General features: G+C 53.2%; 121 protein-coding genes and 7 tRNA genes (1 of these 128 only partly in view). 96 read left to right on the plus strand and 32 right to left on the minus strand.

Going from position 1 to position 113,292, the window contains the following annotated elements:
* Positions 1-194 precede the first annotated feature (194 nt).
* The 3 genes from AB1724_04000 (at position 195) to AB1724_04010 (ending at position 4,094) form a co-directional block, all read left to right on the plus strand.
* Complete coding sequence (locus AB1724_04000) at positions 195-2,033, plus strand: ATP-binding protein (protein MEW6076955.1); 1,839 nt, start codon at positions 195-197, stop codon at positions 2,031-2,033.
* Between the two features lie 112 nt (positions 2,034-2,145).
* Positions 2,146-2,607: a NapC/NirT family cytochrome c gene (locus tag AB1724_04005; protein MEW6076956.1), complete on the plus strand. Its 462-nt coding sequence runs from the start codon at positions 2,146-2,148 to the stop codon at positions 2,605-2,607.
* Positions 2,608-2,627: 20 nt separating this feature from the next.
* Complete coding sequence (locus AB1724_04010) at positions 2,628-4,094, plus strand: ammonia-forming cytochrome c nitrite reductase subunit c552 (GenBank protein MEW6076957.1); 1,467 nt, start codon at positions 2,628-2,630, stop codon at positions 4,092-4,094.
* Between the two features lie 4 nt (positions 4,095-4,098).
* On the opposite strand, the gene bamA is transcribed toward AB1724_04010, so the two are convergent.
* The 3 genes from bamA to AB1724_04025 form a co-directional block, all read right to left on the minus strand.
* Positions 4,099-6,921 (minus strand): outer membrane protein assembly factor BamA, encoded by a 2,823-nt coding sequence (gene bamA, locus AB1724_04015; GenBank protein ID MEW6076958.1) that lies wholly within the window; start codon positions 6,919-6,921, stop codon positions 4,099-4,101.
* 27 nt (positions 6,922-6,948) lie between these two features.
* Positions 6,949-10,812, minus strand: a complete 3,864-nt coding sequence (locus tag AB1724_04020) for a translocation/assembly module TamB domain-containing protein (GenBank protein ID MEW6076959.1) — start codon at positions 10,810-10,812, stop codon at positions 6,949-6,951.
* A gap of 65 nt (positions 10,813-10,877) precedes the next feature.
* Positions 10,878-11,048: a hypothetical protein gene (locus tag AB1724_04025; protein MEW6076960.1), complete on the minus strand. Its 171-nt coding sequence runs from the start codon at positions 11,046-11,048 to the stop codon at positions 10,878-10,880.
* A gap of 33 nt (positions 11,049-11,081) precedes the next feature.
* On the opposite strand from AB1724_04025, the gene AB1724_04030 reads away from it, so the two are divergent.
* The 4 genes from AB1724_04030 to AB1724_04045 all read left to right on the plus strand — a co-directional run bounded on the left by AB1724_04030 (position 11,082) and on the right by AB1724_04045 (position 16,853).
* Positions 11,082-12,542, plus strand: coding sequence for a sigma-54 dependent transcriptional regulator (locus AB1724_04030; GenBank protein ID MEW6076961.1), 1,461 nt, complete (start codon positions 11,082-11,084; stop codon positions 12,540-12,542).
* Positions 12,543-12,871: 329 nt separating this feature from the next.
* Complete coding sequence (locus tag AB1724_04035) at positions 12,872-13,447, plus strand: hypothetical protein (GenBank protein ID MEW6076962.1); 576 nt, start codon at positions 12,872-12,874, stop codon at positions 13,445-13,447.
* A gap of 54 nt (positions 13,448-13,501) precedes the next feature.
* Complete coding sequence (gene gdhA, locus AB1724_04040; protein ID MEW6076963.1) at positions 13,502-14,857, plus strand: NADP-specific glutamate dehydrogenase; 1,356 nt, start codon at positions 13,502-13,504, stop codon at positions 14,855-14,857.
* A gap of 184 nt (positions 14,858-15,041) precedes the next feature.
* Complete coding sequence (locus tag AB1724_04045; GenBank protein MEW6076964.1) at positions 15,042-16,853, plus strand: tetratricopeptide repeat protein; 1,812 nt, start codon at positions 15,042-15,044, stop codon at positions 16,851-16,853.
* 10 nt (positions 16,854-16,863) lie between these two features.
* Here the strand turns inward: AB1724_04045 and AB1724_04050 are convergent, their stop codons facing one another.
* The 3 genes from AB1724_04050 to AB1724_04060 are packed head-to-tail and all read right to left on the minus strand — an operon-like array spanning position 16,864 to position 21,184.
* Entirely contained in the window at positions 16,864-17,862 is a 999-nt protein-coding gene (locus tag AB1724_04050; GenBank protein ID MEW6076965.1) for an SDR family oxidoreductase, read from the minus strand.
* Positions 17,863-17,873: 11 nt separating this feature from the next.
* Positions 17,874-19,709, minus strand: a complete 1,836-nt coding sequence (locus AB1724_04055; protein MEW6076966.1) for a DUF748 domain-containing protein — start codon at positions 19,707-19,709, stop codon at positions 17,874-17,876.
* A complete protein-coding gene (locus tag AB1724_04060) occupies positions 19,706-21,184 on the minus strand; it encodes a CoA-binding protein (GenBank protein ID MEW6076967.1) in 1,479 nt (492 codons plus the stop codon). Before AB1724_04060 ends, AB1724_04055 begins: the two co-directional genes overlap by 4 nt.
* Before the next feature lie 195 nt (positions 21,185-21,379).
* On the opposite strand from AB1724_04060, the gene AB1724_04065 reads away from it, so the two are divergent.
* The 4 genes from AB1724_04065 to AB1724_04080 all read left to right on the plus strand — a co-directional run bounded on the left by AB1724_04065 (position 21,380) and on the right by AB1724_04080 (position 23,978).
* Positions 21,380-22,090 (plus strand): PilZ domain-containing protein, encoded by a 711-nt coding sequence (locus AB1724_04065; GenBank protein MEW6076968.1) that lies wholly within the window; start codon positions 21,380-21,382, stop codon positions 22,088-22,090.
* Positions 22,091-22,472: 382 nt separating this feature from the next.
* Positions 22,473-22,751: a type II toxin-antitoxin system prevent-host-death family antitoxin gene (locus tag AB1724_04070; protein ID MEW6076969.1), complete on the plus strand. Its 279-nt coding sequence runs from the start codon at positions 22,473-22,475 to the stop codon at positions 22,749-22,751.
* Complete coding sequence (locus tag AB1724_04075) at positions 22,744-23,040, plus strand: Txe/YoeB family addiction module toxin (GenBank protein MEW6076970.1); 297 nt, start codon at positions 22,744-22,746, stop codon at positions 23,038-23,040. Before AB1724_04070 ends, AB1724_04075 begins: the two co-directional genes overlap by 8 nt.
* Before the next feature lie 80 nt (positions 23,041-23,120).
* Positions 23,121-23,978: an alpha/beta hydrolase gene (locus AB1724_04080; protein ID MEW6076971.1), complete on the plus strand. Its 858-nt coding sequence runs from the start codon at positions 23,121-23,123 to the stop codon at positions 23,976-23,978.
* A gap of 109 nt (positions 23,979-24,087) precedes the next feature.
* Here the strand turns inward: AB1724_04080 and AB1724_04085 are convergent, their stop codons facing one another.
* From AB1724_04085 to AB1724_04100, 4 genes are all read right to left on the minus strand, one after another.
* Positions 24,088-24,798, minus strand: coding sequence for a vitamin B12 dependent-methionine synthase activation domain-containing protein (locus AB1724_04085; GenBank protein MEW6076972.1), 711 nt, complete (start codon positions 24,796-24,798; stop codon positions 24,088-24,090).
* A 73-nt stretch (positions 24,799-24,871) separates the two neighbouring features.
* Positions 24,872-25,981 (minus strand): uroporphyrinogen decarboxylase family protein, encoded by a 1,110-nt coding sequence (locus AB1724_04090; GenBank protein MEW6076973.1) that lies wholly within the window; start codon positions 25,979-25,981, stop codon positions 24,872-24,874.
* Complete coding sequence (locus AB1724_04095) at positions 25,978-26,649, minus strand: cobalamin-dependent protein (protein ID MEW6076974.1); 672 nt, start codon at positions 26,647-26,649, stop codon at positions 25,978-25,980. Before AB1724_04095 ends, AB1724_04090 begins: the two co-directional genes overlap by 4 nt.
* 55 nt (positions 26,650-26,704) lie before the next feature.
* Entirely contained in the window at positions 26,705-27,412 is a 708-nt protein-coding gene (locus tag AB1724_04100) for a TetR/AcrR family transcriptional regulator (protein MEW6076975.1), read from the minus strand.
* Between the two features lie 218 nt (positions 27,413-27,630).
* Between AB1724_04100 and AB1724_04105 the strand changes: the two genes are divergently transcribed.
* Together AB1724_04105 and AB1724_04110 are read left to right on the plus strand one after the other, a co-directional pair.
* Entirely contained in the window at positions 27,631-28,476 is an 846-nt protein-coding gene (locus tag AB1724_04105; protein MEW6076976.1) for an SDR family oxidoreductase, read from the plus strand.
* A complete protein-coding gene (locus AB1724_04110) occupies positions 28,473-29,342 on the plus strand; it encodes a nitroreductase family protein (protein ID MEW6076977.1) in 870 nt (289 codons plus the stop codon). The genes AB1724_04105 and AB1724_04110 overlap by 4 nt, the downstream gene beginning before the upstream one ends.
* A 12-nt stretch (positions 29,343-29,354) precedes the next feature.
* Here AB1724_04110 and AB1724_04115 read toward each other — a convergent pair whose 3' ends face one another.
* Entirely contained in the window at positions 29,355-33,080 is a 3,726-nt protein-coding gene (locus tag AB1724_04115; protein MEW6076978.1) for a PAS domain S-box protein, read from the minus strand.
* Between the two features lie 154 nt (positions 33,081-33,234).
* Between AB1724_04115 and selD the strand changes: the two genes are divergently transcribed.
* Together selD and AB1724_04125 are read left to right on the plus strand one after the other, a co-directional pair.
* On the plus strand, positions 33,235-34,284 hold the full coding sequence (gene selD / locus AB1724_04120) for a selenide, water dikinase SelD (GenBank protein MEW6076979.1): 1,050 nt from the start codon (positions 33,235-33,237) through the stop codon (positions 34,282-34,284).
* A gap of 4 nt (positions 34,285-34,288) precedes the next feature.
* The gene (locus AB1724_04125) at positions 34,289-35,305 is read left to right on the plus strand and encodes an enoyl-CoA hydratase/isomerase family protein (protein ID MEW6076980.1); all 1,017 of its coding nucleotides are present in this window, start codon (positions 34,289-34,291) and stop codon (positions 35,303-35,305) included.
* A 6-nt stretch (positions 35,306-35,311) separates the two neighbouring features.
* On the opposite strand, the gene AB1724_04130 is transcribed toward AB1724_04125, so the two are convergent.
* The gene (locus AB1724_04130; protein MEW6076981.1) at positions 35,312-35,653 is read right to left on the minus strand and encodes a hypothetical protein; all 342 of its coding nucleotides are present in this window, start codon (positions 35,651-35,653) and stop codon (positions 35,312-35,314) included.
* A 70-nt stretch (positions 35,654-35,723) separates the two neighbouring features.
* Here AB1724_04130 and AB1724_04135 point away from each other — a divergent pair, with 70 nt between their 5' ends.
* The 3 genes from AB1724_04135 to AB1724_04145 are packed head-to-tail and all read left to right on the plus strand — an operon-like array spanning position 35,724 to position 38,491.
* Complete coding sequence (locus AB1724_04135) at positions 35,724-37,685, plus strand: penicillin-binding protein 1A (protein ID MEW6076982.1); 1,962 nt, start codon at positions 35,724-35,726, stop codon at positions 37,683-37,685.
* 38 nt (positions 37,686-37,723) lie between these two features.
* Complete coding sequence (locus tag AB1724_04140; protein ID MEW6076983.1) at positions 37,724-38,182, plus strand: N-acetyltransferase; 459 nt, start codon at positions 37,724-37,726, stop codon at positions 38,180-38,182.
* A 24-nt stretch (positions 38,183-38,206) separates the two neighbouring features.
* Positions 38,207-38,491 carry a hypothetical protein gene (locus AB1724_04145; protein ID MEW6076984.1) on the plus strand — a complete coding sequence of 95 codons (285 nt, stop codon included), beginning with the start codon at positions 38,207-38,209 and terminating at the stop codon, positions 38,489-38,491.
* A gap of 6 nt (positions 38,492-38,497) precedes the next feature.
* On the opposite strand, the gene AB1724_04150 is transcribed toward AB1724_04145, so the two are convergent.
* The 4 genes from AB1724_04150 to proC are packed head-to-tail and all read right to left on the minus strand — an operon-like array spanning position 38,498 to position 41,189.
* A complete protein-coding gene (locus tag AB1724_04150; GenBank protein ID MEW6076985.1) occupies positions 38,498-39,088 on the minus strand; it encodes a CoA pyrophosphatase in 591 nt (196 codons plus the stop codon).
* Between the two features lie 11 nt (positions 39,089-39,099).
* Positions 39,100-39,561, minus strand: a complete 462-nt coding sequence (locus AB1724_04155; GenBank protein ID MEW6076986.1) for a DUF255 domain-containing protein — start codon at positions 39,559-39,561, stop codon at positions 39,100-39,102.
* Between the two features lie 25 nt (positions 39,562-39,586).
* On the minus strand, positions 39,587-40,300 hold the full coding sequence (locus tag AB1724_04160) for a cytochrome c biogenesis protein CcdA (GenBank protein MEW6076987.1): 714 nt from the start codon (positions 40,298-40,300) through the stop codon (positions 39,587-39,589).
* 31 nt (positions 40,301-40,331) lie between these two features.
* On the minus strand, positions 40,332-41,189 hold the full coding sequence (proC, locus tag AB1724_04165) for a pyrroline-5-carboxylate reductase (protein ID MEW6076988.1): 858 nt from the start codon (positions 41,187-41,189) through the stop codon (positions 40,332-40,334).
* A 154-nt stretch (positions 41,190-41,343) separates the two neighbouring features.
* On the opposite strand from proC, the gene AB1724_04170 reads away from it, so the two are divergent.
* The 11 genes from AB1724_04170 to AB1724_04220 all read left to right on the plus strand — a co-directional run bounded on the left by AB1724_04170 (position 41,344) and on the right by AB1724_04220 (position 49,886).
* Complete coding sequence (locus tag AB1724_04170) at positions 41,344-42,024, plus strand: transcriptional repressor (GenBank protein ID MEW6076989.1); 681 nt, start codon at positions 41,344-41,346, stop codon at positions 42,022-42,024.
* A 170-nt stretch (positions 42,025-42,194) separates the two neighbouring features.
* Positions 42,195-42,431, plus strand: coding sequence for a FeoA family protein (locus AB1724_04175; GenBank protein MEW6076990.1), 237 nt, complete (start codon positions 42,195-42,197; stop codon positions 42,429-42,431).
* Positions 42,432-42,442: 11 nt separating this feature from the next.
* Entirely contained in the window at positions 42,443-44,620 is a 2,178-nt protein-coding gene (gene feoB / locus AB1724_04180) for a ferrous iron transport protein B (GenBank protein ID MEW6076991.1), read from the plus strand.
* A 108-nt stretch (positions 44,621-44,728) separates the two neighbouring features.
* Positions 44,729-45,355 carry a metallophosphoesterase family protein gene (locus tag AB1724_04185; GenBank protein ID MEW6076992.1) on the plus strand — a complete coding sequence of 209 codons (627 nt, stop codon included), beginning with the start codon at positions 44,729-44,731 and terminating at the stop codon, positions 45,353-45,355.
* Positions 45,356-45,375: 20 nt separating this feature from the next.
* Complete coding sequence (locus tag AB1724_04190; GenBank protein ID MEW6076993.1) at positions 45,376-45,822, plus strand: SH3 domain-containing protein; 447 nt, start codon at positions 45,376-45,378, stop codon at positions 45,820-45,822.
* An 81-nt stretch (positions 45,823-45,903) separates the two neighbouring features.
* On the plus strand, positions 45,904-46,188 hold the full coding sequence (locus AB1724_04195; GenBank protein MEW6076994.1) for a hypothetical protein: 285 nt from the start codon (positions 45,904-45,906) through the stop codon (positions 46,186-46,188).
* Positions 46,189-46,295: 107 nt separating this feature from the next.
* Complete coding sequence (locus tag AB1724_04200) at positions 46,296-46,598, plus strand: YggT family protein (GenBank protein MEW6076995.1); 303 nt, start codon at positions 46,296-46,298, stop codon at positions 46,596-46,598.
* Between the two features lie 72 nt (positions 46,599-46,670).
* On the plus strand, positions 46,671-47,753 hold the full coding sequence (locus AB1724_04205; protein MEW6076996.1) for a type IV pilus twitching motility protein PilT: 1,083 nt from the start codon (positions 46,671-46,673) through the stop codon (positions 47,751-47,753).
* A gap of 32 nt (positions 47,754-47,785) precedes the next feature.
* A complete protein-coding gene (locus tag AB1724_04210; protein MEW6076997.1) occupies positions 47,786-48,952 on the plus strand; it encodes a PilT/PilU family type 4a pilus ATPase in 1,167 nt (388 codons plus the stop codon).
* A 54-nt stretch (positions 48,953-49,006) separates the two neighbouring features.
* Complete coding sequence (locus AB1724_04215; GenBank protein ID MEW6076998.1) at positions 49,007-49,693, plus strand: zinc-ribbon domain-containing protein; 687 nt, start codon at positions 49,007-49,009, stop codon at positions 49,691-49,693.
* 28 nt (positions 49,694-49,721) lie between these two features.
* Positions 49,722-49,886, plus strand: coding sequence for a hypothetical protein (locus AB1724_04220; protein ID MEW6076999.1), 165 nt, complete (start codon positions 49,722-49,724; stop codon positions 49,884-49,886).
* 10 nt (positions 49,887-49,896) lie between these two features.
* Here AB1724_04220 and AB1724_04225 read toward each other — a convergent pair whose 3' ends face one another.
* The 3 genes from AB1724_04225 to ftsH are packed head-to-tail and all read right to left on the minus strand — an operon-like array spanning position 49,897 to position 53,451.
* Positions 49,897-50,661, minus strand: coding sequence for a type III pantothenate kinase (locus AB1724_04225; protein ID MEW6077000.1), 765 nt, complete (start codon positions 50,659-50,661; stop codon positions 49,897-49,899).
* Between the two features lie 29 nt (positions 50,662-50,690).
* Positions 50,691-51,563 carry a dihydropteroate synthase gene (gene folP / locus AB1724_04230; GenBank protein MEW6077001.1) on the minus strand — a complete coding sequence of 291 codons (873 nt, stop codon included), beginning with the start codon at positions 51,561-51,563 and terminating at the stop codon, positions 50,691-50,693.
* Positions 51,564-51,570: 7 nt separating this feature from the next.
* The gene (ftsH, locus tag AB1724_04235; GenBank protein ID MEW6077002.1) at positions 51,571-53,451 is read right to left on the minus strand and encodes an ATP-dependent zinc metalloprotease FtsH; all 1,881 of its coding nucleotides are present in this window, start codon (positions 53,449-53,451) and stop codon (positions 51,571-51,573) included.
* A 344-nt stretch (positions 53,452-53,795) separates the two neighbouring features.
* Between ftsH and infC the strand changes: the two genes are divergently transcribed.
* The 7 genes from infC (at position 53,796) to AB1724_04270 (ending at position 59,835) form a co-directional block, all read left to right on the plus strand.
* On the plus strand, positions 53,796-54,293 hold the full coding sequence (gene infC / locus AB1724_04240; GenBank protein MEW6077003.1) for a translation initiation factor IF-3: 498 nt from the start codon (positions 53,796-53,798) through the stop codon (positions 54,291-54,293).
* Positions 54,294-54,407: 114 nt separating this feature from the next.
* On the plus strand, positions 54,408-54,605 hold the full coding sequence (gene rpmI, locus AB1724_04245) for a 50S ribosomal protein L35 (GenBank protein MEW6077004.1): 198 nt from the start codon (positions 54,408-54,410) through the stop codon (positions 54,603-54,605).
* 37 nt (positions 54,606-54,642) lie between these two features.
* Entirely contained in the window at positions 54,643-54,993 is a 351-nt protein-coding gene (gene rplT, locus AB1724_04250) for a 50S ribosomal protein L20 (protein ID MEW6077005.1), read from the plus strand.
* Positions 54,994-55,123: 130 nt separating this feature from the next.
* On the plus strand, positions 55,124-56,128 hold the full coding sequence (pheS, locus tag AB1724_04255; protein MEW6077006.1) for a phenylalanine--tRNA ligase subunit alpha: 1,005 nt from the start codon (positions 55,124-55,126) through the stop codon (positions 56,126-56,128).
* Between the two features lies 1 nt (position 56,129).
* The gene (gene pheT, locus AB1724_04260) at positions 56,130-58,547 is read left to right on the plus strand and encodes a phenylalanine--tRNA ligase subunit beta (protein MEW6077007.1); all 2,418 of its coding nucleotides are present in this window, start codon (positions 56,130-56,132) and stop codon (positions 58,545-58,547) included.
* Between the two features lie 48 nt (positions 58,548-58,595).
* Positions 58,596-58,970 carry a MerR family transcriptional regulator gene (locus tag AB1724_04265; GenBank protein ID MEW6077008.1) on the plus strand — a complete coding sequence of 125 codons (375 nt, stop codon included), beginning with the start codon at positions 58,596-58,598 and terminating at the stop codon, positions 58,968-58,970.
* A gap of 19 nt (positions 58,971-58,989) precedes the next feature.
* A complete protein-coding gene (locus tag AB1724_04270) occupies positions 58,990-59,835 on the plus strand; it encodes a rhodanese-like domain-containing protein (GenBank protein MEW6077009.1) in 846 nt (281 codons plus the stop codon).
* Here AB1724_04270 and murI read toward each other — a convergent pair.
* From murI to AB1724_04315, 9 genes are all read right to left on the minus strand, one after another.
* Entirely contained in the window at positions 59,825-60,610 is a 786-nt protein-coding gene (gene murI / locus AB1724_04275) for a glutamate racemase (GenBank protein ID MEW6077010.1), read from the minus strand. The two genes, AB1724_04270 and murI, sit on opposite strands and share 11 nt — an antisense overlap.
* A complete protein-coding gene (locus AB1724_04280) occupies positions 60,594-61,010 on the minus strand; it encodes a YkgJ family cysteine cluster protein (protein ID MEW6077011.1) in 417 nt (138 codons plus the stop codon). The genes murI and AB1724_04280 overlap by 17 nt, the downstream gene beginning before the upstream one ends.
* Positions 61,000-61,602 (minus strand): recombination mediator RecR, encoded by a 603-nt coding sequence (recR, locus tag AB1724_04285; GenBank protein MEW6077012.1) that lies wholly within the window; start codon positions 61,600-61,602, stop codon positions 61,000-61,002. Before recR ends, AB1724_04280 begins: the two co-directional genes overlap by 11 nt.
* Before the next feature lie 67 nt (positions 61,603-61,669).
* Positions 61,670-61,981, minus strand: coding sequence for a YbaB/EbfC family nucleoid-associated protein (locus AB1724_04290; protein MEW6077013.1), 312 nt, complete (start codon positions 61,979-61,981; stop codon positions 61,670-61,672).
* A 34-nt stretch (positions 61,982-62,015) separates the two neighbouring features.
* The gene (gene dnaX, locus AB1724_04295; protein MEW6077014.1) at positions 62,016-63,746 is read right to left on the minus strand and encodes a DNA polymerase III subunit gamma/tau; all 1,731 of its coding nucleotides are present in this window, start codon (positions 63,744-63,746) and stop codon (positions 62,016-62,018) included.
* 55 nt (positions 63,747-63,801) lie between these two features.
* Positions 63,802-63,892 (minus strand) — tRNA-Ser (locus tag AB1724_04300).
* 74 nt (positions 63,893-63,966) lie between these two features.
* Positions 63,967-64,058: transfer RNA gene (locus AB1724_04305), tRNA-Ser, on the minus strand.
* Between the two features lie 110 nt (positions 64,059-64,168).
* Entirely contained in the window at positions 64,169-64,897 is a 729-nt protein-coding gene (locus AB1724_04310) for a methyltransferase (protein ID MEW6077015.1), read from the minus strand.
* Between the two features lie 5 nt (positions 64,898-64,902).
* Positions 64,903-65,214: a DUF721 domain-containing protein gene (locus AB1724_04315; GenBank protein MEW6077016.1), complete on the minus strand. Its 312-nt coding sequence runs from the start codon at positions 65,212-65,214 to the stop codon at positions 64,903-64,905.
* Positions 65,215-65,453: 239 nt separating this feature from the next.
* Between AB1724_04315 and hflK the strand changes: the two genes are divergently transcribed.
* Both hflK and hflC read left to right on the plus strand, forming a co-directional pair.
* Positions 65,454-66,536 carry an FtsH protease activity modulator HflK gene (hflK, locus tag AB1724_04320; protein ID MEW6077017.1) on the plus strand — a complete coding sequence of 361 codons (1,083 nt, stop codon included), beginning with the start codon at positions 65,454-65,456 and terminating at the stop codon, positions 66,534-66,536.
* Between the two features lie 13 nt (positions 66,537-66,549).
* Complete coding sequence (gene hflC / locus AB1724_04325) at positions 66,550-67,473, plus strand: protease modulator HflC (protein ID MEW6077018.1); 924 nt, start codon at positions 66,550-66,552, stop codon at positions 67,471-67,473.
* A gap of 130 nt (positions 67,474-67,603) precedes the next feature.
* On the opposite strand, the gene AB1724_04330 is transcribed toward hflC, so the two are convergent.
* Positions 67,604-67,702, minus strand: a complete 99-nt coding sequence (locus AB1724_04330) for an AURKAIP1/COX24 domain-containing protein (GenBank protein ID MEW6077019.1) — start codon at positions 67,700-67,702, stop codon at positions 67,604-67,606.
* 169 nt (positions 67,703-67,871) lie between these two features.
* On the opposite strand from AB1724_04330, the gene AB1724_04335 reads away from it, so the two are divergent.
* The 4 genes from AB1724_04335 to groL all read left to right on the plus strand — a co-directional run bounded on the left by AB1724_04335 (position 67,872) and on the right by groL (position 71,048).
* Positions 67,872-68,438, plus strand: coding sequence for a hypothetical protein (locus AB1724_04335; GenBank protein ID MEW6077020.1), 567 nt, complete (start codon positions 67,872-67,874; stop codon positions 68,436-68,438).
* Between the two features lie 109 nt (positions 68,439-68,547).
* Positions 68,548-68,850, plus strand: coding sequence for an FmdB family zinc ribbon protein (locus AB1724_04340; protein MEW6077021.1), 303 nt, complete (start codon positions 68,548-68,550; stop codon positions 68,848-68,850).
* A gap of 187 nt (positions 68,851-69,037) precedes the next feature.
* Complete coding sequence (gene groES, locus AB1724_04345) at positions 69,038-69,325, plus strand: co-chaperone GroES (protein ID MEW6077022.1); 288 nt, start codon at positions 69,038-69,040, stop codon at positions 69,323-69,325.
* 67 nt (positions 69,326-69,392) lie between these two features.
* Positions 69,393-71,048 (plus strand): chaperonin GroEL, encoded by a 1,656-nt coding sequence (groL, locus tag AB1724_04350; protein MEW6077023.1) that lies wholly within the window; start codon positions 69,393-69,395, stop codon positions 71,046-71,048.
* A 102-nt stretch (positions 71,049-71,150) separates the two neighbouring features.
* On the opposite strand, the gene AB1724_04355 is transcribed toward groL, so the two are convergent.
* Together AB1724_04355 and AB1724_04360 are read right to left on the minus strand one after the other, a co-directional pair.
* Complete coding sequence (locus AB1724_04355) at positions 71,151-72,749, minus strand: FumA C-terminus/TtdB family hydratase beta subunit (protein MEW6077024.1); 1,599 nt, start codon at positions 72,747-72,749, stop codon at positions 71,151-71,153.
* A gap of 78 nt (positions 72,750-72,827) precedes the next feature.
* Positions 72,828-74,558, minus strand: coding sequence for a LysM peptidoglycan-binding domain-containing protein (locus tag AB1724_04360; protein ID MEW6077025.1), 1,731 nt, complete (start codon positions 74,556-74,558; stop codon positions 72,828-72,830).
* Between the two features lie 398 nt (positions 74,559-74,956).
* On the opposite strand from AB1724_04360, the gene AB1724_04365 reads away from it, so the two are divergent.
* From AB1724_04365 to rplQ, 47 genes are all read left to right on the plus strand, one after another.
* Positions 74,957-75,032: transfer RNA gene (locus tag AB1724_04365), tRNA-Thr, on the plus strand.
* Between the two features lie 16 nt (positions 75,033-75,048).
* Positions 75,049-75,134: transfer RNA gene (locus AB1724_04370), tRNA-Tyr, on the plus strand.
* Positions 75,135-75,145: 11 nt separating this feature from the next.
* Positions 75,146-75,221 (plus strand) — tRNA-Gly (locus tag AB1724_04375).
* Positions 75,222-75,238: 17 nt separating this feature from the next.
* A tRNA-Thr gene (locus tag AB1724_04380) sits at positions 75,239-75,315 on the plus strand.
* A gap of 66 nt (positions 75,316-75,381) precedes the next feature.
* Positions 75,382-76,575 carry an elongation factor Tu gene (gene tuf, locus AB1724_04385; protein MEW6077026.1) on the plus strand — a complete coding sequence of 398 codons (1,194 nt, stop codon included), beginning with the start codon at positions 75,382-75,384 and terminating at the stop codon, positions 76,573-76,575.
* A gap of 20 nt (positions 76,576-76,595) precedes the next feature.
* On the plus strand, positions 76,596-76,745 hold the full coding sequence (gene rpmG, locus AB1724_04390) for a 50S ribosomal protein L33 (GenBank protein MEW6077027.1): 150 nt from the start codon (positions 76,596-76,598) through the stop codon (positions 76,743-76,745).
* Between the two features lie 22 nt (positions 76,746-76,767).
* A tRNA-Trp gene (locus AB1724_04395) sits at positions 76,768-76,843 on the plus strand.
* Positions 76,844-76,921: 78 nt separating this feature from the next.
* Positions 76,922-77,317, plus strand: coding sequence for a preprotein translocase subunit SecE (secE, locus tag AB1724_04400; GenBank protein MEW6077028.1), 396 nt, complete (start codon positions 76,922-76,924; stop codon positions 77,315-77,317).
* Between the two features lie 19 nt (positions 77,318-77,336).
* Positions 77,337-77,867, plus strand: coding sequence for a transcription termination/antitermination protein NusG (nusG, locus tag AB1724_04405; GenBank protein MEW6077029.1), 531 nt, complete (start codon positions 77,337-77,339; stop codon positions 77,865-77,867).
* A 23-nt stretch (positions 77,868-77,890) separates the two neighbouring features.
* Positions 77,891-78,313 carry a 50S ribosomal protein L11 gene (gene rplK / locus AB1724_04410; GenBank protein MEW6077030.1) on the plus strand — a complete coding sequence of 141 codons (423 nt, stop codon included), beginning with the start codon at positions 77,891-77,893 and terminating at the stop codon, positions 78,311-78,313.
* A gap of 22 nt (positions 78,314-78,335) precedes the next feature.
* Entirely contained in the window at positions 78,336-79,037 is a 702-nt protein-coding gene (gene rplA / locus AB1724_04415) for a 50S ribosomal protein L1 (protein MEW6077031.1), read from the plus strand.
* Positions 79,038-79,196: 159 nt separating this feature from the next.
* Positions 79,197-79,721, plus strand: coding sequence for a 50S ribosomal protein L10 (rplJ, locus tag AB1724_04420; GenBank protein ID MEW6077032.1), 525 nt, complete (start codon positions 79,197-79,199; stop codon positions 79,719-79,721).
* Positions 79,722-79,758: 37 nt separating this feature from the next.
* The gene (rplL, locus tag AB1724_04425; protein ID MEW6077033.1) at positions 79,759-80,148 is read left to right on the plus strand and encodes a 50S ribosomal protein L7/L12; all 390 of its coding nucleotides are present in this window, start codon (positions 79,759-79,761) and stop codon (positions 80,146-80,148) included.
* Between the two features lie 147 nt (positions 80,149-80,295).
* Positions 80,296-84,405, plus strand: a complete 4,110-nt coding sequence (gene rpoB / locus AB1724_04430) for a DNA-directed RNA polymerase subunit beta (protein MEW6077034.1) — start codon at positions 80,296-80,298, stop codon at positions 84,403-84,405.
* Between the two features lie 3 nt (positions 84,406-84,408).
* Positions 84,409-88,800: a DNA-directed RNA polymerase subunit beta' gene (gene rpoC / locus AB1724_04435; protein MEW6077035.1), complete on the plus strand. Its 4,392-nt coding sequence runs from the start codon at positions 84,409-84,411 to the stop codon at positions 88,798-88,800.
* Between the two features lie 153 nt (positions 88,801-88,953).
* On the plus strand, positions 88,954-89,325 hold the full coding sequence (rpsL, locus tag AB1724_04440; protein ID MEW6077036.1) for a 30S ribosomal protein S12: 372 nt from the start codon (positions 88,954-88,956) through the stop codon (positions 89,323-89,325).
* Positions 89,326-89,393: 68 nt separating this feature from the next.
* Positions 89,394-89,864 carry a 30S ribosomal protein S7 gene (gene rpsG / locus AB1724_04445; GenBank protein MEW6077037.1) on the plus strand — a complete coding sequence of 157 codons (471 nt, stop codon included), beginning with the start codon at positions 89,394-89,396 and terminating at the stop codon, positions 89,862-89,864.
* Positions 89,865-89,925: 61 nt separating this feature from the next.
* Positions 89,926-91,119: an elongation factor Tu gene (tuf, locus tag AB1724_04450; protein MEW6077038.1), complete on the plus strand. Its 1,194-nt coding sequence runs from the start codon at positions 89,926-89,928 to the stop codon at positions 91,117-91,119.
* A gap of 38 nt (positions 91,120-91,157) precedes the next feature.
* Positions 91,158-91,466 carry a 30S ribosomal protein S10 gene (gene rpsJ, locus AB1724_04455; protein MEW6077039.1) on the plus strand — a complete coding sequence of 103 codons (309 nt, stop codon included), beginning with the start codon at positions 91,158-91,160 and terminating at the stop codon, positions 91,464-91,466.
* A gap of 30 nt (positions 91,467-91,496) precedes the next feature.
* Positions 91,497-92,120: a 50S ribosomal protein L3 gene (gene rplC / locus AB1724_04460; GenBank protein MEW6077040.1), complete on the plus strand. Its 624-nt coding sequence runs from the start codon at positions 91,497-91,499 to the stop codon at positions 92,118-92,120.
* Positions 92,121-92,182: 62 nt separating this feature from the next.
* Positions 92,183-92,803, plus strand: coding sequence for a 50S ribosomal protein L4 (gene rplD / locus AB1724_04465; protein MEW6077041.1), 621 nt, complete (start codon positions 92,183-92,185; stop codon positions 92,801-92,803).
* Positions 92,804-93,091: a 50S ribosomal protein L23 gene (gene rplW, locus AB1724_04470; protein MEW6077042.1), complete on the plus strand. Its 288-nt coding sequence runs from the start codon at positions 92,804-92,806 to the stop codon at positions 93,089-93,091.
* A gap of 15 nt (positions 93,092-93,106) precedes the next feature.
* Complete coding sequence (rplB, locus tag AB1724_04475) at positions 93,107-93,934, plus strand: 50S ribosomal protein L2 (protein ID MEW6077043.1); 828 nt, start codon at positions 93,107-93,109, stop codon at positions 93,932-93,934.
* A 55-nt stretch (positions 93,935-93,989) separates the two neighbouring features.
* Positions 93,990-94,268 carry a 30S ribosomal protein S19 gene (rpsS, locus tag AB1724_04480; protein MEW6077044.1) on the plus strand — a complete coding sequence of 93 codons (279 nt, stop codon included), beginning with the start codon at positions 93,990-93,992 and terminating at the stop codon, positions 94,266-94,268.
* A 41-nt stretch (positions 94,269-94,309) separates the two neighbouring features.
* A complete protein-coding gene (rplV, locus tag AB1724_04485; protein ID MEW6077045.1) occupies positions 94,310-94,651 on the plus strand; it encodes a 50S ribosomal protein L22 in 342 nt (113 codons plus the stop codon).
* A 16-nt stretch (positions 94,652-94,667) separates the two neighbouring features.
* The gene (gene rpsC / locus AB1724_04490; protein ID MEW6077046.1) at positions 94,668-95,330 is read left to right on the plus strand and encodes a 30S ribosomal protein S3; all 663 of its coding nucleotides are present in this window, start codon (positions 94,668-94,670) and stop codon (positions 95,328-95,330) included.
* A 15-nt stretch (positions 95,331-95,345) separates the two neighbouring features.
* On the plus strand, positions 95,346-95,762 hold the full coding sequence (gene rplP / locus AB1724_04495) for a 50S ribosomal protein L16 (protein ID MEW6077047.1): 417 nt from the start codon (positions 95,346-95,348) through the stop codon (positions 95,760-95,762).
* Positions 95,759-95,950: a 50S ribosomal protein L29 gene (gene rpmC / locus AB1724_04500; GenBank protein ID MEW6077048.1), complete on the plus strand. Its 192-nt coding sequence runs from the start codon at positions 95,759-95,761 to the stop codon at positions 95,948-95,950. The genes rplP and rpmC overlap by 4 nt, the downstream gene beginning before the upstream one ends.
* 18 nt (positions 95,951-95,968) lie before the next feature.
* Positions 95,969-96,226, plus strand: coding sequence for a 30S ribosomal protein S17 (rpsQ, locus tag AB1724_04505; protein ID MEW6077049.1), 258 nt, complete (start codon positions 95,969-95,971; stop codon positions 96,224-96,226).
* 20 nt (positions 96,227-96,246) lie between these two features.
* Positions 96,247-96,615, plus strand: a complete 369-nt coding sequence (gene rplN, locus AB1724_04510; GenBank protein ID MEW6077050.1) for a 50S ribosomal protein L14 — start codon at positions 96,247-96,249, stop codon at positions 96,613-96,615.
* Positions 96,616-96,643: 28 nt separating this feature from the next.
* The gene (gene rplX / locus AB1724_04515) at positions 96,644-96,970 is read left to right on the plus strand and encodes a 50S ribosomal protein L24 (GenBank protein MEW6077051.1); all 327 of its coding nucleotides are present in this window, start codon (positions 96,644-96,646) and stop codon (positions 96,968-96,970) included.
* A gap of 24 nt (positions 96,971-96,994) precedes the next feature.
* Positions 96,995-97,534: a 50S ribosomal protein L5 gene (gene rplE, locus AB1724_04520; GenBank protein MEW6077052.1), complete on the plus strand. Its 540-nt coding sequence runs from the start codon at positions 96,995-96,997 to the stop codon at positions 97,532-97,534.
* A 24-nt stretch (positions 97,535-97,558) separates the two neighbouring features.
* Positions 97,559-97,744: a type Z 30S ribosomal protein S14 gene (locus tag AB1724_04525; protein MEW6077053.1), complete on the plus strand. Its 186-nt coding sequence runs from the start codon at positions 97,559-97,561 to the stop codon at positions 97,742-97,744.
* Between the two features lie 69 nt (positions 97,745-97,813).
* Positions 97,814-98,212 carry a 30S ribosomal protein S8 gene (rpsH, locus tag AB1724_04530; protein ID MEW6077054.1) on the plus strand — a complete coding sequence of 133 codons (399 nt, stop codon included), beginning with the start codon at positions 97,814-97,816 and terminating at the stop codon, positions 98,210-98,212.
* A 15-nt stretch (positions 98,213-98,227) separates the two neighbouring features.
* Positions 98,228-98,758 (plus strand): 50S ribosomal protein L6, encoded by a 531-nt coding sequence (rplF, locus tag AB1724_04535; GenBank protein ID MEW6077055.1) that lies wholly within the window; start codon positions 98,228-98,230, stop codon positions 98,756-98,758.
* 16 nt (positions 98,759-98,774) lie between these two features.
* Positions 98,775-99,149 carry a 50S ribosomal protein L18 gene (gene rplR, locus AB1724_04540; GenBank protein MEW6077056.1) on the plus strand — a complete coding sequence of 125 codons (375 nt, stop codon included), beginning with the start codon at positions 98,775-98,777 and terminating at the stop codon, positions 99,147-99,149.
* Positions 99,150-99,220: 71 nt separating this feature from the next.
* Positions 99,221-99,724, plus strand: coding sequence for a 30S ribosomal protein S5 (gene rpsE, locus AB1724_04545; GenBank protein ID MEW6077057.1), 504 nt, complete (start codon positions 99,221-99,223; stop codon positions 99,722-99,724).
* Between the two features lie 18 nt (positions 99,725-99,742).
* Positions 99,743-99,940: a 50S ribosomal protein L30 gene (rpmD, locus tag AB1724_04550; GenBank protein ID MEW6077058.1), complete on the plus strand. Its 198-nt coding sequence runs from the start codon at positions 99,743-99,745 to the stop codon at positions 99,938-99,940.
* The gene (gene rplO, locus AB1724_04555) at positions 99,927-100,370 is read left to right on the plus strand and encodes a 50S ribosomal protein L15 (protein ID MEW6077059.1); all 444 of its coding nucleotides are present in this window, start codon (positions 99,927-99,929) and stop codon (positions 100,368-100,370) included. The genes rpmD and rplO overlap by 14 nt, the downstream gene beginning before the upstream one ends.
* A complete protein-coding gene (gene secY, locus AB1724_04560) occupies positions 100,370-101,659 on the plus strand; it encodes a preprotein translocase subunit SecY (GenBank protein ID MEW6077060.1) in 1,290 nt (429 codons plus the stop codon). Before rplO ends, secY begins: the two co-directional genes overlap by 1 nt.
* A gap of 29 nt (positions 101,660-101,688) precedes the next feature.
* The gene (infA, locus tag AB1724_04565; GenBank protein ID MEW6077061.1) at positions 101,689-101,907 is read left to right on the plus strand and encodes a translation initiation factor IF-1; all 219 of its coding nucleotides are present in this window, start codon (positions 101,689-101,691) and stop codon (positions 101,905-101,907) included.
* Between the two features lie 83 nt (positions 101,908-101,990).
* The gene (gene rpmJ / locus AB1724_04570) at positions 101,991-102,104 is read left to right on the plus strand and encodes a 50S ribosomal protein L36 (GenBank protein MEW6077062.1); all 114 of its coding nucleotides are present in this window, start codon (positions 101,991-101,993) and stop codon (positions 102,102-102,104) included.
* A gap of 25 nt (positions 102,105-102,129) precedes the next feature.
* Positions 102,130-102,513 (plus strand): 30S ribosomal protein S13, encoded by a 384-nt coding sequence (gene rpsM / locus AB1724_04575; GenBank protein MEW6077063.1) that lies wholly within the window; start codon positions 102,130-102,132, stop codon positions 102,511-102,513.
* Positions 102,514-102,545: 32 nt separating this feature from the next.
* Complete coding sequence (gene rpsK / locus AB1724_04580) at positions 102,546-102,932, plus strand: 30S ribosomal protein S11 (protein ID MEW6077064.1); 387 nt, start codon at positions 102,546-102,548, stop codon at positions 102,930-102,932.
* A 68-nt stretch (positions 102,933-103,000) separates the two neighbouring features.
* A complete protein-coding gene (rpsD, locus tag AB1724_04585; GenBank protein MEW6077065.1) occupies positions 103,001-103,627 on the plus strand; it encodes a 30S ribosomal protein S4 in 627 nt (208 codons plus the stop codon).
* Positions 103,628-103,761: 134 nt separating this feature from the next.
* Positions 103,762-104,769 (plus strand): DNA-directed RNA polymerase subunit alpha, encoded by a 1,008-nt coding sequence (locus AB1724_04590; protein ID MEW6077066.1) that lies wholly within the window; start codon positions 103,762-103,764, stop codon positions 104,767-104,769.
* 6 nt (positions 104,770-104,775) lie between these two features.
* The gene (gene rplQ, locus AB1724_04595) at positions 104,776-105,324 is read left to right on the plus strand and encodes a 50S ribosomal protein L17 (protein ID MEW6077067.1); all 549 of its coding nucleotides are present in this window, start codon (positions 104,776-104,778) and stop codon (positions 105,322-105,324) included.
* 47 nt (positions 105,325-105,371) lie between these two features.
* Here the strand turns inward: rplQ and AB1724_04600 are convergent, their stop codons facing one another.
* A complete protein-coding gene (locus AB1724_04600) occupies positions 105,372-106,421 on the minus strand; it encodes a sensor domain-containing diguanylate cyclase (protein MEW6077068.1) in 1,050 nt (349 codons plus the stop codon).
* Positions 106,422-106,623: 202 nt separating this feature from the next.
* Between AB1724_04600 and AB1724_04605 the strand changes: the two genes are divergently transcribed.
* From AB1724_04605 to phoU, 7 genes are all read left to right on the plus strand, one after another.
* Entirely contained in the window at positions 106,624-107,646 is a 1,023-nt protein-coding gene (locus AB1724_04605; GenBank protein MEW6077069.1) for an NAD-dependent epimerase, read from the plus strand.
* Positions 107,647-107,682: 36 nt separating this feature from the next.
* Positions 107,683-108,774: a DegT/DnrJ/EryC1/StrS family aminotransferase gene (locus tag AB1724_04610; GenBank protein MEW6077070.1), complete on the plus strand. Its 1,092-nt coding sequence runs from the start codon at positions 107,683-107,685 to the stop codon at positions 108,772-108,774.
* Positions 108,775-109,196: 422 nt separating this feature from the next.
* A complete protein-coding gene (locus AB1724_04615) occupies positions 109,197-110,024 on the plus strand; it encodes a phosphate ABC transporter substrate-binding protein (GenBank protein MEW6077071.1) in 828 nt (275 codons plus the stop codon).
* A 163-nt stretch (positions 110,025-110,187) separates the two neighbouring features.
* Complete coding sequence (gene pstC, locus AB1724_04620; protein MEW6077072.1) at positions 110,188-111,078, plus strand: phosphate ABC transporter permease subunit PstC; 891 nt, start codon at positions 110,188-110,190, stop codon at positions 111,076-111,078.
* A complete protein-coding gene (gene pstA / locus AB1724_04625; protein ID MEW6077073.1) occupies positions 111,079-111,960 on the plus strand; it encodes a phosphate ABC transporter permease PstA in 882 nt (293 codons plus the stop codon).
* A gap of 4 nt (positions 111,961-111,964) precedes the next feature.
* A complete protein-coding gene (pstB, locus tag AB1724_04630; GenBank protein MEW6077074.1) occupies positions 111,965-112,720 on the plus strand; it encodes a phosphate ABC transporter ATP-binding protein PstB in 756 nt (251 codons plus the stop codon).
* Between the two features lie 27 nt (positions 112,721-112,747).
* On the plus strand, positions 112,748-113,292 hold the 5' portion of the coding sequence (gene phoU / locus AB1724_04635) for a phosphate signaling complex protein PhoU (GenBank protein ID MEW6077075.1). 139 nt of this gene lie beyond the right edge of the window; only the first 545 of its 684 coding nucleotides appear in the window; its start codon is at positions 112,748-112,750; its stop codon lies beyond the right edge, outside the window.

Consider the following 113,292-nt stretch of genomic DNA (forward strand, 5'->3'; position numbering starts at 1 on the left):
AGTCATTCCGGGGCTTATGTATGTTATTTACAACCAGGAACACAATTTAATGGAGAAACCATACAGGTAGCCGGGAGCCAAGTCAAGAAGAAAAGGGGGTTTTCTGAAAAACCTTGCAAAAAGGCGTATAATATTCTGGTATAAGCGGAAAAGATCATTAAACGACCGGATCGACGAACCCCGAAAGCCGTGACATGCGATTGACGCGAAAACAACGGACCATTACGCTGCGCGCCCGGTTGATGGCTATCTTTCTGGCGCTTGCCCTAATTCCTCTGGTGGTTATCGGCTGGTTTTCCCTGCGGACAACGGAAGAACTGATCGCCAGCATGGTGATCCGTCAGCTGGAAAACGCGGCGGCGGACAAGGCCGCCATTCTGGAGCGCTGGCTGGAAGAGCGCCAGGCCGATTTGAAGGTAATGGCCGGATCGTCCATCCTGAAGTCCATGGATCCCGGCCGGATCGCGCCTTATCTGGAGCTGGTCCGGAAGGAGTACGGTGTTTACAGAGACCTGACCGTTTTGTCCGCCGCCGGCCACACCGTCTTTACCAGCCGTGCCGGCACCCGCCCGGATTCGGTGACGGACGTGGTCCGGGACGCGCTCTACCTGTCCGACATTGCCTGCCAGCCGGAGGAAAAGGAGTCTTATTTTTACATTGCCGCGCCCGTCAGGGATGACGCCGGGCAGTTGGCGGGTACGCTTTACGGCAGCGTGGGAACCGGGAAAATCATTTCCGTTATTCTTCGCATCTCCCTGGGGAGGACCGGTGAATGCTATCTGGTGAACGAACAGGGGTTGTTTCTGGCTCACCAGGATCCGGCCCGGATTTTAACGGAGAATATCTCCCAGTCGGACAGTTTTAAAAACATATTTCAAAAAGACCGCTTTCGGAAAACCTACCTGGACTACCGCGGCATCGAGGTCCTGGGCACGTCGCGAAACGTGACCGGCACCAACTGGCATCTGGTCGTCGAGCAGGACCGCGAGGAAGCCTTTCACAGTCTGCAAACCCTGAAATTCATCATCGGCCTGACCGTGCTGCTGTGCATCGGCAGCGCGCTGATGCTGACCTGGATCGTTTCCCGCCACATTGTTAATCCTATTCGCGTTTTGAGCCGGTATGCCGGATTCATTGCTGACGCCAAACCCGACCAGACGGTATTGCGGACGTCCCGGGGAGACGAGATCGGCATGCTTTACCGCGCTTTTGATAACATGCTGTCCCGGCTGCGGGAGCGGCAAAATACCCTTGAACTGGAAGTGGAGTCAAAGGAGGCCCGGATCAAGGAGACGGACTCCAAGTTGCTGGAAACCCGGCGGATGGCGGAGCGGTCCGAAAAATTCGCCGCCATGGGCCGCATGGGCGCGGCCGTGGCCCATGAAATCCGGACGCCGCTGACTTCGCTGAAGCTGTTTTTGGAGTCGGTGTCGGATCAGGTCGAGCATTCCGCCGAGGAGCAGGAGGATTTCCGGGTTGCCATGGATCAGATCCGGCGGATGGAGGGCACCATCAACCGTTTTCTGGAGTTTGCCCGGCCCCGGGACCCGGTTTTGGGGGAAGTCGACGTGGCCGCCCTGATGGCCGATGTGTTGTTGATGGTCAAGCCGCTGGCCAACCGCCAGGAGTGTCTCATCCAGGTGCACGCCGCCGACCGCCTGCCGGCCGTCACCGGCGACCGGCAACTGTTGAGCGAGGCGCTGATCAACCTGCTGGTCAACGCCCTGGAGGCGACGCCGGTCCATGGGACGGTCGCCGTCACCGCCGAACCGGACCGGTTTGAAATGGACGGCGGGAAAACGGCCTGCGTCAGAATTGACATCCAGGACAGCGGCCAGGGCATCCCCGAAGACCGCCTGAATGTCATTTTTGAGCCGTTCTTTACCACCAAGGCTTCGGGCACCGGCCTGGGCCTGCCGCTGGTGCTGCACACCATCCAGAGCCACGGCGGCACCATCCGGGTGAAAAGCGAAACGCGGAAGGGGACCGTGTTTTCCCTCTTTCTCCCGGCCAGGGACGCTTCGCCGGCATAAAATTTTTATTGACGACCATAATAAATTTCTTGTTTGCGCCGGCCGTTCGCCGTTATATTAAAAAGATCAAGCAATTTGCGGCCAACGACAGCTCTGATCCAAAGGGGGATTGATGCTGGCCAAATTTTTTCGAAAAAAAATCATTATTCCCGCAATGGTGGGCGGCGCCTGCCTGTTTCTGTTTGTTTTTTTCGGGCCGCCGGACGTCTATACCCGGACATCCTCGCCGGAGTTCTGCGCCTCCTGCCACGTTATGGAATACCAGCACGACGCCTGGTTTAAAACCGGTGTCCACCGCCAGATCAAGTGCGTCGACTGCCATCTGCCCAATGACAACTTTGCCCGTCACATGGTCTGGAAGGGGATAGACGGAACAAAGGACGTGGTCCTTTTTTACGGCCGGATGTTTTCCGGCGATCAGGCGATTTCCGGCCACGGCAAAGCCGTTGCCCAGGAGAACTGTGTCCGCTGTCATGAGGGAACGGTATCCCGCATCACCATGGGCGAACGGACCTGCTGGTCCTGTCATCGCCGGATAACCCATAAGGCGCCCCTTGCCGGGGGTCTGTTTTAAACAACATAAGGAGAGAAATCATGGCCAGAAAAAACATCTTCGCGATTGTCGTTATGATGGCGGTCGCTGCCGCGCTCCTGTGGGCCTGTGCGCCGGAAAAGCCGGAACCGGTGAAGATCGGCCAGATTCCCGAAGGGGAATTCGACCCCGAGGTCTGGGGCAAGGTTTATCCCCTGCACTTTGAGTCCTGGCTCAAGACCAAAGACCCCAAGCCCGCGGGATTGAGCAAATACCGGCGGGGATGGGACACGGACGGGGTCGTGTATGACCGGCTCAGCGAGCTTCCTTTTTCGGCCCTGCTTTACAATGGCTGGGGCTTCGGGATCGAATACAACGAGCCCCGGGGCCACTACTACGCGCTCATTGACCAGATCGAAGTCGATCCCTCCCGGACCAAAGCCGGCGGCGTCTGCCTGGCCTGCAAGAACCCCTACCATAAAACCTACACCGAAACGCACGGCATGAAATACCTGACCGCGCCCTTCCTGGAGGCGGTGGCCATGTTTCCGGAAAAGATGCAAAGGTCCGGCCCCGCCTGCATCGATTGTCACACGCCCGACAGCATGGGCCTGCGTCCCAACAAGACCCATCTGGAAAAGGGCCTGGCCCGGATCGGCAAGGATAACCCCGGTCATCAGGAGATGCGTATCATTGCCTGCGGTCAGTGCCATTGCACCTATTTCGTTCCCCGGGACAAAGAAAAGAAGGTGGCCGGAGACATCAATCTGCCCTGGACCGGAAGCGCCTGGGGGAATATCCCCATTGAAAATATCATTACGGACCTGCTCACCGATTACCAGCGCGTGGAATGGACTCAGGCTGTGACCGGTCTTGACCTGCCCTATATTCGCCATCCGGAATTTGAATTCTTTACCCGGCAGAGCACCCACTTCAACGCTGGCGTGGCCTGCGCCGACTGCCATATGCCCTATACCCGGGCGGGCTCCTACAAAATATCCGATCATAACGTCACCAGCCCCCTGAAACGGGAAATGGCGGCCTGCGCCCAGTGCCACACTGAGTCCGCCACCTGGCTGAAAAATCAGGTTCTGACGATCCAGGACCGGACCGCTTCCCTGCTGAACCGGGCCGGATACGCCACCGCCGCCGCGGCCAAGCTTATCGAGCGGGTCCATGCCGAGCAGAAAAACGGATTTGTCCCCGATCCGGCGCTCTATGAAAAAGCCGTTGAACTTTACAAAAACGCCTTCCTGCGAGTGGTGTTTATCGGCGCGGAAAACTCCATGGGCTTTCACAATCCGTCGGAGGCCGGCCGGGTCATGGGGGATGCCATCCGGTTCGCGTCCAAATCAGAGGGCCTGCTGCGCCAGATCCTGGCATCCGGCGGCATTTCCGTCCCCGAAAAGATCGATCTGGAACTGGCCAAATATCTGGACAACCGGGGGGCCAAGAAGCTGATGTTTAAAAAGGATCAGGAAATGCCCGATCCCTTTGGCCTGGAAGCGGCATTTACGAACCTGCCGTAGCCGATCAGAAGGTGTACCCGATGGAGAAATGAAACCGGCCGGGGCTTTCCCCTTCCTTGCGGTCAAGCTTTGAGCCGTAGTAGATGCTCAACGGACCCACCGGCGTCCGGTAGCCCAGGCCGACGCCAACGGAAGACCGGGTATCCGTATAGGCCGGTTCGGCCAACCGGCTCAGTTTGCCGATATCGTAAAACAGGACCAGGCTGAGTTTTTTTCCCGCGGCCATTCTGGCTTCAACGGTTCCGGACAGAGACAGGCGCCCGCCGACAGGATCATTCCGGTCGTCTACCACCAGCTCGTTTTCATTGAATCCGCGAACCGAGGAGATGCCGCCGAGGAAAAAAAGCTGGTCATCGGAAACGTCCGCTGAGCCGCTCTGGGGGTCGATGTAGCCGGCCCTGCCGGTCAGGGCCAGGGTGACCGTCTGGAAAAGGGGCCGGTAGCAGCGAAGGTCGCCCCGGTACTTGATAAAATCATCCGGGCTGGTGCTGATCCCCCGGGAAAAGGTTACATTGCCGGAAACCATTGCCCCCCTGGTCGGCATCATCTTGTTGTCCCGGCTGTCGTAAAGAACGCCGGGGGTTACGGCCAGAGCGCTGCGCTTCTCGTAAGTTTCGTTTTCATCTTCTTCGATCAAAGACAGCGGGTACGAATCCCTTTGCTCCGCGTTCATATTGATGCCGGTGGACAGGTCCTCGGACCATTCCCGGTCGACGCCAAAAGAGACCCCTTGTGTCCGGACGCCGAAATTCTGGTTGAAGTCCTCTCTTTTTTCCGTGGACAGGTTCAGGACCGACGACAGGCGGGTGGAAAAAAACCGCGGTGAGCGGATGCCCGCATCGCCGCGGTAGCCGGTTTCCCGGAGCTCCCAGGCGGCGTAACCGTCACGGTTCGTTCCCAGCAGGTTATGGTCACCCGCCGACACTTTTCCAAAGGCGCCCTGATCCGAGGTGTAGCCGCCGGCCAGTTCGATGAAAAACGGATTTTTTTCAACCGTTTCAATAAACAGGTCAACCCGGTCGTCCTTTTCCGCCAGGCCGACGGGGGTGAAGTTGACCGCCCGGAATATGTCCAGATCCCGGAGATTCCGCTGGCTTTCGGCCATCCGGGTCAGGGAAAAGGGCTCCCTTTCCGTCATTTTCATCTCCTGCTTCACCACGCTTTCCCGGGTGCGGAGATTGCCGGACACATATATCGCCCCCATGGACACCGCCGGGCCTTCGTCCACCTGATAGACGATCGCCGCGGTCCGGCGGTTTTCGTCCATGACGATTGACGAATCCACGCGTACGTGGGGACGGCCTTGTTCCGAAATCAGGGTCGCCAGATCCGCCTTGTCTTTTTGCGCCGATTTTTCGTCAAACAGTTCGTCAGGCTTCAATCGCAGGGCTTTCAGCGCCCGGTCTTCCGTTACGGCGGCCAGCCCCTCAAAACGGACGGACGACACCCGGACGGTATCCCCCTCGTCGATGCTGATGGTGATGTCCGCCTCAGTGCCGGCTTCGTTGAAGGTCACGGCCTGCTCTACCCGGGCGTGGGCGTATCCCCTTTTCCGGTACAATTGCTCAATGGCCCGGATATCCTCCTCCAGTTTCTGCGGCACATAGACCCATGTCTTTTTCCACCATGGCGGACGGGAGCGGATCCGGCGTTCTATGGCCCGGGTCGGGATGCGGGCGTTTCCCCGGATGGTCAGCGAGCGGACAACCGTTCCCGGGCCTTCCTCGATCACGAACCGGACCTGTTTCGGTGCTCCGGACTCCTCCGCCCGGGCGCCTTCCTCCACGCGCACATCCGCGTTCAGATAGCCGGCGTTCCAGTAGCGGGCTTTCATGTCCTTCACGCTTTTGCGGATTCCCATGCCGCCCCGGTTTCCCCGGGAATAGACGGCCGCTTCCTTTTTGAGTGCCCGGCCTGAAAAGCGGTTATTCCCGGAAAAAGCGATCTCATACCGGGGGCCTTCGTCAACGAGAACCACGATGGCCACGCGACTCTGTCGGTCGTCCGTATTCAGGGCATAGGTGATGGCGACTTCGGCGAACCCTTTTTTCCGATAGAACTCGGTCAGCGTTTCCATGTCCCTGTCCAGATCGTGTTGATTGAACCGGGCCCGGCCCAGGTGTAAAAGAGAGGCGCGCCAGGTTTTCATGCGGCTTTTCAGTCGCGTATCCGAAAAGGCGCGGTTGCCGGATATGTGAATCGACCGGACGCGCCGCCATGGGCCCGGCGTTATATCTATCTTCAACACCACCGTGTTATCATCGCGATCCTCGCGGGCGAAGATGTCGATGGCCGGGGAAGAAAATCCCCTGGTTTTAAACAGCTCCGCGATAATGTCTTTCTGCGCCTCCATTTCAACGGGACTGAAGTTTTTCCCGGGATAAACGGACAGGCTGCGGAGCACATCCTGCGTAAAGAGACCGCTCCACCCTTTGATATGGATGTCGATATCCCGAATGACGCGGCTGACCGACAGATGGAAACGCAGGGCCACGGCTTCCCCTTCCGGCGTTGCCTCGGCCCGGGCCCCGGCAAAACGGCCGCAGGCCTTCAGATGTTCCAGGGAACGATCGAGAAGCGCCGGGGAAAAAGAGGCGCCGGGGGGCAGGTTGATCAGCGTTGACGCCATCTCGATCCAGCCGGTGGTGTCCCCTGGCGGACCGGCGACTTCGATATCCAGGCGGGAAACCGGCCGGCCGGACAGCCGGTTCCAGTCGACGCCGGCGGCGGAAGCTTCCGGGCCGGTGTCCGCGGCTGCCCGTCCGCCCGGCAAAACAACGGCCGCGATCATCATATAAAGCAGCAGCGTTCTTACTGTTACCATCATTTTATTTAAAATCCCGACGAAGGGTTGCTACCGGAACTCATACCGAAAAATCAGTTCGCCGCCGAAAACGCCCTGGGTGTTCTGAAATCCCGAAACGGTCATGGTTTCCGTCAAACGATAATCGGTGGCGCTTTCCTGAACCAGACCGTACTGGCCGGACTCAACGGAATACTTGAGGGTCAATCGGTCGGAAACCTTCGACCCCACGGTGATGCGGCTCCGGCCGTTTGTCTGCTCCTCGGTTGTTTCTTCCGTCGCCCGGCTTTCTTCGGCGGTGGACACCTCGACGATATCCAGGCCCGTTGCCTTTCTGATGTCGCCGGACATGGTTCCGGCCAGGAATGCCGCCAGCGTCTCCGCCTGGTTTTCCGAGCTGCCGGCGCCGGCGGTCATCTCACGGGTCGGCATGCCGAACACCAGCAGGGAAAGAATGTCTCCCGGTTCCTCGTCAGGATCAGAGGTCAGCGTGATTTCCAGCTGATCCGGTGTTCCGGTGGCTTTCAGGTTGATTTTCCAATGTTTGATGGCGGTATCGGCCGTAAGGTCGATGCGGGGTTCAGTTTTATAAGGGTTGGCAAAGATGACGGCGCCTTTATCCACCTTGAAGGGGGTCCGTTGAAAGAGGATCTCCCCTGATTCAATTCTGGCTTCCCCCATAATAACGGGATGGTCCAGGTTCCCTTTGACGGCCAGGTCGGGCAAAATCTCCAGCAGACCGATGTTGTTGTCGACCTTGAGCGGAAGCCGGTGCCTGAGGGCCAGGTCCAGGGACAGCCCCCGCAGAAAGGACGGCAACCGGAAGACAATATCCGGCCCGGGCGCCTTTTTCTTTACAAACGGAGACTGGAATATGTCCGTTTGAGTGACCAGTTCCGTATCCTGGAAATACACGCCGTCCACCAGCACCACCTCTCCGCGGACAACCGCCTGCCCGGCATCTCTGACCAGGGCCAGATTCGCGTCCAGTTTCAGGTCCAGTTTATCCGGGACAACCACCGGTAGTGATTCGGCCGTCAGCCGGATATCCATGGCGGCCGGCCGCCAACCTTCCAGGGAAGCCATGCCGGTAACCCGGAAGCGGCCGGTTCCCAGCAGACCGGTGATTTCATTGATCGTAATGTTTTCCTGCTGAAAGCGGACGGTGCCGCTGATGTCATGAACCCTGCCGGACAGGTCCGGCAGGGTCAGGCCGATGTTGGACAGTTTCATCTCGCCGGTCACGGCCGGCCGGTCCAGGGTTCCGGTGACCCGGGCGGCCAGGTTTATCCGGCCGGTCATGTCCTGGATGTCCGTTGCCATTATTTCGGCCATGGAGAAGGGGGCCCGGCAGTTAATGTCCAGGGCAACCGACTGGTCAAAGCCCATCCGGCCGCTGATATTCACTGTTCCCTCGTCGGCTACGGTGAGGTTGATCCCCGGAACATGAATGATGCCGCCTTCGCAATACAGGCGGAAAGGTCCGGCCCGGCACCAGTCGCGCCGGCCATCGGACAGGACGACCTGATCGATTTCAGCCGAAGCCTTCATGGCCGGAATGTCGCTCAGCCTGCCTGCGGCCTCCAGCCGGCCGGTGACCGTTCCGCTCAAGTCCGGCCGGTCGATCATCGCCAGCCAGGGAGAAAGCGGTGCCGCTCCGGCATCGCACCGGGCGGTAAAAGCCAGGTCCGTCAGGTCCAGGGTACCGGTCAGGACGATCCCGTCACCGTGAATGTCGGCCCGGATCAGGCGGCCGTCAAACCGGAAATCAGGCGCCATGTTATTTAAAGCGTTGCCGGCGATGGCCAGTTGACGGATTTGCATGTCTCCCCAAAGGGCCGGAATTTCCCCCCAGTCGCCGTTTCCGGATAGGGAAAAGCGCGCTGTTCCGTCAACCGGCCCATAATCCTGGATCGCCCGGATCCGGCCGAGAGCAAGCGCCTCTGACGCGGCTTCGAACCGATAGGTCCGCTCCTTCAGGGACAGGACGCCGGAACCCCGCAGGATCTGGTCACCGGGAAAGAAGGCCTCAACGGAACGGATATCGACGGTATCGCCCTTCAGGGCCGCGGAAAGATTGATCCGGTCGGCCCGGGCCAGGCCGATATCCGGTTCAACAGCCTCCAGAGACATCTCTCCGGTCGGTTTTTTAAACGTGCCCCCGATGTTGCCGGACAAGGTCACTTCGCCTTTCAGCCTGTCCGGCAGAATGTCTTCCAGGCGGATTCTGCCTGGGGCTACCGTCAGGTCCATGGCCGGGTCGGAAGCCGCTGTGCCGGTCCGCTCATCAACAAGATGGATGACGCCCCGGACCTGGCTATAGGACGCTCCCCGGCGGATATCCATTTGTTCAACGGTCAGGAGCCCCCGGGACAGAACCAGCCGGCCGTCCACATCACCGACGGTAAAAGGGGCGATGGACAGGCCGGCTCCGTGGACTAGTCCCGTGGCCGTCATTTCAGGGAAAGCACCCGACACATCGGCCGTCATTTCCAGGCCGCCGCTGACCCGGTCGTATCCGGCCAGGGCGGCCAGGCCGCTGATGTCGTCGGCGGTCAGTCTGAACCGGCCGGCGACATCACTTGTTGCCAGGACATAGTGGCCGGAGCCGGTCAGGCGCAGCCCGGCTGTTTCAGCTGAAATCTGATCCAGACGGAGAATCCCGTCCCGGCATTGTCCGGCCAACTCAATAGCCAGGGGCTCAGTCGGCTTATGGTTTTCCGGTCGGAAATCAGTTACGTCAATTTTTCCGGCCAGATCGGCGCTGAGCCGGTGCGGCGATATCCCCCGGCCGGTAATGGTGATGTCCGATCCGATCCGGCCCTTCATCCGGGGGGTGATGTTCAGGAGGCGGTTCAGGTCCGCTCCGGCCGCGCGGATTTGAAGCGTATAGGCCACCCGGTCAACGTCATATTTCCAGGCCGTTAGGCCACCCGGGAAAACGCCGATTAAATCCAGGTTTCCGGCAGCGGTTATCTGTCCCGGCCCCGGGACAGTGGCGCGGGCATCCACGGCGAGCGCCTGAATGTTTCCGTCCAGGCGGCAGACCAGTTCATCCAGGACGACCGGCCCGACCACGGGCTGCCGGCAGGTCAGTTCGGCGTGAATCTCCGGATTTCCCGGATCGCCCCTGATATCGGCCTGAAGGATTGTCTGTCCGGAAAGATCACGGGTGGTGTTGAGCAGGGGCTTGAGCGCCTCCAGACCGGCCGCGCCTTTCACGGACAGGTCCAGTTCCGGGCGACCGAATACCTGCCGGATGTCTCCGCTGACGTCAAGCCCGTCAGGCGGCTGGCCGATTTCAATCCGCAGTCCCTTTATGTCTTTTTCATTCAGCGTTCCCGCCAGGCGTATGAAGGCAAGAGACAGTGCCCGCGGGTCGGTTGACGAATCAGGGCGGGGAGAATAAGGTGCGATTTCCAGGTTGGTGATTTCCGCGGATTCAACGATCAGTGTCCGGGGCATGAACAGACGGAGCAGGCTGTTACCGGGCAGGGACTGGATTGTGTCCAAAAGCTTCCGCATGGCCGGAGGCAGGCTGTTTTTCACGTCGGTCGGTAATCGAACCGAGACATGATTCAGGCGCAGGGATTTTATTTTCAGTGTTTGTTTCAAAAGAGACGCCGGACGCCAATCGAGACGGACGTGATCGATAGCCAGAATCGGTTGGCTCCGGCTGGAAAAAAGGGCCAGTTTTTCGATTTCCAGGGCCTGCCCCGTTATCGACAGACGGTGATCGCCAATGACCACGCGACCGGCCATGTGGCGGCTGAGTCCCTGCTCCAGCCAATGCCGGGCTACGCCGGTATTGACCATGGCCGAGACAATAAAAAGACACCCCGGCAGTATGATCAGCAGGGCCGCAACGACACCGGCCGCCCGGTTGCGGGCGTTTATTTTGTTTATTGTTTTCAATAAATTATATTAAATTTCAAAAACATGGCCAAACGGTGCTTTGAAGTTGTTTTTCCTTTGAAACATTATATTATACAGGCAGTCGTTGCCTGCTGGACATAATAATGGCGCTGACCGGCGACGACCGGTAACGCTGAACCGACTATATCGTATTCTCCGGAGAAAATCGACCAGGCGGCGCAAAAGACACCGGCGTGGCTGACGGTTTTCTTCTGGCCAGTCAGATGTCTTGACACGATGTTTCCGGTACTTTGTTCATAAGAGGGGACATGGAAAAAATACTGATCATAGATGACGATGAGGGGCTGGTTCATTTTTTAAGCCGGTTTTTTCAGCGCAAGGGATTTGACGTGACCGTCTGCCTGACCGGGCAGGAGGCCTTGAACACCATCTCTCAGAACGGTTTTGACCTGATTCTCCTGGATTATAAAATGCCTGATTTTAACGGGCTGGATGTCCTGTCGGAAATCCGGCGAATCGAGGTAAAAACGCCCGTCATCCTGATGACCGCCTACGGAACCACCGAACTGGCCATAGAAACCATGAAGCACGGCGCCTACGACTACCTGACCAAACCGTTTGACCGCCAGGATCTGTCCCGCATCGTCACCGACGCCTTGTGCGTCAACCGTCAGGTGAAGGAGCGGGTTCTGATTTCAGCCGGATGCGCGGACACGATCGACCCGGCCGACGGGAAAACGATCCGGATGGTGGGCCACGGCAAAAAGATGCAGGAGGTATTCAAGCTGATCGGACAGGTGGCGCCCAATGATGTGTCGGTTCTGATCACCGGCGAAAGCGGCACCGGCAAGGAACTGGTGGCCAGGGCTATTTACCACCACAGCCGCCGCAGCGACAAGCCGTTTATTACGGTCAACTGCGGCGCCATTCCGGAAGCCCTGTTTGAAAGCGAACTGTTCGGGCACGAAAGAGGTGCGTTCACCGGAGCGGACCGGACCTATATCGGCAAGCTGGAGCGATGCGATCAGGGCACCCTTTTCCTGGATGAAATCGGCGAGATGGCACCGTCGGCACAGGTCAAGCTGCTGCGGGCCCTGCAGGAGGGCGAAATCGAACGGGTCGGCGGCTCTCATCCCGTCCGGGTGAATGTGCGTGTTATCGCCGCCACCAACAAAAACCTGGAAAAGGAAATCGAGGCCGGCCGGTTTCGCAAGGACCTGTACTGGCGGCTCAAGGTCATTACCATGGAACTGCCCCCGCTCCGACAGCGGCAGGAGGATATTCCCCATCTGGCCGACTATTTTCTGCTGCGGTTCTGCGCCGAATACAAGCGGCCTTCCTGCTATCTGTCCGAATCCGCTTTGAACAAGTTGATGGCTTACACCTGGCCGGGCAATGTGCGCGAGCTTGAAAACTGCATCCGCCGGGCCGTGCTGCTGGCCGCCGGGGATGTAATTCCCGAAAGCAATCTGATGATTCCCGACGCCGAGGCGGAGCCGATGCCGGAGGAAACAACCTCCGGACAACTCATGGCCCGGCTGAAGGATCAGATTGAAGAAATTTTCCCGCTGCTGCTTCGCCTGCCCGGACAGAATATTTACGCCGATATCATTGATCTGGTCGAAACTACCCTGATGGCCAGGGCCATGGATGCCTGTGAGGGCAATCAGGTCCAGGCCGCCGCCATGCTGGGCATCAGCCGCAATACCCTGCGCAGCCGGCTGAAAAAGCAGCAGGATGAACCAGAAAGAAGCGGCGGCGCCGATTGACGGCCGGCCTGTTCAACACGTGACCAGGCTGTTCATGTTCTGAACAGCCTCTCTGAATCCCATTGAATCAAGGGTTTATCTCCCTGATTCGGCCCCGGCCTTTCCGGCCGGATGTCTGTTTTTAACCTTTTTCCCCGTTTCATTTTTGCCTTCCGCAATGAATCCCGTTGTTTTAATTAGAAGTAAATTAAATATGTTGGTCAGCATTTACTCGATAATTTCACTTCCGCTATCAGCCGGCACGAGACTTGCTCCTGCAAGTGAACCAGAGCCCGCCCCGTAAAGAGGGCCGGGTAAAGATAAACAGTATTTATAAGGAGGCTGTCCCCATGAAGAACAATCCCATCCACGATATGGACGTGACGTTTTCGGTAACCCGAGCGCTGGCGCAGAAAAGCGCGGGCATAAACCAGGAAGGCCTGCTGGCTTCCGAACGGATTGACGAAATCATGATGATGTGCGACCGGCAGCAGCCTGTATATGAGCAGATCAGCAGCTTCAGCGTCGCGCTTTACACCCTTGGGTTTTTTGACTGTCCGGACCTGATGTCGTTTGAGGATGTGGATGCCCATGAGGCAGCCGCGATTCTCAGGGAGCATTTCACCGAAATCCGGTCGGCGGCCCTGCCGGCCGATTACCGGATCACCGAATCCGGTGAAAGATACCTGCTGGTCGTGGGGGATCCGCTTCTTCCCGTTCATTTCGCGGCCCTGGTGGACGCGCGGAGCGACAGGCCATTTTTTTCAAAGCTGCCTTTTTTCGGCAGCGGGTTTGACAGCCTGAAAGAACTGACCGAGGCGTTTTCTCCGACGGACGGGGTATCACCCGATGACTTTCATTATTTTAAAAGAGTCTGGCACGGCAGGATACCGCCGGAAGCTGTCGGCAAAATATTTATTGTGTAAAAGAAGCGGCGGGTATTTTTTAAAACCTCTTAATTTAGAAGGAGAGTACAAGGCATGTCAGTTATCACCAGCGTCATTGAGAAGGTCAAGCGTCTGGATCCCGATCAGAAGGAGTTTCACCAGGCCGTAACCGAGGTTATGGAAACCCTGGAACCAACTACTGAGCGCCATCCTGAATTTGTCAAAAATAAAATTTATGAACGCATTATCGAGCCGGAGCGGGCGGTCACATTCCGGGTTCCCTGGGTGGACGACAGGGGAGAAGTCCAGGTCAACCGGGGTTTCCGGGTGCAGTTCAATAACGCCATCGGACCTTTCAAGGGAGGCCTTCGTTTTCATCCTTCCGTCAATCTGGGCATCATCAAGTTTCTGGGTTTTGAACAGATTTTCAAAAACTCCCTGACCACCCTGGCCATGGGCGGCGGCAAGGGCGGATCGGATTTTGATCCCAAGGGAAAAAGCGACGGGGAAATCATGCGGTTCTGCCAGGCCTTTATGCGGGAGTTGTTCCGGCATATCGGTCCGGAGACGGATGTGCCGGCCGGTGATATCGGCGTGGGCGGTCGTGAAATCGGTTATCTGTATGGCTATTATAAAAAGATCCGCAACGAGCATACCGGCGTGCTGACCGGCAAGGGGCTGGAATACGGCGGCAGCCTGATCCGGCCCGAGGCCACCGGGTACGGAACCGTTTACTTTGCAGCGGAAATGATGGCTACCCGGGGGATGGATTTCAAGGGCAAGGTCGTCGCGGTCAGCGGCGCCGGCAATGTGGCCCAGTTCGCCATCGAAAAGGTCAACCAGATGGGCGGACGGGTCATTTCGGCCTGTGATTCAAACGCCACCGTTATCGACGAAAAGGGCATCGACGACGACAAGTGCTGCTATCTTATGGAATTAAAGAATGTGCGGCGTGGCCGGGTCAGCGAATATGCCGGTAAATACAAAACCGTTTGTTTTGAAGGGAAAAACGTCTGGGATGTGATCCGGGAACAGGGCATCAAGGTGGATATCGCCCTGCCTTGCGCCACCCAGAATGAGATCGACGGCGCCAATGCCGAGGCCCTGGTCAAGAACGGCTGCTTCTGCGTGGCCGAGGGCGCCAACATGCCCTCTTCTCCGGAAGCGGTCCGGGTATTTCAGAACCATAATATCCTTTACGGGCCGGGCAAGGCGGCCAATGCCGGCGGCGTGGCGACTTCGGGCCTGGAGATGAGCCAGAACAGCTCCAAACTTTCCTGGACCCGGGAAGAGGTGGATCACCGGCTGCTGCTGATCATGAAAGGTATTCACAAGTCCTGCCTGGATGCGGCCGAAGCATACGGCAGAAAGGGTGACTATGTCACCGGCGCCAATATCGCGGGATTTGTCAAGGTGGCCAGAGCCATGATGGCCTTTGGTATCGTGTAACCGTTACGTTCCTGACTGCTGATACAATAAAGAGGGGGCCGGCTCCGGAAGGAGGCCGGCCCCCTCTTTATTGTTTTCGGTCCGGATGTTTCAATCGTGGCGCCCTGGCCGCAAAGCGTCCCGGGGTTGATCCGCCAAGGCCGATTTGTTATGGTATAAAAAAAATGGGGGGGGCGGCGAACGCTTGGAAACAGGGAAGACCAGACGTTATCTTATTGCCTGCATTGTCGTTACTCTTTTCACCCTGCTGCCCGTGGTTCGCAACGGTTTTGTCAACTGGGACGACAACCTGTATGTGTATGAGAATCCGGCCATCCGGACGTTGTCGCCGGCGCAGGTTAAATCGTTTTTCACCTCATTCTACGCCGCCAATTATCATCCCCTGGTACTGGTTTCCTACGCGGTGGAATACCGCTTTTTCGGGCTTGACCCGAGGCCCTACCACATCACAAACCTCACCCTTCATTTAACTAACTGCGCACTGGTCTTCTGGCTGATTTACCTGATCTCCCGGGGAAATCCGTTCGTTTCCGCCGGCACGGCCCTGCTTTTCGGCATTCATCCCCTGCATGTCGAGCCGGTCGCCTGGATATCCGGGCGCAAGGATGTCCTCTATGCCTTTTTCTTTCTGGCCGCCGCCATCGCTTATATCCGATCCCGCGGCCGTCAAAACGGATCCGTCCGGATGTATGGGCTGTCGCTCGTTTTCTTTCTATGTTCGCTGCTGTCGAAACCCATGGCGGTAACACTCCCCGCCCTGCTGCTGTTGCTTATTGACTGGTATTGGAGCAGGGAGAAACTGTCGGGCGCCGCTTTCCGGCTGATTCCATTTTTTGCCTTTTCGGCAACTGCCATTGCGTTGACGGCCAGGGCCCAGAGCGCTTTTAACGCCCTCCGGTATGACCGGATTCTTAACCTGGCGGATAACGTCATGAACGCGGCCCGGGGACTGGTTTTTTATCTGGCCAAGACGCTTGTCCCGGTCGGACTCTCCTGCCGCTACCCGCCGCTGGATGAAATCGGCGGTATGCTTTCCCCGGTGCTGGCGGCGGCCGTCCCGATACTGGCGCTGCTGACGGTGATCGTGTGGGTTGGCGGCCGATATAACCGCAATATCGTGTTCGGCGCCATTTTTTTTCTGGTGACGATTCTGCCGGTGCTGCAGCTGGTGCCGGTGGGCCGGGCTCTGCCGGCGGACCGCTATACTTATCTGCCTCTTATCGGGCTCTTTTATATCGCCGCGGAGGGGGTTGGCCGTCTGCTGGCAACCGTCAGCAGAGGCCGCGTGGCCCTGAAGCTCGGGCTCCTTGCGGGACTGATAACGCTTTCCGTCATGTCCTGGAACCAGACGAGGGTCTGGAAGGACAGCATCACGCTCTGGAGCCATGTCCTCCAACATTATGACAATTTGTCCACCGCCTATTATAACCGGGGACTGGCGCACCGGAACCGGGGGGATTATGACAGCGCCCTGGCGGACTATAACCGCGCCATCACCCTGTGCGAGGACTGTGCCGATGTTTACAACAACCGGGCCAATATCTATCTGATAAGAAAACAATACGAAGCGGCCTTAAAAGACTATTCGCTGGCCATTCAACTGATGAGCGAAGAACCGGCCAATGAGATACGCAACCGGGACCTGGCCAGGGTCTATACCAATCGGGGGATACTCTTCCTGCAGCAGAAGTCGTATGACCTGGCAGTGTCGGATGTCACCGCGGCCGTCAGGCTCGTCCCGGATTTCCCGGAGGCCTACGGCCATCGGGCCAAAGCCCACGCGGCCATGGGGCGGTTTGATCTGGCGGCCGCCGACTGCACCCGGCTGATCGGTATGAACGCGCAGGACGCTAAAGCGTTCTACAACCGCGCTTACTGTCATCAAATGATGGGTGATCAACGCCGGGCCCGGGCGGATTTGGACAGGGCCCGGTCGCTGGGGTTGGTGCCGGATCCGCGTGTGGTCGAGACGATTTGCGAGGAGACCCGTCAGTGAAGCCCGCGGCCTATGGCCCCTTTTCTTCTTTCAGAAAACCGTTGTCCCGGTACCAGGCATAGGCGTCGTCCAGCATTTGGGCCAGGGGCGGGATCACGTAATCCAGTTCCCTGATCGCCTTGGAGGAATCAAAAAAGGCTTTGACCGACATGTACCGGGCCATGCCGGGATCCATGTCCGGGGCTGTACCGGTTACGGTGGAAAGCGCCTGCATGAGATGCCCGTAAGCGACCAGTACCCAGCGGGGCAGGGTCAGCCGCGGGGCCGATTTTCCGAAATACCCGGCAATGGCCTGGAACAGTTCCCGGTAGGTTATATTGACGCCGGCGCATACGTACCCTTCACCGGAACGGCCTTTTTTTGCCGCCGCGATATGGGCCCGGGCCACTTCCGTCACATGCCCGAAACTGACACCGCCAGCCGGGCAGCCCGGCACTTTGCCGTCCCGCAAGTCAAAAAACAGCCGGCCATACTGCAGCGTGAAGTCAAAAGGCCCGAGCATGCTCCCGGGATAGATGACGACCGCGTCAAGTCCCCGGCCCATGTAATCCCTCAGGCGTAGCTCGCCTTCGCGTTTGGTGTCGGCGTAATTATACCCGGTGCCGGCGTAATTGTAGGGCTGCCATGTCTCATCGGCAATGCCGTCGGGGTTGTATCCGATGGCGTCGATGGTGCAGGTGTGAACCATTCGCCGGATGCCGTGCCTGAGACAGGCGGCGGCCACGTTCACCGTGCCGTCCACATTGATGGTCCGCTGTCTGGCAAAGTGCTTTTTCCACCAGGAGGTGTCGCCGGCCACGTGAAAAACCACTTCGCATCCGGACACGGCCCGGTCGATGTCATCCGGGACGGTGATGTCGCCGAAGACGACCTCCACCGGAAGGCCCTTGATATAATCGGTCGGGGAGCCGGGCAGGCCGAAGGCCCTGACCCGCCAGCCGTCTTTGACCAGTTCATGCACCAGGTTGGTGCCCAGAAAACCGGTAGCCCCGGTTACCAGACATTTCATGGCAGACCTCGCTATTGAGCGCTGACAAATGTTTCCGGCGTTTCCCCTTGGGCCAGCTGGATTCCCGCGGGAAAAATTTCCAGGTCAAACTTGTCGATGGTGCCGGTATGGAGAAATCCGAGGACAATGGAACCGTTGGACAGATAAAGGGCGCTGCCGGGGGCTATGTCGAGGATGCGCCGGCTCAGCTCCTCGGAAATGATGATCTCTCCCTTTATGTTCAGCGAGTTGTCGCTGAAATTGACCATGCCGTTCAGGACGGCATCAATGCCCGGTCGCTTTTCCGGGGCCAGATTGACGATACGGATGTCGCTGATCCGGGCCTGGTCGTCCTTATACGAGAGTTCGCCGGTGATTTTTTCAAAGGCATGAGGCAGATGACGGTAGCATTCCAGCAGTTTTTCTTTTTCTTTCTGGTTGGCGGCGTTGGCCAGCAGCCGGTTCAAAATATCCTCGATAAAATTGTAGTGGCCCAGCTCAAATCGGCCCATTTCAAATTTGCCACCTGCTTCCAGGATCTGGCTGGTGTTGACCCTGGCCTTAAAATCCATGGTCAGGGGCTCTTGCGGCGGCTTGAAGAAGTAGTCGGCAAAACGGAAGGTCAGGTCTGTCAGATCCATCCGTCCCTCGATGGTGGCGTCCGTCTGGTTTCCCGCCAGCCGCACGTCCATGTCAAGATCCCCGCCGAAGCTGACCTGTTCCGGAAAGGCCCTGAGCAGAAAGGGATAACTGGCGTTCATGGTTTCAATCTTCAAGTCTTCGGTGAAAACCCGGGTATCGACCCGGGGTAGTCCGTTGAGGTTGGTCATTTTTCCGGAAAGAGAAAACCGGTTGCCGTTGATGCAAAGATCAAGACCCTTCATTTCCAGCAGATCGTTTTTCAGGGACAAGGTGATCGGCTCGCGCAGGGTCATATCCATATTGATGGGCTCACCGCTCATGGCGCCGTCGGCGGATTGAAGCACCACCTCGCTCAGCTGCAGGCCCCCGGTCAGGGCCATGCCTGACCAGGCGTCGCCGTTCAGATGATAGCCGATATTGATCAGTCCCGATACCGGCTTGGCCGGAGAGTTCTTAGGGAAGGAGTATCCAAGATAAGGAATGATGGGCAGATCCTTCACGGTCAGATCGCCGTTGATGGGAATCTCTTCGTTTTTCTGATTCAATTCCATGGGCCCGGCTTTTCCAGCCAGAGACATGTTCTGGGCGGAGGCGCCGGGTGACCTGGCCTTAATGTCCAGATTGAACACCTCGCCGATGGTAAAATCGGTGACCAGCACATCCACGTCGTCGACGGTATATTCCACCGGACCGTCCAGGGCGCTGTCGTCATGGACCCGATACTCGCCGTCGGTAACGGTAAGTTTTTTGACGCGCAACCATTTGAGCAGTTTGCTGTCCTGGGCCTCGCTGAGATCATCAAAATTGAAATTGCCTTCCTTGTCGCGGATGATCTGATAGCGGGGGGAGTTGACCGTCATTTCGTCGACAAAGACCTGGCCGACCAGAAGCATAAGAGGACTGATCCGTACCAGAATGCTTTCCGCGGTCATGAACACCGGGTTGATGCCGGGGTGTGCTTTGAGAAATTTCGCGTTTTCCGTCATCAGGAACCGGTCAATGCGGGCTCCCTGCAGGCCGAACAGAAAGGTGTCCATGGCGCCCACGCGGATGCGTCGAGGCAGATTTTTGGTGATTATCTTTTTTAATATTTCAAGCCGCTTGCGGTTAAGGTAGCTCAGCTTGGCGGGGTCTTCCTTATCGGTCTCCGCCTGAGTCATGTCCGGCAAGGAGCTCAAGGCGATAAAGAGGAAAGAGAACAGCAGGACGACAATGATTTTTTTCATTTTTCGGTCATTTCCATTATCCCGGCGGCATTGCGGATGCCCCGCAGGGCTCTCTCCGCGGAAGGGTAAACGGCTATCCCCTGGCGTTGATACTGACCGGCAACCCGCCTTCGTATCAGCTCCACGTTGACATCTTCCAGCCGGTAGGTCTTGTTTTCCAGGACAACGGCAATGTCTTTGTCCGTGGTGGCTCTGATTTCGGTTAAAATATTCAACAGGCCGGTCAGGTAAGGCTCGGCCGGCGATTCGTCCACCGTCAGCCCGGCGGTTTTCATGAACGCGGCCGGGACCACCTCCAGGGGATGCAGCAGCATGATCAGTAACAGGACATCCACCGGTTCCCGGGTTGTGATTTCCCGGATCATGCCGCCCAGGCCTTCCAGCGGGAACGCCGGCGTACCGGTGTCCAGGGGGTTGACCACGCTGTTTCCCGGGGTGGGAAAATAGGCGGCCAGCCGGCGCCGGGTTTCGTCGCCAAAGGCCGGGATGTCCATCCCCCACCGGTGCGCCAGGTCGGAACTGAACACGCCGATGGCGCCGCCGCCGCCGGCCAGGGCGATGCGTCTGCCCCGCCTTTTAAGGTAGTTTAGGGCGACCAGGGTATCCACCATTTCGTCCAGACCCGTTACCTGAATCGCCCCTGCCTGCGCCAGCGCGCCTTGCCATACTTGCTCCTCGCCCCCCAGGGATCCGGTATGGCTGAGCGTGGCCCGGGCGCCGAGAGGGGTGAGTCCGCCCTTCCAGATGATTACCGGCTTGCGGGCGGATACGGCCCGGACGGTTTCAATGAAGCGGCGCCCGTCCCGAACCCCTTCAAGATAGGCCGCGATAAATCGGGTGTCCCCGTCTTCGGCCAGATATTCCAGAAGCTCCGTGGCTTCAAGATCGCAGCCGTTGCCGTAGGATATGACTTTGCTGATTTTGAGCCCGGCGGCGATGGCTTCGTGGCCAAAGTCATTGGCTATCCCGCCGCTCTGGGAAATCAGGGCGATGGATCCCGGTTCCCGGGAAAAATCGAACCCGGGCAGCAGGGTTATTCCCCCGGCCGGGCAATGGAGGCCAAAGCAGTTGGGGCCGATGACCGGCAGTCCCTGCCCGGCGATAACTTTCATCTTCCGCTGCAGCTCGACCCCGCCAGGTTCACCGGTTTCCGCGAATCCGGAAGTGTGGACCTCGGCGCCGGCGACCCCGTGCTTCAGGCAATCTTCCAGAACACCCGGCACCGCCTCCGCCGGCACTGATATCGAGGCCAGGTCGACGGGTCCGTCCACCTCATCCAGGCTGTGACGTACCCGAAGGCCCAGCACCGACCCTCCCGCCGGCGATACGGGATAGAGCGCCCCTGGATAGCCGTAGGCGACCAGGCTGGTCAGGATCATGTTGGCAAAGGCGCCCGGTTTGGTCACGCCCCCGAACACCGCCAGCCCCCGGGGTGAGAACATGCGGTCCAGCCGGTTCTTCTTTTCTGCGTCCATAGGTTTTCCTGAAAAATTAATGGAGTTTAAGTTATGCGTCGTGGTATTGCAAGGGTCATGTGGGAACGGCAAACAACAAAATCAAAGAGAATGCTGACAATAGCGAACGGATAATATATAATATTAAGGATTAATAATACCGGGAGCCGGACGCTTTGCCGGACGAGGCAATGTAAACCGCGGGAACAGATTGTCATGAATACCAGCGAAATTGTCAGCGGGCAGGAAAAGATAGACATCTTCAGCCAAATGGAGAAAGAGGGGATCATTATTAATGTTCACCTGCGGGGGTCCTGCTTAAAACACCTGGCGGTCATCAAACGGCTGACAACCAAAAAAAAGGAGTGGTATTTTCTGATCGAGTGTCCCCAATCATTCAAGTCCGCCAAGCCTGAAGTTAGTGAGTGGGAGCTGGCTTTCGCTTTTATCGGTGATCAGGGTGTCCCCTATCGGTTCATCACCAGCGGGGGCGGCATGGTCGGCGACCGGGATGTGCTGATTCCGGTTCCGGAATCCATTGAGCGAATTCACCGGAGAAAACATTTTCGCATCAGATGCCACCCGGCGGCACTGCTGAAAGCCAAAACCGACGGGGGTGAGGTGGCGATGAAGATGGTCGATATCAGCCAGGGCGGCTCACTGGTCATGTTCCCGGACAACAAGGGCCGGATGCTGGCCAAGGGACAGATCCTGATGAACATCCGGATCATGCTCCTGCCCGGTGAAAAGGAAGAGGAGTCGCTGCGGGTCGGCCGGGCCGAAGTCCGGAGCGTGTCCCTTGAGCCCAAAAGCGGCCTCTATCATTTCGGGCTGATGTTCGCCGATCTGAACCAGCGGGAAGAAAAAGCCATCAAAGACCGGATTTATGTGGATCAGCGGCAGACGCTGAGAAAAAAATCCATGTAATTTTATATGTGTCCTTTTCTTTGGCGCAAAGAAAAGGACCAAAAAAAACATTGCCCGACAGCGCGGCTTCCCTCGCGCGGCCGCTTTTTTCGGCGCGGGCAGAAACTCGCTTGGGGATTTTTTTCATAACCGGGTTTCCGGTTTTATTACTTCCTCACTTTATTGTGCTTCATCAGAGCTCGGCGCTCAAACAGTCTGCCCCCTTTCTCCGAAAAAACCAACCGCGCTCGGCAGCGCTGTAACGGGCGGGGGAGCACCATCCCGTCTCCCACTTTCGGAACCCCCGCTGGGCGGTGATTCCTCCGCGCATCAACGCTGACGTTATTGACAAACTTGTTCAGAACATGTACTGTTATCGTGTACATAAAATCAGGAGATAATCATGGCAATTCAAACAACATATACTCAAGCCCGGGCAGGCCTGGCTTCTTTATTGGATGCCGTCACCGAAAACCGGGAAGTCGTAATTATCCAGCGACGTGGTCGTGAAGATGTGGCCATGATAACCGCTGACGAGTTGGCTGGTGTGCTCGAAACAGCGCACCTTCTCCGGTCACCCCGAAACGCAAAAAGACTGCTTACAGCGCTTGAAAGAGTCCGTAAAGGATCAGGTTCCCCTCAAAAGATTGATGACCTTCGAAAAGAGGTCGGCTTTGAGTAAGAAGGAGAGAACCCCATCTGGTACTAAACAACTGAAAGAATCTGTATTCCAACCAGAATTCAGAGAGGATCTGCGGTACTGGGTGGAGACTGATCGCAAGACAGCTCTTCGAGTTTTTCAACTGATCGAGGCGATTATGCGAGACCCCTTTCAGGGTATTGGTAAGCCTGAACCGCTTAAGTTTTTAGGCGCTGGTGTCTGGTCTCGTCGGATAACGCAGGAACATCGGCTGGTTTATGTCGTTGAACATGATAAAGTCGATTTTGTGCAAGCACGTTATCATTATTGAAAATCAACAAGCCGTCAACCTATCGTCTTCTGAGAACAAAAGGATATAATAAAAAAACCAATCAAGGCGGGAAGAACACCATGCCGTTTTTAAACAGAGACAACGCATCCATATATTATGAGGATACCGGGGCTGGTGAGCCGGTGGTGGCCGTTCACGGCCTGATCGAAAACACCGCCTACTGGAACCTTTCCGGGATAACCGGCCGGCTGACAATGGCCGGGTATCGGGTGGCGGCCATGGACATGCGCGGCCATGGCCGCACCGTGACGGCGGGCGAACCGGCCGGTGATGACGCCGAAACCGTGGCCGCGGATTTTGAAGCACTGGCCGATCATCTCGGCCTGGGCCGCTTTTACCTGCTGACCCATTCTACCGGCGGTTTCGCGGCCTCCCGCTGGGCCATGAACAACAGCGCCCGTCTGGCCGGGCTGATCCTGACCAACACCAGTTCGGCCACCAGCCCGTTCCCGGGCACAAAGGAGCAACGGGATCAGTTCTATGAAAAGTTTGCCGCCAGTTTTGAAAAACAGACCTGGGAACAGATCATAGAATACGTCAAGCGCAAGCCCTTTCCCTTTTTCCGGGGGATCGCCGAGACGACGGACAACGCCGTCATGTGGGACAAGGCTTTTGAGATGATCCGTATCGGCGACCGGAACCGTATCGCCGCTTTTGTCCGGTCTTTTTACCGGGACCCGGACATGATGGTGGCGGGATTGAAAAAGATTGCCTGCCCGGTGCTGATCATTGTCGGGGAAAAGGACGATCTGTTTATCGAACCGTCCCGGATCATGGCGCAACATATCCCCGACTGCCGCTATGTGATGTTTGAAGACATCGGCCATATGACCGCCATCGAGGCCCCGGACCGCCTGGCGGACGAACTGCTCCGCTTTCTGACCGCCCACCCGGTGAACCGGGCAGACACTGCCTGACTCAACCCGCCGTCGATTCCGGGACGATGCCGCGTTTTACATTCCCTTGAGCCAGCGAATCCTTGAGCCCTCAGCCTTCGCACTGAAGTCAATGAAAGCCCAAAGATTTTTATCGGTTGCCGCCGGCTTCATAAGGTGAGCGCCGGTGGGCGCACTCCCTGACGCAGAGATAGCAGGGGCTGACGGTGGGCATGGTTTTGGCCGCGATGATCGCCCCGCTCACTGATTTGCGGGGAATCATCAACCCTGTAGACGATACGTGAATGCCAATGGTTCCCGGCCTAAGGAAAGGGATAAGGGCCTCCTGCCCTTCTTTCAGGGGCCAATCGCAGTAGCCCGGGCTGAACCGGGCGCTGGATTGCCATCCCTTGTCCCTGTAATAACGCCCCACCTCCTGCTGGATTCGGTCGGCATACATCTCGGCCAGCACGGAAGCCGCGGCGTCGAGCATCAGCGCCTTGAGCATGGCGGCTTTGCCCAGTTCTCTGATCCGGTCGTCGATGGCGCCGCCCAGGGTGACCGCGAAACAGCAGAGCTCGCGGATGTCTATCATGCGGGCAGCCAGCCGCGTCCAGTTGACGGTTTCCAGTCTCAGGCCGTTTCCGTTTATGGCGGTTTTTTCCAGGCCGGAAAAATCCGTTGCCCGACACATCGATTCCACCCGGGCAAGCCGGAGGCATTCTTCGATGCCCTCTTTTATCTGAGCAGAGATATGATCGCTGACCGCCTCCGGGCCGGGGTATCCCAGGTGACGGATGGCACCGGTCAGGATATCCCTGGCCAGGGGAGGCGTCAGTTTGAGCGAAATGTTATTTGCCATTGTAGTAGCCGTATTTGACAACCGCCTGAACCATCGCCCGGATGGTTTCCGCTTTCGCGTTGGGCGGGATCTCTCAGCCGCCGGCCAGGATGAAGCCGCCTCCCCGGCCGACCTCCTCGATCAGGCGGTGGCAGTACTCCTCCACCTCGGCGACCGTGCCGGTGACCAGCTTGGCAGCCGGTACGTCGCCGAAGATACACATGTGGTCGCCGATCTCCTGCTTGGCCGCGAAAATATCGGTCAGCCCGTCCAGCTGGATAATGATTTTTTTAGCGGGCAGGCGGCGCAGGGTTTTGAGATTTTTCAGCCAGTCGCCGTCGCAGTGCAGAATGGGCGTCAGGCCGGCGTCGATGACGCGGTTGACGATGATTTCCAGGCTGGGAAAAGCCAGTTCGGTGAACTGCTTGGGAGAGATAAAGCTGTTGGAGGTGCGGTGGCAGTAACACTGAACCGTGGGCACCCCGGTAAGCTTACAGAACAAAATAGCGGAATCAGCAAAGTTGCGGGCCAGATGGGTGGCGGCCCGGCCGATTTTTTCCGGCCGCTTGAACAGGTCGGCAGAAAAGTTGATGACGTTGCGGGCCTGGGAAAAAGTGTCAAAGGGCATTTCCGCCTGGTAGCCGATCTGGACGACGGCCCCCTGGCTGCGCCACCATTTGAAATCACTGCGCCAGAACAGCATCTGGCCGATGAGTCCTCTGGCCATCATGGCGAGTATGGCCGGCATTCCTTTGCCCTGGGCTTCCTGGCTGAACCGGGGCAGCATGCGCAGCCGGAAGAGCATGTCCGCCAGCAGCGGCGAGGACTGGATCGCCCGGTCATAATCTTCGGGCTCCATGTACTGAATCTCGTCGATCTTGGACATGGCGTTTTCTTCCAGTTCGATGCCGGGCCAGAGTTCCCGCATCATCATTACATAATTATACAGCAGTCGGGAGTAAGGGTTGATGTTGTAATAGATGTCCCAGGGACCGATCTCCTCCCAGACCTGTTTCATCACTCTTTTATATGTCGTCTGATCGCTCATGTACTGACTCATTTTGACCCCGGCGTGAATCGGGGCGTAATAGTAGAGCATCAGGGACAGGGGCACCCTGTCCGGTTTTTCCAGGCGGACCACGGCGTCAAACCGCTGCTGGGCCGTCATGGTGTCCCGGGGGTAGAGCTTTCTGGCTGTGTTCATGCAACGCCTCCTTTTATCTCCCCGTCGGTCAGGTTTTTGAGAATGGTGATGCCTTCGTAGGCGTCCCGGGTTTGAAAATCAACGCCCAGTTTCTGAATCAGGCTTTGTTCGGTGGCGCCGCCGCCGAGGATAATGCGGGTGTTTTTTCTCAGTCCTTTTTTCTCCATAAGGGAAACGATCTGTTCAATGGTGCCGAAGGTAGTCGTCAGCAGAGAAGAGAGGCCCAGAATGGGGGCGCCGGTCTTCTCCAGGCTGGCGATGAAGGCTTCCGGCGGGACGTCCACGCCCAGGTTGTGGACGGCGTACCCGCTGGCTTCGGCCAGAACCGCGAAGATGTCCTTGCCCAGGTCGTGAATATCGCCCTTGGGGGTGCCCAGCACGATCTCGGCAATGGCCGGGCCGCTGTCGCCGGCGTGCATGGCGCTTTTGACCTTGCGGCTGGCGGTCTTGAACATCTCTCCGGCCATGACCAGGTGGGGCAGGTAATATTCTCCCTTTTCGAACTTTTCACCGATCTCGGCCATGGCCGGGGTGCAGGTGTCCAGAAACATCCGGACGGTGACGCCGGCAGCCAGCATGCTGTCCGCCTCCCGGTCAATGGCGTCGATGTCAAAGCCGAGAAATTTTTCCCGGAATGACGTTACGGCCTTTAATTGCTGATCGTTCATGGTACCCTCCAGTTAGTAACCGACGTTGATGAGTGTTTGTACTGATGGTTCAATATTAAAAGGTCTCCTTATGTTTTTGTTTTCCGGCCGATGCCGGTTTCTTCTTTCCCGGCGGCGCTGCCTCAGGTGTTGCCTGCGCGGGTTGCTCCTGTTTCAGCACCAGGTAAAACATGCTGGTGAAAATCCGTTCCAGGGAAATGCGATCTTCCAGGATTGACATGTAAATATGGCCTTCGGTCAGGGAAAGCAGAAGCAGAGATATGGCCGCGCAGTCCGTGGTTTCCGGCAGAAAACCACCCCGGACGGCCTGACCGATAAGTTTTTCCAGAAGGACGAGGACATGCCGGTAATGATCATTGACCCGCCGGGAAAAATTCTCATGGGCGTCGCCGCTGTTGTGCAGGGAGCAGAAGTGGACCAGCTTGTTGAGCCTGTCATTTTTTCTGAATATGTCCAGATAGTTCCATAGCGTTCCGTAGAATTTGTCGATAAACGGTTCGTCCCGTTCCGCCGCTTGGGTCAGCAGCTCGATGTACTGGTTCATGCAGGTGTCGATCAGCTCCGAAAGGAGGGCGGCCTTGTTTTCCCAGTACCAGTAGATGAGCGACTTGCTGACCCCGGCCTCTTCAGCCAGGTCGTCCATGGTGGACTGCTGATATCCTTTGGAGGAAAACAGGTTGATGGCGGCTTCCTTGATCTGGGCGCGCCGCTGCTGCTCCTTTAAATTCCTTCTCAATCCCAGGGTGTGCTTGGTTACGGCCATTTGGTTGCTTTCCACTGATTCTTTATATTGACTGTATGTTCAATATAAGAAAAAATCTGGCTGACTGTCAAGAAAAAAATATTGTTTCGTGAAAAGAGATAACGCAAATAGTGTATTGACAGGCCGGTCCGCCTGTGAGAAAAAAACTAAACAGTCGTAGAAATTTTGTGCAGGGTAAAGCCGGAACTCTTTTGGCGGCGAAAGGCAGGAGGAAGAAGATGAAGCGGTTTCCGGAAAAACGGGTGGTGATCACCGGCGCGGGCAGCGGGTTCGGCCGTGCTCTGGCCCTGGTGTTCGCCGGAAAGCGGTGGCGGGTCGGCGTTTCGGACATCAACGAGCAGCGGGCCGATGAAACGGTCGAACTGGTCAAAAAAGCCGGGGGCTCGGGTAACAAGCGGATCTGTGACGTCACCGACCCGGAGCAGATTGATGCCATGGCGGCCCACTACGTGAAAGAGTGGGGCGGCGTGGATATCGTCGTCAACAACGCCGGCGTGGCCGGCGCCGGGTACATGGAGGAAATCTCCCTTAATCAGTGGAAGTGGATGCTCGACGTGGACCTGATGAGTGTCATTTACGGCTGCCGCACCTTCATTCCCATTCTGGCCGGGCAGGGGAAGGGCCATATCGTCAACATGGCCTCGTCGGCCGGCATCGCCTCCTTTGCCGAGATGAGCTGCTACAACGTGCCCAAGGCCGCCGTCATATCCCTGTCTGAAACCCTGCGCATGGAACTGGCCACGAAAAACATCGGGGTCACGGTGGTGGCGCCGACCTTTTTCAAGACCAACCTCATGGACCAGTTCAAGTCGCCCCGGGAACGGCAGGCCAATATGGCCGGCGCGTTTTTTGAAAAATCAAAAGTGACCGCGGAGGACGTGGCCCGGCACGCCTTCCGCTGCGTGGAGAAGAAAAAATTCTACGCCATCTGTCAGCTGGACGGCAAAGCCATCTGGCTGATGAAGCGGCTTTTTCCGGAAACCTACCTGCGGGTGTCCGGGCTTATTTACAAGACGAAGATTTTTGACCGGTATCTGAACGCCGGCGGGAACGGAATAAAATGATTACTATCCGGAAAACAGCCGACCGGTGCACCGGGTGCATGCTGTGCGTACAGGAGTGCGTGGCCGGCGTCTGGCGGGAAGTGAATGGCGAACCGCAACCGGTCTTTCCCCAGATGTGCAACGCCTGCGGCCATTGCCTGGCGGTCTGCCCGGCCGGGGCTGTTCGCCATTCGCTTCTGGACGAAGCCCGGGTCCGGCGGGTAAACCGCAAGCGGCTCGATCCGGAGGTCTATGCCGAAATCGTGACCTCCCGCCGCAGTATCCGGCGGTTCAAGGACCAGCCGGTGGATCGGGAAACCATCGAAAAGGTCATCGATCTGGCCCGTTTTTCGCCCACGGCCAGCAACACCCAGAACGTGGCCTATACGATCGTGACCGACCGGAAGGTGATGGCGAAGGTCGCGGCTTATGTTTTCGGATTCGGCCTGCGCCTGTGGAAACTGTCTGATTCCGCCGTCGGCAAACTTCTGCTGACGGTTTTTAAGGATACCGGAGTCGCCCGCACCGTCAATCGGTACCTGCGCGCCATGGAATATTATCAGGTCCAGTCCCGGGCCGGCCGGGACTATATCCTGCACAACGCGCCGGTCCTGATCCTGATCAGTACGCCCAAGGGGGCGGCCTTCGGACCGGACAACTGCAATATCGCCGGGACCAACATGATGAATTACGCCCATTCCCTGGGGCTGGGAACCTGTTACATCGGGTTTCTGGTGCTGATGCTCAAGCGCAGCCGCAGGCTTCGTCGGCTGCTGAAGATCCCGGCCGACCGGCGGATTCATGTTTGCCTGGTAATGGGGTATCCCGCCTATACTCACGCCTTTACCGCTTTTCGGAAAAATCCCGCCGTCGAATGGCTGGCGTAAAAAAGGCGTGGGTTAGAGTGTATTTCGCTGGATAACCGCCTTCAGGGTGTCCAGTTTCAGCGGCTTGGCGACATAGTCATCCAGTCCCTGGCCTAAAATCCGCTCCCGGTCTCCGACCATGGCGTTGGCGGTCAGAGCGATCACCGGGACCCGACGGCCACTCTCCCGCTGCATGGCGTGAATCCGTCTGGTGGCCGTAATGCCGTCCATGACCGGCATCTGGATGTCCATGAGCACCAGATCGAATTCCTGTCCGTTAAACGCCTCCACGGCTTCGGCGCCGTTTAAAGCGATGGAAAAGGAGTGCCCCAGCTTTTCTACCATCTGGGCGATGACCTTCAGGCTGATGGGGTTGTCCTCGACGATCAGGATGTTCAGCGGGCTCCGCCGGTCGGGAATGTTCCCCGGTACAGAAACGTTTTCGCGTACCGGCGGTTGCCGGATCTGCTTTTCAAACGGCATGACAAACCAGAAGGTGCTCCCTTTTCCCAACTCGCTGGAAAGGCCGATTTCACCGCCCAAAAGGGCGACCAGCCGTTTGGTGATGGCGAGTCCCAGACCGGTACCGCCATAACGCCGGGTGGTAGAGGCATCCACCTGGGTAAAGGAGTCAAAAATTTTCTGGTGCTGTTCCGCCGGGATGCCGATACCGGTATCCGCTACCGCCAGCATCAGCGTAACGGTCGAGGCGGACATGGTCACGGATGAAATCCTGACCGTGACGGATCCGGCTTTGGTGAATTTGACGGCGTTGTCGCAGAGGTTGATAAGGATCTGGCGCAGTCGGACCGGGTCTCCCCGCAACAGCGTCGGAACATCTTCTTCGATTACGGTATCGAAAACAATCTGCTTGTATTTTGCCCTGGGAAGAATCGCATCCCGCAATTCCCGGCATAATTTTTCCAGGTCAAAGTCAATGATTTCAAGCGTCAGCATGCCGGCTTCGATCTTAGAGAAGTCCAGCACGTCATTGATGATGGCCAGCAGCGCATCAGCGCTGATCTTCAGGCTCTCGACATATTCAAACTGCTCGGCTGACAGCGGTGTTTCCAGCAGCAGTTCGGTCATGCCGATAACGCCGTTCATGGGCGTGCGGATCTCATGGCTCATGTTGGCCAGAAATTCACTCTTGGCCCGGTTGGCCGCTTCGGCCGCTTCCTTGGCCTGGGTCAGGGCCTCTTCGGTTGCTTTCCGCTGGGTGATATCCCTGGTTACGCCAAGAAGATACAGGGGATTGTCGTCCTTATCGAAAAAAATACGACCGACGGTTTCCAGCCATAAAGTTGATCCGTCCTTGCGGCAGCCCTCCAGTTCAAGGGTGATGTATTTAAGAGTGCCGTTTTCGGGTTCTTTGCCTCTGGCCAACTCCGATTCCACTGCCTTTAAAATGATTTCCAGTGATGGCGGGGTAACCAGTTTTTCAAGGGGGGCTTTGACAAATTCTTCCTGGGTATATCCATACATGGGGAAAATGGAGGGTGTGACAAAAAGAAAACGAAACGCCATCGGGTCAAACAGGAAGATGACTTCGCTGATGTTTTCGGCCAGCAGACGATAGCGCTCTTCGCTTTCCCGCAGGGCCTTTTCCGTGTTTTTCCGTTCTGAAATATCTTTGGCCAGGCCCAGAATGGAAACGGGTTTTCCTTCATCGTTCCTGATAAATCGGGAGGAGTTTTCCATCCACAGGGTCGAGCCGTCTTTCCGGTAAACTTCCAGTTCCAGGCTGACGAAACGGTTCGGATCAACGCCGGGGAGGCCGTCTCTTTCCAGTTCATCACGGATGAGCGCCGCGACTTTTTCTAAAGTTCCCCTCGTCATCACTTTGTCCAGGGGAAGCTGCAGAAACTCGTCGTGCGTGTACCCGTGTATCTGTTGCACCGAAGGGGTGGCGTAGGTGTAGTGGAGTGTCTCAATGTCAAGGAGGTAGATCACCTCGCTGATGTTTTCGGCCAGCATGCGATAGCGCTGTTCGCTTTCGCGGAGGGCGGCTTCGGCCTTTTTTCTTTCGGTGATATCCCGGGTAACCCCCACCGTGGCCACTGGTTTGCCCGATTCATCACGGATAGCCCTGGCGCTGGTTTCCACCCAGACGGTTGATCCGTTTTTGCAATAAACTTGCAATTCAAGGGAGATAGGTTTGTCGGCGTCAACGTCCGTTGCAACGTCCCAGGCGATTTTCTCCAGCATGTTTTTCGCGGTTCGTTCAATAGAATCCGGTGTCAGCAGTTTTTCAATGGGCAAAGCCAGCATCTCTTCCGGCGTGTATCCGAACATGTTTTTAACCGAGGGGCTGGCGTAGGTATGACGGAACGTGGCCAGGTCAATAACGAAAATCACTTCGTTGATGTTCTCCGCCAGCATGCGGTATTTTTTTTCGCTTTCGCGCAGGGCGGCTTCGGCCTTTTTGCGTTCCGTGATGTCCCGGGCCACTCCGACAGCGGTGACAATATTTCCGCCCTCATCCCGCATGGGCTTGACGGTGGTTTCCACCCAGATGGTGGATCCGTCCTTGCGATACTGCTCCGTTTCCAGTGATATATACCGGTTTGGATCCACGCCGGGCTGCCCGTCTTTTTCCAGTTCCTGCGCCAGGACCTTGAGGGTCAGTTCAAGAGATGCCGGGGTTATATGCCGGTCCAGGGTCAGACAGATCGCTTCCTCCGGCGAGTAGCCATACATGCGGGTGATGGAAGGACTGACGTACTGGTATCGGAGTTGTTGAATGTCGAGAATAAAAAGCACTTCGCCGATATTATCCGCCAGGAGGCGATATCGTTTTTCGTTTTCCTGTAAAGCGAGTTCCGCTTTTCTTTTTTCCGTAATGTCCCGGGCCACGCCGACGATGGAGACCGGCCGTCCGGTTTCATCCCTCAGAAATTTAACCGAGGTTTCCACCTGAATGACGGAGCCGTCCTTGCGGTACTGCTCCATTTCCAGGGTGAGATGGCGGTTGTGGTCCACTTCGGACTGCTGCGCTTCTCGCTCCAGTTCCTGTTCCAGTATTTTCAGAGACTTATCAAGCGTCGGAGGGGTTAGAATTCTGTCTATGGTAAGTTCGAGTATTTCTTCCGGCGTGAACCCGTGGGTGCGGATGACCGAAGGGCTGATATACGTGTATCGCAGGGAAGCGATATCGACAATATAGAGGACCTCATTGATGTTTTCGGCCAGTATCCGGTAGGGCTCCTCGCTTTCATTCAGTGCCGCTTCCGCTTTCTTGCGATCCGTGATATCCCGGCTTACCCCGATAACCATGGTGGGGCGACCGGTGTTATCGCGCAGTGGCCTGACGGTGGTTTCCACCCAGAACGTCGAGCCGTCTTTGCGAAACTGCTCGGTTTCCAGGGTGATGGAGCGGTTGGGGTCAACGTCGGGCAAGCCGTCTCTCTCCAGCTCACGGGAGATTGTATTAACGACGATATGATAGGATGAAGGCGGCATCAGCCGGTCAAGAGACATCTCGGTCGCTTCCCCGGGAGTGTAGCCATAAGCGCGAGCCACGGACGGGCTGACAAAATTAAACCGCAGGGTTTCAAGGTCGAGAATGAAGATGACCTCATTGATGTTTTCAGCCAGCAGGCGATATTTGTCCGCCTCCTCCCGCAGTCGCGACGTTTCCGCCTGATTGGTGTTGTTCGTTTTTTTCAGGAATTGCTTACCCAGAACAAAAGCGATGGCAGAAGCCAGAAGGAAAGAGAGGGCGATGGCCGCCAAGAAGGCTGTCGGAGAAATGCTCATAACGTTGTGCTTTTGGACCGTTTTATATTATTTTAATTATTATCGTTAAATAAAAAATTTACAACAAAAAATACACATTGTCAGCGTTCTTCTTGACCTTCTTCCGGCATCCAAGATACAACCCCAAAAAGGGGCTTTGACAAGGACCAATGCCATGGGTGAAGCAAAATATATTCGTCTGACCGCGACGGTGACGGGAGCCGGCTGAGCGTCCAAACTGGGTCCGGGGGACCTGGACCGGGCACTCTGCGGATTGATCTTTCCGAGCGACGAAAACGTCCTGGTGGGGCTGGAACGCGCCGATGATGCCGGGGTGTACCGGATTTCCGATGACCTGGCCCTGATCCAGACCGTGGATTTTTTCACGCCCGTGGTGGACGATCCCTACTGGTTCGGTCAGATCGCCGCCGCCAACGCCCTGAGCGATGTCTACGCCATGGGAGGGATTCCCAAGACAGCCATGAATCTGGTGGCTTTTCCGGCCATGGATATGGACATGGCGGTTCTGCGGCAGATCATCCAGGGTGGGATCGACAAACTCAAGGAAGCCGGAGCGGTGCTGATCGGCGGACACAGCATCGAAGACAAAGAGTTAAAGTACGGTCTGTCGGTCACGGGCTTTATCCATCCGTCGCGGGTGCTGACCAAGAAAAACCTGCGGGCGGGCGATCAATTGATCCTGACCAAGGCACTGGGTACCGGTATCATCAATACCGCCATCAAGGGGGGGCTGGCGCCGGCCGAACTGGTCGAACGCGTCTGCCGCCAGATGGCCGAACTCAACCGGGCGGCGGCGCTAACCATGTCCCGGTTTGACGTGGCCGCCTGCACCGATATCAGCGGCTTTGGCCTGCTCGGTCATGCGGCCGAGATGGTCTGCGGCTCCGGCAAAAGCTTCCGGATCAAGGCCGCCGGCGTGCCCGTCATCTCCGAGGCCCTGGAATTCGCCGCCATGGGGCTGATACCGGCGGGCGCGCACCGGAACCGGGAATTCCGCGCGCCCATGATGAATTTCTGTAAAACCGTGCCGCTTTCCCTCCAGGACGTGCTGGTGGATCCCCAGACCTCCGGCGGCCTGCTGATCAGTGTCAGCGGAAAACAGGCGGAGGAGCTGGTATCGGCCCTGAAGCAGGCCGGCGTCGGCGCCGCGGCCCGGATCGGCGAGGTGATCGACAATCCGGAAGAGAAGATATGGGTGGACTAAAAAAATGCAATTCAAATATCTTAAAACGCGTCAGGAAAATGAGACCCTCTGGGCGGAGATCGTCAACCCGCCCTTGAATTTTCTTACGGCCGACATCCTTGCGGAACTGTTCGACTTGGTCCGCAACGTTGAAAAGGACGATACCATCCGCGTCTTTGTGCTCACCGGTGGCATTGATGACACTTATATCATGCACTTTTCTATTCCGGAACTGCGGCAGATCATTCCCGATAACCGGCGGATGCTGCTGAATGTGGCGGTGCGCTTCCGGTTGACCCGCCTGTTGGTGAAGCTTTATCTGGACGGTAACGCCTGGCTGATGGACCGGTCCCGGTGGTATGAGCGCTGGCAGCTGCGGCAGGCCAGACTGCTCCGCGGATACGCTTCGGTCATGTTCCTGTGGATGCAGATGATGCGGACCTATCACGCCATCGAGCGGCTGAACAAGGTGACCATCGCGGCCGTCAACGGCCCCTGCAACGGGGGCGGTACTGAACTGTCCATGTGTTTTGACTTCCGTTTCATGATCGCCGGCCGGGGCTTTACCATCGGCCAGCCCGAAAGCCTGATCGGCATTATTCCCGGCGGCGGGGGAACTCAGCGTTTGCCCCGGCTGGTCGGCCGGGCCAAGGCCCTGGAAATGATGCTGACGGGAAAACAACTCACCCCGGAAGAGGCAAAAACCATAGGCCTGATAACCGATTGCTTCGGGAAGGAAGATTTCCCGGACAAGGTGCAGGCTTTCGCGGATGCCATGAGCAGACGCCCGCCCGTGGCCGTGGCCGCCATCAAACAAGCGGTCCTGTGCGGTCTGGACACGACGCCTGGCCGCGGGATGAACATCGAGATGATCCAGAGCGTCCGCTGCTTCGATACCCGGGACGCGGAAATGGCCATGGCGGCTTATTCGGCCTATCTGGACAGGCAAGTCAATCTGCCGCCGGACAAACGACCGGCACCCGAAGAAATCGTCGATACCCTGCAAAACGCCCGGATTTTCGAGAAGTTTCAGGGCCGGTGAACGGCATTATCCTGCTTTGGCCTTAGTCAGGCCTTCTTTCAGCTTTTCCGTGAGCCGGTCGCTCAACCTCGCAATTTCATCCAGCAGGACGGCAACGCCGTCCTTTCCGTTGGCCGTTGCTTTCTCCCGCCAGTCGGCATAGGTCTGGGCGTGGCTTTCGTTGTGTTTAACCCAGTGTTCAAACATCCGGATCAGCTTTTCCTCAAAAGAAAGCGCCGGGCTGCCGTGCTCATGATCATGATGCCCATGATGATCGTGATCAGGATGATCATGATGATGGTGGGCGTGGGCGGGGTTATGGTCATGGTCGTGATGGCCATGGTGATCGTGATCGTGGTGGCTGCTCATCGGAAATTCTCCTGTTGTTTTTGCGTTATCGTTACCCTATATTCAATAAATTATTTGAGTCAAGGACATTATGGGAAAAGCGCGTCAGCAGGCAAGAAAGAAACGGGTTTCCGTTCTGTGGTTTTTGATTCCGGCGGCGTTTATGGGAACCGCCGCCGGAATATACTTTTCTCTGGCTCACGACCTGCCCCAGATTCGCGCTCTGGAGGACTTTAACCCCTCCGGCGTGACAAGGGTTTACGCCGCCGACAACACCCTTCTGGCGGAACTGTATATTGAAAAAAGGGATCCGATACCTTATGAACAGATACCGCCGATGCTTATTGCCGCTCTGCTGGCCACTGAAGACCATCGTTTTTTTTCCCACAGCGGTATTGACCTTAAAGGGATTTTCCGGGCCGGTATAAGAGACCTTCGCGTCGGAGAATTTGTCGAAGGCGGCAGCACCATTACTCAGCAGCTGGCCAAAACGCTGTTCCTGACCCACAAGAAAGATATTCAGCGCAAGATCAAAGAGGTCATTCTGGCTTTTCAGCTGGAGCGCCGTTACACCAAAGAGCAAATACTGGAACTGTATCTGAACCAGGTGTACCTGGGCAGCGGCGCCTACGGCGTGAAAGCGGCGGCGGAGAAGTTCTTCAACAAACCCCCCGACCAGCTGACGGTCGCCGAGTGCGCCCTGATCGCGGGTATGCCTAAAATGCCGTCCCGGTATTCCCCCCTGGCCAACAAAGATCTGGCCATTGCCCGGCGAAACACGGTTTTGCGTCAAATGCTGCGTTATAACATCATCAGCCGTCAAGAGTACGAAAGCTACAGCCGTGAACCGCTGGTTACCCAGGCTTCCTCCCGGAGCACAACCGGGGCACCGTATTTTATTGAGCATATCAAATCTTTCCTGGAAGACATCGTGGGGGCAGGACCGTTATACCGGGGCCGGCTTTCCGTCTACACCACCCTGTCAGGTTCATTGCAGCAGGCCGCGGAAAACGCGGTCAGCCAGGGGCTGGCGACCCTGGGAGAACGGATGAGCAAAAAGCAGCTGCCCGGGACTCCCCAGGGGGCACTGGTCGCGCTGGATGTGAAAACCGGGGGGGTTCTCGCCATGGTGGGGGGAAAGAATTTCCAGGAGTCACCGTTTAACCGGGCCACCATGGCCAGACGTCAACCCGGATCATCATTCAAGCCGATTCTTTACGCCTATGCCGTCGGACACGGCTTTACGCCGCTGACCCCTATTCTGAACACCCCGGCGGTGTTTCCCGGCGCGACCAAGGACCTGTTCTGGAAACCCGAAAACTTTTCAAAAAAGTATTCCGGTGAAGTGACCCTGCGCGAGGCCCTGGTTCACTCGCAGAACATTCCCGCCGCCCGGGTCATGAACCGTCTGGGACCGGCTCCGGTTGTCGATTTTGCCGCCAAGATGGGCATCTCCTCCCCCCTGGCGCCTTATCTGTCCCTGGCGCTGGGCGCCTCGGAGATCACCCTGCTGGAAATGACCAGCGCTTATGCGGTCTTCCCCCGGATGGGCAGCCTGATCAAACCCTATGGCGTCAACCGCATTGTCGACAGTAAAGGAAGGCTTCTGTGGCAGGCCAAACCGGTTTCAGAAAGAGTAATGCCGGCGGAGGACGCGGCCATAATGACGGATATGCTGCAGGCCGTTATTCAGGAAGGCACCGGCCGGTCGGCCCGAGACATCCCCTGCCCGCTGGCGGGCAAGACCGGCACTACGGACAGTTGCAAGGACGCGCTTTTTATCGGCTATTCAAAAAATATCGCCACCGGAGTGTGGACAGGAACCGATAATTACCTTACATTGGGTCGAGATGAAACCGGGGCCATGGCGGCCCTGCCCATATGGAAATCCTTTATGACGGAAGCGGTGGCCCTGACCGGGTGCGAGGTTTTTGAAACGCCGGAAGGATTAACCCGGGTCTGGTTTGATCCTGATACCGGCGAAAGGCTTCCGGTCGGTGCGGGCGTGTCTGCTTTGATTAAAAAAGAGCCGCCTGCGGATAATATTGAATAGGGAACCATCATGGAAATACTGGAGAAAGCCAGGCGGTCATGATCAGAAAAGCGGCTGTCAACGATATCGAAATCATTTATCATTTGCTGAACAAATTTGCCGAAAAAGGATATCTGCTGTCCCGTCCGCTGTCGAAGCTGTACGATAATATCCGGAATTTTTCAGTTTACGTGAACGGGGGGACACAGGAGGTCGTGGGCTGCTGCGCCCTGGCGGTCTGCTGGAAAGACCTGGCGGAAATCCGCTCTCTGGCGATACGTCCCGACTGCTGGGGCAGGGGGTACGGGAAGCAACTGGTCGAAAACGCTCTGGCTGAAGCCCGTTCCTTTGATATTAAAAAAGTGTTTGTGCTGACTTACAAAGTCGATTTTTTCGCTTCTTTCGGGTTTTCGGTAATTGATAAATCCGAACTACCCATCAAAATCTGGTCGGACTGCATTACCTGCGTGAAGTTTCCCGACTGTGATGAAACCGCTATGGTAAAAAATTTGTCCTGATCGGGCCAAAACAGGGGTTAAGAGATGCCGGGGAAGAAACTGACAATAAGACCAAGCGGTCTGGTGCTGAAGAGGAAGCGGATCCTGGCGTGGCATGACACCAACATGGTCTATATCGGCCTGACCCTGTTTTCGGCAGGCACGGCGATTTTCTCCATATCCGGGATCCAGGTGGCGTTAAACGTCCCCGGATACGGTCCGTATATCTGGGTACCGAAACTGCTGCTGGGGATGAGCCTTGTCCTGATGGGACCCAGCGTTTTCCGCCTGCTCCAGAGAATAATAATTGAGCTTCGGGAAAGAGAGTAATCCGGATCAGGCTGTTCCCGACAACAATGACGATTCGTTTTCAGTACAGAGCCGCTCAATAAAATGGTGCAGAATTTTGGCGGTAACCCCCCAGATGACCAGGTCATCGACCGGGTAAAGCAGTTCCTCCATGCCCGGCAGCCGGCCATTCAACCGCTTTTCAAAATGGGTACGGATAACCGATTCAAGGGGGACTTGAATTACCCGGGCGATTTCCCGGGTGTCGAAATGAATGGTATCCCGCTGATTCCATATTCCCACAAAGACTTCAATCACCGTATCCTGCAGGGTCTGAAAGTGCCCCAGGGACCCTAAATAGTCGACATTGTCCGCCGCGATGTCCAGTTCTTCTCTCAACTCCCGCATGGCCGCGTGCAGGGAACTGGGGTCTTTTTCATCAATGCGCCCGCCGGGCAGGGCGACCTGGTTCCGCCACACATATCCATTGCGATCGGCCTTCAGAATCGCCAGAAAATGGGTCGGCGGTTTATCGAAAAACAACAGCGAAACGCTGGCCTGGCGATGAGCCCAGTCCGGTGGCCCGGGACCACCCGCGGCCAGGATGGCTTTTTCAATGGCGGCCCTGTCAATGTTCATGCTTCGGCCTGTTACTGCTTGTATTTTTCAGCAATGATAAATTGCAGCATTTCCATGAACTGGTCCGGCGGCAGATACCCGGCCCTGGAGCCGATTTTGTCGCCATTGCTTTCCAGAAACCATGACATGGGCACTCCCGGGGAGGGGTAAACGGATCCCAGTGATGGCCGGGCACCAAGATCCACTTTAATGGGGATGAAATTTTCGTTCAGCATGGCGATGACCTGGTTGTCGGTAAATGTTTCCGACTGCATGACCTTACAATAGTGGCAGCGGGTGGTATAGAAATGAAGGTAGAGTTTTTTCCCGCTGGACTTGGCCAGAGACAATCCTTCCTCATAATCATGCCAGGCGATTTCCGGTTTGCCCTGGGCATTGGCATCAGCCGCGAACAAAACCGATGAACTGAAGCAGCAGGACACGATTCCCATCAGTACGGCCCACAGAAAAAAGCGTGCGGTTGAATTTTTCATGTTTCTTCCCGATCGATATGGTTGGTTAAATGCCGATGAGCAGCAGTACCCCCACGGCAATCAGCAGCGCGCCAGCCGCCGGGTTGATATATCGGATTAAACGGCGTCCTTTTTTTATAACTTCCAGCAGAAAGTCGATAAAAACAGACAGGAGCAGAAAGGGCAGGGCCAGACCGGCGGAAAAAAAGGTCAGCAGCAAAACACCCTGACCGACGGTCTGCTGGTTGCCGGCGATAATCAGAATTGATCCCAGGATGGGACCGATGCAGGGCGTCCAGCCAGCGGAGAAAGCCATCCCCGCGACAAACGCCCCGATGATCGCTTCCACGAAATGCATCTTTTGCTGCTTCATCCGGAATCGCTTGTCCGTTTCCAGCCAGGGGATACGAATAATGCCGATCAGATGTACGCCGAGAACAATAATCAGGACACCACCCGTGATTTGAAGCGTCTGGCGATATTTGATGATATGGCCGCCGAGAAACGAAGCCAGCCCTCCCAGCACAACAAATATGGTAGAAAAACCCAGCACAAAGGCAACGGTGGAAATAAAGACCTTTAAACGGAGTTCGGCCCGGGTCTCGGTAGTCAGGTCCTCCAGGGACAGGCCGGTAATCAAGGTGAAATAAACCGGTATGAGGGGGAATACGCAGGGCGTCAGAAAAGACAGCAGTCCGGCGCCGAAAGCCGCTGAAATGGTAACCGTGTTCTCAAACAATAAGAAATATCCTTTCTCCATTGGGCCGGGACAAGCTTCCCAGGTGTTCCGGTTAACCGCTAAGTTCATTCGCCCGACGGCAGGCCGCCGTCAGCGCTTTGATAATGTTATCTTTTATGCTTGCCTGTTCCATGACGGTTATGGCCGCCTCGGTGGTGCCGCCGGGCGAAGTGACTTTGCGTCTCAAATCCCGGGGAGGTTCCTTCCTTTCGTCCAGAAGTTTCACGGCGCCTTTTACCGTCTGCAGGGTCAGCGCCGATGAGTCGGTTTCAGAAAGGCCCAGGGACACACCGGCTTCGATCATGGCTTCGATCAGATAGAACACATAGGCGGGGCCGGATCCGGATACGGCCGTAACCGCGTTCAGGGCCTGCTCCTCAAATTCCAGGACGCTTCCGGTTACCCCCAGAATCGCCATGGCCATGGCCTTGTCTTCCGGCATGATGTGACGATTGTAGCTGATGCCGCTCATTCCGGCCATCACCAGGGCCGGCGTGTTCGGCATTACCCTGGCAATGGGAAGGCGGGCCGCCGTGTCTGGGTCTATACGGGAGTACAACCGGCTTTCCATCTTTTGAATGGGGAAGCCGGCGGCCACGGATATAATCAGTTTTCTGAAACCAGGCGGATTCTTTTCAGCAATGACATCAGATAGTTGTGATAAGACGCTGTCCATGATCTGAGGCTTGACTGCCAGAATCACCACATCGACACACAGAAATACGTCGGTGTTATCCGGAACGGTATGGATGCCATATGTTCGCTGCAGATATTCACGGCGATCCGGGCTGACGTCGCTGGCCATTATCCGGGACGGCGGACAACAACCGGTGCGGATAAGTGCTCCCGCAATTGCTTCGGCCATATTGCCGCCGCCGATAAAACCGATCCGCCGATTCATTTCTGTCATGATAATACTTTCGCTTGACGGTCTGTCATTAAATAACTTATTTTTATTATCAGACAACAATCAATTGAACAAGCGGAATTGTAGCGGCATCGGGCAAAAACTTGACCAGGCGCCTTCGCGGGTTCTTTAATGAAACGGCGGGAATTATTGTCGAATGAAGAAACTGCACGAACGGGAGAAGAAACAGTTTAAAAAGCTATTTAGCCAGGACGAACTCAAGGATTTTGATGCCCGGCTGTCCATACTTGAGGCTTTCCTTCAGGCCAACCGACATGTTACCGTTACCGAATTAAATAAGATTGTTACGGAAAAGGGAAGCCCCTTTGACAGCGCCTTTATCCGGGACACCCTCAAAATGTTATGCCGCTACGGGTTTGCCCGCAGGCATCGGTTTGATGACGGAATCGTCCGTTATGAACCCTGGCATCTGGAGGATCATCATGACCACATGATCTGCATGAAATGCGGCAAGATCCTGGAGTTCCGGGATGATCAACTGGAAAAGATTCAGGAGGATGTGGCCGCGACCCAGGGGTTTCATATGCTCCAGCACCGGATGGAAATATACGGCATTTGCGCTGAGTGCTTGAATACACGGGATATGGTTGTCCCGCTGGTCCGGGCCAAACCGGGGGAAAAAGTCACGATCCAGGATTTTTCCGGCGGTTCCAGCGCCCGCATGCGCTTGATGTCCATGGGATTAAGAGCGGGTGACGTTCTGGATGTGATTACCAGTGATCCTACCGGTCAGCTGGTTGTGGCGACCGGGAACAAGCGATATGCCATCGGCAGAGGCCTGGCGAAAAAGATTCAGGTCAGGCCTACCGGTAAATAAACCCGACGGGCCCGTTACCCGGCATGCGCAGGCGCGCGCTTTTTATCCTGTTTTCCTTTCAACTGGTTACCCTGCTTTTAATTCAAGTTTATTCTCTTGTCATTGGTCGACAAGATTGATAATTGTATAAGGTTGTTCTTATATTTTACATGAATTTGAAAGAGGCGTTCATGCGCTTGAGTGAAATGAAAGAAGGGCAGTCGGCAGTCATTATCCGGGTGGGTGGCAAAGGCGCTTTCCGGAAAAGGTTGCTTGAAATGGGGCTGGTAAAGAACACGCCAATTTACGTGGAAAAATATGCCCCCCTGAAAGACCCCATGGAACTGCTGGTCAAAGGATATGCCATTTCTCTGCGGGTGGAAGAGGCCGCTCTGATAACGGTTGAGGCGCTGACCGATATCCACTGAAACGTTTTCTCATGGAAAAAAAACATATTACAATCGCGCTTACCGGAAATCCCAATGCCGGTAAAACAACCATCTTCAATGCCCTGACCGGTACGCGGCAGAAGGTCGGCAACTGGGCCGGGGTAACCGTCGAGAAAAAAGAGGGTGTCATCACCCATGGCACGTATGAGATCCATGTGGTGGACCTGCCCGGCACTTACAGCCTGACCCCTTTTTCGATGGAAGAAATCATCGCCAGAAATTTTATTATCGACGAATCGCCGGACGTGGTCGTCAATATTATCGACGCCTCTAACATAGAACGGAACCTGTATCTGGCCACCCAGATCCGGGAACTGGACTGCAAGGTATTGTTTGTTTTGAATATGGCGGATCTGGCTGCTTCCAAGGGGGTCCGCATCGATGCCGCCAAACTGTCGGAACTGCTGGATGTGGAGATTGTTTATACGGTCGGAAACAAGGGGGAAGGCGTTACCGCCCTTCTGGAAAAGGCCGTCCGACTGGCAGAAGAGGGGAAACCGGTTCAACCGGAAAGAAGAGTTCGTTACAACCGGGACATCGAAGCGGCCATTGCCGATCTCCAGTCCATGATCGACGCTCAAGGCGGTCTGTTTTATAACAGCCGCTGGATCGCCATCAAACTTCTCGAACGCGACGAGATCGTCAGCCGGCGGGTCAGCAGCGAAGCCGGAGCCGCCGGAAAAGAACTCCTGAAAAAAGCCGATGTCCATCGCGGCCGCCTGGCGGATCTGTTTGATGACGATCTGGAAATCATCATGACCGATGAGCGGTATGGGTTCATTGCCGGATTCGTCAAGGAAGTGGTGACGATTACCAAGAAGAATCGTGTCGATCTGTCCCGCAACATTGATCTTGTTCTGACCAACAAATTTTTCGGATTTCCGATTTTTATTTTTTTCATCTGGCTCATGTTCCAGCTGACCTTTTCCGTCGGGGCCTACCCCATGGAGGCGATTGAAAAAGGGTTTGCTCTGCTGTTTTTTGCCGCGGACCGCATGCTTTCCGACGGCCTGTTCAAGGATTTCATCAGGGATGGCGTTCTTGCCGGCGTCGGCAGCGTTGCCGTTTTCCTGCCGAATATTCTTATCCTGTTTTTCTGTATCGCCCTTCTCGAAGATACCGGCTATATGGCCAGGGCCGCTTTTCTGATGGACAGGATCATGCACCTTATCGGTCTGCATGGAAAATCATTCATCCCCATGCTGATGGGATTCGGCTGCAGCGTTCCGGCCGTTATGGCGACACGCACCCTGGGAAACCGAAAGGATCGAATCCTGACAATATTGATTACCCCATTCATGTCCTGTTCCGCGAGGCTTCCGGTTTATATTGTGCTGGCGGGCACTTTTTTCCCGAACGCTGCCGGAACGGTCATCTTTCTGATTTATCTTTCCGGTATCGTCATCGCTATGATCAGCGGACGAATTTTCAGGTCCCTCCTGTTGCGGGGTGAAGACGCGCCTTTTGTCATGGAACTGCCCCCCTACCGCGCGCCCATGATCAAGGGGTTGCTAATCCACATGTGGGACCGGGCCCGGCAGTTTTTAAAAAAAATGGGCGGCGTGATTCTGATCGGTTCCATTATCGTCTGGGGGTTATCTGTCTTTCCCCGCGATATTTCCTTTTCAAAGGATTATGCCAAGGAACTGGTTGATGTCCAGAATGCCTATCAGCTCAAAATGGACAAAATCGAGGACCAGGCGCTGATGCGACGCCTCGCCTCGGAACGCGATGAGGCCGTGAAGAATATCATCCGCGCCAGGGAAAAAGAGCGTACGGAGAAGGTGTATATGGGCAGAATCGGCAAGGCTATTGCGCCGTTCTTTGAACCTTTAGGGATTGACTGGCGGGGCAGCGTATCGCTGCTGACCGGATTTGTCGCCAAGGAAATTGTCGTCAGTTCCATGGGGGTGCTGTATGCCGTTGAGGGGCACGATCAGTCCGCTCTGGGAAAAGCCCTGCGGAGTTCGGGGATGACACCGCTGTCGGCCCTGTCAATGATGGTTTTTGTCCTGCTGTACATCCCCTGTCTGGCCACGGTGCTTGTCATCATGCGGGAAACGGGAGCGGCGAAGTGGGCGCTTTTTAATATTGTTTATTCAACTTCCGTCGCCTGGTCCGCCGCTTTTATTGTGTATCAGACGGGCCTGATTTTTACTGCCGGTTGATTTATTTGATTCAAAAAGATATGAATTAATATGATTGGCACCACAAAGATGTTGTCTGGCCACCGTAAATGAAACAGGATAAAGTTTTAATGAAAAGCTGATTCGACCATGGGAAAAATTTTCGCTGTCGGCGATATTCACGGGTGTTTCCAGAAGCTTCAGGAGCTGATGGATAAGCTGCCCATCCGATATAACACAGACACCCTTGTTTTCCTTGGCGATTATATCGATCGGGGAGAAAAGTCCTTCCAGGTTGTGGATTATCTTACGGACCTGAAGAAAAAACACAGCAATATTGTTTTTTTAAAAGGCAATCATGAAGAAATGTTTTTTAATTATCTGTCCGGAGAAGATGAGATTACCTTCCTTTTTAACGGTGGTGAACAGACCCTGAAAGGGTATACGGACAGCAACGGAAGTGTTTCGGTCCCTCAATCCCATCTTGATTTTTTCAATTCGCTTCAGCTTTATTATGAAACCGATGATTATATCTTTGTCCATGCCGGCCTGCGGGAAGGCGTGCCCTTCGAAAAGCAGAAACCGGAAGATCTGTTGTGGATCCGAAAGTCTTTTATCGACTCCAGCTATGACTTTGGAAAGCTGGTGATTTTCGGACATACACCATATTCGGAAGTGCTGATCAAGGACAACAAGATCGGTATAGATACCGGTGCGGTTTATGGTTACAAATTGACTTGCCTGGAACTGCCCAAGATGATTTTTCATCAGGTATAAACTGCAAAAGAGAGAAGGCGATGACGTCAAGAAAAATCAGAGTGACCCTGGCTTTTCTCCTGGCCCTGTCGTGTTTCCCGGCGCTTGTTTCCGGCGGGGAGCGACTGGCGGTTTCCGCTCCGACCGCCAATATACGGAACGGCCCGGGAACAAATTTTGACGTTATCTGGCAGGTGGAGCAGTATTACCCCGTGACCATATTGGAAAAAAAGGACAATTGGTATAAAGTCCAGGACTTTGAAGGCGATATCGGCTGGCTTCATCAATCCCTGCTGGATAAAACCGCAACGGTTATCGTCAAGAACGAAAACACCAATGTCCGGTCAGCCCCGGGAACGGATTCCCCTGTTATCTTCCGGGTCAACAAGGGCGTGCCCTTTAAATGTCTGCAGACACAAGGGGACTGGATCTATATTCGACATGTCGATGGGGATGAAGGCTGGATTCATCGTTCTCTTGTCTGGTAATTGTATTTCTGTAGAAAAAATTGAACGTCCGGCGGCGTGCGGGACCGATTACCCGTGCATCCAACCTGTTGGCGGGCAGCAATGATACGAATTCCGCTTGATCTTTCCCGGCATTGCATTCACACTGAAATCAGGCGACTCTACAATCGGATGTTGTCGTCCTGCCTGAAATCAGCCGACCAGGATGGAACGGCTGTAAGCAAGCTGGAGTTGTTGAAGGAGGCGCTGGAAACATGGAACTTCCCGTCCTTGCGCGCCGGGTACAGGACGCTTGCCGGAGGTCAGGACAGCACCGTGACGCTGGTCACGGATGAGAGCGGCCGGCCTGGACTGAAGATCGACGATCAATTCATACTCCCGAATTAACCCGGTTCAAATATTGACTGAAGCCTTGACTATTTTTTACAGTGGGGATAAATTAAAAAATATTTTCATCATAACCACGGGAATTTATTTAATATCGGATTAATTATATGTTTATACTGGCAAATTTTTTAGATGCGGTGGCCAATGTGCTGCAAATCGTGCTGACCCTGTACATGTATATCATTATCGCCCAGGCGATTCTCTCCTGGGTCAGTCCGGATCCTTATAATCCCATTGTCCGCTTTATCCGCAATATAACCGAGCCGGTTTTGTACCGGATACGGTCATGGTTGCCGGTAATGTTCGGGGGGATTGATTTTTCTCCGGTTGTGGTGATTCTCGGGATTGTTTTTCTGCAGTCGTTTGTCGTGAACAGCCTGTTCATGCTGGCGGATCGGCTGCGGGGGTAAATAGAGGACGGGTTGTTTTATTCATAGCGTAATGAGGACGGATGACGGTTGTAAAATGGCCGGAGGGTAAAGATGGCGAAGATTGACGCATTTTTTAAATTGATGCATGAACAGGGGGCTTCGGACCTGCATCTGGTCAGCGGGTTGAAGCCGGCGCTTAGAATCAGGGGGGATATTGAGCGGGTAAATTATGATGTCCTGGATGAGGACGGCTTGCGCAGCATGCTTTATGAGATTACCCCGGAAGAAAAAGCCAAGGTGTTTGAAGAGACCGGCGATGTGGACTTCGGCTACGAGATTAAAGGCCTGGCCAGGTACCGGGTCAATTTTTATATGCACCGCGGCGGTGTCGGCGCTGTTTTCCGGGAAATCCCCAGCACCATTTTGACGACCGACCAGCTGGGACTCCCCAAGGTTATCTCCAAACTGGCTTCCCTGCCGAGGGGCCTTTGCCTGGTCACCGGACCGACCGGCAGCGGGAAATCCACCACCCTGGCAGCCATCATCGATGAGGCCAATCGAACCCGCAAAGACAATATCATTACCGTTGAGGACCCCATCGAATTTGTGCATGAGCCCCGCATGTGCACGGTCAGCCATCGGGAGGTGGGGATTCACACCAAGTCGTTTTCCGCCGCGTTGCGGGGGGCCCTTCGCGAAGACCCGGACATCATTCTGGTCGGGGAAATGCGAGACCTGGAAACAACTTCGCTGGCTATTGAAGCCGCTTCCACCGGGCATCTGGTCTTCGCGACGGTTCATACGACCAGTGCGGCCAAGACAGTTGACCGTGTTATAGAAATGTTCCCGCATGAGCAGCAGGAACAGATCCGGTCGACGCTGGCCGATGGTATCCGGGCCGTGGTATCGCAGGTGCTGTTCAAACGGGTCGACAAGGTCGGGCGGTGTGTGGCGCCGGAGATCCTGGTCGCTACGCCGGCGGTGCGCAACCTGATCAGAGAGTCTAAAACCCATCAACTGCCCTCCATGATGCAGACAGGGAAAAAATACGGGATGCAGCTTCTGGATGATGCCATTATGAACTTGTATCAGAAAGGCTGGATTGGCGCCGAGGAGGCATACAATAAAGCCAATGACAAAGCGCAGTTCCGGGCGTTTCTGAAAAACCCGCCGACGGATTTTACGGAGGCGTAACCACCGGTCGAACCGGTAACGGATGGTTGGATATGCAAAGAACGGAAATCGATTATATTCTGACCAGGCTGCTGGATGCCTATGATAACGTGTCGGATATCAACCTCACGTCAGGCAAGCCGTTTCAAGTGGAAAGCTCCGGGGAACTGATCCACGTGGACATCGGTTACGGCGTCAAGCCCATGACCCCGTTTCAGACGGAGACTTTCGCGCTGGCCATGATTGACAATGATCGCCGGCTGACGGAGTCGCTGCTGGCTTCCGGTTCATGCGACCTGTCTTATTCGCTTCCCGGGAAGGCCCGCTTCAGGGTGAACGTTTTTCAGCAGTCAGGCCAGTATTCCATTGTTCTCCGTCGCCTGGAATCAACCATTCCTACCATCGATGCCATGAACCTGCCGAAAATTTTTTATGATATCGCCAAGGAAAAAAACGGCATCATTTTTTTTACCGGCGCTACCGGAACCGGTAAGACAACCTCTCTGGCCGCCATTCTTGATGATATCAACCTGAAAAAATCGGTGCATGTCATTACCCTGGAAGACCCGGTGGAATATCAGCATCCTCACAAGAAGGCCACCTTCAACCAGAGAGAGATGGGGACGGATTTTGATACCTTCAGCAACGGACTCCGGGCCGCCTTGCGGCAGGCGCCCAAAGTGATCCTGGTGGGTGAAATGCGTGATAAGGAATCCATCGAAATCGGCCTGAGGGCTGCCGAAACCGGCCACCTCGTGTTCACGACGCTGCATACCGTCGACGCCGGTTCCACCATCAACCGTATTATCGGTATGTTTGATGTCGATGAAGAACATCAGATCCGGATCCGGTTGTCGGAAACGTTCCGGTGGGCGGTGTGCCAGCGGCTTCTTCCCAAGATCGGCGGCGGCCGGGTGGCGGCTTTTGAAATTATGGGCACCAACCTTCGTGTCAAAGATGCCATTCTGAACGGCGAAAGCGAGGGGAAAATGTTTTATGACATGGTCACGCAGGGCAAGCCTTTCGGTATGACGACATTTGATGATTATATCGTGGAGCTTTTTGCCGAGGGACTGATTACCGAAGAAACGGCCCGGACGTATGCGTCCCGGAAGGGAGTCGTGGGCAGGGGGATTGATTCCGTAAAAAGCGCCCGGGGAGAAAAGACGACGGACCTGGAGCAGCTGACAATGGATAACCTGTATGGGAAAACAAAGTAAACCATGACTGAGCCCGTTTTATAACGGATAAAACCGAAAGGATGTGAGTGCCCAATGGATATCAGTTGCGAACAATGTGGCGTCAGCTTCAAGGTCGCGGACGATAAACTGCCGCCGGGCAAAAGCGCGGTGGTGAAGTGCCCCAAATGCAAAAACAGAATTACCGTCAGCGGACCGGCAGAAGATGAACCGGCCGGCGTACTTTCATCCCGAAACGGGGCGGGGGCCGGTACCGCCTTCGGCTTTGACGAAAGGCCGGATGAGAGCCAGTATAACGCCTCGGAAAAACCTTTTGATTTTATCGAGGAAGAGGGGGAAACCGCTCTGATATGCGAGTCTGACAGCGCCATTAAGGGCAAGATAAAGCAGGTTCTGGATTTTATGGAATACCATATTTCCGAAACCGACGACACCCGGGATGCGCTGAAGAAAATGCGTTATCACAATTATCATCTGATTGTTATCAATGAGTCTTTTTCCTCGCGATCACCCGATTCCAACGGTGTGCTGATCTATCTGGAAAGACTGAAAATGAAATCCCGCCGGGGGACCTTTGTGGTGCTCCTGACCAAGCGGTTTAAAACCATGGATGCCATGACCGCTTTTGAAAAAAGCGTTGAGCTGATTATCAATCTGAATGATATAAATCATTTTGAAAAAATACTGAAGAGAGCCCTGGCGGATCACGAGCAGTTTTATCGAATTTACAGGGAAGAACAGAAGTCTCTGGGTATTGTATAAAACCATGCCGAAACGGCCGAATGTTGACATGTCAGACCCCCTGCGGCCCCGTTATACCTGCAAAGAATACCGTGAAGAGATGACGCTGCTGAACCTGCAGCGGCGGTTATATCAGGGCGACTTGTCCGAAGAAGAAGAGACCCGGCTCAAGGAGTCCATTGGGCGCCTGAAGCGTGAAATGGGTATGGAGTGAACCTGTTTCGTCAGGCGGATGTGCCGATGATCCGCAAACCTTCCAGGGTCAGATTCGGCTCGACGGATTCAATGGTTTCGGAAATGTCGGCGATCAGGGCCGACAGGCCGCCGGTGGCGATGACCTTCCAGTTTTTGTTTTCCTGCGTTTTTATTCGTTTGACCACCCCGTCTACCAGTCCGGCAAATCCGTAAATAATTCCGGATTTGATACTGCCTTCCGTGTTACGGCCGATCAGGGACTCCGGAGGCGTTAATAGATCCACCCGGGGCAGTTTGGAAGCCCGCTGAAAAAGCGCGTCAGCCGCGATGGCGATCCCGGGCGCGATGATGCCGCCGGTGTAGACGCCTGCCGCCGAGATCAGATCAAAAGTAATGGCGGTTCCGAAGTCAATCACGATGAGGTCGCATTTATATTTATGGTAGGCCGCCACGGCGTTGACGATCCGGTCGGCCCCGATCTCCGAGGGGTTGTGGTAACAAATGGTGATACCGGTGGCTGTGGACGCGTCTATCCAGCGGGGAGCCGTGGTCAGATATTTCCCGCAGAAGGAGGCATAGGCCCGGTCGACCGGCGGCACCACCGAGGCGATGACGGTTTTGTCGACCGCGTCCATGCGCTGGCCCGCGCCGGCAAACAGGTGAGAGATGACGACGCCGAGTTCGTCGGCCGTGACTTCTCTTTCGGTACGGATCCTCCAGTCACAGATCAGCTCTTCGCCCTTGAACAGTCCGATGACGGTATTGGTATTGCCGATATCAATGACAAGCAGCACAAATTTCTCCTTGGTGTTATGGGAGTTGATTAATCGTGAGCATTTTTGATCGCATCCGTTATCCTGGCCGTAATCACAGCCTCGGCCACGTCATGTACTCTGACAATATTTGCTCCTCCCAGTATGGCCGCGGCAATGGTGGCTTGAGTGCCCGTTATTACGGCGGGCATGTCGGGAGGAAGATCTTTTTCGGGATGACCGGTGATGGTCTTTCTGATAAACGCTTTGCGGGAGGTGCCGATCACTACCGGTAGCCCGAGGGATCTAAAGCGGAAAAGATTTTTTATCAATGTCAGATTATGCGCGGCGGTTTTGCCAAAACCGATGCCGGGGTCTACGAAAATTTTTGAAGATGATATCCCCTGCTTCTCTGCTATGCCTGACGCCGATTGCAAGAAATTGATGACCTCTCCGGTAACATCCTGATAGGACGGCGACTGCTGCATGATTTTGGGAGTGCCCTGCATATGCATCAGGATGATGGGGACGCCGGCATCTGCCGCCAGCGGGGCCATTTTGGGGTCACCGCGCAACGCGCTGATATCATTAATGATGCAGGCCCCTGCCGTCAGAGCGGCTTCCGCTACGGCAGCCTTGGTGGTATCGATGGATATGGGGATGTCTGTTTCCCGGACAATTTCCCTGATAATCGGGGCGGTCCGATTGATTTCTTCGGCCGCCGGTATCGGATCGGAGAAGGGTCGGGTTGATTCGCCGCCGATGTCAATCAGGTCGGCTCCGTCGGCGATCATTTGCCGGGCGTGGGCGATGGCGTCGGTGAATTTTTCAAATTTTCCGCCGTCCGAAAACGAGTCGGGCGTGATATTCAGCACCCCCATAATCAGGGTGCGTCCGCCCAGCACGAGGGAATGATTACCCCAGGAAAGTGTGTATGGTTTCATGCGCGATTTATTCGGGGGGTGTTTCCGTTTTTTCTGGTGAGGTCGGCGCTCCAGGGACAACGGCGGGCGTGTTCCCGGCGACGGGGGGCGCGTCGGTACCGGGGGCGGAAAGATGAATGCCGGGCCTCATGGTTCGGATCAGGTCATCCAGTTCGGGCCCCAGAATCGTTTCCTTTTCCAAGAGCAGATCCGACAGTTTATGGAGAATATCTATACTGCTGTTCAGAATTTCTTTGGCTTTGGCATAGCTTTTCTTAATGAGAAGGACGATTTCCTCGTCGATCTTCTGAGCAGTCGCTTCCGAGTAGTCCCGGTGCTGGACAATTTCCCTGCCGAGAAAAATCTGTTCGTCGCTGTTGGCATATGACAGCAACCCCAGATTCTCGCTCATCCCCCAGTTGCGCACCATTTTCTGGGCCAGTTCAGTCGCCTGCTTGATATCGGCTGCCGCGCCGGTGCTGATGCGGTTGAAAACAATCTCCTCGGCAGCCCTTCCGCCGAAGGAAATGGCCAGATCATTTTCCAGCTGGTCCTTGAATTTAAAGTCTCGTTCTTCAGGCAAAAACCAGGTTATGCCGCCCGCTCTCCCTCTGGGAATAATGGTAATTTTGTTGACCGCGTCCGTATCCGGCAGCATTCGTGCCACCAGAGCGTGTCCGCTTTCATGGTAGGCGGTGATTTTCCTGTCTTCCTCCCGGATGACCTTTGATTTTCTTTCCAGCCCCATGTACACCTTGTCCTTGGCGTCTTCAAAATCTTTCATAAAGACTTTTTCCTGATTCCGCTTGGCGGCATACAGGGCGGCTTCATTCACCAGGTTCTCCAGGTCGGCCCCGGAGAACCCGGGTGTCCCTTTGGCCAGGTTGGTAATGCTAACATCGGGGGCCGCAGGGATTTTGTTGATGTAGACGGAGAGAATGGCCTGACGTCCCTGAATGTCCGGCAGCGGCACGACGACCTGGCGGTCAAACCGACCGGGACGAAGGAGGGCCGGGTCAAGCACGTCAGGGCGGTTGGTGGAGGAAACCAGGATGACGCCTTCGTTAGATTCAAAGCCGTCCATTTCCACCAGCAACTGGTTCAGGGTCTGTTCTCTTTCATCATGTCCGCCGCCCAGGCCCGCCCCCCGGTGGCGTCCGACAGCGTCGATTTCATCGATATAAATGATGCAGGGGGCATTTTTCTTCCCTTGGACGAAAAGGTCCCTGACGCGTGAGGCACCGACGCCAACAAACATTTCCACAAAATCAGACCCGCTGATGCTGAAGAAAGGCACACCCGCTTCGCCGGCGATCGCCCGGGCGAGAAGGGTTTTCCCTGTCCCGGGGGGGCCGACCAGGAGGACGCCTTTTGGTATCCGGCCGCCAAGGCGGGTAAACTTTTGCGGATCTCTTAAAAACTCAATTATTTCTCCTACCTCTTCTTTTACCTCGTCGATTCCCGCCACATCGTTAAAGGTAACCTTGTTGGCCTCGTCGGTGAGCAGCCGGGCCCGGCTTTTACCGAAGGACAGAGCTTTTCCACCCCCGGCCTGCATCTGCCGCATGAAATAAATCCAGATGCCGATCAGCAGAATCATCGGCAGCCATGAAATCAGGGCCGACATGAGCCAGTGCGCTTCCGCGGGGGGTTTGGCTTCAATGGCGATTTCCTTGTTCCGCAATATTTTAATCAACTCGTCATCTTCCGGGACATATACCGTGAACTGTTCGCCGGTGACGGTGGTGGCAAAAAGATTTCGGCCCTGGATCACGACTTTGGTGATGCTGTCGCTATCAACACGGGAAAGAAACTCGGTGTAAGAAATCGGTATTTCTCTTGAATGCTGTTGATTAAAGATATTATAAAGCATGACCATCATGAGTATAATGACAAGCCATAAGGCCATATTTTTTGTAAACTGGTTGTTCAAACAAAACTCCTTTCTGATGAGGGGTTCGGAGCGCTGGCAGCGTTATGATTATTTATGTAAAATATAACCCGTGTCTTTGAAAAGGCAAGGAAAAACCAATGGACGAGGCCGGGTTAAGTTGATATTATTATTCTGATATGCTTTTTAAGGTTAAAATCAAGGATATGGATCATATTTTTCTTGCTTTTATTCCCGTATATCCATTATATTAAAAAATTTAAGTAATACAGTGGATCAGGGAGGGAAGAAAAATGCCCTCGTTCACAGGATGAAATTGGAAATATAAGGAGGCTGGCATAGCTAAAACAAAACAGCAACGAATAAACGTCAATGTAGACATCAAGGCAAAGGAAGTCCGGGTTATCAACGCGGAAGGGCAGCAGTTGGGCATTTTATCCATACAGAAAGCGCTGGCTGAAGCTGTTGCGGCCGGACTGGATCTGGTGGAAGTTTCTCCTAATGTCGATCCGCCTGTCTGTAAGATTATGGATTACGGGCGATTTAAGTATGAACAGGCCAAAAAGCAACAGGAAGCCAAGAAAAAGCAAGTGGTCGTTCATCTGAAAGAGGTGAAGGTCAGCCCGAAAACCGATCCCCACGATCTGGAAACAAAGATCCGGTCGATCCGGCGTTTTCTGGAGAGAAAAGACAAGGTGAAGGTCAGTGTCTTTTTCCGGGGAAGGGAAATATCCTTGTCGGAAAAAGGGGAAGCGTTGCTGGAACGGATAGCCAAAGAAGCGGAAGATATTTCAAGTATCGAATTTGCGCCAAAATTTGAGGGGCGCCAGCTCTTTATGATACTGGCCCCGAAGCCGTGAGTGCTTTTGTCTTTGTAGTGATAAGACGACCGGTCGATGAGTCGACGGCCGGTTGGCTTTACCCAACAGCCGGTAAGTTTTAGAAAATAAGATTCAGATAAAAGGAGTGACATAATGCCAAAAATTAAAACCAATCGGGCCGCTGCCAAACGGTTCAAACGGACCAAGAGCGGTAAATTTGTTTATTCCAAGTCATATGGCAGCCATATACTGACCAAGAAGACGCGGAAGCGGAAGCGGTCGTTGAGAAAATCAGGAATATTGGACGGGATCAACACCAAGACATTGAAAAGACTGTTGCCGGGAATGTAGTCAACCGGTTACAGTCGTCTGAAGATGGAGGTTTATTATGCGAGTCAAAAGGGGTTTCAAAGCAAGGAAGCGAAGGAAAAAAGTTTTAAAACTGGCCAAAGGGTTTCGCGGCGGGCACAGCAAGCTCTTCCGGACAGCAGCCACCACGGTTGACCGGGCGCTGGCCTTTGCCTATCGGGATCGCCGACAGCGCAAGCGGGATTTCCGGCGTATCTGGATAGCCCGGATCAACGCCGCTGTCCGTATGAATAATTTAACCTACAGCCGGTTTATGCACGGGCTTAAAAAAGCGGGCGTGGAACTGGATCGCAAGGTGCTGGCCGAATTGGCAATATCGGATCCTTCGGGCTTCGCCAGGGTCGCTGGCCTGGCAGCCGAAAATGCCTGATCCGGTTTTTGCCGGAACAATATTTTAAAGCAGGATAACCGCCGGGGCGATCAATCGAAGTGATGCCCCGGTGCGCTATTAATGGACCGGATAAAATCGACTTTGCGTCGGCAAACGGGCATGGCAACAAGTGACAGAATCAATTGATGAGATAAAAGCGAGGGCCCTGGGGGAAATCGCGGCCGCTGTCGACGGGGAAGACCTCGAAGCGATATCCGTGAAGTATCTGGGCAGAAAAGGAGAGGTGACACGGTTTTTGCGCAATATTTCCGAGTTGCCTCCGGAAGAACGACCGTTGGCCGGTCAGCAGGCCAACGAGGTCAAAATTTTCTTAAAGGAACGGATAGCGGCTGCCCAGGTCGCGCTGACGTCGGGCAGAGAAGCCGCCGGCGGGATTGACGTGTCGCTGCCCGGACGGTGTTTCGACCGGGGGACGATTCATCCCATTACCCGCATTACCCGACAGATTTGTGATATCTTCGGCAGAATGGGGTTTGATATTGCCGAAGGGCCGGAAATCGAATCCGACTATTACAACTTTGAAGCGCTGAATATTCCCAAGCATCATCCCGCCCGGGATATGCAGGACACCTTCTATATTTCCGAGAATATCGTTTTAAGAACCCATACATCCCCGTCCCAGCCCCGGGTGATGGAGAGGCAGTCTCCCCCTGTCCGTATTATCGCTCCCGGCAAGGTCTATCGCTGCGATTCGGACGTGACCCACACGCCCATGTTTCACCAGGTTGAGGGATTGATGGTCGACAGAAACGTGTCCTTCGGTGATCTGAAGGGGACGCTGACGGCTTTTATCCATAAGATGTTCAATCCTGAGACCACCCTGCGGTTTCGCCCCAGCTATTTCCCTTTTACCGAGCCAAGCGCTGAAGTCGATATCCGTTGCGTGGCCTGCCGGGGAGCCGGTTGCCGGATATGTTCCTATTCCGGATGGCTGGAAATTCTCGGCGCCGGCATGGTCCACCCGGCGGTGTTTGAAAATGTCGGGTACGATACCAGCGTCTATTCCGGCTTTGCCTTCGGCATGGGGGTTGAACGCATTGCCATGCTGAAATACAACATCGATGATACCCGGAAATTTTTTGAAAACGATATCAGGTTTTTAAGGCAGTTTTGATATGCAAGTCAGTTTGAGCTGGTTAAAGGAATACGTGCCGATTGATCTGCCTGTATCGGAAATCGCGGAAGCGCTGACCATGACGGGATTTGAGGTCGAGCGGATTGTAGACCGATATGCGTACCTGGCGGGCGCCGTTATCGGCCGGGTAGACAGCGTGGAACCTCATCCCGACTCGGACCACTTGACGGTTTGCCGGGTGGATGCCGGGGATCGGATGCTGCCGGTGGTCTGCGGCGCGCCCAATGTGAAAAAGGACATGCTGACGGTTCTGGTGACGCCCGGCTTTGTCCTCCCCGGCGGCATGGCCATTAAGAAAAGCAAAATCAGGGGCGTTGTTTCGGAAGGCATGCTGTGCAGCCGGGCTGAACTCGGGCTGGGCGATGACCACGGCGGGATCATGGAAATCGATCAGTCCGTTGCTCCCGGGACCCCTGTGACGGAGGCGTTGTCACTTTCCGATTATGTACTGGAGATCAATCTGACGCCCAATCGTCCCGACTGCCTCAGTATCATCGGTGTGGCCCGCGAGGTGGCGGCGTTCTCCGGGCAGAAGATGACGATGCCCCGGGTTGAGTTCCCTGAAGGGGAAACGGATGTTGAATCGTATGCGGCGGTCGATATCCAAGACCCTGAATTGTGCACCCGGTACGCAGCCCGGGTGGTTTTAAATGTAACGGTCAAAGAATCCCCCTTCTGGTTGCGGGACCGGCTGTTATCGGTCGGACTGAAGCCGATCAATAATGTCGTGGATATTACCAATTTCGTGATGATGGAGACCGGGCAGCCGCTGCATGCTTTTGATCTTGACCGACTGGCCGGTAACCGGATAGTCGTCCGGCGGGCCGGCCAGGTCCCTTCATTTACAACCCTGGACGACAAGGAACGCCGTCTCTCCCCGGAAATGCTGATGATTTGTGACGCCGAAAAGCCGGTGGCCGTGGCCGGCGTCATGGGCGGGTTGAATTCGGAAATCAGTTCCGGGACCGCCCGTGTCCTGATCGAAAGCGCCTGTTTTTATCCCACCAGCGTCCGGAAAACCTCAAAAGTATTGAATATCAGCAGCGATGCCGCCTATCGTTTTGAGAGAGGCGTGGATCCTCTGGGAACGGTACGGGCGGCGGACAGGGCCGCCCAGCTCATGAGTGAACTTGCCGGCGGGACAGTCGCCAGGGGCGTGATCGACAACCATCCCAAACCGGCCGCGGAGAAGACAGTCACCGTCAGCACTGAAGCCATCAACCGGCGCCTGGGAACAGCCTTGAGCAGGGATGAGATGGCCGGTCTGCTGGAATCCGTGGCGTTTATCGCCCGTCAAACGGACCGGGATCAGTTGGATGTCCGGGTGCCGTCTTTCCGCGTGGATGTGGATCGGCCGGAAGACATTTCCGAAGAAATCGCCAGGCTCTGGGGATATAACCGGATCCCGGTGACTTTCCCGGCCATCAGCAGCGACAGCGGCACACCCTCCCTGATGTTCGATTTAAAGGGCCGCATCCGGGAAATCATGACGGGTTTCGGTTTTGCAGAGGTGGTCTCCTACAGTTTTATAAGCGATAACGCCTGCGCCGGCATGGATTTTCTGCAGACCACCGGCCGCGTCGATCCGATCAGCGTTTTGAACCCCCTGGCAGCCGATCAGTCAGTCATGCGGACGTCGTTGATACCCGGACTCCTGATGACCATGCGGCATAATCTTTCTCAACAGATCAATGACATGATGCTGTTTGAGACGGGCCGCGTATTCTGGAAGAAGGACGGCGGCGATGTTTTGCCGGAGGAACCGGAAATGGTAGCCGCCCTGCTGACCGGTGCGGCCAGGCGACGGTCATGGCGGCGTCCGGAAGAGGCCAGCGATTTTTTTGATATCAAAGGGGCGCTGGAATGCCTGCTGAAAGGCCTTGGCGCAACCTCCTGCAGCTTCACCGCCATGCCCGCGGAGAAATGCGACGTAACCAGGGCCGGGCATACGGCCAGGGTGATCGTTCAGGGTGTGGAAGTAGGCGTGGTGGGGGAGGCCTCCCGGGGGGTTCTGGAAAGGTTTGATCTGAAAAGGCCGGCCTTTATTTTCGAGCTGAACGTTTCAACGGCACGGCCGTTTTTCTCCGATTACCGGGAAGCCCGGGTGTTGTCCAGATTCCCATCGGTGGCAAGAGATATTACCATTATTGTGGACCATGGAACCGAATCGGAGAAGATTCTGAATTTTCTTGAAGAAGGCGGGGATAATCTGATAGAAAATATCGACGTGCTGGATGTCTATGAAGGGGGGGCCATACCATCCGGAAAGAAGAGTCTCTCCTTCAGAATTGTTTATCGATCGCAGGAAGCGACCTTGAAAGACGAATTTGTCAACCGGGTCCATGCCGGGATAGCAGACAGGCTCGTTAGGGCGTTTTCGGCGGAGCTGCCTGTCTGAATTCATCCGTTGGCGGTTTCCCCGGGCCAACGTGACGGACGGATGCCCATGCCCGACAAGAACGATGATGCGACCATTTCATTAATTCCCCAGGATTTTGTGGCGCTGCATCCGATTCCCGACAAACTTTATTTCCGGATCGGGGAAGTCTGCGGTTTTACCGGTGTGGCCGCCCATGTCCTTCGATTCTGGGAGTCTGAGTTCCCTCAACTCAGTCCCGGGCGGACGGAAGCCGGACAGCGGCTTTACAGCCGGTCCGATATCGAACAGATCCTGAAGATCAAATATCTGCTCTACAACAAGAAATTTACCCTCAAAGGCGCTAGAAAGTATTTGAAATCAAGGCAGAAATCAAAAGAGAGCCTTGATTTTTTAAACGAAATCACCGCCGAGCTGACAGCCATTCGCGATCTGCTCGAATAATTCAGGCAGTGGCTTACCGATGAAATGGCGACCGTTTTTCATCCCCGTTCAATCCATGGACACCGCCCTGGCTCGGGAACTGATTGCGAAAACACCCCAAGAAGCGCTGTTCATTATCGATGTGCGTCAGCCCGGAGAATATGAGCAGGGGCATATTCCCGGCGCCCGGCTGATCCCCGTGGGAGAACTGGACAGCCGGGTTGCCGAGATCCCGGTCGATAAACCCGTTCTGGTTTATTGCGCCATGGGAGGACGAAGCCGGATGGCGGCTCAAATACTGTCCGGGAGAGGGTTCCCGGAGGTTATCGACCTGGCGGGCGGATTTAAAGCCTGGAAAGGTGTCACGGCCGTGGGTCTACCGGATCAGGGATTGTCCCTTTTTTCAGGAAGCGAGTCCATTGATGAAGTGCTTGCCGCGGCCTACTCCATTGAAGACGGATTGCGCGACTTCTACCACACCATGGCCGGGAAAGCGGCAAATCATCTGACTGCGGATCTGTTTGAAAAATTGGCCGCTATTGAAGTCAAGCATCAGGACCGCATTTATGAGACTTACATGACCATGGCTGAACGGCCGATGGCCAGAGAGCGGTTTGTCGCCGAACGGGTGGACGGAGTCATCGAGGGCGGCATGACCACCGATGAATACATCGCTAGGTTCTCTCCGGATATGACCTCCACCGTCGATATCATCAGCCTGGCCATTTCCATCGAGGCCCAGGCGATGGATCTCTATTCCCGGGCTTCGGAGAAGATCGCTGCCGGAACCGGCGGGAAAGCTCTAGCGCTACTGGCCGACGAAGAACGCGCCCACATTCGGGAATTGGGGAAACTTCTGGACACCCTGGTCAAGGTCAAAGGCTGATGTGCTCCAGGCTGATTTGTTTGTTCAATATCAGTTGCGCCGTCTTTTTAAATTGATCGGTGATATCCGACACAAAAAAGCGGGTTTGTCCCCTGACCGACAGCCCGGCTGCGGATTCCGGATGATCGGCGACATACTGTCTAACGGTTCGAGCCACCACGATGGCAGAGTCGATGGCCTGGACCCTTTTCCCGATTTTTTTCTGGATGGTCGTCTTCAGGATGGGATAATGGGTGCAGCCAAGGATAAGCGTGTCAATTTGTTTTGTCTTTAAGGGGTGCAGATATTTTCGAATGATCATGGCGGTTTCAGGCTTTTTGATCCACCCTTCTTCCACCAGGGGCACCAGCAGGGGGCAGGCGACGGAGTAGACTCTGGCCCCGGGGCGCTGCTGGATGATTTTTCTTTCATATATTCCGCTGGCGATGGTGGCGCGGGTTCCGATGACCCCAATGGTGCCGTTTTTTGATACGGCTGTCGCCATTTCTACGGCCGGTGTGATGACTTCAAAAACCGGGATATGGAATTCTCTGACGATACTTTCGGCGGCAACGCTGGAGGCGCTGTTGCAGGCAATGACAATAATGGTGGCTCCACGCTCCAGCAGCAGCCGGGTGTCCTCCATGGCGTATTTTTCAACCGTTGCGGCGCTTTTGGCGCCGTAAGGGGTGCGCGCGGTGTCGCCGAAATAAATCATGTCGTAACCGGGAAGGGCGTCCATAATTGCCCGCGCGACCGTCAGTCCGCCAAGGCCTGAATCAAAAATGCCGATCACCGGTCTTCTCCAGTATGTTTTTTATGCAACTTAAGATGGCCTCGGGCGGGTATTCCGTTCTAATCCCCGGGCAGAAAGCGGACATGATTTCCCAGTTTCCAAAATCCGTCAGCACACTTTCAATAAACGGCCAGGCCTTGCACATGCGGGGTTTGACAGGGTGAATCCGGCACAGTTTATCCCAGAATACGCAATATCCATCTTCACGCTGGGCCAAAATGGGACGGCTGCCGGAATAGACGCAGTATGTCTCGAGAAAACGCCGGGGGTCCATGTGGAGATATTCGGAAATAACAAGAATATCTTGATCCGTCAGATAAGTGCCACCGTAGCCGCGGCAGCAATCGCCGCATTTCCGGCATTGGAAAACATCGTCGGCGGTAATGGCTTTATATGGCATGGCGTTTTTCCATGGCATTTTTAAGGGTAATCGGATCCGTATATTTCAGGTCACCTCCTACCGGCATCCCCGACGCAATCCGGGTTACGGAAATATGGTGAAAGGGGGCCAACCGTTCCGCAAGAAAGGAGGCGGTGGCTTCACCTTCCACCTGGGTGCTGGTCGCCAGAATGACTTCTGTTACCGTGTTCTGCTCAAGCCGTCTGATCAACTCGTTGATTCTGATATCGTCCGGACCGATACCATCCATGGGGGAGAGAACGCCGTGGAGAACGTGATAGAGGCCGGAATAGGCGCCTGTTTTTTCAACGGCCATCATCTCCGCCGGCCCTTCGACCACGCACAGCTGTGTTTGGTTTCGGGAAGGATCCCGGCAGATCTGGCACAGGAGGCTGTCACTCAAGGTATAGCATTTTGAACACAGCACGGTCTGCTTTTTCAGATCGACCAGACTTCTGGCCAGGTTAGTGACCTCTTTCTCCGTGGCGCGCAGAAGGTGCATGGCCAGCCGCTCCGCGGTTCTCTGGCCGATGCCCGGCAGACGAACCAGCTGGCTGATCGCGTTGCGGATAGATTGGGGGTAGTGGTTCATTTCCGGTGTTTTTAAAAAGTACTAGGATTCATCTGGTATTAAGGAGTAACCCCGGCCGGCTTGCTTGTCAGATCAGCCCGGGAATGTTGATGCCGCCGGTCAGCTTGCCCATTTCCGATGATATCATCTCTTGTGATTTGGCCAGCGCTTCATTTACGGCAGCCAGGACCAGATCCTGAAGCATATCCACGTCTTCCGGATTGACGACCTCTTTCTCAATGTTCAACGATACAATCTGCTGCCGGCCGTTGGCGACGGCCTTGACCATCCCACCGCCGACACTGGCCTCGACCGTTTTTTCGGCCAACTCTTCCTGCATTTTCAGCATTTTCGCCTGCAGCTTCTGGGCCTGTTTCACCATATTACCCATGTTGCCCATGCCTTTCATGTTCCCGTCCTCCTGATATCGATTCTTAAGTCTTGGTGGTTACGATGTCGCCTCCGAATATATCAAGGGCATCCATTACCAGCGGGTGTACGCCCGACTTCGGCCGCGAAACCTGCGGCTGTTGCATGATCTCCGGTCTGACTTTATGGTTCAACCGGATGTCCATTGCCCTGTTATAAAATGTCGAGCAGATGCTTTTCAGGGTAGCCAGATTATCCGCCTGGCCGAGAATATCCATATTGATCTTTGATCCGTGAACGTCAATTTCCATTTTATCGCCATGAATGGTTGACAGGGCGCTGTTTCGCAAGTTTGCCGCCAGCAGGGGGTAATCGTCGTCAATGACGGCGAGAATAGCCTGCCATGCCTGGGCGTGGCTCATGTCCGCTGTGCCTGAAGAAGGTGCCCCGGCCGGTTTCCGTTCATGTGCCGAAGCATCGCCTGCATCCGTTTGCCGGCTGCGGTTGCCGGAGGGCGAGTCGGTCTTGTCGTCCGGAGCCGGTTTGTCCGGAGACCGGAGTACGGGCTCCCGGCCTTGCGGGCGATGAAAATTCTCGGGACCGGCAGTCGTATCAGCTCCCAGCGAACCGCTGGAATGGTTTCCCAAGTTCAGAAAATGATCCTTCAGGGCGTCAATTTTTTCGATCAGTGTGTCGACGGGCAGGGCGGGTTTCAACTGGCAGATTTTAATGAAGGCCATTTCCAGTGCGATTCTGGGCTGGCTGGAGTATCGAATGGTTTTCTCCTCATCCAGAAGAACCGCCAGGGCCTGATGCAGTTGAATTTCCGTCATGCTCTGAATTTGTGCCCTGATCTGTTCCACTTCATGGGAGGGTATGGCCGCTGAGAATTTCATGTTTTTCCCCAGCTTGACAATCAACAGATCCCTGAAATGCGACAGGAGCTCGGAATACAGTTTTTTGATATCCATTCCGCCGCGGTACATTTCATCCGTCAGTTCCAGAATCCTGGCGATGTCTCCACAGAGCGCGGCCCGTGACATGGCAAAGAGGCTTTCCCGGTTGGTGATACCGAGAATATTGACCACATGATCCTGCGTGAGCTGGTCGCCGCTGCAACTCATCACCTGGTCCAGAAGGCTTAACGCGTCCCGGATGCTGCCGCCCGATTCCCGGGCGATCAGTTCCAGGCTCCTGTTTTCCACCTGATATCCCTCCTCCCCGCAAAGGCGTGCCAGATGGTTGACCAGGGATTCAAGGGACACATAGGAAAGATCGTACCGCTGGCACCGGGAGAGAATGGTAATCGGGATTTTGTGCGGTTCGGTGGTGGCGAATTCAAACATGACGTGTGGCGGCGGTTCTTCCAGCGTTTTTAACAGCGCGTTAAACGCGGAAGCGGTCAGCATATGCACTTCGTCGATAATATATATCTTATACCGGCTGTGGGCCGGCATGAATTTGATGTTGCCGCGAAGTTCTCTGATCTGGTCGACGCTGTTGTTGGAGGCCCCATCGATTTCGTACACATCGGTGGCGTTACCGGCAGTGATTTCCCGGCAGGAGCGGCACTGGTTGCAGGGTGTCGGCGTCGGACCCTGCTCACAGTTCATGGCTTTGGCCAGAATGCGCGCGATGGTTGTTTTGCCGGTTCCCCTGGGGCCTGAAAAAAGGATGGCATGAGCGACACGGCCGGCAGCGATGGCGTTCATCAGGGTCTGCGTCGTCTGGTGCTGTTCGATGACTTCCGTAAATGTCTGGGGGCGGTATTTGCGGGCCAGAACAAGGTAGGCCATGGGAAACAACCTTCCGAAAATCAGCTTGCCGAAGACGGCGAAAAATCAGATATGGTGGCGGAGAGAGAGGGATTCGAACCCTCGGTGCCTTTTACAGCACACACGATTTCCAATCGTGCACCTTCAGCCAGCTCGGCCATCTCTCCGCAATGTCGGAATTTTGCAACAGTGAAGACATACCGGGGCGGGCAGTTTAAGGATAACCACCGTTTGAAGTGGCTGGCGGAGAGGGGGGGATTCGAACCCCCGATCCCGCATTAACAGGATACCGCTTTTCGAGAGCGGAGCCTTCAGCCGCTCGGCCACCTCTCCTGCATGTGCGAATGGTATGTCGACACCCGTTTTTACATCAGCAGTTCATGGAACAAGACATAAAACGGTATACTAACCCTCCGAGTAAACGCCTGTCAATTTTTTTTATGCTAGGGGGCAAACATTTTTTGGGCTTCGGGGGTGTAAGTCCCGTCATCATGATAAATTATCAGGGGCGGGGGAATGGTGATCCCGGGGCGGCTCTTTTTGCCGCCTTTTATAATGAAAAGTTTGGCAGGGTCGCCCGTCCGTGAATGGATCATGCGGATCATCTTCGGCTCGATGCTATCCAGCCGCATCCGGGCAACCATGTCGACCAGGCGGGAAGCGGGATAAACGGCGGCAAACTCCCCGTAGGTCCTTAATAACCTGCCGGCCGCGGCGGTGGCCTCCGCCAGCGTCATTGCAATCTCGTGTCTGGCAATAGCCCGCTCCGGGTCGGGATTGATCCGTCCAGTCGATGATTTTCTAAAGGGGGGGTTGCATACCACCAGATCATATTTTCCAATGGGCATTTTGGCTGCGGCCTGATTAATATCTTCACAGCAGACAGTGATACGGTGTTCCAGGTGGTTGCCGATGACGTTCTCTATCGCCAGTGCCGCCAACTGCGGCTGAATTTCCAGGGCATCAATGGTGACCGCCCGGTGCCGGTAAGCTAGAATCAGCGGGATGATGCCACAACCGGTGCCGATATCCACAATCCTTGCATTAGCGGCCGGGAAAATATGCCAGGCCAGAATGACGGCATCTATGGAAAAGCGATATCCGCGGGCGTTCTGTTTAACACGGATGCGACCATCAAAAAAGGTGTCTTCCGTAAATTGAGTCGCGGCCAATGGTTTCAGATGTTCACTTTAAATTTAATATCGGAAACAAGATGGCTCCCGGCGGCGGTGTTGATCTTCTCGATAAGGTTTTTTTTGGAAAAGCGAAGTTCCTGGATCCAGGCCGGGCTGGACACATGCACCGTCAGCGTCTGGTTTTTCAAACAGGCCGGACGCGTGTTCTTTGCGATCGGATCCCCGACCGTTGCATCCCACAACTCCCAGACCCTGGTGATTGGCTCTCCGGAGGTTTGCAGCCATTTTCCCAGAGTCGTTCTGATGATGTCGCTGATATGTTCAAACTCGTGATTCGTTTTCTTCCCGGTCATTTTTATCGCCTGACGGCTGAATCCGCTTTAGAGGAAATAGCGCCGCTCAAATAAGGCAGTCAAGTTGATTTAAAAAGGATTATCAGGCCGTAAGATAACCTTTTTCTGTATCCCCGTAAATGATTAAAAATCGAAACAGCAAGCGCCGCTCATGTCTTGACAATTTTTACCTCCTGTGGTTTAACTGCTGAAAAAATTTATGGTTAGCAATCATTAAGGGTGGTTGGAGAATTTCTGTGATGGATGCCGGCAAATCGATGAACTGGGACTGGGAAAAGCTTCAGCAGCAGCAGAAAAAACGAACAGGGCAGCGTGGAGAGGGGGGCAACGGGGGAACCCCGCCGCAGATGGATAATATCATAAACAAATTTAAAGGCTTTGATTTTTCCTGGTTTCCCGTTCTGTTGATCGGATTGATTGTTGTGGCCATTTTCGTGGCAACGTCGACCTTTTACACCGTAGGTATTGACGAGGTCGGCGTGGTTCAGCGTTTTGGAAAATACACCCGGGAAACGGCCCCCGGCCTGCATTTCAAATTACCCGCCGGAGTGGAAAGGGTAACAAAGGTCAAGGTTAAACGGGTTGAAAAAATGGAGTTCGGCTTTGAAACCCTGGAAGCGACGGACAAAACAACTTTTACTTCCGATAAGCAACTTTTTGACAATACGAATGTCGGGGAAAGTCTCATGCTGACCGGCGATCTGAATGTGGCACTGGTCCCCTGGATCGTACAATACCGGATTAAGGAACCGGACAAATACCTTTTCGAAGTTAATGATGTGGATCAGTTATTGAGGGATATGTCTGAAGCGGCCATGCGTCTGGTGGTGGGAGATCGCAGCATCAATGAGGTCATCAGCAATCGACTCGAAATCGCCAACGAGGCCATGTCGATTTTACAGAAGGAAATGGATGAGGCGCAGAGCGGAATCTGGATCGAGGCCGTGGAATTGAAGAAGACGAATGTTCCTCCGGAGGTGCAGCCTTCATTCAATAACGTGAACCAGGCTTTGCAGGAAAAAGAAAGACAGGTTCAGGAGGCGCTCAAAGATTATAACACGGCGGTTCCCGCAGCCGAAGGTGAGGCCCAGGGTATTGTTAAAGCGGCTGAAGGCTATGCGGTGGAAAGGATAAACAAGGCTAAAGGTGATGCGGAAAAATTTATCACTATTTATAACGAATATAAAAACGCCGAAGACATCACCAAAAGGCGTCTCTACCTGGAAACGCTGTCAAGAGTGCTCCCCAATCTGGGAGAAAAGTATATTGTTGATGCTGAACAGAAAAATTTATTACCCCTGTTGAATCTGGGCAAGGAATAAGGGCGGTAAATCAATGAAGAACGGTCAAATTATACTGGTTGTGCTGCTGATTGCCTGTCTTTTTCTCGGCTATAATACGCTTTTTGTGGTTGATGAAACGGAGCAGGTGGTGGTTACCCGGTTTGGTAAAGTCGTCAGACAGCCAATCGTTACCCCCGGACTGAACATCAAAACCCCCTTCGTTGATATTGCCAACTATTTTCCGAAAAATCTTCTTCAATGGGACGGTTCTCCCGGTCAGATACCAACAAAAGACAAGACGTTTATCTGGGTGGATTCGTTCGCCAGGTGGCGCATCATTGATCCGGTGGCTTTTTTCCAGACGGTGGCCACACTGCCTTCGGCCATTGCCCGGCTTGATGATATTATCGATCCGGCGGTGAGGAACCTGGTGACGTCTTACCCGCTGATTGAAACGGTGAGGAAAAGCAATCGGGAACTGGACACCACCCGCAAGGGCGATGGATCGGCCGATATTTTTACCATAGAGATCGGGAGCGAGAAGATGGTCAGGCAGATTGTGGATCAGGCCCAACCGAAGCTGGCAAAATTCGGAATAGAACTGATGGATGTCAAGTTCAAGCGCATCAATTATGTTCAGGAGGTCCGCAACTCCATATATCTGCGCATGACCGCTGAAAGAGACCAGATGGCGGAAAAATTCCGTTCCGAAGGTCAGGGAGAGGCGAATAAAATCAGGGGGGAAAAGGAACGCGAGTTGAAGCGCATCTCCTCGGAAGCCTATCGAACGGCGCAGGTGATAAAAGGAAAAGCGGACGCCGAAGCTCTGGCCATCTACGCCGATGCTTATGCGCGGGCCCCGGAATTTTATTCGTTTGTCAAAACACTGGAAGTGTACGAATCCTCTCTGAATAAAAGCAGTTCCCTAGTGCTTTCAACGGATTCCGAATTTTTTAAATATCTAAAAAAATATTAGCCAGCGCCCTGATATCTTCGAATAAGTGTAAAACATTTCCGAAATTAAAAACGCCGCCTGTAAGATGATATTCTCATCATCAAACAACCGGCGCTTTTATTTTGTGTAAGGACGGAGGGGAAATGTGAGTCTATTTTCCCTTGTTCCTTTGATGACGGGTTTTGGCGAGCAACTTGCGGTGTTTGTGTTTGCGCATCTTTTTTCTTCTTTTTTTAATGACGGAACCCAAAAAAACACCTCCTTACTGATGATATGATTTTTCAGTTTATAGAATATTGTTAAGTTATTCGATCTGGGTTATATGAATATATTTTACTATTTGCAAGAGTTTTTTAAGAGGTTCGCTCTAAAAGCACATCGAAAGGCCGGGGGGCAGCGATAATTCGGGCGGCCCTCTGATGTCGGTCAGGTTTATGAATAATATTCAGCACGACGGCAGAAGAAAGCGGTTTTCCGCCTCCCAGATTAAAACTATCAATAAGTCCGTTGCTCTGGCTGAAGAACTGGTCTGTAATTTTTTCAAGATGTCCGCGACCCAGTGGCTGCGCCACCGCTATGATGTTAAAACGTACGCTGATTTGACGTTTCAGGAAAAGGTAGACGGCCCGTTCGCGCAGATCGTCCGTTATTCCGGTCAGCGGGAAGGTGATTCATTATGCTCGTCCACATACGACTTTTATAAAATCTGTTTGCAGGACAACGCAATTATTTCGGCCGTGAAAAACAATCCCGGTATTGCGCTTTTCCCTTTTGTCGTATACATTGTCGTGCACGAATTGATTCATATTGTGCGTTTTGCAAAGTTTTTCCAGCAATTTAACGCTTTGCCCGAAGAACGTGAAAGGGAAGAAGACCGGGTCCATAAGATAACCGGGGAGCTTCTGTCGAGGCATGACATTGAAGGGATTCGGGAAGTGATTCAATTTTATTCGCACTGGCAGGAGGAGCGGGAACCGATTTATTGATTTGTTCGTTTTGATGCTTGACAAAATGTCAATGTGTCTTATTTTTTCCCATAATGTGTTAACAGTTGAGCTGATATGGTAATTCTAAAGCTCAAGGGGGATGCCAAACATGCCGATTTACGAGTATGAGTGTACAAAATGCGGAAGAGTGAACGAAGTCTGGCAGCAGATGTCCGATAAGCCGTTGAAAAAGTGCAGTGAATGCTCCGGGAAACTGCAGAAGCTGATTTCTCGAAGTTCCTTCCATTTGAAGGGATCAGGGTGGTATGCCACAGACTATGCGGGCAAATCAACCGCCGCTTCACGTAACAACAACAAATCTTCAGACGCCGTTGCGGAAAAAGGAGATTCGCAAAAGGTAAGCTCCTGTTGTAAACAACAGGAAGCCACTTCCGGATCAAAATCCGAATAATTAAACAGTGAATGCTTTTTTTCAGTATCCAGTTTTATGAACGCACGTCCGGGCATCGTGACCCGCAAATGATGAGTCTGGTTTCGCCCCGGTGGTGTTGGTCATAATTGTATAAAGACCGTAAGGACGGATTTAATCATCCCAATATTATTGTTTAACAACAGCGTTATGCCTAAGGAGGAAAAAAATGAAATTCAGGCCGTTACATGATCGAATTCTGGTAAAGCGGGTGGAAGAAGAGATGAAAACCAAAGGGGGGATTATTATTCCGGATACCGCCAAAGAAAAGCCGATTGAAGGCAAGGTAGTGGCCACCGGCAAAGGCCGCATCGGCGAGGACGGCAAAATCATTCCTTTGGAAATCAAAAAAGGGGATCGTGTTTTATTCGGAAAGTATGGTGGAACAGAAGTTAAAATTGATGGGGAAGAATATCTGATTATGCGTGAGGATGATATCCTCGGGGTCGTAGAATAATGCCAGCAGACAGGCATTGATTATAAAATATAAAATAATAAATATAAATAGTTAAGGAGTGTGACTTATGGCTGGAAAAGAAATAAAATATTCGGCGAAGGCGCGTGAGGCGATGCTTTGCGGTGTCAATATTCTCGCCGATGCGGTGGCGGTAACGCTGGGGCCCCGGGGCAGAAACGTGGTAATTGAAAAATCATGGGGATCTCCAAATGTAACCAAAGACGGCGTGACGGTGGCCAAGGAAATCGAACTGGAAGACAAGTTCGAAAACATGGGCGCTCAAATGGTAAAAGAAGTGGCTAGCAAAACCAGTGATACCGCTGGTGACGGCACGACAACCGCTACGGTGCTGGCAAGGTCGATATACAGGGAAGGACAGAAGCTGGTTGCCGCTGGCAACGATCCCATGGCGATCAAGCGCGGTATTGATAAAGCGGTAGAGGTCGCCGTGAAAGAGCTGGCCAAAATGAGCAAAGAAACCAAAGATCAGCGGGAGATCGCTCAGGTAGGCACCATTTCAGCCAACAACGATGAAACCATCGGTAATATCATTGCGGAGGCCATGGGTAAAGTCGGTAAGGAAGGTGTCATCACGGTGGAAGAAGGCAAGTCCATGGAAACCGAGCTCGATGTGGTCGAGGGCATGCAGTTTGATCGCGGCTATTTGTCTCCCTACTTCGTTACGGATCCGGAAAAGATGGTCGCCTCTCTGTCTGACGTGTTTATTCTTCTGAATGAAAAGAAAATATCCAGCATGAAAGAGTTGCTGCCGATTCTAGAGCAAATCGCCAAGACCAATAAGCCGCTTCTGATTATCGCCGAAGATGTGGAAGGTGAGGCCCTGGCGACGCTGGTTGTCAATAAACTGCGGGGTACCCTGCATGTGGCGGCGGTTAAAGCCCCGGGGTTCGGTGACAGAAGAAAGGCCATGCTTCAGGATATCGCGACACTGACCGGCGGGCAGGTGGTTTCTGAAGATGTCGGTATCAGCTTAGAAAAGATTACCATGGCTGATCTGGGTCAGGCCAAACGCGTCACGGTAGACAAGGATAATACCACCATCGTCGGTGGCGCCGGAAGCAAGGCTGAACTTGAAGGCCGGGTGAAACAGATCCGTGCCCAAATTGACGAAACGACTTCGGACTATGACCGGGAAAAGCTTCAGGAACGTCTGGCCAAACTGGTCGGCGGAGTGGCCGTGATTAATGTCGGAGCGGCGACTGAGACGGAAATGAAAGAGAAAAAGGCTCGTGTTGAGGACGCATTGAACGCGACCCGGGCGGCGGTGGAAGAGGGCATCCTTCCGGGCGGCGGTGTGGCGCTGATTCGTTGCCTGGAAGCGCTGGACAAGATCAAGATCAAGGCCGATCAGCGCCTCGGCGTTAAAGTCGTTATGCGGGCAATTGAAGAGCCCTTACGACAGATTGCTGAAAACGCAGGGGTGGAAGGATCGGTTGTTCTCAACAAGATCAAAGAGGGTAAAGATGCCTTTGGTTATAATGCCGCATCGGATGAGTACTGCGATTTGATGGAGGCGGGCATCATTGACCCGACGAAAGTGGTCCGCTTTGCCCTCCAGAATGCGGCCAGTGTTGCCTCGGTCATGCTGACGACGGAAGCGATGATCGCGGATAAACCGTCTAAAGATGAAGGCGGTCCTGGTGCCGGCATGCCTCCGGGAGGCGGTATGGGCGGTATGGGCGGTATGGGCGGTATGATGTAACCTGCCGTTCGATCCGACGACAGATAAATAAAAAAGCCCCCGTGGCGCAGTTAATGCGCGGGGGCTTTTTGTCGTTTTAGGCATGTATCGGCGGATGCCGGTCTATATTAGATTTGTGATCCGTAGTTGCTCAAAGAAATCGTTCCCCTTGTCGTCCGTAATAATAAATGCTGGAAAATCCTTGACGGTGATCATCCGCACGGCTTCCATGCCTAATTCCGGGAACGCGATAACCTCCACGCTGGTGACACATTCTTTTCCCAGCTTGGCGGAGATCCCGCCGACCGCACCCAGATAAAATCCACCATGGGCTTTGCATGATTGGGTTACTTCCGGTGACCGGTTTCCCTTGCCCAGCATGATCAGGGATCCCCGGTTTTTCTGAAAGACCGGAACGTACGGATCCATTCGTGCCGCTGTTGTAGGCCCGAAGCTGCCTGAGGGAAATCCTTCCGGGGTCTTGGCCGGACCGGCATAAAGAATGATATGGTTTTTCATATACCAGGGAAGCGGGTTGCCTTTTTCCATGTCTTCCAATACCTTGGCATGGGCGATATCCCGGGCCACGATTATCTTCCCGTTCAGCAACAGGCGGGTGGTAACCGGATACTTTGTCAATGTGTTTCTTATTTCATCAATATCATGGTCCAGATTGATGCGGACGGTTTCTTTTTCTGTGGCAACCGGCTCCGGGAGAAATCTCGCGGGATTGTTTTCCAGTTGTTCCACGAAAATTCCCTGTTCCGTTATTTTCGCTTTCATGTTTCTGTCGGCACTGCAACTGAGTCCGATGCCGATCGGGCATGAGGCGCCGTGTCGGGGCAGACGGATAACTCTTGTGTCCAAGCAAAGGTTTTTCCCGCCGAATTGAGCACCGAAACCCGAATCGCAGGCCAGTTGAAAGAATTCTTTTTCCATGTCCAGGTCCCGAAAGGCGTGACCGGAAGTATTCCCGCGGGTTGGAAGACTGTCCAGATAACCGGAAGTCGCCAGCTTTACAGTTTTCAGATTGGCCTCGGCCGAGGTTCCGCCGATAACGACTGCCAGATGGTAGGGCGGACAGGCTGCGGTGCCGATGTGGTTGAGCTCTTTCTTGAAAAAGTTTTTTAAAGACTTGGGGTTTAATATGGCTTTTGTTTTTTGAAAGAGGAAGGTCTTGTTGGCGGATCCGCCGCCTTTGGCAATAAACAGAAAATGGTATTCATTGCCAGAAGTGGCATAAATGTCGATCTGGGCCGGAAGATTGGTGCCGGTGTTGACTTCCTCATACATGGTCAGCGGCGCGTTTTGGGAATAGCGCAGGCTGTATTTTTGATAAGCATTGTAAACGCCTTGGCTGAGGACTTCCTTATCGGAATAGCCTGTCCATACGCGCTGGCCTTTTTCCCCCATGATGGTGGCGGTCCCCGTGTCCTGACAGAGCGGGAACACACGGGCCGCCGCAATGACGGCGTTTTTAATTATTTCCAGGGCCACATAGCGATCATTGCCGGAACTTTCGGGATCCTTCAAAATCCCGGCGATTTTTTCAAGATGGGCCGTCCGCAGTTGAAACGCAATATCAGTGAAAGCGGCTTCCGCCAGCAAGGCCAGACCTTCTTGCTCAATTTTCACAATTGAATTGTTTTCAAAGACACCGGACGAGGTGTACGCATTCGACAAAAGGCGGTATGGAGTTCGATCCTCTTCAACGGGATACATATTCTGGTAATGAAATGGCTGCACCTGATAAGCCTCTTTCTTTCATAAGGATAGATTGAAACGCTGACGGGTTCGATATTATTTCACATATACCGATTGCTTGGGAAAGATTGTGCTGTTTTTAGTCATCTTGTTCAGCTCTAAAAACTGTTCCAGCGTCATGTCATGCTTTTGAGCAATGATAAACGGGGTATCTCCTGATTTCACCCGATAGGTTTTTTTACTCTCTTCGGTTAATTGTAACACCTGACCGACGGACAGCGCTGTTGATGATAGGTTGTTCAATCGCTGGATTGTGCTGACGGTTGTTCCGTAACGCTGGGCGATGTTCCAGAGAGAATCTCCTCTGGAAACAACATGTTGAGTAATTTTTCTGGCTGTTTTCGGGGCCATTTCCGAGGTCGTTGCCGATACCCGGCCACGGGCATCCGGTATTTTCAGGAGCTGACCGGGTTTAAGGGTGGATTTTTTGGTGATATTGTTGGCAAGGGTAATTTTTTGAATGGTTGTTTTGTATCGTCTGGCAATTGTCGAAAGGCTTTCCCCGCTTTTTACCCGGTGATAGGCAGGACCGCTTTCCGGCTCGTATCTGGCGGAAGAAACAGGAAGAGAATCAATGGCCGCCAGCAGTTCTTCTTTCTTTCCAATGGGAATTCTCAACGGATAGGTGACGCCCGGAAGCGTCTGCTGTCTCAATTCGGGATTCAATTCCACTAGCAGGTCCTGTCCGACTTCGAGAGCGTCCGCGATTTTCTGCAGGTGTACCTGTCTGGATACCGGTATGGTTTCATATGGGATTGGCGGGTCGGGCGTTACTCCGGACAAACCATATTTCCCGGGATCAGAAACGATATGCAGGACCGCCAGAAACCGCGGCACATATCGGGCGGTTTCGCAGGGCAATTGTTTATAGAGATCCCAGAAATTGTCCAGATAATTGATTCCCTGTGTTCTGATCGTCCGCAAGACACGACCTTCCCCGCTGTTGTATGCCGCCAGTACAGTGGACCAGTCGCCAAACATCTGGTGCAGTGCCGTCAGGTATTTGATCGCCGCTTCAGTGGACTTTTCAGGGTCCATGCGCTCATCAATAAACCCATCCCGCTCCAGACCGAACTTGTAGCCGGTAGAAGGGATAAATTGCCATAATCCCAGGGCGCGGGCTTTTGAAAAAGCATTGGGTTTGAAACCGCTTTCTATTAAAGGCAGCCAGGACAGCTCGACAGGCAGTCCGGCTTTTGAAAACTCTTCAACAATATAAGGCCTGTATTTCCCGGAGCGCCGGTAAGCATTGATGAAGAATTCTCGCTCAGCTCCTTGAGTAAACGAATCAATCTCCCGTTGAACCTCGCTGTTCATCGTCAGTGGAATGGCGTTATAGTCTCCATTGACGACGCTGTTTCGGGAAGCATATATTTCCAGAATACGTTTTGAAATCAGAAATCGGATATCCTCTTTCTGCTGCATCAGTTCCGTGATGTCGCTTTCGTCTATTTTTAAAAGAAGCGTATAGGCCGTATCGAGTGTCTGGATAGCATTGTCAAAGTCGCCCTTTTGCCAGAAGTCCTGTGATGCGTTACACAGTTCAAGCGCTTCGTCGAGTATGGATTGGCTTTGAGCATCTACGGTCTTTTCCACATTCTGGCAACTCATTTCCTCGGCAGTCCTGTTTTTTTCGGCAGCCACGTCCGGGGCAGTTATCATGCTTGTGGCCTTGTACCCAGACGGTTTCTGACGAACCGCATTGCACCCACCCAAGAAGAGGGATGCAGTAAAAAGTAAGACGACAAACTGGTTGTATCGATTCATTGATAAAAACCTAAATTAAAAGAGATGAGGTCTGGTAATACGGAGCGGTGCTCCAGGGACTTTTTGCAAAAACTTCCGACTGAATCATATGGTCGTGCTGCCCGATAAAAAGTTTTGGCCGTTGCTGCTTGCAAATTAAAATTTATGTAAATGGTATCCGGTGCTATGTCAAGAAAAACCCGGTTATCTCTTCCAGATTATTAGGCGGAATTTGTTCTTGCTAAATAATCAGATTGGCGATAAATATTCGCCGGGTAAAAGGGCTCCCATAAACGTTTGTTTTTATTTGTCTGTTGAAAACGAAAAAATAGAAAAAATCACTTGACAATCTGTCGTTGTAAAAATAATATCTTCAGATTTGATAAAAAGATCAGGCAATATTGACATATTAACCTGCGGCCAGCGTAGCTCAGGTGGTAGAGCTACTGATTTGTAATCAGTGGGTCGGGGGTTCGAATCCCTCCGCTGGCTCCAAGGTGTGAAGTCGGAGGGTGGGGTTCCCGAGTGGCCAAAGGGAACAGACTGTAAATCTGTCGGCATCCGCCTTCGGAGGTTCAAATCCTCCCCCCACCACCACTCTGGATGCTGCGGGAGTAGCTCAGTTGGTAGAGCTTCAGCCTTCCAAGCTGAATGTCGCGAGTTCGAGTCTCGTCTCCCGCTCCAGTATTTTGTATGAGGCTGCCCACGTAGCTCAGTAGGTAGAGCGCTTCCTTGGTAAGGAAGAGGTTCACCGGTTCAATTCCGGTCGTGGGCTCCAAATATATATAATAATAGAAGAAGCTGTCACTGGTGATGATTACCAATCCAACAGGGAGGCAGAACGATGTCAAAAGTCAAGTTTGAGCGAACCAAGCCGCATGTGAATGTGGGTACGATAGGTCATATAGATCATGGTAAGACGACGTTGACGGCGGCCATAACGAAGCACAGTGGGTTCAAGGGCATGGCGAAGTATGTGGCGTTTGATCAGATTGACAAGGCGCCTGAGGAGCGGGAGCGTGGTATAACGATCGCGACGGCGCACGTGGAGTACGAGACGGCCAAGCGTCATTACGCGCATGTGGACTGTCCTGGTCACGCGGATTATATCAAGAACATGATTACCGGTGCGGCGCAGATGGACGGAGCGATACTGGTGGTGGGAGCGGATGACGGTCCGATGCCGCAGACGAGGGAACATATCCTTTTGGCGCGTCAGGTTGGGGTGCCGAGTATTCTGGTGTTTTTGAACAAGTGCGACATGGTGGATGATGAGGAGTTGATTGAGCTGGTGGAACTGGAGCTTCGGGAGTTGTTGACGAAGTACGGGTTTCCTGGGGATGAGACACCGATCATCCGGGGGAGCGCGTTGAAGGCGCTGCAGAGTGACGATCCGGACAGCGCGGACGCCAAGTGTATATTTGAGCTTCTGAACACGCTGGATTCTTATATTCCCGAGCCGCAGCGTGATATCGACAAGCCTTTCCTGATGCCGATAGAGGATGTTTTCAGCATATCGGGTCGCGGGACGGTGGTGACGGGCCGGATCGACCGAGGGATCATCAAGGTTGGTGAAGAGATTGAGATAGTGGGGATACGGGAGACGGCCAAGACGGTGTGTACGGGAGTGGAGATGTTCCGCAAGCTGCTGGATGAGGGGCGGGCGGGAGATAACGTCGGGTTGTTGTTGCGCGGTACGAAGCGTGACGAGGTGGAGCGTGGACAGGTGGTGGCCAAGCCGAAGTCGATCACGCCGCACACCAAGTTCAAGGCTGAGGTATACGTGTTAAGTAAAGAGGAAGGTGGCCGGCATACGCCGTTTTTCACCGGGTATCGGCCGCAGTTTTATTTTCGGACGACGGACGTGACGGGGATATTGTCGCTTCCGGAGGGGGTAGAGATGGTCATGCCCGGAGACAACGTGACGATTACCGGGGAACTGATCACACCGATCGCCATGGAGAAGGAACTCCGGTTTGCGATTCGGGAAGGCGGCCGCACGGTCGGCGCCGGCGTCGTCAGCGAAATTATTCAATAATTGCATGAGGGAGAAGAGCGGTGAGGGTTAATGTTTTATTAGCGTGTACCCAGTGCAAGCGCAGAAATTATTCGACAACCAAAAATAAACGCACAACACCGGATAAGTTGGAGTTAGTTAAATACTGTCGATTCTGCCGGGAACATTGTCTTCATAAGGAGACAAAATAACCTCGTGGAATTGACGTGTTGCAGGCCAGTAGCTCTAACGGTAGAGCGTCGGACTCCAAATCCGGGGGTTGGGGGTTCAAATCCCTCCTGGCCTGCCAGCACAAATACGGTAACGGAAAAAACGATATCTGCCATGACGTTAGCTGGTGCGTTTTTAATATTTCTTAAGGACAATAATGGGGCTTCAACAAAAAAGGAAAGATCCGAACAAGAAAAAAAAGGCCCGGGAATCGTCTTCCGATCATGCTGAAGATAAGCAGCCTGTAAAGAGCGCGGTATCCGTTGGTAAGTCGGGGGTTCTTTCCATACTTAAAAGCGCTTCGAGCGACACTTCACGCAAGACTGCCAAGCCGGTTAAAAGTCAGGCGGAGTCAGGCGTTCGTCGGTATTTAGATATCAGCGTTCAGTTTTTAAGAGAAGTCCGTGTGGAACTGAAAAAGGTGACCTGGCCTTCTCGCAAACAGACAATTGGAGCGACTACGGTTGTGCTGCTGCTTGTCATCCTGGTTTCCATTTTTCTGGGGATCGTTGATTTCGGTTTGTCCAGCCTGATCAGGTTGGTGATCGGGTAAAAGACAAGGGGTAATGATTGTGGCGTTAAACTGGTATGTGGTGCATGTGTATTCCGGCTTCGAGGACAAGGTTCGGAGATCTCTGGAAGAACGCATCGCGGTTTCCGCGAGTCGGGAAAAGTTCGGGCGTATTGTTGTGCCTACCGAGCAGGTTGTGGAACTGGTCAAGGGCAAGAAGAAACAATCATCGCGGAAATTCTATCCCGGATATATTCTGGTGCAAATGGACCTGGATAACGAGACCTGGCATATTGTAGCCAATACCGCCAAAGTCACCGGGTTTCTGGGAGGTAAAAAGAAGCCGACACCGATTTCCGAGGAGGATGCCGCCAATATTTTAAAACGGATAGAGGCCGGGAAAGAAAAACCGCAACCGAAATATTCATTTGAAATCGGGGATGAGGTTCGGGTGACGGAAGGGCCTTTTGCTACATTTAACGGCGTGGTCGAAAACGTGAATCATGAAAAGGGGAAATTGCGGGTACTGGTCAGTATTTTCGGCCGTGCCACGCCGGTTGAACTGGATTTTATGCAGGCCACGAAAATTTAGATATACATTGTTGGGGTGAATCAATGGCAAAAAAGGTTATTGGACAGGTAAAATTACAGGTGATGGCCGGCAAGGCAAATCCTTCGCCGCCGATAGGCCCTGCCCTGGGGCAGCATGGCGTTAATATTATGGATTTTTGTAAAGCATTCAATGCCCGTACTGCTGAACAGGAAGGAATGGTGATCCCTGTGGTGATTACCATTTATGCGGACAAATCTTTTTCTTTTATTACCAAGACTCCTCCGGCCGCTGTTCTTTTAAGAAAAGCGGCAAAAATTGCCAAGGGATCAGGACAGCCGAACAAGGAAAAGGTCGGGCAGGTGACTGTAAAGGATATTGAGGACATCGCTAAACTGAAGATGTGTGATCTGAATGCGACTGACCTCGGTGCCGCCTGTAAGATTATTCAGGGTACGGCCCGGAGCATGGGGATAGACGTCGTTTAACAAAGGGAGATGGTTAAAGAAAATGTTAAGAGGGAAAAAGTATATAGCCGCCAGGCAGAAGGTGGATCCGGCCCAAAAGTACGCAATTGTTGAAGGCCTCCAGTTGGCGATCGAGTCCAGTTTCGCTGGCTTCAATGAAAGCGTGGACGTGGCTGTTAATTTGGGAGTCGACCCTCGTCATGCCGAACAGATGGTCCGCGGATCAGTTGTTTTACCGAACGGTATCGGTAAAGAAGTCCGGGTCCTTGTGTTTGCCAAGGGCGAAAAGGAAAAGGAAGCTCTGGATGCCGGGGCCGAATTTGTCGGCAATGACGAACTGATTGAGGACATCAAAAACGGCTGGTTTGAATTCGACAAGGCGGTGGCTACGCCGGATATGATGGGAGCGGTTGGTAAAATCGGTAAGTTGCTTGGACCGAGGGGGTTGATGCCGAACGCAAAAACCGGGACGGTTACCTTTGATCTTGCCAGGGCTATTCAGGAACTGAAGGCGGGTAAAATCGACTTCCGGGTAGACAAGGCGGGAATTGTCCACGCTACTTTCGGAAAAGTTTCTTTCGGTGTCGATAAGCTGAAAGAAAACCTGGCCGCGTTTCTGAAAACCATTATGGCGTTAAAGCCTTCAGCCAGTAAGGGAACCTATTTGAAAAACCTATCCGTTTCAACGACCATGGGACCGGGCGTTAAGCTGGACACCACCCTGGTTAAGGATTTTGTTCAGTAAGTATGTTCAAATAATCTGTCAAAGACCGCGGGCGCAGACGTCTTTCATGCTTAATCCGGTTTAACTACCTGCCTGCCGAGACAGCTGACCTTCTTGAATCATTGGATTCGGGTTAAAGCCTCCGGTTTTTGTACGAAAAGAAAGGAGGTGTATTCCACTTTGCTGACTCTTGATGAAAAAAAGGTGCGGGTTGAAGACCTGCATGAAAAGCTCAAGAAAGCCACCATTGTCATTCTGGCCGAATATAAAGGGCTTAAGGTCGAAACCGTTAATGATCTGCGGCGGAAACTCAAAGAAGCCGGTGCTGAATATCAGGTTGTTAAGAATACCATTCTTAAAAGAGCCGCTGAAAATACGGATACTTCAGTAGCCGGTGATTATTATAAGGGGCCGACGGCCGTCGTGATGAGTTATGGCGATCCTGTGGCTTCAGCCAAAATTCTGTCTGAATTCGTCGCCAGTAACGAGAATATGACAATCAAGATTGGCGCGATGAACGGAAGCCTGCTGACGGTTGAGAAAATCATTGCGCTTTCAAAGTTGCCATCCCGAGAGGTTCTACTGTCGCAATTGCTTTCCGTGCTTATCGGAGTGCCGACCGGTCTGGTCAGGGTGCTGAATGCCGTACCGGGTAAGCTGGTAAATGTTCTAACCGCTATTAAAGATAAAAAAGAAGCGGCGTAACGATCAAAACTGATATGATTTTGTGGAGGATTTATCAATGGCTGAAATAACAAAACAAGATGTTATTGATTTTATTGCAAATATGTCTGTGCTTGAGCTTTCCGAGCTGGTTTCCGAACTGGAAAACAAATTCGGTGTATCAGCGGCCGCGCCGGTCGCTTTTGCGGCTGGTATGATGCCCGCCGCCGGTGGCGCTGCTGCGGCAGCGGAAGAGAAAACCGAATTTGACGTGGTATTGACAGTGGTCGGGGACCAGAAGATCCAGGTTATTAAAGAAGTCCGAGCGATTACCGGCCTGGGGCTTAAAGAAGCTAAAGCCCTGGTAGAAGAGGCTCCCAAGCCTGTGAAGGAAGGCGTGCCAAAGGAAGAAGCCGAGAAGATTAAAGCGCAGTTGGAGGGCGCCGGCGCTCAAGTTCAATTGAAGTAGTTTGCCCTGAATAATAATGCAGGTAACTGGAATTCCCCCCGTCTGCCCAGTCGGGGGAAATTTCTTTTTTGAGGATGAAGATCCGGAAAAAGAAATGCCAGGCCGGTCAAGGTAGTTTTTATTTTAAAAGCATATATCGGAGATGCCATGTCAGGCGAATCAATCATCGGTAAGCGTATTCGAAAGAATTTTGGAAAACTGGAAAGAATCGCCGAAATTCCTGACCTTATCGGTATGCAGAAGGAATCATACAGTCGCTTTCTGCAACTGGATAAGGCCCCGGAAGAGCGGGAGAATATCGGTCTGCAGGCGATATTCAATTCTGTTTTCCCGATCAAGGATTTTACCGAAAGCGCTTCCCTGGAATTCGTGTCGTATGCTTTTGGCGCTGTTAAGCATTCCGTTTCCGAGTGTATTCAGAGAGGGATGACTTACGAAGTGCCGGTGCGGATCAGAGCCAGGCTGGTTGTCTATGACGTGCAGGAAGGGACCGGCGCAACCAGCATCCGGGATATCAAGGAGCAGGAGATTTATTTCGGGGCGATTCCTCTGATGACGGATAAGGGCACGTTTATCATCAATGGGACGGAACGTGCGGTGGTCAGCCAGTTACACCGGTCATCGGGTATTTTCTTCAGCCATGACCAGGGGAAAACATATTCCAGCGGCCGGGTTATATACAGCGCCCGGATTATCCCGGTCAGAGGGTCATGGATCGACATGGAAATTGATCCCAAGGATATCGTTTATCTGCGAATTGACCGCCGTCGTAAATTTCCGGCGACGATTCTGTTCAAGGCGCTGGGTTACAGCAGGAAAGATATTCTGGATTATTTTTACACCAATGAACGTGTTTTCCTGAAAGGCAAGAGGCTTTTTAAACAGTTTAATGAAGATTCCCTTCGCAGCCAGCGGGCCTCAACTCGTATCAAGCATCCGGAAACCGGTGAGGTGCTGATCGACAAGGGACGCGTGTTCAGTACGCGGGTGATGCGGTCGATAAAAGCGGCTGGCATCGACATGATCCCCATCAACCTGGAAGATGTCATCGGAAAGGTGTTCGGCGCTTCCGTTTATGATCCGAGTAGCGGGGGACTCATTGCCGACGCCGGAGACCTTGTTACGGAATCACTGGTCGATCTTATCAGGGAGGCCGGCATCGAGTCGTTTGAAATCCTGTTCGTCGATGAAACCGTGCACACCGATTCCATCATCAAAACGTTAATGCTCGATAAGGTCGACACTCGGGAAGACGCTCTCATCGACATCTATAAAAGATTACGCCCGGGGAATCCCGCGACGCCGGAGGTGGCACAAGAGTTCGTTGATCATCTTTTTTTCAAGCCGGACTATTATGATTTGTCCTCGGTCGGTCGTTTGAAGTTAAATCACCGACTGGGGATAACCGCCCGGGTGGATTTACCGACCTTGCGAAAGGAAGATTTGCTGCTGGCGGTTAAGACGCTGATTGATTTAAGAAATGTCCAGGGGCAGGTGGATGATATCGATCACCTTGGAAACAGAAGGGTCCGTGCGGTCGGGGAGTTGCTGGAAAATCAATATCGTATCGGCCTGATCCGTATGGAAAGAGCCATCAAGGAACGGATGAGCCTTCAGGAAGTTGATGTGCTGATGCCCCACGATCTGGTGAACCCGAAACCGGTTTCCGCTGTCGTCCGGGAGTTTTTTGGGACCAGCCAGTTGTCCCAGTTTCTGGATCAGACCAATCCCCTTTCGGAGACCACGCATAAACGCCGGTTGAGCGCGCTTGGCCCCGGCGGATTAACCAGGGAGCGGGCCGGCTTTGAGGTGCGGGACGTTCATCCTTCTCATTATGGCAGAATCTGTCCCATTGAAACCCCGGAAGGGCCGAATATCGGACTGATTGTTTCCTTGAGCGCCTATGCCAAGGTGAATCGTTACGGTTTTATTGAAACGCCATATCGGGTCGTGAAAGACGCGACGGTGACAAAAGAGCTCCGGATGCTTTCCGCCTTTGAAGAGGGAAACCACCCTATTGCCCAGGCCAACGCCCCCGTCAACGAGAAAGGGCATTTTATTAATCCGGTGGTCATATCCCGAGTGGATGGAGAGTTTACCCCGATGAGTGCCGGAGAGATCGAACTGATGGACGTCTCTCCCATCCAGCTGGTCAGTGTGTCTACATCATTAATACCGTTCCTGGAACATGATGACGCCAACCGGGCTTTGATGGGGTCCAACATGCAGCGTCAGGCGGTACCGGTCGCAAAACCAAGCTCTCCGCTGGTGGGGACGGGGATGGAAAAGGTCGTCGCCAGGGATTCCGGTGCGGCGATTGTCGCCGAAAGAGGCGGGATCGTTACCGATGTCGACGCGTCGCGTATTGTCATCCGCCACGATGTCGACGGCGATAAGAAGAAAGCCGAGCCGGTGACCATATATAACCTTTCCAAGTTTATTCGCTCCAACCAGAATACCTGTTTTAATCAGCGACCGGTGGTAAAAAAAGGGCAGATCGTTCGCGCCGGCGACGTTATCGCCGACGGGCCGGCGACGGAAAAAGGCGAGCTGGCACTGGGCAAAAATGTCACGGTGGCGTTTATGCCATGGGGCGGGTACAATTTTGAAGATTCCATCCTGGTAGGCGAGACCCTGGTCAGAGACGGCGTTTTCACTTCCGTTCATATTGAGGAGTTCGAGGTGGTCGCCCGGGATATCAAGCTGGGGAAAGAAGAAATCACCTGCGATATTCCCAACGTCGGTGAGGAAAGATTGAACGATCTGGATGAAAGCGGAATTATTAGGGCTGGGGCAGAGGTCAAACCCGGTGATATCCTGGTCGGAAAAATTACCCCTAAAGGAGAAACCCAGCTTTCACCCGAAGAGAAACTGCTGCGGGCTATTTTCGGAGAAAAGGGCGGCAACGTGAAGGACACCTCCCTGCGGGTGCCCCCGGGCGTTAATGGTACGGTAATTGACGCCAAGGTGTTTACCCGCAGGGGCGTGGAAAAAGATGACCGGACACGGACGATCGAGGACGAGGAAATAGCTGTCTTTAAGCGCAACCGGGATGATGAGATAGCAGTCATTGAAGAAATCACCCGCAGTGAATTTGAAAAGTTGACGATCGGCCAGAAGTGCGCGGCCCCGGTCAAGAAGGGCAAGAAAACGCTGCTTGCCAAAGGCGACAAAATATCTCTTGAGGATTTGCAGGAACTTCCTTTTTCTCAACTGGAGAAAATCGCTTTCGAGTCTGAACCCGTTGCCGAAAAGGCGTACGCTATCTTTGACTGGTGTCGGGAACAGAAAGAATCCTGCCGTGAAAAATACGAGAACGCCGTGAATCGTTACGGAGTCGGAGAGGAACTTCCCCCGGGCGTTTTTAAAATGGTTAAAGTTTATGTCGCCATGAAGCGGGTTCTGTCCACCGGTGACAAAATGGCGGGCCGTCACGGTAACAAGGGGGTTGTGTCCAGGATTCTTCCTCAGGAGGACCTGCCCTATTTTGAAGACGGCACACCGGTCGATATGGTGCTCAATCCTCTAGGCGTTCCGTCCCGTATGAATGTGGGGCAGATTCTTGAGATTCATTTGGGCCGGGCAGCCCGGGCCCTAGGGTATCAGATCGAGCAGTTGATCGCCGAGCATAACCACAAGGCGCTGAAGAAGAAAATCAAATCTATTTTTGACCGGAAGGATTTGTCCCCATCCGCCATTGATGCGATGGATGAAGAACAATTAGTCGAATTCGCAAAACAATACCGGAATGGCGTTCATATGGAGACCCCCGTCTTTGACGGCGCTAAAGAGGCGGAAATAAAGGAGTTACTTCAGGAAGGCGGCGTCTCCGAAACCGGACAGGCGATATTGTATGACGGGAGAACCGGGGAAGTTTTCGATCAGCCGATTACCGTAGGCACCATGTATATGCTCAAACTTCATCATCTGGTTGATGACAAGCTCCATGCCAGGTCTATCGGGCCTTATTCTCTGGTTACTCAGCAGCCGCTTGGAGGAAAAGCCCAGTTTGGCGGTCAGCGGCTCGGAGAAATGGAAGTCTGGGCGATGGAGGCTTATGGAGCGGCTTATGGGCTGCAGGAGTTTTTGACTGTTAAGTCGGACGATATCGCCGGGCGGACCCGTATGTATGAAAAAATCGTTAAGGGGCAGAATGTTCTCGATCCCGGACTACCCGAGTCTTTCAAGGTTCTGATGAAAGAAATGAAGGGGTTGGGTCTGGACGTGAGATTAATTGAAAAAAACAGTAAGGAGTAGCTCTTGGAAACGGTATACGATTTCTTTGCGAAACCTGTAAACCCCAAGTCGTTTTCGGGTATTAAAATCGGGCTGGCCTCGTCTGAACAGATTCTGCACTGGTCTTACGGCGAAATCACCAAGCCGGAAACGATCAACTACAGGACGTTCAGGCCGGAGCGGGATGGGCTGTTCTGCGCCAAGATATTCGGGCCGATCAAGGATTTTGAGTGTAATTGCGGTAAATACAAACGCATGAAGCACCGCGGAGTTACTTGTGAAAAGTGCGGCGTCGAAGTCATTCAGTCAAAAGTGCGTCGGGAACGGATGGCGCATATCAAGCTGGCGACGCCGGTTTCCCATATCTGGTTTTTGAAAAGTCTGCCGACAAAAATCGGCAACGTTTTGGATCTGACGCAAAAGGAGCTTGAGAGCGTACTTTATTTCGACAGCTATATCGTTATTGATCCCAAAGATACCGACCTGAAAAAGATGGCGCTCTTGTCGGAAGAGGAATATCAGGAGGCGCGGGAAAAATTCAGTTCGGGTTTTGTCGCTGGAATGGGCGCTGACGCCATACGCGGACTTCTGTCCGGGATCGACGTCGATGCATTGAGCGCGGAACTGCGTAGCGAACTGGAGACCACCTCGGTTGAAACCAAACGGAAAAAACTGGCCAAACGGTTGAAGATCGTTGATGCGTTCAGGAAGAGCAGAATATCTCCGGCTTGGATGATTATGGATGTAATCCCGGTGCTGCCTCCCGATTTGCGCCCGCTGGTTCCATTGGAAGGCGGTCGGTTTGCCACTTCCGATCTCAATGATTTATACCGGCGGGTGATAAACCGCAACAACCGGTTGAAGCGCCTGATCGAACTGAAGGCACCGGAAATCATTCTGCGCAATGAAAAGAGAATGCTTCAGGAAGCGGTCGATGTGCTGTTTGATAACGGCCGTCACGGTCGGGCGGTAACGGGAAGTAATAAGCGGCCGCTGAAATCACTTACCGACACACTGAAAGGCAAGCAGGGGCGTTTCCGGCAGAACCTTCTGGGAAAACGGGTCGACTATTCCGGCCGAACGGTTATTACCATCGGGCCCAACTTGCGCCTGCATCAATGCGGATTGCCCAAACAGATGGCTCTGGAGCTGTTTAAGCCGTTTATTTATTACCGGCTGGAGCAGAAAGGATATGTCTCCACTGTAAAAAGCGCCAAGAAAATGGTGGAACGGGAGACCTCGGAAGTCTGGGATACCCTGGAGGAGGTCGTCAAGGAGTATCCGGTTATGCTGAACCGGGCGCCGACATTGCATCGACTCGGTATTCAGGCCTTTGAGCCGGTTCTGATCGAGGGCAAGGCCATTCAGTTGCATCCGCTGGTATGTACCGCGTTTAACGCCGACTTCGATGGTGACCAGATGGCCGTCCATGTGCCCCTGTCAGTGGAGGCACAGATTGAAGCCCGCGTACTGATGCTGTCGTCAAACAACATCCTGTCACCCGCCAACGGCAGCCCCATTATTGTCCCCACCCAGGACATCGTTCTGGGGCTTTATTACATGACCATTATCTTTGAAGGTGTCAAGGGGGAAGGCAGCGTTTTTTCCGGCCCCGAAGAGGTTGTCGCTGCGTATGATGCCGGGGTCGTTGATCTTCATGCCGCCGTTACCGTTCGTATCAATGGGAAACGCTATAAAACGTCAGTGGGGCGGGTTTTTCTGTGGGAAACTATTCCTCAGGATTATATCCCCGTGTTTCAGACATTCCACTGCTCAACCAAAAAGGATGCCAACGCCGCTTTGTCTGAAATCAAGAAAGGGTTGCCGTTTGCGGCGGCGGCCGAAAAATATGACGACAAGGCCAGGATCACAGAGCTGTCTTTGAAACAGCATGTGCTGGAAGATCAGTATGGCATCAGCCAGGCGGATGTGGAGTATCTTTTTTCGCTGAAGCCCCAGGAATGCAGCGATGTGATCGAAGAAAAAGGCGGCTACCGGTTGTTTAGAATGGATGGGCGACGGAGTGAAATTCCATTTGAAATGGTTAACAGACCTCTTGGGAAGAAAGCGGTTCGGGAACTGGTGGACAGTGCTTACCGGAACATCGGCATCAAAGCGACGGTGATTTTTGCCGACAGGCTCAAAGATGTCGGTTACAAGTATTCGACCGCCGGCGGCCTCTCCATTTCCATCGACGCCATGGTTGTCCCGGCGAGAAAGACGGTCATCATCAGGGAGGCGGAAGCAAGAATAGAAGAAATCGCCGCCCAGTACAGAGACGGTTTAATTACATCCGGCGAAAAGTACAACAAGGCCGTTGATATCTGGTCGAAGGCCACGGACGATATCGCCAATGAGATGATGGAGGCGATGAAGGCCATGTCCGGATCAGCGAAGGCGGGAGACGGGTCTGGTAAAAAAACGGGTCTTAACACTAAATTTAACCCCATATACATCATGGCCGATTCGGGAGCCAGAGGCAGTAAGGACCAGATGCGCCAACTGGCGGGGATGCGCGGATTGATGGCCAAACCTTCAGGTGAAATTATCGAGACGCCGATTACGGCTAATTTCCGGGAGGGGCTCAGTGTTCTCCAGTATTTTATTTCGACGCACGGCGCTCGAAAAGGTCTTGCGGATACAGCGCTTAAAACGGCCAACTCCGGTTATCTGACCAGAAAACTGGCCGATGTGGCGCAGGACTGTGTCATTGAGGAAGAGGACTGTGGAACGACCATGGGCGTGGAGGTGGAGTCCCTGGTGGAAGGCGGAGAAGTCATTGAACGTTTGGTGGACCGCGTCCTCGGCCGCATAGCCGTTGAGGATATCGTTAATCCGTTTACCGATGAACTGATCGTCCATCAGGGAGAGGAAATAACCGAACGACATGTTGATGCCATTCAGAATTCGGGCATCACCCGGATTCGAATTCGTTCCGTACTGACCTGCAAAAGCAGAAAAGGGATTTGCGCCAAATGTTACGGCCGTGATTTCGCCCATGGGCGGCTGGTCGAACTGGGCCAGGCGGTAGGTATTCTGGCGGCGCAGTCGATCGGTGAGCCGGGTACGCAGTTAACCATGCGGACGTTTCACATCGGCGGCGCGGCCAGCCGGAAAGTGGAGCAGGCGGAGATCCGAGCCCGAGTCGAGGGGTTGATTAATTTCGGGAACCTTAATCTGGTGCTGAACGCGGATAATCAATATGTCGTAATGGACCGCAGAGGCGGCGAGTTCACTATCGTCAGCAAGTCCGGCAAAGAGGTGGAAAAATGTCCGGTCATATACGGCGCGGCCATAACCGTCAAGGACGGACAGAGTGTTAAGGCCGGTGACCTGCTGGCCACCTGGGACCCGTTTACCACTCCGATCGTGGCGGAAATCGGGGGGGTAGTAAAGTTCGGTGATATTATTATCGGCAAAACGATGCAGGAACTGGTTGACCCGGTAACGGGAAAATCCAGTCGGACCATAGTTGACAGCAAAGCCCATGATGTCAGGCCGAGAATTTCCATCAAGGATAAAGAGGGAAAAACCGCGACACTGCCGGGCGGCAAGGGATACGCACGGTATCCGTTACCGGTTGATGCGGTTATTCTGGTAGAAGAAAATGATGAAATCAGGGCGGGGGATGTGATTGCCAAGCTGCCCCGGTCTACCACGAAAACCAAGGACATTACCGGCGGTCTCCCCCGTGTGGCGGAATTATTCGAGGTCCGCAAGCCCAAGGAACCCGCCGTTTTAAGCGAGATAAACGGCTATGTGACCATCGCCCGGGCCGCCACGAAAAAAGGCAAGCAGAAGGTGACGGTAACACCGGTAGACGGCGGAGAACCCAGAGAATACCTGATCCCGCGGGGGAAGCATATCAACCTTTATGACGGCGACTATATCAAGGCCGGTGAAGAAATCGTGGCGGGTTCGGCCAACCCCCAGGATGTGCTTTCTATTAAGGGAGATGTCGAGCTGGCGCGTTACCTTGTCAACGAGGTCCAGGAGGTCTATCGGCTACAGGGCGTTTCCATCAATGACAAGCATATAGAAGTAATCGTTCGCCAGATGATGCGGCGCATAAAAATAAAAGAAACGGGTGACACCGAATTCATCACCGACGAGCAGGTCGATAAAATAAGGTTTGAGGAAGCCAACCGGGAAGTCGTTCAAAAGGGTGGGAGGCCGGCGGTGGGTGAGCCGTTGATCCTGGGTATTACCAAAGCGTCGCTGGCGACGGACAGCTTTATTTCCGCGGCCTCTTTTCAGGAGACGACCAAGGTGTTGACGGATGCGAGTATCGCCGGCAAGGTCGACAATTTGAAAGGACTAAAAGAAAATCTGGTAATGGGCAGGCTGATTCCGGCGGGAACCGGATTCGTGGAATACCAGCGGGAGAAGAAGGTCGAACAGTCGAATGCCGGTTAAGAACGATCCGGTAGCCGGGTATGGTGTCGCGTAGACGAAAAAAATATGTTTTTGTACTATAAAAATCTTGACAGAGAATATAATCATCTATAACATAAAAAAATTTTAGACCTTGAGATACTGATTAACCATGTAAAAGAGGGTAAAAACGGTATGCCTACAATTAATCAGCTGGTGCGCAAAGGCCGAAAAAGAGCCAGCAAGAAGACAACGACACCGGCCTTGAAAGGGTCGCCGCAAAAAAGAGGCGTGTGCGTGAGGGTCTATACCTCCACGCCGAAGAAACCCAACTCGGCCTTGCGTAAAGTAGCCAGGGTGCGGTTAACTACGGGTACCGAAGTAACCGCCTATATCCCGGGCGTTGGTCACAATCTTCAAGAACATTCCGTCGTTCTGGTAAGAGGCGGCCGTGTTAAGGACCTGCCGGGCGTCCGATATCATATCGTAAGGGGTACGCTGGATACGCTGGGCGTTGACGATAGACGTCAGGGACGATCTAAATACGGCACCAAAAAGCCGAAGTAGACAGTAAGCGATTCCAGTCCGCTGAAGATGGCTAAGACAGGTTTTAATCCGTAAAAATGGTGTAAATTATGGCAAGAAAAAGAGAAATTCCGGCCCGTCCGGTGATGCCGGACGCCAAATACAATAGCAAACTGGTGACGATGTTTGTTCACAAGATTATGCGCGATGGCAAGAAGAGTACAGCCGAGTCGGTACTTTACAAGGCTTTTGATGTTATCCAGCAGAAAGCCGGTAAGCAGCCGCTGGAAGTATTTGAAAGCGCATTAAATAATGTCAAGCCGAAAATCGAGGTAAAATCCAGACGCGTTGGCGGCTCCACATACCAGGTGCCGACAGAGATCAGAGAGCCGAGACGGATCGCCCTGGCTATTCGCTGGCTGCTGACTTTTTCCGCAGTCCGTGCGGAAAAGGGTATGCATGCAAAACTGGCGGGTGAGTTGATGGATGCCGCGAGCGAAAGAGGCGCATCCGTCAAAAAGAAAGAAGATACGCATAAAATGGCGGAAGCCAACAAGGCTTTTGCCCATTACCGGTGGTAGTTATTAAAATTATAAGATATTAACAAATATTTCGAAGGTTCCTTTAAAAAAGGGGGAAACGATGTCAAAAGTCAAGTTTGAGCGAACCAAGCCGCATGTGAATGTGGGTACGATAGGTCATATAGATCATGGGAAGACGACGTTGACGGCGGCCATAACGAAGCACAGTGGTTTCAAGGGGATGGCGAAGTATGTGGCCTTTGATCAGATTGACAAGGCGCCTGAGGAGCGGGAGCGCGGTATAACGATCGCGACGGCGCACGTGGAGTACGAGACGGCCAAGCGTCATTACGCGCATGTGGACTGCCCCGGTCACGCGGATTACATCAAGAACATGATTACCGGTGCGGCGCAGATGGACGGAGCGATACTGGTGGTGGGAGCGGATGACGGGCCGATGCCGCAGACGCGGGAGCACATACTTTTGGCGCGTCAGGTTGGGGTGCCGAGCATTCTGGTGTTTTTGAACAAGTGCGACATGGTGGATGATGAGGAGTTGATTGAGCTGGTGGAGTTGGAGCTTCGGGAGCTGTTGACGAAGTACGGGTTTCCGGGGGATGACACACCGATCATTCGGGGGAGCGCGTTGAAGGCGCTGCAGAGTGACGATCCGGACAGCGCGGACGCCAAGTGTATATTTGAGCTTTTGAACACGCTGGATTCGTATATTCCCGAGCCGCAGCGGGATATTGACAAGCCTTTCCTGATGCCGATAGAGGATGTTTTCAGCATATCGGGTCGCGGGACGGTGGTGACGGGCCGGATCGACCGAGGGATCATCAAGGTTGGTGAAGAGATTGAGATTGTAGGGATACGGGAGACGGCCAAGACGGTGTGTACGGGTGTGGAGATGTTCCGCAAGCTGCTGGATGAGGGGCGGGCGGGAGACAACGTCGGGTTGTTGTTGCGTGGTACGAAGCGTGACGAGGTGGAGCGTGGACAGGTGGTGGCCAAGCCGAAGTCGATCACGCCGCACACCAAGTTCAAGGCTGAGGTATACGTGTTGAGTAAAGAGGAAGGTGGCCGGCATACGCCGTTTTTCAGCGGGTATCGGCCGCAGTTTTATTTTCGGACGACGGACGTGACGGGGATATTGACGCTTCCGGAGGGAGTGGAGATGGTAATGCCCGGTGACAACGTGACGATTACCGGGGAGCTGATCACGCCGATCGCGATGGAGAAGGAACTCCGGTTTGCGATCCGGGAAGGCGGCCGCACGGTCGGCGCCGGCGTCGTCAGCGAAATAGTTGAATAATTGATCCGAAGCCTAACGGTCATATGGAATAGTGCGGGATTATGAATACAAAAATTAGAATTAAATTGAAGGCGTACGACCATAAATTACTGGATCAATCCGCCTTGGACATTGTAGACACGGCCAGGAAAACGGGGGCCAGGGTGCTGGGCCCGATTCCGCTACCGACAAAAATAAATAAATTTTGCGTGTTGCGGTCGCCGCATGTGAACAAGAAATCCCGGGAGCAGTTTGAAATGCGTACTCATAAACGGCTTTTGGATATTCTTGAGCCGACGCAGCAGACGGTTGATGCGCTCATGAAGCTCGATCTTTCACCGGGTGTGGATGTGGCGATAAAATTATAGCGAAATATCGCATAGGGGAAGAAAGCGATTATGTGCAAAGGGATTTTAGGACGAAAACTGGGAATGACCGGCATGTTTTCCAATGATGGCCGATATGTTCCGATTACCGTGGTTGAGGCGGGGCCGTGTGTCGTTACACAGATTAAAACAGTAGCGACGGATGGTTATGACGCGCTTCAACTCGGTTTTGTGGAAAAAAAGCCGGGTAAGGTTAACAAGCCCCTGGCCGGCCATTTTAAAAAAAGCGGTGGACGGGCATTTCGTCATTTAGGCGAATTTTCTGTGGATGACCCTCAAGGGTACAGCCTGGGGCAAACTTTATCCCCGCTGCTGTTCTCTGTCGGGGAACGGGTTAATGTAACAGGTATTACAAAAGGGCGTGGATTTTCCGGCGTTGTCAGGCGTCATGGTTTTGGCGGTGGCAGGAAAACCCATGGCGGGCATTGTCACCGGTTACCAGGATCCATCGGTTGCAGCGCTTGGCCCAGCAGAGTAACCCGGGGAAAAAGGATGCCCGGAAGATTCGGTAATACCCGTAACACCACGAGAAGTTTGGAAATATTTGATATCAGAGAAGAAGAAAACCTTATTTTGATCAAAGGGGCCGTCCCGGGCGCTAAAAACGGACTGGTCCAAATCAGAAAAGTATCATAGCGGGCTTTCCTCGACCAGGAGTCGACGAGTGTTGCGCTCAATGCTTTGAGGCGAGAATGAATATGGCTGTCACAGAAGTGAAAAACATCAAAGGAGAGACTGTCTCAAAGGCGGATCTGCCGGACAGTATTTTCGATATTGAAGTCAAAAAAAGCGTGCTTCACGAGGTGGTGACCATGCAACTGGCGAACAGGCGGACTGCCACCGCTTCCGTCAGACATCGGTCGGATGTCCAGGGAAGTACCGTCAAGCTATTCAGGCAGAAAGGAACGGGACGGGCACGAAGGGGGGATATCCGGTCTCCTCTGCTAAAAGGAGGTGGTGTCACCTTTGGTCCCAACGGCCGCAAGTACGCTTATGATGTACCTAAAAAGATTAAGAAAGCCGCTTTGAAAATGGCGTTGGCCAGCAAGAAACAGGAAAACGCGATCACTGTTGTGGACAGCCTGAACTTTGATCAGATCAAAACAAAGCCGGTTTCTGATATGTTAAAAGCCCTGGGACAGAATAATGTTTTATTCGTAACCGACGGGAAAAACGAGTCGCTTGAGCTTTCGGCACGTAATATCCCCGGGGTAAAGGTTTTACGGTGTGAAGGGCTGAATGTTTATGATGTGCTGAAATACCGGCATCTTGTCCTGCAGGAGTCAGCACTGGCGGTTATTGAAGGGAGGCTTTCATAAATGCTCGCGTACGATATCATTAAACGTCCGGTAAATACCGAAAAGACCAATATACAGCAGGAGAAGGCCAATCAGGTAACGTTCGAGGTAGACCGTAGGGCGAATCGAGTTGAGATAGCCAGAGCCGTAGAACAAGCCTTTAAAACCAAAGTTGCCGACGTCCAGACAATTCAAGTGAAGGGGAAAAAGAAACGGATGGGCAGGCATCTTGGGAAACGGCGGGACTGGAAAAAAGCGGTGGTCACGTTAATGCCGGGCGAGAGAATCGAGTTTTTTGACGGGGTCTGATCCGGAGGGATGTAAATGGGTATTAGAAAAGTAAAAGCGACGTCTCCTGGAAGGAGATTTCAGGAATATTCGACTTTCGAAGAGATAACGGAGAAGAAGCCTTCCGTTAAAAGTCTAGTTAAACCTCTGAGCAAATCCGGGGGGCGCAATGCTTACGGACGCATTACCTGCCGTCACAGAGGAGGCGGACATAAACGGCATTATCGGGTAATTGATTTTAAACGTGACAAGGTGAATATCCCGGCAAAAGTGGCGGCGATAGAGTATGACCCCAACCGGTCGGCCAGAATAGCCCTGCTCTTTTATGTGGACGGAGAAAAGAGATATATCCTGGCGCCGGTGAATCTTAAGGTGGGTGATATCGTTATGAGCGGTCCGGAAGCCGAGTTGAAACCGGGAAACGCCATGCCCATTGAAGGAATGCCGTTGGGAACCGAAATTCATAATATTGAGTTGAAGCTGGGGAAGGGCGGCCAGATCGTTCGCAGTGCCGGAAATTATGCCAAATTGATGGCGAAAGAACGGCAATATGCTCTGGTCAGGCTTCCTTCAGGAGAAGTTAGAAAAGTGCTGTCCCGCTGTATGGCCACGGTCGGCCGGCTGGGTAATGTTGAACACGACGATATTTCGCTTGGAAAGGCTGGCCGCAGCCGGTGGCTGGGAATTAGGCCCAGTGTCCGCGGTGTCGTAATGAACCCCATCGATCATCCCATGGGCGGCGGTGAAGGGAAGTCATCCGGTGGCCGTCACCCCTGTTCTCCATGGGGCTGGAAGACCAAAGGCGTCCGGACCCGGAAAAACAAGAAAACGGATATGTTTATCGTCAATAGACGCAAGAAGTAAATATTGGGTAGATAACCATTACTGTCACGAGTAAACGGACAGGGAGAAAGAATTTATGCCACGGTCTTTAAAGAAAGGGCCTTTTGTTGAGGAGTCCTTGGAAAAGAAAATAAATGCCGCAAGAGGTACAAAAAGCAGTCAGGTGATCAAAACCTGGTCCAGGCGGTCGACAATAATACCGGAAATGGTCGGATTGACTTTCGCGGTTCATAATGGAAAAAAGTTCGTCCCGGTGTTTGTCACGGAAAATATGGTAGGTCACAAGCTGGGTGAATTTTCTCCTACCCGTACGTTCTTCGGGCACGCGGGTTCCAAGAAGACAAAAGTAAAATAGATATAAGACCAACAAGATAAGTATACAAAGGGATAGGCGACATGGAGGAAATAAGGGCGGTATCGAAATATTTACGTACTTCTCCGCAAAAGGTTCGCAGATTGATCCATTGCATTAAAGGGAAACCGGTTCAGGAAGGGCTTGACAGGCTTAAGTTTATGCCGCAAAAAGCTGCGGGCCTGGTCGCAAAAACGGTGAGGTCGGCTGTCGCCAGCGCGGAAGAAAAAAAGATTGACGTTGATTCTTTGGTAATAACAAATGTTTGTGTTGATCAGGGACCATCGTTGAAGCGATTCAGACCGCGCGCCCGCGGCCGGGCTTCTCGGATACTGAAGAGGACAAGTCATATCACGGTGATTCTGACGGAAGAGTCGGTTTCGTAAGAAAGGAGAAGATGCTTTGGGCCAGAAAGTCAATCCACTCGGGTTAAGGCTTGGTATTATCAGAACTTGGGACTCGCAGTGGTATGCCGATAAAGAGTACGCTGATTTTATACTGGAAGACTTCAAGTTGCGGGAATTCGTTAAAACGAAGCTGAAACACGCCGGTATAGAAAAAGTGGAAATTGAACGGTCTTTCAATCGGATCAAAATCAGGATTTTTGCCGCCAGACCGGGTATCGTGATTGGAAAAAAAGGAATTGAGATCGAACAGTTGAAAGACGAGATTAAGAAGAAGGTTGTTTCGGGAAAAGATTTATCCATCGATATTCAGGAAGTTAAAAAACCGGAAATGGTCGCGCAGCTGGTCGCCGAGAATGTCGCCAGTCAGTTGGAAAGGCGGGTTGCTTTTCGACGGGCCATGAAGAGAGGGGTTTCCGCCTCCATGAAGTTCGGCGCCAAAGGGATAAAAATTATCTGCTCCGGCCGTCTGGGCGGTGCGGAGATGGCTCGGCGGGAGTGGTACAAGGAAGGGCGTGTGCCGCTTCACACGTTGAGAGCCGACATAGATTATGGATTTGTAGAAGCAAAGACTACTTATGGCCTGATCGGTGTCAAGGTGTTTTTGTTTAAAGGCGAAGTGATGAAGAAAACCCAGAAGAAAACTGGATCACGCGGTTAGCAGGAGTAAAAGGCCATGTTAAGCCCTAAAAAGGTTAAATATAGAAAGCAGCAGCGGGGTAGAATGCGGGGTACCCGGCTGTGTGGTACGACATTGAATTTCGGCGAGTTCGGGTTGCAGGCGACGGAATGTGGAATGGTTACAGCCAGGCAAATCGAAGCGGCCCGTATTGCCATGACGCGGTATATTAAAAGAACCGGAAAAACATGGATACGTATTTTCCCTGATAAACCGTATACCAAAAAACCGGCTGAAGTGCGCATGGGAAAAGGAAAAGGCTTGCCGGAAGGATGGGGTGCCATCGTCCGACCCGGAAAAATCTTGTATGAAATGGGCGGTGTTTCCGAAGAAGTCGCCAGAGAAGCCCTGCGCCTTGCCGCATATAAACTTTCTGTAAAAACAAAGTTTGTAAGATGGGAAGAATTAAAATGATAGCCAAGGATATCAGATCATTAAGCGTTGAAGAGATGAAAACGAAACTCATCGAATTGGAAGAGGCTTATTTCAATTTGCGTTTTCGCCACGAAACGGGGCAGTTGGAAAAAACCAGCGCTTTGAAACAGGCCCGAAAAGATATTGCCCGAGTGAAAACCGAGTTGAGCAGGAACATCAATCCTTAATCATATTGTAAGGGAAGCATGAAAGCCAGAGGACTGAAAAGGCGGGTTGAGGGGATAGTGGTCAGCGACAAGATGGACAAAACTGTCGTGGTGATGGTAGAGCGTCTTGTTAAACATGCGGCTTACAAAAAATATGTCAGGCGCAGAACCAAATTCGCGGCGCATGATGAGACCAATCGTTGTGCTGTCGGCGATCGGGTTGTGATCACGGAGTCCCGACCGTTAAGCCGCACCAAGCGGTGGCGCGTGTCCGATATTGTTGAAAAGGCAGTTTGAGCATAAAAGGAATATAGAAAATGATCCGGGTTGAAACAAGGCTGAAAGTTGCTGACAATTCCGGCGCTAAGATTGTTTATTGTATTAAAGTGCTGGGAGGTTCCAGGAGGAAAGTCGCCACCATCGGAGATGTTATTGTCGTCTCCGTCAAGGAAGCGGTTCCGAACTCAAAAGTCAAAAAAGGGGATGTGCTGAAGGCGGTGATTGTCAGAACCAAAAAAGAGATTAGAAGACCGGACGGATCCTTTATCCGGTTTGATGATAACTCAGCCGTCTTGATCGCTGAAAACAGAGAACCGCTGGGCACCCGTATTTTCGGGCCTGTTGCCAGGGAATTGCGGGCCAAAAAGTTTATGAAGATAATATCACTGGCGCCTGAAGTGCTGTAATCGGTTTTGTGAGGCGGGAGCAGAGAAAATGCTGCGCGAAAAATTGAACATAAAGAAAAACGACAAGGTGAAAATTCTATCCGGCAAAGACAAGGGGAAGATCGGTAAAGTGCTTTCCGTTAACGCCAAGAAAAACAAGGTCTTGGTTGAAAACATCAATATGATGAAGCATCATCGGCGACCCAATGTGCAGTTACGTCAAGGCGGTATTATCGAAAAAGAGGTCGCCATCCATCGGGCCAAGGTGATGTTGATGTGTAATAAATGCGTTAAGCCCGCCCGGATCAAGATCAAGCAACTGGAGGATGGCGCAAAAGTCCGGATGTGCGCAAGGTGTAACGAAACTATTGATTGATAGCCGTCGGGAAATACAGGAGCAGTGATGTCATCGAAAGATTACTACATCAATGAGGTAGTGCCCAAGCTGAAAGAACGCTTGGGTTACAAAAACCCAATGCAGGTGCCGAAACTGGAAAAAATTGTTCTCAACATGGGACTGGGTGAGGCGATTAATAATATCAAAATTCTGGACTCTGCCGTGGAGGAGTTACGGGCAATTGCCGGTCAGCAACCGGTTATCCGGCGCTCGAAAAAATCAATCGCGGCTTTTAAGCTCAGGCAGGGGATGCCCGTCGGATGTATGGTGACACTGCGCAAAAAACGGATGTACGATTTTTACAATAAACTGGTAAATATCGCTTTGCCGCGGGTTCGAGACTTCCGGGGTGTTTCAGCGACCGCTTTTGATGGCCGGGGCAATTATACCATCGGCATGAAAGAGCAGATCGTGTTTCCTGAAATTGACTACGACAAAATTGACAAGATCAAGGGATTGAATATCACGATTGTAACCACCGCCAAGACCGATGATGAAGCCAGAGAGTTGTTGCGGGAAATGGGAATGCCGTTTAAGAGCTAATTGTTACTAAATGGGAGGATAATTTTGGCAAAAACAGCCCTTATGATCAAGGCGGCGCAGAAACCCAAATTCAGCGCCAGGCAGTATAACAGATGTCCGCTATGCGGACGTCCCAGAGGGTTTTTGCGGAAATTCGGGATCTGTCGTATCTGTTTCAGGGAACTGGCTTCAAGCGGGAAGCTGCCTGGAGTGACCAAATCAAGCTGGTAGTTTTATTGGAATTCAGAGCGCACTGAACAAGAAAGAGAATCAAGATCGTGTTAACGAAAGGCAAGAATCATGTCGATAAATGATCCCATTGCGGATATGCTGACGCGAATTCGAAATGCCGGCAAAGCCAGGCATAACCGTGTTGATATACCCGGCTCAAAGATAAACGAAGGGGTTGCGGCCATACTCAAGCAGCAGGGGTATATTAAGAATTACAAGTTTATCAAGGACGGGAAACAGGGCGTGCTGAGGGTGTATCTGAAATTTGACAAGGCGCAGAATCATGCCATTTACGGACTGGTGCGGGTAAGTAAAACAGGCCGTCGGATTTATACGAAACGTAAAGACATCGTTTCGGTGATGAATGGTACCGGAATTGCGATTCTGTCGACATCCAAGGGATTAATGACGGATAAGCAGGCGGTTCAGGAAAATATCGGTGGCGAAATTCTCTGTACTGTCTGGTAGAAAGAGGTGTGAAGGATGGCTCGAGTTGGGAAAAAGCTGATTCAAATACCGGATAAGGTAAAGGTTTCCTATGCCGACAAATGTATCACGGTGACAGGAAGCAGCGGGACCTTGTCGCGCAATTTGCACCAGGCTGTTGATCTGAAAATCGAAAACAATGTGATCAGCGTTACGACTGTTGATAACGGCCGGAAAACATTGGCGTTTCAGGGTATGACAAGATCACTGCTCTGCAATATGATAGAAGGCGTCAACAAAAAGTTCGAACGCAGCCTTGAGATAAACGGGATTGGCTACAAGGTTGAGGTTAAGGGGAATATGGTTATTTTAAACATCGGGTTTTCCCATCCCATAGAATTTGCTCTGCCTGAAGGCGTTTCAGGTAAAGTTGAAAAAAATGTGCTCACTTTGTCCAGCATTGATAAGGAGTTGCTGGGGAACACCGCCGCGTCGATCAGAAAGCTCAAACCACCTGAGCCCTATAAGGGCAGGGGGATTAAATACACAGACGAGCATATTCAAAGAAAAGCCGGAAAGACAGCATAGGCAATAAAGGGTTGACATGAGTACCGTAAATAAAAAAATGCAGTTGAGGCAAAGACGGAAGAACAGAATTCGGAAGAAAATCTTCGGCACGACGGAGCGTCCCAGGTTAAGTGTTTTCAGGAGCGCCCGACATGTCTTCGCCCAGATTATCGACGATACCAGAGGCCATACATTCGTTGTCGCATCAACCAACGAAAAGGCTGTTAAAGAAAATCTGGAGATCGCCGGTAAAAAGAAATCCGAACGGGCCAATTATGTGGGCAGACTGGCAGCGCAGCGTGCTCTGGAAAAAGGAATAACCGCGGTAGTCTTTGACCGGGGCGGTTTCTTGTATCATGGCAGAGTGAAAGCCGTTCTGGAAGGGGCTCGCGAAGCAGGTTTGAAGTGCTGATGGACGGGTGTTCCACGGCAAAAAAGTCCACGGGAACAAAAGCAACAGGACAGAAATGAGGAGGCAGTCGCTTGCTAAAACAGGATAAACAGGACAAAGACGAAATCCAGTTGATTGATAACGTTGTGAACATCAAGCGTGTATCCAAGGTCGTTAAAGGTGGACGCAAGTTCCATTTCAGCGCCGTGGTCGTTGTGGGTGACGGCAAAGGAAGTGTTGGGTACGGCCTGGGCAAAGCGGCTGAAGTCCCGGAAGCAATTCGTAAGGGCGCTGAAAAAGCAAAAAGGGAGATGGTTTCCGTGTCGCTGGTGGGTGGAACCATTCCTTATGCGACCACGGGAAAATATGGCGCCGGCAAGGTCTTCTTGAAACCGGCTTCAAAGGGAACAGGCGTAATCGCCGGCGGTGGCGTAAGGGCCGTACTGGAAGCCGCCGGAATCAGTGATATCCTGACCAAATGTATGGGAACGCGCAACGCTCACAATGTTGTCAGGGCGACTATAAACGGATTGCAGCAGCTTCAGAGCCGGGAGCAGGTAGCGGCTCGTCGGGGCATAACGGTAGAAGACCTGTAAAGGTAAGGGCATAAATCAATGTCTGGGATATTGCATATCACGTTGACAAAAAGCATGATCGGCAGACCCGAAAAGCATCGCAAGGTATTACGGGCTATGGGTCTTACCAAAGTTAATAGGACCGTTTGTCTTCAGGATACACCGTCTGTGCAAGGTATGATCAATAAGGTTTCTCATCTTGTGACGGTAAAGGAGAACGTGGATGAGACTAAATGAATTATCACCGGCCCGGGGATCGAAAAAGGACAAAAAACGTCTTGGCAGGGGACCGGGCTCCGGCTGGGGGACGACCGCCGGGAAAGGGACCAAAGGTGAAAACAGCCGGTCCGGCGGCGGCGCCGCTCCCGGCTTTGAAGGCGGTCAGATGCCGATTCAGCGTAGGCTCCCCAAACGGGGGTTTACCAATATTTTTGCTAAACGAATAGCTGCAGTCAATATTCGCGATCTGGCAGTCTTTGAAAGCGGCAGTGTAATTGACGAGAATCAATTGCGGGAAAAAGGAATCGTTAAGAATCGGGCTGACGGCATCAAACTGCTCGGGCAGGGTGAAGTCCGTCATCCACTTACCGTAAAAGTGCACCAGATCAGCCAAACCGCTCGTGGTAAGATCGAATCGGCCGGCGGAACTGTTGAGGTAATCAATTAATGTTTGGCAGCGGTTACCAGAATATATTCAAGATACCGGAACTCAAGAAGCGTATTCTGTTCACGCTGGCGCTTCTGGCGGTTTATCGTATCGGCGTTCAGATCCCAACGCCGGGCATCAATGCCACTATTTTGGCTCAGATTTTTGGCCAGTACAAAGGCGGCATGCTGGGTATGTTTAACATGTTTTCCGGCGGCGCCCTGGAAAACCTGTCTATTTTTGCGCTGGGTATTATGCCGTATATCAGTGCCGCCATCATTATAGAATTGCTGACCGTGGCCGTTCCCCATCTGGAGCAGTTAAAAAAGGAAGGGGAGCAGGGTAGAAAAAAACTCACCCAGTATACCCGGTACGGCACCGTACTATTAAGTATTATTCAGGGCTTTCTGATCGCTGTGGGCCTGGAGAAAATGGGGGCGGTAATTGATCCGGGGTGGGGTTTTCGCTTAATGACGATTATTACCCTGACCGCGGGAACAGCCTTTATCATGTGGCTGGGTGAGCAGATCACTGAACGCGGCATCGGTAATGGTATCTCGTTGATCATATGCGCCGGAATTGTCGCGCGAATGCCGGCTGCCGTAGCCAATACATCCCGGCTGATGATTACCGGTGATATGGGAATTTTCGGACTAATTATACTTCTTGTTGTGATGGTCTGTGTGGTCGGTGTTATCATTTTTGTGGAGCAGGGACAACGCCGCATACCGATTCAATATGCGAAGCGGGTGGTGGGTAGAAGGATGTACGGCGGACAAAGCACCCATCTTCCTTTAAAAATAAACACGTCCGGCGTTATCCCCCCCATATTCGCCTCGTCCATCATGATGTTTCCCGCCACCATGGCCGGTTTTGTTCCGGTTGCCTTTATTCAGAACCTTTCTTCGGTTCTAATGCCCGGTGGGGTGCTTTATGAGATTTTTTATGTAGCGCTGATTTTTTTCTTCTGCTATTTCTACACGGCCGTTACGTTCAAGCCGGATGATGTCGCTGAAAACCTGAAAAAGCAGGGCGGCTATATCCCAGGAATAAGGCCCGGGAAAAGGACGGCGGATTATATTGACAAGGTTTTGACGCGTATAACCCTGGGCGGGGCAGTTTATGTTTCAGCGATTTGCGTGCTTCCTTCAATATTGATGACTCGTTTCAATATCCCGTTCTATTTTGGTGGAACGGCGCTGTTGATTGTTGTCCAGGTCATGGTAGATACCACTGCTCAGATGGAATCTCACATGATCCAGAGAAACTATGAAGGATTTTTGAAAAAAAGAGTGGCCAGGACTCGGTAGCTGGAAAAAGGCGGAGGGCGTGTCAGTAGATGGCAAAAGAAGAAGCGATAAAGGTGGAAGGCACTGTTCTTGAAACATTGCCGAATGCCATGTTCAAGGTGGAACTTGAAAACAAACACCAGGTACTGGCGCATATATCCGGTAAAATGCGGATGTATTTTATTAAAATTCTGCCGGGTGATAAGGTGACGGTGGAGTTATCCCCATATGACCTTACCCGGGGGAGGATTACTTTTAGGTCGAAATAGCTATATCCAGTGAAAAAACGGACAGACAGGTGGTGGTGGCGCTTTCTGTCAATCGTGTTCATATCACCAGGGAGTAATGAATTATGAAAGTAAGGGCATCAGTTAAAAAAATGTGCCGAAACTGTAAAGTGGTCCGGCGAAAAGGCGTGGTAAGAATTATCTGCGTTAATCGAAGGCATAATCAGAGACAGGGATAGCCAATAAAAACAGGAGGATGGTGTTTTGGCAAGAATCGCTGGGGTTGACTTACCAAAAAACAAGCGGGTTGAAATCGGGCTGACATACATATACGGCATCGGTCGTTCTGCGGCCAGAAAAATTCTGGACCTGGTGAACATTAACCATGATACCAAGGTAAATCAGTTGACCGAAACGGAAATAAATGACATCAGAACCGTTATTACCAATGACTTTAAGGTCGAGGGAGAGCTGCGGACCGAACTTTCCATGAATATAAAAAGGCTCATGGATCTTGGCGCTTACAGAGGGTTGCGGCATAGAAAGTCGCTGCCTGTTCGTGGACAGCGGACCAGCACCAATGCGCGAACCCGAAAAGGCCCGAGACGGGCTGCCGTAAAGAAAAAAGGCATTGCCGGTAAGAAATAACACGATAATACATATCAGACAGGATTTGCTACATGGCTAAAGGGTCGCAAGAAAAGAAAACGGTAAAAAAGAATATAGCATCCGGTGTGGTGCATATTCAGTCAACCTTTAATAATACCATCATAACGATAACGGATACCGCCGGCAATGTAATTGCCTGGTCCTCTGCCGGTGGACGGGGCTTCAAGGGGGCAAGAAAAAGTACGCCCTTTGCCGCGCAAATGGCCTCCGAAGATGCCGTCAAGAAGGCCATGACGCAGGGGATGAAAAACGTTGAGGTATATGTGAAGGGGCCCGGACCCGGGAGAGAGTCCGCCCTGCGAGCTTTGCAGACGGCCGGGCTGACTATTACAACCATAAAAGATGTTACACCTATTCCCCACAATGGGTGCCGTCCCCCCAAACGGCGGCGGGTATAACGAACCCGGAAAGCGGAATGAAGGTCGATCCACAGGTAACGTTGAGTGCTTTTGGAAGGAGGCAGTAATTGGGAAGATATAGAGAGTCGGTTTGCAGACTTTGCAGGCGTGAAAACTTAAAATTGTTCCTCAAAGGAGATCGTTGCTATTCCGATAAGTGTGCCTTTGACCGTCGGGGATACCCGCCTGGTGAACATGGTCAGTCGCGTGCAAAATTCTCACCATACGGTGTTCAATTGCGTGAAAAGCAGAAAGTCAAGCGCATGTATGGGCTGTCTGAACTTCAGTTTCAGTTGACATTTCAGAAGGCTGACCGTCAGAAAGGAATCACCGGCACCAATCTTCTTGTCCTCTTGGAGCGCAGATTTGATAATGTGGTTTATCGTTTGGGGTTTGCCAGTTCAAGAGTCCAGGCTAGGCATTTCATCAGGCATAACCATTTCCTGGTTAATGGGAAAAAAATCAACATTCCGTCCTACCTGATTAAACCCGGCGACCTTATCGAACCTGTGGAGAAAAGCCGTAATATCCAGGCGTTTTCCGATTCGCTTGCCGCTGTTGAACGCCGCGGCATTCCTCAATGGCTGTTGCTCGAAAAAGACAAACAGAAGGGCGTGGTGCGGAGTATACCGGCCCGCGAGGACATTACCATTCCCATTCAAGAACAGTTGATCGTTGAACTGTACTCCAAATAGATCTTGTTTCGGGTTTAATCAACATTCGCAGGCAAAAGGCAGTTTGCACGAAATATACTGATAATTCTGCGTAAGACCGCATCCCTTTGCAGCGTAATTGGGAGATAACCATGGAAAATGAATTGAATGAGTTGATGTACATGAATTGGCGGGAGATCATCAGGCCCGAAAAGATTCAGGTGGAGACTGCCACTCCTTTTTATGGAAAATTTGTTTGTGAACCCCTGGCGCGCGGTTTTGGAATCACGATCGGTAATGCGTTGCGGCGAATCATGCTTTCTTCGTTGCACGGTGCTGCTATCACATCCGTAAAGATAGAAGGTGTGATGCACGAGTATTCAACCATCGAGGGGGTTCTGGAGGATGTTTCGGAAGTTATCTTGAATTTGAAAGAAGTACGTCTGAAAACCGCTACCGCCGCTCCCAAAGAAATTATTATTGATGTGCAAAGCGAGGGGGTTGTTACGGCAGGAGACATCGTTAGCCCTGACGGTCAGGTCGAAATTCTTAATCCCGAGGCACATCTCGCGACTCTGTCCGAAGGCGCCAGGCTGAAAATGGTGATGACGGTTAAAGTGGGAAAGGGATTCTCTCTGGCGGAATCGAACAGAGATGACAGCGCTCCGACTGGCACGATCCCCATTGATTCTGTTTTTACTCCTGTCCGGCGGGTCAGTTATGTTGTCGGGAACGCCAGGGTTAAGCAGAAAACCGATTATGATAAATTGACGATGGAAGTCCATACGGATGGCAGTGTTTTACCGGAAGACGCGGTTTCGTTTGCGGCCAAGATTCTTAAAGAGCAGATGAATGTTTTTATTAATTTTGATGAGAGCGCGGAACCTGAATATTCCAAAAAGGATGAGGGCGGTGAAGGCAAGGAGTTCAATGAGAATCTCCATCGAAGTGTTAATGAACTGGAACTGTCAGTAAGGAGTTCCAATTGTCTCAAAAACGCCAAAATCGACAAGATTTATCAGTTGGTACAAAAAACTGAAGCTGAAATGCTCAAGACGAAAAACTTCGGGAGAAAATCATTAAACGAAATTAAGGAATTGCTTTCTGAAATGGGCCTTTCGCTGGGGATGAACCTGGAAGGTTTCCAGCCGCGGGAAGACGAGAATAGTGATAAAGGGGAATAAGTCGTAATGAGACATCGCAAAGCAGGCGTAAAGCTGGGAAGAACGGGTAGTCATCGTAATGCCATGTTTCGTAATATGGTTACGTCATTATTGAAGCATGATCGGATTCAGACCACCGATACCAAGGCCAAAGAGTTGAGAAGGTGGGTGGATCATGTCATTACGCTGGCCAAAAGAGGCGATCTGCATGCCAGGCGCCAGGCCCTATCCATTGTCAGAGACAAGGCGGTTGTGCATAAACTGTTTGACAATGCACAGGAGCTCTTCGGCAGCCGGCCAGGCGGCTATTCCCGCCTGATAAAGCTGGGTCGGCGGGCAGGTGATGCGGCTCCAATGACCATGGTTGAGCTGATTATTCCGGAAGGAAAGTCGGCGGATAAAAAGAAGAAAGCAAAAGCTGCGGAACAGGAGGCTTCGGTTTCGCCGAAATCCGATTCGGGCGTTGATGTGTCTGCGTCTTCGGCCAAACCATCGGAAGTCGCCGTTGAAAAGTCTGCAGATACAGCGGAAACGGCATCCTCCCCCGGTGCAGGAACAGGCGCCAGGGAGGAATAACCTTTTTATTTTATTGAATAAGAGGCAAGAAAGCCACACCCTGTGTTTCAGGGCGTGGCTTTTGTTTTTCTGGACGCTTTTTTCTGATAGAGTCGTTCATCCGCTTTTTTAAGAAGAATTGAGGCGGCATCATCTTCTTCCGGTAAAGCGTCCTCCATGGAGGCGACGCCGAAGCTGGTGGATACCGGTATTTCCTTTCCGTTCTGAATCAGCGGCGTCTGTTCCAGATGAAGTTTGACGCGGTTCATCAAGGCGTTCGCCTGGTCACTGCCGGTTTCAGGGAGAATAATCACAAACTCGTCTCCGGCGAATCGGGAGATGATGTCCGTTTCCCTGGATTTTTGTTCCAGGCTTCTGGCCAGATGAATCAGCAGTCTGTCCCCGGCCTCATGCCCGAACGTGTCATTAACCGTTTTAAAATAATCCAGATCCAGAAACACTACAGATAGCGGCATATTATAGCGTTTGGCACGGCCAATCTCTCTTTTTAAAACCGTTTCCATCACTCTCCGGTTGAGTAGACCGGTTAATGGATCATGATAGGCTAAAAACTCCAGCCTCTCATGGGCCGTAACATTGGAGAGGCATAAGGATACCTTTGCGGCCAGTTGCTCCAGCAGAAAAGTGTCCATATTCGGGTGAAAACGGTTCTCGGAGGCGTCACCATGGTTGAGGCTGCCGATAACTTCTCCGTCCATGGTGATAGGAGCGATGGCCATGGATTTAATCAGATAGCTTTTGCCTTCCGGGAGCAGTTTAAAGTAGGGTTTTAACTCAGCGTTGGCGAGAACAGGTTCGGTCTGATTTCCGATCAGCGCGAAAAAAAGATTTTTTTCAATCAGGTTGATGTTTGATTTTAAAGATTCATCCAGGGTTTTGACCGAGTCGATGAGGAAGTTCGCGCTGCCGTTTTTTAATAAAGACAGCCAGACAAATGGAATATTGAACTGCTCTTTTATTTCGGTCAGAAGTACTTCAAAAAAATCCTTAAAACTCAAGATGGATAATATTTTTTTTTCAACGGCATAAAATCTTTTCAATAAGGCCTCGTTTTCCATTAGCCGTTGATAAATGGAGACGGTCTGCTCTTCTGTCATTTTACCCCTTCTGATTGGTTAATGCTGAATTATCAATTATGTTTAACAGAACAAGGCGAGTCAAGGACAAACCATTCTTTTATAATTTTTTTGGTTGTAATGTATAGTGAAAAATGTAATATTAATTCTTTGTTTTCTTATAACATGCTTAATTTAAAGACCTTTTGGTTATTTGCCCCCGGTAAAGCAAAGACATATTTCCATGCAACTTGAATTCGAACGTGTGCTGGTTACAGGTGCCGCCGGATTTATCGGTTATCATCTGGCTCGACGGTTATTAAATCAAGGTTATTCGGTAATCGGCCTGGACAACCTGCATGATTATTATGATGTGAGCTTGAAAGAGGATCGTCTCAAGCAACTGGCAACGTATTCACGCTTCCAGTTCCAGAAAACGGACTTGAGCCGGATGGAGGCCCTGTCAGCGCTTTTCGAGGCCAACCCCATCGATGTCGTGGTTAACCTGGCGGCCCAGGCGGGGGTCCGGTATTCCCTGAAAAATCCCCATGTCTACGTGGACACCAACCTGTCCGGTTTTGTCAACCTTCTGGAATGTTGCCGCCATTGCGCGGTTAAACATCTGGTGTTCGCCTCGTCAAGTTCAGTTTACGGGGCCAATACCCGGATGCCCTTTTCCGTTCATGATAACGTGGATCATCCGGTTTCTCTGTACGCGGCCACAAAAAAATCCAATGAACTCCTGGCGCATGCCTATTGCCATCTATACAATCTGCCCGTGACCGGCCTGCGGTTTTTTACGGTATACGGACCATGGGGAAGGCCGGATATGGCGTTGTTTCTGTTTACCCGGGCCATTCTTGCCGGACAACCCATCCAGGTCTTTAATCACGGCAACATGCAACGGGATTTCACTTACATCGATGATATTGTTGAGGGGGTCTTCCGGGTGATGAAAACGATTCCGGAGCCTGATCCCCATTGGTCCGGCCATCAACCGGACCCCGGGACATCCTATGGACCTTACCGCCTCTATAATATAGGCAACAACCAGCCGGTTTCGCTGCTTCGATTTATAGAGGTTCTGGAAATGCACCTGGGGATGAAAGCCAGAAAAGAGTTCCTGGGCATGCAGCCGGGCGATGTACCCGCGACCTGTGCCGATATCGATGATTTATACCAAGCCGTCGGTTTTAAACCGACCACCTCCATTGAGGAGGGAATAGGACGTTTTGTGGAATGGTACAAATACTATTACAGGGTTTAAACGACTTAAGGTATTAGAGAATAAGGGGTTACTTTTATGGATTTTATCGACTTGAAATCACAGCAGCGCCGTATCCGCGATCGTATCGAAGCCCGTATCCGCCAGGTCCTTGACCACGGTCAGTACATTATGGGGCCTGAAATGCAGGAACTCGAGTCTCAACTGGCCGCCTTCGTCAACGTCAAGCACTGCATTACCTGCGCCAGTGGTACCGATGCCCTGCTTATGGCGCTGATGGCTCTTAACATCGGCCGCGGTGATGAAGTGATTACCGTACCGTATACCTGGATTTCCACGGCCGAGGTTATCGCCCTGCTGGGCGCCACAACGGTATTCGTCGATGTGGAACCGGATACCTTTAATATCAACCCGACTCTTGTCGAAAAAGCCATTACGTCCCGCACCCGGGCCATCATGCCGGTTGGAATTTATGGGCAGTGCGCGGACATGACCCGCATCAACGCCGTTGCCGAAAAACACGGATTGCCGGTTATCGAGGACGCGGCCCAGTGCTTCGGCGCTACTCATCACGGTAAAAAGGCCTGTAATCTTTCACTGATCGGTTGTACCTCTTTTTTCCCATCCAAGCCCCTTGGCTGTTATGGCGACGGTGGCGCCATTTTCACGCCGGATGACGCTCTGGCGGAGAAGCTTTGTCAGATCCGCATTCATGGGCAGAAGGTCAAGCATCAGCATCCGGTAGTGGGTATTAACGGCCGCTTCGACACCATTCAGGCGGCCATCATGCTGGAGAAGTTCGGGATTTTCCCCGAGGAGTGCGACCTTCGCGCCCAAGTTGGTAAGCGCTATGACCACTTGCTTTCCGCCATTCCCGGGATTCGGCCCCCGGTGATCGCGCCCGGCAATACCTCGGTTTACGCTCAGTATACGATACTGTCTGATAAAAGAGATGCGCTGGCAAAAACCCTGCAAACCAGGGGGATCCCTTCCGTGGCTTACTATACGGCGCCCCTTCATCTCCAGGGCGCTTTTGCCGATCTGGGTTATAAAGCCGGTGATTTTCCGGTTGCCGAGCAGGTGGCGTCTCAATGCTTGAGCCTGCCCATGTCACCGTATCTTACGCCGGCCGATCAGCAACAGGTGGCCGATGCCCTCCGGAAGGCGTGATTAAATTGCAGGGTGACCGTCAGCGGATGCGATAGGCATTCTTACTCTGATCCCTTGAACACCTTTTATCCTTATATTACCGCCGGTGCGGCGGTGGTTTCAGGGGCCGGACGCAGAGGGAGCGCCCTTTACCATGCCGGTCCCTGCCTTCATAAAATTTTTACGCTTCCCTAATATTTCCCTAACAATTCTCACATAAACAAAAACAGGCTGATCAAAAGTTTGACCGTTGTGGCCGCCTGCTACGCGGCAGGGGTGCGGGTTTGCCGTAATGGTTTTTTCCATCAGGCTGTTTGATATGATTTAATAATGTTTTCATCCTGTCTTAATATTTTCCTAACACAGGGCCGTTAAAACAATGGCAAAAAGGAAGTATGAGTCAATGGATAGAGCAATAATGCGTTAACAGACAGGAGGAAAAAATGAAAAACAAATGCAAGAAGGTTTCATGGGTAGTCGTATTCACGCTGGTCGTCTTGGCTTTTGTCGGCCAGGCAATGGCGGAACAACTGGTCATCATGGGATCGACCACGGTGTTACCGGTAGCGCAGAAAATTGCCGAAGCTTATATGCAGGAAAGAAACGTTTCCGTCTCTCTTTCCGGCGGTGGTTCCGGCAACGGTATCAAGGCGATCATCGACGGCACCACGGATATCGCCATGGCGTCCCGGTTCATCAAGGATAAAGAAGCCGAACTGGCCTGCACCAAGAAGGTCTATCCGGTTCCCTTCCGCATCGCCCTGGATTGCATTATCCCGGTCGTTCATCCTGCCAACGGCGTGGCGGATTTGACCCTGGCGCAACTGCAGGGGATTTACACAGGCAAGATCACCAACTGGAAAGAGGTTGGCGGAAAAGACGAAAAGATCGTGGTGGTGTCACGGGACAGCTCTTCCGGGACTTTTGAGGTCTGGGGAGAACTGGTTCTGAAGGAAGAAAAAGTAGCTCCCACCGCCATCACGGTTGCTTCCAACGGCGCCATGGTTCAGACGGTCGGCCAGACCACCAGCGCCATCGGTTATATCGGTCTGGGGTATCTGAACAATACCCTCAAACAGGTGAAAGTCGAAGGCGTGCTGGGCAGCAATGCCACCACCCTGAGCGGTCAGTATGCCATCAGCCGCGGCCTGTTCCTGTTTACCAACGGCTGGCCGGAAGGCGACAAGCTGGATTTTATCAACTACGTGTTTTCCGCCAAAGGGCAGAAGCTGGCCCAGGATGCGGGCAGTGTTCCGGTGCTGGTGCCGTAGCCGAAAAATAATGGTCTGATCCAGTTGCGGCAGGCGGCAGACGAGTCTTCCGCCGCGTGAGGCCAATGAAATTGTCTGGCGCATAACAGGAGAGGTGTCGACACCTGTTATGCGTCAGGCCCTTTTTTCCAGCATCCGGATCAGAGGACGGGTAGCAATGCAAATAGTCATACGACGACAGGCAGCCGATAAAACAGTACAGTATTTGCTGTTTGTGGTGGCGTTGAGTTCCATAACCGTGCTGCTGCTGATCGGCATCTTTCTTTTCTGGGAAGGCTTGCCGATACTGAAGTTTACGTCATGGCGTGATTTTCTGTTCGGGAGCCTGTGGTATCCCACCGATGATGATCCCCTGTTCGGGATTTTTCCGTTGATCGCCGGTTCGGCCGCGGTCACCTTGCTCTCCTCTCTTATTTCCGTTCCCCTCGGCATCATGACGGCCATTTATATCGCTGAAATCGCCGGGAAACGAACTGCGGAACTGGTCAAACCTTTCGTGGAAATCCTGGCGTCATTACCGTCGGTGGTGATCGGTCTGTTCGGTCTGGTTGTTTTCAGCCCTTTTCTGCAGAAAGTGTTTCATGTCCCCATCGGCATCAATCTGTTCAACGCTTCCCTGATGCTGGCCTTCATGGCCGTGCCGACTATCTGCAGCATTTCCGAGGACGCCATTCACAGTGTTCCCGGTTCTCTGCGCGAGGCTTCTCTGGCCCTGGGCGCGACACACCTTGAAACCATCATTAAAATCGTCCTCCCGGCCTCGGCCTCCGGTATCGCCACGGCGGTCATCCTGGGCATGTCGCGGGCCATTGGCGAAACCATGGTGGTGTTGATGGTGGCCGGCGGCGCCGCCGTGGTGCCGACCTCTCTGTTTGATCCGGTCCGTCCCATGCCGTCGACCATCGCCGCGGAAATGGCTGAGGCCCCTTTTCGGAGCGGCCATTATCATGCCTTGTTTGCCATCGGGATCGTCCTTTTTGTTTTTACGCTGCTGTTTAATCTGACGGCGGATGTGATGGCCGACCGATTCAAAAAAAGGCAGCTGGGAGGATAGATGGATATATCGACGGACGGCAGGCGGTTGAAAAGAAGGCAGGCGGCGCAGAAAGCCTTTTTTTCCGTTTTTCGTCTGGCGGCAGTGATCAACGCGGCCGCCTTGATCGTCGTCGGGTTTTTCATTATTGCCCGGGGCGCGGGCAGCATCAACTGGGAGTTTCTCACCCGGGCGCCCTATAATTCCATGACCAAGGGCGGCATTATGCCCTGCATCGTGGGAACGTTTTATCTGGCTGCCGGCGCTTTGCTTTTTGCCATGCCGGTGGGTGTGGCCGCGGCCATATATATGAATGAATACGCCGTAAAGGGACGCCTGCTGCGGGTGATCCGGTTCGGCATCAACACCCTGGCCGGTGTCCCATCCATTGTTTTCGGCCTGTTCGGGCTGGCTTTTTTCTGTATCGTTCTGAAGTTCGGCGTCAGCCTCCTGGCCGGATGCCTGACCCTGGGGGTGATGACCCTGCCGGTGATCATCGGGACCACGGAAGAAGCATTAAAGGCGGTGCCGGATACTTACCGGGAAGCGTCTCTGGGGCTCGGGGCGACCAAGTGGCAGACCATTTACCGGGTAGTGATCCCGGCCGCGATTCCGGAAATTCTCACCGGCGCCATCCTGGGCCTGGGGCGGGCCGCCGGCGAGACCGCTCCCATCATGTTTACCGCGGCGGTTTTTTACACGCCGATTCTGCCGACCTCGATATTCGACAAAGTCATGGCCCTGCCGTATCATATTTACGCGCTGGCCACGGAAGGAAGGGAAATCGCCGTAACCGGTCCCCTGCAGTACGGCAGCGCCCTGGTGCTGATCGTTCTCGTCTGCGGCATGAACCTGTTCGCGATTATCACCCGGGCGCGGTTAAGAAGAAAGCTGAAGGGATAAGTCGATGACGATCAAGATCGAGACCAGGGGCCTCAATTTTTATTACGGGAGTTTTCAGGCTCTGAAAGAAATTTCCCTTGAGTTCCACAAAAACCAGGTGACGGCGTTGATCGGTCCTTCCGGGTGCGGAAAAAGCACGTTTATCCGCTGCCTGAACCGCATGAATGACCTGATCCATGGCACCCGCGTGACCGGAGAAATCCTGATGGACGGCGAACCCGTGTACGGTTCGAAAATGGACTACGTGACCCTGCGTCGGCGGGTCGGCATGGTTTTTCAGAAACCCAATCCCTTTCCCAAGACGATTTTTGAAAACATCGCTTACGGATTAAGAATCAATGGCCTCAGGGATAAGGCCCGGATCGCGGAGACCGTCGAAAAAAGCCTGAAAAAAGCAGCGCTGTGGGAGGAGGTCAAGGACCGCCTGTTGTCATCGGCCCTGGGGCTTTCCGGCGGCCAGCAGCAGCGGCTGTGTATCGCCCGGGCCCTGGCCGTAGAGCCCGAAGTCCTTTTGATGGATGAACCCTGTTCGGCCCTGGATCCGATTGCCACCCAGAAGATAGAAGAGTTGATTCATGAACTGAAACAGGCCTATACTATTATTATTGTTACGCATAACATGCAGCAGGCCGCCCGGGTGTCGGATACAACGGCTTTTTTCTATCTGGGGGAGTTGATTGAGACCGGCGCGACCGATCTTCTTTTCACCAGGCCGGAGAAAAAACAGACGGAAGATTATATTACCGGCCGGTTCGGATAAGCCGACGGCCTGGCGAAGAGGGAAACGATGACCAAACATCTTGAGAACGAACTGGAGCAGATCAAAAAGAGACTTTTGAATCTCGGGGCCATGACCGAAGACCGGCTGAGCAAGGCGGTGATCGCCATCAGGGATCTGAATCTGGCCCTTGCCCGGGAGATCATCAATACGGATTACCAGGTGGACGAACTGGAAGTCGAGCTTGAAGAGGAGTGCCTGAAGGTCATCGCCCTTTACCAGCCGGTGGCCAGTGATCTGCGGTTTCTGGGGGTCAGCATCAAAATCAACAACGATCTGGAAAGAATAGCGGACGAGGCGGTCAATATGGCCCGCCGGGTGAAAGTGCTGGCCGAAAAAGAGGAGCGGGGACAATATTACGATTATTTTCCCATGGGCACCAAGGTCAGAAACATGCTCAGAAAGAGCTTAAACGCCTTTGTCGACCGGGACTCCAGGGCCGCCAAGGAGGTCCTGCTGGCGGACGAAGAGATTGATGCGCTCCGGGACGATATCTATGAGGAATTGACGAAGCTGGGAGACGCCAAACTCACCACCACTTCCTATCTGTTGAA

This window comes from Thermodesulfobacteriota bacterium, assembly GCA_040753795.1.
Lineage (GTDB): Bacteria > Desulfobacterota > Desulfobacteria > Desulfobacterales > Desulfosudaceae > JBFMDX01.

What these genes read in the sequence shown, in the direction of transcription:
- AB1724_04140 (MEW6076983.1), top strand. Translation starts at nt 37,724, where the DNA reads ATGATCAGAAAAGCGGCTGTCAACGATATCGAAATCATTTATCATTTG.
- rpmJ (MEW6077062.1), top strand. Translation starts at nt 101,991, where the DNA reads ATGAAAGTAAGGGCATCAGTTAAAAAAATGTGCCGAAACTGTAAAGTG.
- AB1724_04185 (MEW6076992.1), top strand. Translation starts at nt 44,729, where the DNA reads ATGGGAAAAATTTTCGCTGTCGGCGATATTCACGGGTGTTTCCAGAAG.
- AB1724_04195 (MEW6076994.1), top strand. Translation starts at nt 45,904, where the DNA reads ATGATACGAATTCCGCTTGATCTTTCCCGGCATTGCATTCACACTGAA.
- secY (MEW6077060.1), top strand. Translation starts at nt 100,370, where the DNA reads ATGTTTGGCAGCGGTTACCAGAATATATTCAAGATACCGGAACTCAAG.
- secE (MEW6077028.1), top strand. Translation starts at nt 76,922, where the DNA reads ATGGGGCTTCAACAAAAAAGGAAAGATCCGAACAAGAAAAAAAAGGCC.
- AB1724_04065 (MEW6076968.1), top strand. Translation starts at nt 21,380, where the DNA reads ATGAATACCAGCGAAATTGTCAGCGGGCAGGAAAAGATAGACATCTTC.
- AB1724_04155 (MEW6076986.1), bottom strand. Translation starts at nt 39,561, where the DNA reads ATGAAAAATTCAACCGCACGCTTTTTTCTGTGGGCCGTACTGATGGGA.
- AB1724_04610 (MEW6077070.1), top strand. Translation starts at nt 107,683, where the DNA reads ATGGATTTTATCGACTTGAAATCACAGCAGCGCCGTATCCGCGATCGT.
- rplD (MEW6077041.1), top strand. Translation starts at nt 92,183, where the DNA reads ATGGCTGTCACAGAAGTGAAAAACATCAAAGGAGAGACTGTCTCAAAG.
- tuf (MEW6077038.1), top strand. Translation starts at nt 89,926, where the DNA reads ATGTCAAAAGTCAAGTTTGAGCGAACCAAGCCGCATGTGAATGTGGGT.
- ftsH (MEW6077002.1), bottom strand. Translation starts at nt 53,451, where the DNA reads ATGGCCTTATGGCTTGTCATTATACTCATGATGGTCATGCTTTATAAT.
- AB1724_04055 (MEW6076966.1), bottom strand. Translation starts at nt 19,709, where the DNA reads ATGAAAAAAATCATTGTCGTCCTGCTGTTCTCTTTCCTCTTTATCGCC.
- AB1724_04280 (MEW6077011.1), bottom strand. Translation starts at nt 61,010, where the DNA reads ATGCCATATAAAGCCATTACCGCCGACGATGTTTTCCAATGCCGGAAA.
- feoB (MEW6076991.1), top strand. Translation starts at nt 42,443, where the DNA reads ATGGAAAAAAAACATATTACAATCGCGCTTACCGGAAATCCCAATGCC.
- proC (MEW6076988.1), bottom strand. Translation starts at nt 41,189, where the DNA reads ATGACAGAAATGAATCGGCGGATCGGTTTTATCGGCGGCGGCAATATG.
- AB1724_04150 (MEW6076985.1), bottom strand. Translation starts at nt 39,088, where the DNA reads ATGAACATTGACAGGGCCGCCATTGAAAAAGCCATCCTGGCCGCGGGT.
- AB1724_04600 (MEW6077068.1), bottom strand. Translation starts at nt 106,421, where the DNA reads ATGACAGAAGAGCAGACCGTCTCCATTTATCAACGGCTAATGGAAAAC.
- pheT (MEW6077007.1), top strand. Translation starts at nt 56,130, where the DNA reads ATGCAAGTCAGTTTGAGCTGGTTAAAGGAATACGTGCCGATTGATCTG.
- AB1724_04050 (MEW6076965.1), bottom strand. Translation starts at nt 17,862, where the DNA reads ATGAAATGTCTGGTAACCGGGGCTACCGGTTTTCTGGGCACCAACCTG.
- AB1724_04590 (MEW6077066.1), top strand. Translation starts at nt 103,762, where the DNA reads ATGTACATGAATTGGCGGGAGATCATCAGGCCCGAAAAGATTCAGGTG.
- AB1724_04170 (MEW6076989.1), top strand. Translation starts at nt 41,344, where the DNA reads ATGAAGAAACTGCACGAACGGGAGAAGAAACAGTTTAAAAAGCTATTT.
- AB1724_04035 (MEW6076962.1), top strand. Translation starts at nt 12,872, where the DNA reads ATGAAGAACAATCCCATCCACGATATGGACGTGACGTTTTCGGTAACC.
- pstA (MEW6077073.1), top strand. Translation starts at nt 111,079, where the DNA reads ATGGATATATCGACGGACGGCAGGCGGTTGAAAAGAAGGCAGGCGGCG.
- recR (MEW6077012.1), bottom strand. Translation starts at nt 61,602, where the DNA reads ATGAACCACTACCCCCAATCTATCCGCAACGCGATCAGCCAGCTGGTT.
- AB1724_04200 (MEW6076995.1), top strand. Translation starts at nt 46,296, where the DNA reads ATGTTTATACTGGCAAATTTTTTAGATGCGGTGGCCAATGTGCTGCAA.
- rpoB (MEW6077034.1), top strand. Translation starts at nt 80,296, where the DNA reads ATGTCAGGCGAATCAATCATCGGTAAGCGTATTCGAAAGAATTTTGGA.
- AB1724_04085 (MEW6076972.1), bottom strand. Translation starts at nt 24,798, where the DNA reads ATGGCAAATAACATTTCGCTCAAACTGACGCCTCCCCTGGCCAGGGAT.
- AB1724_04190 (MEW6076993.1), top strand. Translation starts at nt 45,376, where the DNA reads ATGACGTCAAGAAAAATCAGAGTGACCCTGGCTTTTCTCCTGGCCCTG.
- rplP (MEW6077047.1), top strand. Translation starts at nt 95,346, where the DNA reads ATGTTAAGCCCTAAAAAGGTTAAATATAGAAAGCAGCAGCGGGGTAGA.
- AB1724_04095 (MEW6076974.1), bottom strand. Translation starts at nt 26,649, where the DNA reads ATGAACGATCAGCAATTAAAGGCCGTAACGTCATTCCGGGAAAAATTT.
- rplV (MEW6077045.1), top strand. Translation starts at nt 94,310, where the DNA reads ATGGAGGAAATAAGGGCGGTATCGAAATATTTACGTACTTCTCCGCAA.
- AB1724_04005 (MEW6076956.1), top strand. Translation starts at nt 2,146, where the DNA reads ATGCTGGCCAAATTTTTTCGAAAAAAAATCATTATTCCCGCAATGGTG.
- rpmI (MEW6077004.1), top strand. Translation starts at nt 54,408, where the DNA reads ATGCCAAAAATTAAAACCAATCGGGCCGCTGCCAAACGGTTCAAACGG.
- AB1724_04100 (MEW6076975.1), bottom strand. Translation starts at nt 27,412, where the DNA reads ATGGCCGTAACCAAGCACACCCTGGGATTGAGAAGGAATTTAAAGGAG.
- AB1724_04110 (MEW6076977.1), top strand. Translation starts at nt 28,473, where the DNA reads ATGATTACTATCCGGAAAACAGCCGACCGGTGCACCGGGTGCATGCTG.
- rpsS (MEW6077044.1), top strand. Translation starts at nt 93,990, where the DNA reads ATGCCACGGTCTTTAAAGAAAGGGCCTTTTGTTGAGGAGTCCTTGGAA.
- AB1724_04115 (MEW6076978.1), bottom strand. Translation starts at nt 33,080, where the DNA reads ATGAGCATTTCTCCGACAGCCTTCTTGGCGGCCATCGCCCTCTCTTTC.
- AB1724_04360 (MEW6077025.1), bottom strand. Translation starts at nt 74,558, where the DNA reads ATGAATCGATACAACCAGTTTGTCGTCTTACTTTTTACTGCATCCCTC.
- rplW (MEW6077042.1), top strand. Translation starts at nt 92,804, where the DNA reads ATGCTCGCGTACGATATCATTAAACGTCCGGTAAATACCGAAAAGACC.
- rplN (MEW6077050.1), top strand. Translation starts at nt 96,247, where the DNA reads ATGATCCGGGTTGAAACAAGGCTGAAAGTTGCTGACAATTCCGGCGCT.
- tuf (MEW6077026.1), top strand. Translation starts at nt 75,382, where the DNA reads ATGTCAAAAGTCAAGTTTGAGCGAACCAAGCCGCATGTGAATGTGGGT.
- gdhA (MEW6076963.1), top strand. Translation starts at nt 13,502, where the DNA reads ATGTCAGTTATCACCAGCGTCATTGAGAAGGTCAAGCGTCTGGATCCC.
- AB1724_04215 (MEW6076998.1), top strand. Translation starts at nt 49,007, where the DNA reads ATGGATATCAGTTGCGAACAATGTGGCGTCAGCTTCAAGGTCGCGGAC.
- AB1724_04210 (MEW6076997.1), top strand. Translation starts at nt 47,786, where the DNA reads ATGCAAAGAACGGAAATCGATTATATTCTGACCAGGCTGCTGGATGCC.
- groES (MEW6077022.1), top strand. Translation starts at nt 69,038, where the DNA reads ATGAAATTCAGGCCGTTACATGATCGAATTCTGGTAAAGCGGGTGGAA.
- bamA (MEW6076958.1), bottom strand. Translation starts at nt 6,921, where the DNA reads ATGATGGTAACAGTAAGAACGCTGCTGCTTTATATGATGATCGCGGCC.
- rplT (MEW6077005.1), top strand. Translation starts at nt 54,643, where the DNA reads ATGCGAGTCAAAAGGGGTTTCAAAGCAAGGAAGCGAAGGAAAAAAGTT.
- rpsG (MEW6077037.1), top strand. Translation starts at nt 89,394, where the DNA reads ATGGCAAGAAAAAGAGAAATTCCGGCCCGTCCGGTGATGCCGGACGCC.
- AB1724_04175 (MEW6076990.1), top strand. Translation starts at nt 42,195, where the DNA reads ATGCGCTTGAGTGAAATGAAAGAAGGGCAGTCGGCAGTCATTATCCGG.
- AB1724_04070 (MEW6076969.1), top strand. Translation starts at nt 22,473, where the DNA reads ATGGCAATTCAAACAACATATACTCAAGCCCGGGCAGGCCTGGCTTCT.
- AB1724_04135 (MEW6076982.1), top strand. Translation starts at nt 35,724, where the DNA reads ATGGGAAAAGCGCGTCAGCAGGCAAGAAAGAAACGGGTTTCCGTTCTG.
- rplL (MEW6077033.1), top strand. Translation starts at nt 79,759, where the DNA reads ATGGCTGAAATAACAAAACAAGATGTTATTGATTTTATTGCAAATATG.
- AB1724_04125 (MEW6076980.1), top strand. Translation starts at nt 34,289, where the DNA reads ATGCAATTCAAATATCTTAAAACGCGTCAGGAAAATGAGACCCTCTGG.
- rplK (MEW6077030.1), top strand. Translation starts at nt 77,891, where the DNA reads ATGGCAAAAAAGGTTATTGGACAGGTAAAATTACAGGTGATGGCCGGC.
- AB1724_04605 (MEW6077069.1), top strand. Translation starts at nt 106,624, where the DNA reads ATGCAACTTGAATTCGAACGTGTGCTGGTTACAGGTGCCGCCGGATTT.
- AB1724_04010 (MEW6076957.1), top strand. Translation starts at nt 2,628, where the DNA reads ATGGCCAGAAAAAACATCTTCGCGATTGTCGTTATGATGGCGGTCGCT.
- pstB (MEW6077074.1), top strand. Translation starts at nt 111,965, where the DNA reads ATGACGATCAAGATCGAGACCAGGGGCCTCAATTTTTATTACGGGAGT.
- rplQ (MEW6077067.1), top strand. Translation starts at nt 104,776, where the DNA reads ATGAGACATCGCAAAGCAGGCGTAAAGCTGGGAAGAACGGGTAGTCAT.
- rplA (MEW6077031.1), top strand. Translation starts at nt 78,336, where the DNA reads ATGTTAAGAGGGAAAAAGTATATAGCCGCCAGGCAGAAGGTGGATCCG.
- AB1724_04315 (MEW6077016.1), bottom strand. Translation starts at nt 65,214, where the DNA reads ATGACCGGGAAGAAAACGAATCACGAGTTTGAACATATCAGCGACATC.
- rpmC (MEW6077048.1), top strand. Translation starts at nt 95,759, where the DNA reads ATGATAGCCAAGGATATCAGATCATTAAGCGTTGAAGAGATGAAAACG.
- AB1724_04340 (MEW6077021.1), top strand. Translation starts at nt 68,548, where the DNA reads ATGCCGATTTACGAGTATGAGTGTACAAAATGCGGAAGAGTGAACGAA.
- AB1724_04265 (MEW6077008.1), top strand. Translation starts at nt 58,596, where the DNA reads ATGCCCGACAAGAACGATGATGCGACCATTTCATTAATTCCCCAGGAT.
- AB1724_04160 (MEW6076987.1), bottom strand. Translation starts at nt 40,300, where the DNA reads ATGGAGAAAGGATATTTCTTATTGTTTGAGAACACGGTTACCATTTCA.
- AB1724_04090 (MEW6076973.1), bottom strand. Translation starts at nt 25,981, where the DNA reads ATGAACACAGCCAGAAAGCTCTACCCCCGGGACACCATGACGGCCCAG.
- AB1724_04220 (MEW6076999.1), top strand. Translation starts at nt 49,722, where the DNA reads ATGTCAGACCCCCTGCGGCCCCGTTATACCTGCAAAGAATACCGTGAA.
- rplO (MEW6077059.1), top strand. Translation starts at nt 99,927, where the DNA reads ATGAGACTAAATGAATTATCACCGGCCCGGGGATCGAAAAAGGACAAA.
- AB1724_04080 (MEW6076971.1), top strand. Translation starts at nt 23,121, where the DNA reads ATGCCGTTTTTAAACAGAGACAACGCATCCATATATTATGAGGATACC.
- rplF (MEW6077055.1), top strand. Translation starts at nt 98,228, where the DNA reads ATGGCTCGAGTTGGGAAAAAGCTGATTCAAATACCGGATAAGGTAAAG.
- rpsK (MEW6077064.1), top strand. Translation starts at nt 102,546, where the DNA reads ATGGCTAAAGGGTCGCAAGAAAAGAAAACGGTAAAAAAGAATATAGCA.
- rpsH (MEW6077054.1), top strand. Translation starts at nt 97,814, where the DNA reads ATGTCGATAAATGATCCCATTGCGGATATGCTGACGCGAATTCGAAAT.
- rplX (MEW6077051.1), top strand. Translation starts at nt 96,644, where the DNA reads ATGCTGCGCGAAAAATTGAACATAAAGAAAAACGACAAGGTGAAAATT.
- hflK (MEW6077017.1), top strand. Translation starts at nt 65,454, where the DNA reads ATGGATGCCGGCAAATCGATGAACTGGGACTGGGAAAAGCTTCAGCAG.
- AB1724_04030 (MEW6076961.1), top strand. Translation starts at nt 11,082, where the DNA reads ATGGAAAAAATACTGATCATAGATGACGATGAGGGGCTGGTTCATTTT.
- rplB (MEW6077043.1), top strand. Translation starts at nt 93,107, where the DNA reads ATGGGTATTAGAAAAGTAAAAGCGACGTCTCCTGGAAGGAGATTTCAG.
- rpsL (MEW6077036.1), top strand. Translation starts at nt 88,954, where the DNA reads ATGCCTACAATTAATCAGCTGGTGCGCAAAGGCCGAAAAAGAGCCAGC.
- AB1724_04205 (MEW6076996.1), top strand. Translation starts at nt 46,671, where the DNA reads ATGGCGAAGATTGACGCATTTTTTAAATTGATGCATGAACAGGGGGCT.
- AB1724_04615 (MEW6077071.1), top strand. Translation starts at nt 109,197, where the DNA reads ATGAAAAACAAATGCAAGAAGGTTTCATGGGTAGTCGTATTCACGCTG.
- AB1724_04105 (MEW6076976.1), top strand. Translation starts at nt 27,631, where the DNA reads ATGAAGCGGTTTCCGGAAAAACGGGTGGTGATCACCGGCGCGGGCAGC.
- AB1724_04290 (MEW6077013.1), bottom strand. Translation starts at nt 61,981, where the DNA reads ATGGGCAACATGGGTAATATGGTGAAACAGGCCCAGAAGCTGCAGGCG.
- AB1724_04335 (MEW6077020.1), top strand. Translation starts at nt 67,872, where the DNA reads ATGTCGGTCAGGTTTATGAATAATATTCAGCACGACGGCAGAAGAAAG.
- rpmD (MEW6077058.1), top strand. Translation starts at nt 99,743, where the DNA reads ATGTCTGGGATATTGCATATCACGTTGACAAAAAGCATGATCGGCAGA.
- AB1724_04000 (MEW6076955.1), top strand. Translation starts at nt 195, where the DNA reads ATGCGATTGACGCGAAAACAACGGACCATTACGCTGCGCGCCCGGTTG.
- rplC (MEW6077040.1), top strand. Translation starts at nt 91,497, where the DNA reads ATGTGCAAAGGGATTTTAGGACGAAAACTGGGAATGACCGGCATGTTT.
- AB1724_04130 (MEW6076981.1), bottom strand. Translation starts at nt 35,653, where the DNA reads ATGAGCAGCCACCACGATCACGATCACCATGGCCATCACGACCATGAC.
- infA (MEW6077061.1), top strand. Translation starts at nt 101,689, where the DNA reads ATGGCAAAAGAAGAAGCGATAAAGGTGGAAGGCACTGTTCTTGAAACA.
- AB1724_04060 (MEW6076967.1), bottom strand. Translation starts at nt 21,184, where the DNA reads ATGGACGCAGAAAAGAAGAACCGGCTGGACCGCATGTTCTCACCCCGG.
- AB1724_04145 (MEW6076984.1), top strand. Translation starts at nt 38,207, where the DNA reads ATGCCGGGGAAGAAACTGACAATAAGACCAAGCGGTCTGGTGCTGAAG.
- rplR (MEW6077056.1), top strand. Translation starts at nt 98,775, where the DNA reads ATGAGTACCGTAAATAAAAAAATGCAGTTGAGGCAAAGACGGAAGAAC.
- AB1724_04270 (MEW6077009.1), top strand. Translation starts at nt 58,990, where the DNA reads ATGAAATGGCGACCGTTTTTCATCCCCGTTCAATCCATGGACACCGCC.
- folP (MEW6077001.1), bottom strand. Translation starts at nt 51,563, where the DNA reads ATGAAACCATACACACTTTCCTGGGGTAATCATTCCCTCGTGCTGGGC.
- groL (MEW6077023.1), top strand. Translation starts at nt 69,393, where the DNA reads ATGGCTGGAAAAGAAATAAAATATTCGGCGAAGGCGCGTGAGGCGATG.
- dnaX (MEW6077014.1), bottom strand. Translation starts at nt 63,746, where the DNA reads ATGGCCTACCTTGTTCTGGCCCGCAAATACCGCCCCCAGACATTTACG.
- hflC (MEW6077018.1), top strand. Translation starts at nt 66,550, where the DNA reads ATGAAGAACGGTCAAATTATACTGGTTGTGCTGCTGATTGCCTGTCTT.
- rpsQ (MEW6077049.1), top strand. Translation starts at nt 95,969, where the DNA reads ATGAAAGCCAGAGGACTGAAAAGGCGGGTTGAGGGGATAGTGGTCAGC.
- AB1724_04355 (MEW6077024.1), bottom strand. Translation starts at nt 72,749, where the DNA reads ATGTATCCCGTTGAAGAGGATCGAACTCCATACCGCCTTTTGTCGAAT.